94 protein-coding genes and 3 pseudogenes (1 of these 97 running past the window's edge) are annotated in these 115,343 nt (G+C 45.1%); 68 read left to right on the top strand and 29 right to left on the bottom strand.

Annotation, left to right across the window (positions count from 1 at the left end; genetic code table 11):
• From AB4Z30_RS06310 to AB4Z30_RS06295, 4 genes are all read left to right on the top strand, one after another.
• Nucleotides 1-277, top strand: the final stretch of a protein-coding gene (locus AB4Z30_RS06310) for a glycoside hydrolase family 30 protein (protein ID WP_441924416.1). Its footprint begins 1,220 nt before the window's first position; only the last 277 of its 1,497 coding nucleotides appear in the window; its start codon lies beyond the left edge, outside the window; the stop codon is at nt 275-277.
• A gap of 114 nt (nt 278-391) precedes the next feature.
• Nucleotides 392-3,352: a beta-galactosidase gene (locus AB4Z30_RS06305; RefSeq protein ID WP_441924414.1), complete on the top strand. Its 2,961-nt coding sequence runs from the start codon at nt 392-394 to the stop codon at nt 3,350-3,352.
• Between the two features lie 552 nt (nt 3,353-3,904).
• Nucleotides 3,905-5,242: an AbfB domain-containing protein gene (locus tag AB4Z30_RS06300; protein WP_441924412.1), complete on the top strand. Its 1,338-nt coding sequence runs from the start codon at nt 3,905-3,907 to the stop codon at nt 5,240-5,242.
• Nucleotides 5,243-5,345: 103 nt separating this feature from the next.
• The gene (locus tag AB4Z30_RS06295; protein WP_441924410.1) at nt 5,346-7,190 is read left to right on the top strand and encodes an RICIN domain-containing protein; all 1,845 of its coding nucleotides are present in this window, start codon (nt 5,346-5,348) and stop codon (nt 7,188-7,190) included.
• 63 nt (nt 7,191-7,253) lie between these two features.
• Here AB4Z30_RS06295 and AB4Z30_RS06290 read toward each other — a convergent pair whose 3' ends face one another.
• Complete coding sequence (locus AB4Z30_RS06290) at nt 7,254-8,198, bottom strand: helix-turn-helix transcriptional regulator (protein WP_441924408.1); 945 nt, start codon at nt 8,196-8,198, stop codon at nt 7,254-7,256.
• 123 nt (nt 8,199-8,321) lie between these two features.
• On the opposite strand from AB4Z30_RS06290, the gene AB4Z30_RS06285 reads away from it, so the two are divergent.
• The 5 genes from AB4Z30_RS06285 (at nt 8,322) to AB4Z30_RS06265 (ending at nt 13,215) form a co-directional block, all read left to right on the top strand.
• Entirely contained in the window at nt 8,322-9,185 is an 864-nt protein-coding gene (locus AB4Z30_RS06285) for an NAD(P)-dependent oxidoreductase (protein WP_441924406.1), read from the top strand.
• A gap of 247 nt (nt 9,186-9,432) precedes the next feature.
• Nucleotides 9,433-9,990 (top strand): GNAT family N-acetyltransferase, encoded by a 558-nt coding sequence (locus AB4Z30_RS06280; RefSeq protein WP_441924404.1) that lies wholly within the window; start codon nt 9,433-9,435, stop codon nt 9,988-9,990.
• A gap of 134 nt (nt 9,991-10,124) precedes the next feature.
• Nucleotides 10,125-10,880, top strand: coding sequence for an exodeoxyribonuclease III (locus AB4Z30_RS06275; RefSeq protein WP_441924402.1), 756 nt, complete (start codon nt 10,125-10,127; stop codon nt 10,878-10,880).
• 561 nt (nt 10,881-11,441) lie between these two features.
• The gene (locus AB4Z30_RS06270) at nt 11,442-12,011 is read left to right on the top strand and encodes a hypothetical protein (RefSeq protein WP_441924400.1); all 570 of its coding nucleotides are present in this window, start codon (nt 11,442-11,444) and stop codon (nt 12,009-12,011) included.
• 226 nt (nt 12,012-12,237) lie between these two features.
• Entirely contained in the window at nt 12,238-13,215 is a 978-nt protein-coding gene (locus AB4Z30_RS06265) for a diaminopimelate dehydrogenase (protein ID WP_441924398.1), read from the top strand.
• Between the two features lie 73 nt (nt 13,216-13,288).
• Here AB4Z30_RS06265 and AB4Z30_RS06260 read toward each other — a convergent pair whose 3' ends face one another.
• The gene (locus AB4Z30_RS06260; RefSeq protein WP_441924396.1) at nt 13,289-14,143 is read right to left on the bottom strand and encodes a pentapeptide repeat-containing protein; all 855 of its coding nucleotides are present in this window, start codon (nt 14,141-14,143) and stop codon (nt 13,289-13,291) included.
• A gap of 226 nt (nt 14,144-14,369) precedes the next feature.
• Here AB4Z30_RS06260 and AB4Z30_RS06255 point away from each other — a divergent pair, with 226 nt between their 5' ends.
• Nucleotides 14,370-14,834, top strand: coding sequence for a GNAT family N-acetyltransferase (locus AB4Z30_RS06255; protein WP_441924395.1), 465 nt, complete (start codon nt 14,370-14,372; stop codon nt 14,832-14,834).
• A 113-nt stretch (nt 14,835-14,947) separates the two neighbouring features.
• On the opposite strand, the gene gdhA is transcribed toward AB4Z30_RS06255, so the two are convergent.
• The gene (gene gdhA / locus AB4Z30_RS06250; protein WP_192895046.1) at nt 14,948-16,336 is read right to left on the bottom strand and encodes an NADP-specific glutamate dehydrogenase; all 1,389 of its coding nucleotides are present in this window, start codon (nt 16,334-16,336) and stop codon (nt 14,948-14,950) included.
• A 390-nt stretch (nt 16,337-16,726) separates the two neighbouring features.
• Between gdhA and AB4Z30_RS06245 the strand changes: the two genes are divergently transcribed.
• From AB4Z30_RS06245 to AB4Z30_RS06220, 6 genes and pseudogenes are all read left to right on the top strand, one after another.
• On the top strand, nt 16,727-17,257 hold the full coding sequence (locus AB4Z30_RS06245) for a GreA/GreB family elongation factor (RefSeq protein ID WP_441924393.1): 531 nt from the start codon (nt 16,727-16,729) through the stop codon (nt 17,255-17,257).
• Complete coding sequence (locus tag AB4Z30_RS06240) at nt 17,247-17,753, top strand: cation:proton antiporter regulatory subunit (RefSeq protein ID WP_441924391.1); 507 nt, start codon at nt 17,247-17,249, stop codon at nt 17,751-17,753. Before AB4Z30_RS06245 ends, AB4Z30_RS06240 begins: the two co-directional genes overlap by 11 nt.
• A gap of 3 nt (nt 17,754-17,756) precedes the next feature.
• A complete protein-coding gene (locus AB4Z30_RS06235; RefSeq protein ID WP_441924389.1) occupies nt 17,757-18,962 on the top strand; it encodes a cation:proton antiporter in 1,206 nt (401 codons plus the stop codon).
• 358 nt (nt 18,963-19,320) lie between these two features.
• Nucleotides 19,321-20,035, top strand: a pseudogene (locus AB4Z30_RS06230) (expansin EXLX1 family cellulose-binding protein).
• A 93-nt stretch (nt 20,036-20,128) separates the two neighbouring features.
• Nucleotides 20,129-21,076: an alpha/beta hydrolase gene (locus AB4Z30_RS06225; RefSeq protein WP_441924387.1), complete on the top strand. Its 948-nt coding sequence runs from the start codon at nt 20,129-20,131 to the stop codon at nt 21,074-21,076.
• Nucleotides 21,077-21,220: 144 nt separating this feature from the next.
• On the top strand, nt 21,221-22,147 hold the full coding sequence (locus AB4Z30_RS06220) for an NADP-dependent oxidoreductase (RefSeq protein ID WP_441924385.1): 927 nt from the start codon (nt 21,221-21,223) through the stop codon (nt 22,145-22,147).
• Between the two features lie 621 nt (nt 22,148-22,768).
• Here AB4Z30_RS06220 and AB4Z30_RS06215 read toward each other — a convergent pair.
• Entirely contained in the window at nt 22,769-23,137 is a 369-nt protein-coding gene (locus AB4Z30_RS06215; protein ID WP_441924383.1) for a hypothetical protein, read from the bottom strand.
• A gap of 578 nt (nt 23,138-23,715) precedes the next feature.
• Between AB4Z30_RS06215 and AB4Z30_RS06210 the strand changes: the two genes are divergently transcribed.
• Nucleotides 23,716-23,961, top strand: a complete 246-nt coding sequence (locus tag AB4Z30_RS06210; protein ID WP_441924381.1) for a hypothetical protein — start codon at nt 23,716-23,718, stop codon at nt 23,959-23,961.
• Between the two features lie 185 nt (nt 23,962-24,146).
• Nucleotides 24,147-24,707, top strand: a complete 561-nt coding sequence (locus AB4Z30_RS06205; RefSeq protein WP_441924379.1) for a GNAT family N-acetyltransferase — start codon at nt 24,147-24,149, stop codon at nt 24,705-24,707.
• 96 nt (nt 24,708-24,803) lie between these two features.
• On the opposite strand, the pseudogene AB4Z30_RS06200 reads toward AB4Z30_RS06205, so the two are convergent.
• Together AB4Z30_RS06200 and AB4Z30_RS06195 are read right to left on the bottom strand one after the other, a co-directional pair.
• A pseudogene (locus AB4Z30_RS06200) lies at nt 24,804-25,079 on the bottom strand (IS3 family transposase); the annotation flags it as partial.
• A gap of 54 nt (nt 25,080-25,133) precedes the next feature.
• Nucleotides 25,134-25,256 (bottom strand): annotated as a pseudogene (locus AB4Z30_RS06195) (helix-turn-helix domain-containing protein); the annotation flags it as partial.
• 972 nt (nt 25,257-26,228) lie between these two features.
• Here AB4Z30_RS06195 and AB4Z30_RS06190 point away from each other — a divergent pair.
• On the top strand, nt 26,229-26,966 hold the full coding sequence (locus AB4Z30_RS06190) for a cyclase family protein (RefSeq protein ID WP_441924377.1): 738 nt from the start codon (nt 26,229-26,231) through the stop codon (nt 26,964-26,966).
• A gap of 111 nt (nt 26,967-27,077) precedes the next feature.
• Here the strand turns inward: AB4Z30_RS06190 and AB4Z30_RS06185 are convergent, their stop codons facing one another.
• A complete protein-coding gene (locus AB4Z30_RS06185; protein WP_441924375.1) occupies nt 27,078-27,278 on the bottom strand; it encodes a hypothetical protein in 201 nt (66 codons plus the stop codon).
• A 219-nt stretch (nt 27,279-27,497) separates the two neighbouring features.
• Between AB4Z30_RS06185 and AB4Z30_RS06180 the strand changes: the two genes are divergently transcribed.
• The 5 genes from AB4Z30_RS06180 to AB4Z30_RS06160 all read left to right on the top strand — a co-directional run bounded on the left by AB4Z30_RS06180 (nt 27,498) and on the right by AB4Z30_RS06160 (nt 32,309).
• Complete coding sequence (locus AB4Z30_RS06180) at nt 27,498-27,986, top strand: hypothetical protein (RefSeq protein ID WP_441924373.1); 489 nt, start codon at nt 27,498-27,500, stop codon at nt 27,984-27,986.
• 150 nt (nt 27,987-28,136) lie between these two features.
• The gene (locus tag AB4Z30_RS06175) at nt 28,137-29,339 is read left to right on the top strand and encodes an MFS transporter (protein ID WP_441924371.1); all 1,203 of its coding nucleotides are present in this window, start codon (nt 28,137-28,139) and stop codon (nt 29,337-29,339) included.
• A gap of 230 nt (nt 29,340-29,569) precedes the next feature.
• Nucleotides 29,570-30,580, top strand: coding sequence for an ROK family protein (locus AB4Z30_RS06170; RefSeq protein ID WP_441924369.1), 1,011 nt, complete (start codon nt 29,570-29,572; stop codon nt 30,578-30,580).
• Nucleotides 30,581-30,840: 260 nt separating this feature from the next.
• Complete coding sequence (locus AB4Z30_RS06165; RefSeq protein WP_441924367.1) at nt 30,841-31,650, top strand: HAD-IIB family hydrolase; 810 nt, start codon at nt 30,841-30,843, stop codon at nt 31,648-31,650.
• A gap of 17 nt (nt 31,651-31,667) precedes the next feature.
• Complete coding sequence (locus AB4Z30_RS06160) at nt 31,668-32,309, top strand: sugar O-acetyltransferase (RefSeq protein WP_441924365.1); 642 nt, start codon at nt 31,668-31,670, stop codon at nt 32,307-32,309.
• Nucleotides 32,310-32,372: 63 nt separating this feature from the next.
• Here AB4Z30_RS06160 and AB4Z30_RS06155 read toward each other — a convergent pair whose 3' ends face one another.
• From AB4Z30_RS06155 to AB4Z30_RS06145, 3 genes are all read right to left on the bottom strand, one after another.
• Nucleotides 32,373-34,193 carry an ABC transporter substrate-binding protein gene (locus AB4Z30_RS06155; RefSeq protein WP_441924363.1) on the bottom strand — a complete coding sequence of 607 codons (1,821 nt, stop codon included), beginning with the start codon at nt 34,191-34,193 and terminating at the stop codon, nt 32,373-32,375.
• Nucleotides 34,194-34,434: 241 nt separating this feature from the next.
• Nucleotides 34,435-35,949: an ABC transporter permease gene (locus AB4Z30_RS06150; RefSeq protein ID WP_441924361.1), complete on the bottom strand. Its 1,515-nt coding sequence runs from the start codon at nt 35,947-35,949 to the stop codon at nt 34,435-34,437.
• Between the two features lie 12 nt (nt 35,950-35,961).
• The gene (locus AB4Z30_RS06145) at nt 35,962-37,338 is read right to left on the bottom strand and encodes an ABC transporter permease (protein WP_441924780.1); all 1,377 of its coding nucleotides are present in this window, start codon (nt 37,336-37,338) and stop codon (nt 35,962-35,964) included.
• Nucleotides 37,339-37,550: 212 nt separating this feature from the next.
• On the opposite strand from AB4Z30_RS06145, the gene AB4Z30_RS06140 reads away from it, so the two are divergent.
• A complete protein-coding gene (locus AB4Z30_RS06140; protein ID WP_441924359.1) occupies nt 37,551-39,302 on the top strand; it encodes an ABC transporter ATP-binding protein in 1,752 nt (583 codons plus the stop codon).
• A gap of 52 nt (nt 39,303-39,354) precedes the next feature.
• On the opposite strand, the gene AB4Z30_RS06135 is transcribed toward AB4Z30_RS06140, so the two are convergent.
• Together AB4Z30_RS06135 and AB4Z30_RS06130 are read right to left on the bottom strand one after the other, a co-directional pair.
• Nucleotides 39,355-40,134: a hypothetical protein gene (locus AB4Z30_RS06135; protein WP_441924357.1), complete on the bottom strand. Its 780-nt coding sequence runs from the start codon at nt 40,132-40,134 to the stop codon at nt 39,355-39,357.
• Nucleotides 40,135-40,295: 161 nt separating this feature from the next.
• Nucleotides 40,296-41,360: a suppressor of fused domain protein gene (locus AB4Z30_RS06130; RefSeq protein ID WP_441924355.1), complete on the bottom strand. Its 1,065-nt coding sequence runs from the start codon at nt 41,358-41,360 to the stop codon at nt 40,296-40,298.
• Between the two features lie 147 nt (nt 41,361-41,507).
• Here AB4Z30_RS06130 and AB4Z30_RS06125 point away from each other — a divergent pair, with 147 nt between their 5' ends.
• The 6 genes from AB4Z30_RS06125 (at nt 41,508) to AB4Z30_RS06100 (ending at nt 50,341) form a co-directional block, all read left to right on the top strand.
• Nucleotides 41,508-41,801, top strand: coding sequence for an antitoxin Xre/MbcA/ParS toxin-binding domain-containing protein (locus AB4Z30_RS06125; RefSeq protein WP_441924353.1), 294 nt, complete (start codon nt 41,508-41,510; stop codon nt 41,799-41,801).
• A 342-nt stretch (nt 41,802-42,143) separates the two neighbouring features.
• A complete protein-coding gene (locus tag AB4Z30_RS06120; RefSeq protein WP_441924778.1) occupies nt 42,144-43,601 on the top strand; it encodes a glycoside hydrolase family 1 protein in 1,458 nt (485 codons plus the stop codon).
• 244 nt (nt 43,602-43,845) lie between these two features.
• On the top strand, nt 43,846-45,525 hold the full coding sequence (locus AB4Z30_RS06115; protein ID WP_441924351.1) for an S-layer homology domain-containing protein: 1,680 nt from the start codon (nt 43,846-43,848) through the stop codon (nt 45,523-45,525).
• Between the two features lie 287 nt (nt 45,526-45,812).
• Nucleotides 45,813-47,237: a glycoside hydrolase family 1 protein gene (locus AB4Z30_RS06110; RefSeq protein WP_441924349.1), complete on the top strand. Its 1,425-nt coding sequence runs from the start codon at nt 45,813-45,815 to the stop codon at nt 47,235-47,237.
• Between the two features lie 230 nt (nt 47,238-47,467).
• Nucleotides 47,468-48,319: a BglG family transcription antiterminator LicT gene (licT, locus tag AB4Z30_RS06105; protein WP_441924347.1), complete on the top strand. Its 852-nt coding sequence runs from the start codon at nt 47,468-47,470 to the stop codon at nt 48,317-48,319.
• 126 nt (nt 48,320-48,445) lie between these two features.
• A complete protein-coding gene (locus AB4Z30_RS06100; protein ID WP_441924345.1) occupies nt 48,446-50,341 on the top strand; it encodes a beta-glucoside-specific PTS transporter subunit IIABC in 1,896 nt (631 codons plus the stop codon).
• A gap of 152 nt (nt 50,342-50,493) precedes the next feature.
• On the opposite strand, the gene AB4Z30_RS06095 is transcribed toward AB4Z30_RS06100, so the two are convergent.
• Nucleotides 50,494-50,871, bottom strand: a complete 378-nt coding sequence (locus tag AB4Z30_RS06095) for a PilZ domain-containing protein (protein ID WP_441924343.1) — start codon at nt 50,869-50,871, stop codon at nt 50,494-50,496.
• A 153-nt stretch (nt 50,872-51,024) separates the two neighbouring features.
• Here AB4Z30_RS06095 and AB4Z30_RS06090 point away from each other — a divergent pair, with 153 nt between their 5' ends.
• The 12 genes from AB4Z30_RS06090 to AB4Z30_RS06035 all read left to right on the top strand — a co-directional run bounded on the left by AB4Z30_RS06090 (nt 51,025) and on the right by AB4Z30_RS06035 (nt 62,560).
• Nucleotides 51,025-51,486 carry a DUF6386 family protein gene (locus AB4Z30_RS06090; protein ID WP_441924341.1) on the top strand — a complete coding sequence of 154 codons (462 nt, stop codon included), beginning with the start codon at nt 51,025-51,027 and terminating at the stop codon, nt 51,484-51,486.
• A gap of 85 nt (nt 51,487-51,571) precedes the next feature.
• Nucleotides 51,572-52,237, top strand: coding sequence for a hypothetical protein (locus AB4Z30_RS06085; protein WP_441924339.1), 666 nt, complete (start codon nt 51,572-51,574; stop codon nt 52,235-52,237).
• A gap of 26 nt (nt 52,238-52,263) precedes the next feature.
• Nucleotides 52,264-52,596 (top strand): hypothetical protein, encoded by a 333-nt coding sequence (locus AB4Z30_RS06080; protein WP_441924337.1) that lies wholly within the window; start codon nt 52,264-52,266, stop codon nt 52,594-52,596.
• 37 nt (nt 52,597-52,633) lie between these two features.
• The gene (locus AB4Z30_RS06075; protein WP_441924335.1) at nt 52,634-53,038 is read left to right on the top strand and encodes a hypothetical protein; all 405 of its coding nucleotides are present in this window, start codon (nt 52,634-52,636) and stop codon (nt 53,036-53,038) included.
• Between the two features lie 184 nt (nt 53,039-53,222).
• On the top strand, nt 53,223-53,729 hold the full coding sequence (locus AB4Z30_RS06070; protein ID WP_441924776.1) for a sigma-70 family RNA polymerase sigma factor: 507 nt from the start codon (nt 53,223-53,225) through the stop codon (nt 53,727-53,729).
• On the top strand, nt 53,719-54,897 hold the full coding sequence (locus AB4Z30_RS06065; protein ID WP_441924333.1) for a DUF4179 domain-containing protein: 1,179 nt from the start codon (nt 53,719-53,721) through the stop codon (nt 54,895-54,897). The genes AB4Z30_RS06070 and AB4Z30_RS06065 overlap by 11 nt, the downstream gene beginning before the upstream one ends.
• A 196-nt stretch (nt 54,898-55,093) precedes the next feature.
• On the top strand, nt 55,094-56,137 hold the full coding sequence (locus AB4Z30_RS06060; protein WP_441924331.1) for a pectate lyase family protein: 1,044 nt from the start codon (nt 55,094-55,096) through the stop codon (nt 56,135-56,137).
• A 319-nt stretch (nt 56,138-56,456) separates the two neighbouring features.
• Nucleotides 56,457-57,974, top strand: a complete 1,518-nt coding sequence (locus AB4Z30_RS06055; protein ID WP_441924329.1) for a methyl-accepting chemotaxis protein — start codon at nt 56,457-56,459, stop codon at nt 57,972-57,974.
• A gap of 392 nt (nt 57,975-58,366) precedes the next feature.
• Complete coding sequence (locus AB4Z30_RS06050; protein WP_441924327.1) at nt 58,367-59,827, top strand: methyl-accepting chemotaxis protein; 1,461 nt, start codon at nt 58,367-58,369, stop codon at nt 59,825-59,827.
• 299 nt (nt 59,828-60,126) lie between these two features.
• On the top strand, nt 60,127-60,825 hold the full coding sequence (locus AB4Z30_RS06045; protein ID WP_441924325.1) for a DUF4274 domain-containing protein: 699 nt from the start codon (nt 60,127-60,129) through the stop codon (nt 60,823-60,825).
• Between the two features lie 9 nt (nt 60,826-60,834).
• Nucleotides 60,835-61,293 carry a hypothetical protein gene (locus AB4Z30_RS06040; RefSeq protein ID WP_441924323.1) on the top strand — a complete coding sequence of 153 codons (459 nt, stop codon included), beginning with the start codon at nt 60,835-60,837 and terminating at the stop codon, nt 61,291-61,293.
• A gap of 40 nt (nt 61,294-61,333) precedes the next feature.
• Nucleotides 61,334-62,560 carry a GNAT family N-acetyltransferase gene (locus tag AB4Z30_RS06035; protein ID WP_441924321.1) on the top strand — a complete coding sequence of 409 codons (1,227 nt, stop codon included), beginning with the start codon at nt 61,334-61,336 and terminating at the stop codon, nt 62,558-62,560.
• A 9-nt stretch (nt 62,561-62,569) separates the two neighbouring features.
• Here AB4Z30_RS06035 and AB4Z30_RS06030 read toward each other — a convergent pair whose 3' ends face one another.
• Nucleotides 62,570-62,944, bottom strand: a complete 375-nt coding sequence (locus AB4Z30_RS06030) for a VOC family protein (protein WP_441924319.1) — start codon at nt 62,942-62,944, stop codon at nt 62,570-62,572.
• 156 nt (nt 62,945-63,100) lie between these two features.
• Between AB4Z30_RS06030 and AB4Z30_RS06025 the strand changes: the two genes are divergently transcribed.
• Nucleotides 63,101-65,794, top strand: a complete 2,694-nt coding sequence (locus AB4Z30_RS06025; RefSeq protein WP_441924317.1) for an endo-1,4-beta-xylanase — start codon at nt 63,101-63,103, stop codon at nt 65,792-65,794.
• A gap of 143 nt (nt 65,795-65,937) precedes the next feature.
• Here AB4Z30_RS06025 and AB4Z30_RS06020 read toward each other — a convergent pair whose 3' ends face one another.
• Nucleotides 65,938-67,590 (bottom strand): alkaline phosphatase, encoded by a 1,653-nt coding sequence (locus AB4Z30_RS06020; protein ID WP_441924315.1) that lies wholly within the window; start codon nt 67,588-67,590, stop codon nt 65,938-65,940.
• 223 nt (nt 67,591-67,813) lie between these two features.
• On the opposite strand from AB4Z30_RS06020, the gene AB4Z30_RS06015 reads away from it, so the two are divergent.
• The 5 genes from AB4Z30_RS06015 to AB4Z30_RS05995 all read left to right on the top strand — a co-directional run bounded on the left by AB4Z30_RS06015 (nt 67,814) and on the right by AB4Z30_RS05995 (nt 75,694).
• Complete coding sequence (locus tag AB4Z30_RS06015) at nt 67,814-69,727, top strand: AraC family transcriptional regulator (protein WP_441924313.1); 1,914 nt, start codon at nt 67,814-67,816, stop codon at nt 69,725-69,727.
• 602 nt (nt 69,728-70,329) lie between these two features.
• Nucleotides 70,330-72,573 (top strand): carboxylesterase/lipase family protein, encoded by a 2,244-nt coding sequence (locus AB4Z30_RS06010; RefSeq protein ID WP_441924311.1) that lies wholly within the window; start codon nt 70,330-70,332, stop codon nt 72,571-72,573.
• 211 nt (nt 72,574-72,784) lie between these two features.
• Nucleotides 72,785-73,603 carry a MerR family transcriptional regulator gene (locus AB4Z30_RS06005; protein ID WP_441924309.1) on the top strand — a complete coding sequence of 273 codons (819 nt, stop codon included), beginning with the start codon at nt 72,785-72,787 and terminating at the stop codon, nt 73,601-73,603.
• A gap of 242 nt (nt 73,604-73,845) precedes the next feature.
• On the top strand, nt 73,846-75,036 hold the full coding sequence (locus tag AB4Z30_RS06000; protein WP_441924307.1) for an MFS transporter: 1,191 nt from the start codon (nt 73,846-73,848) through the stop codon (nt 75,034-75,036).
• 214 nt (nt 75,037-75,250) lie between these two features.
• On the top strand, nt 75,251-75,694 hold the full coding sequence (locus AB4Z30_RS05995; RefSeq protein ID WP_441924305.1) for an Hsp20/alpha crystallin family protein: 444 nt from the start codon (nt 75,251-75,253) through the stop codon (nt 75,692-75,694).
• 213 nt (nt 75,695-75,907) lie between these two features.
• On the opposite strand, the gene AB4Z30_RS05990 is transcribed toward AB4Z30_RS05995, so the two are convergent.
• Complete coding sequence (locus tag AB4Z30_RS05990; RefSeq protein WP_441924303.1) at nt 75,908-76,465, bottom strand: DUF1697 domain-containing protein; 558 nt, start codon at nt 76,463-76,465, stop codon at nt 75,908-75,910.
• Nucleotides 76,466-76,634: 169 nt separating this feature from the next.
• On the opposite strand from AB4Z30_RS05990, the gene AB4Z30_RS05985 reads away from it, so the two are divergent.
• A complete protein-coding gene (locus AB4Z30_RS05985) occupies nt 76,635-77,003 on the top strand; it encodes a VOC family protein (protein ID WP_441924301.1) in 369 nt (122 codons plus the stop codon).
• Nucleotides 77,004-77,120: 117 nt separating this feature from the next.
• On the opposite strand, the gene AB4Z30_RS05980 is transcribed toward AB4Z30_RS05985, so the two are convergent.
• The 3 genes from AB4Z30_RS05980 to AB4Z30_RS05970 form a co-directional block, all read right to left on the bottom strand.
• Nucleotides 77,121-77,768 carry a hypothetical protein gene (locus AB4Z30_RS05980; RefSeq protein WP_441924299.1) on the bottom strand — a complete coding sequence of 216 codons (648 nt, stop codon included), beginning with the start codon at nt 77,766-77,768 and terminating at the stop codon, nt 77,121-77,123.
• Between the two features lie 62 nt (nt 77,769-77,830).
• Nucleotides 77,831-78,397, bottom strand: a complete 567-nt coding sequence (locus AB4Z30_RS05975) for a TetR/AcrR family transcriptional regulator (protein ID WP_441924297.1) — start codon at nt 78,395-78,397, stop codon at nt 77,831-77,833.
• Nucleotides 78,390-79,604, bottom strand: coding sequence for an MFS transporter (locus tag AB4Z30_RS05970; RefSeq protein ID WP_441924295.1), 1,215 nt, complete (start codon nt 79,602-79,604; stop codon nt 78,390-78,392). The genes AB4Z30_RS05975 and AB4Z30_RS05970 overlap by 8 nt, the downstream gene beginning before the upstream one ends.
• Nucleotides 79,605-79,813: 209 nt before the next feature.
• Between AB4Z30_RS05970 and AB4Z30_RS05965 the strand changes: the two genes are divergently transcribed.
• Together AB4Z30_RS05965 and AB4Z30_RS05960 are read left to right on the top strand one after the other, a co-directional pair.
• Nucleotides 79,814-80,620, top strand: a complete 807-nt coding sequence (locus AB4Z30_RS05965; protein ID WP_441924293.1) for an alpha/beta fold hydrolase — start codon at nt 79,814-79,816, stop codon at nt 80,618-80,620.
• A gap of 25 nt (nt 80,621-80,645) precedes the next feature.
• A complete protein-coding gene (locus AB4Z30_RS05960) occupies nt 80,646-81,629 on the top strand; it encodes a sensor domain-containing diguanylate cyclase (RefSeq protein WP_441924291.1) in 984 nt (327 codons plus the stop codon).
• Nucleotides 81,630-81,818: 189 nt separating this feature from the next.
• Here AB4Z30_RS05960 and AB4Z30_RS05955 read toward each other — a convergent pair whose 3' ends face one another.
• Entirely contained in the window at nt 81,819-83,312 is a 1,494-nt protein-coding gene (locus AB4Z30_RS05955) for a DUF5123 domain-containing protein (protein WP_441924289.1), read from the bottom strand.
• A gap of 111 nt (nt 83,313-83,423) precedes the next feature.
• Between AB4Z30_RS05955 and AB4Z30_RS05950 the strand changes: the two genes are divergently transcribed.
• Both AB4Z30_RS05950 and AB4Z30_RS05945 read left to right on the top strand, forming a co-directional pair.
• Nucleotides 83,424-84,080: a DUF2625 family protein gene (locus tag AB4Z30_RS05950; RefSeq protein WP_441924774.1), complete on the top strand. Its 657-nt coding sequence runs from the start codon at nt 83,424-83,426 to the stop codon at nt 84,078-84,080.
• Nucleotides 84,081-84,162: 82 nt separating this feature from the next.
• Complete coding sequence (locus AB4Z30_RS05945) at nt 84,163-84,639, top strand: SMI1/KNR4 family protein (RefSeq protein ID WP_441924287.1); 477 nt, start codon at nt 84,163-84,165, stop codon at nt 84,637-84,639.
• 144 nt (nt 84,640-84,783) lie between these two features.
• Here AB4Z30_RS05945 and AB4Z30_RS05940 read toward each other — a convergent pair whose 3' ends face one another.
• Nucleotides 84,784-86,133: an MFS transporter gene (locus AB4Z30_RS05940; RefSeq protein WP_441924285.1), complete on the bottom strand. Its 1,350-nt coding sequence runs from the start codon at nt 86,131-86,133 to the stop codon at nt 84,784-84,786.
• 255 nt (nt 86,134-86,388) lie between these two features.
• On the opposite strand from AB4Z30_RS05940, the gene AB4Z30_RS05935 reads away from it, so the two are divergent.
• A complete protein-coding gene (locus AB4Z30_RS05935) occupies nt 86,389-86,775 on the top strand; it encodes a VOC family protein (RefSeq protein ID WP_441924283.1) in 387 nt (128 codons plus the stop codon).
• 164 nt (nt 86,776-86,939) lie between these two features.
• Here AB4Z30_RS05935 and AB4Z30_RS05930 read toward each other — a convergent pair whose 3' ends face one another.
• The gene (locus AB4Z30_RS05930; protein ID WP_441924281.1) at nt 86,940-89,591 is read right to left on the bottom strand and encodes a cation-translocating P-type ATPase; all 2,652 of its coding nucleotides are present in this window, start codon (nt 89,589-89,591) and stop codon (nt 86,940-86,942) included.
• A 405-nt stretch (nt 89,592-89,996) separates the two neighbouring features.
• Between AB4Z30_RS05930 and hcp the strand changes: the two genes are divergently transcribed.
• The 8 genes from hcp (at nt 89,997) to AB4Z30_RS05890 (ending at nt 100,027) form a co-directional block, all read left to right on the top strand.
• Nucleotides 89,997-91,289, top strand: a complete 1,293-nt coding sequence (hcp, locus tag AB4Z30_RS05925) for a hydroxylamine reductase (RefSeq protein WP_441924279.1) — start codon at nt 89,997-89,999, stop codon at nt 91,287-91,289.
• A 246-nt stretch (nt 91,290-91,535) separates the two neighbouring features.
• Nucleotides 91,536-93,149: a helix-turn-helix domain-containing protein gene (locus AB4Z30_RS05920; protein ID WP_441924277.1), complete on the top strand. Its 1,614-nt coding sequence runs from the start codon at nt 91,536-91,538 to the stop codon at nt 93,147-93,149.
• A 111-nt stretch (nt 93,150-93,260) separates the two neighbouring features.
• Entirely contained in the window at nt 93,261-94,274 is a 1,014-nt protein-coding gene (locus AB4Z30_RS05915; protein ID WP_441924275.1) for an ABC transporter substrate-binding protein, read from the top strand.
• On the top strand, nt 94,274-95,305 hold the full coding sequence (locus AB4Z30_RS05910; RefSeq protein WP_441924273.1) for an NAD(P)/FAD-dependent oxidoreductase: 1,032 nt from the start codon (nt 94,274-94,276) through the stop codon (nt 95,303-95,305). The genes AB4Z30_RS05915 and AB4Z30_RS05910 overlap by 1 nt, the downstream gene beginning before the upstream one ends.
• A gap of 253 nt (nt 95,306-95,558) precedes the next feature.
• The gene (locus AB4Z30_RS05905; RefSeq protein ID WP_441924271.1) at nt 95,559-96,008 is read left to right on the top strand and encodes a V4R domain-containing protein; all 450 of its coding nucleotides are present in this window, start codon (nt 95,559-95,561) and stop codon (nt 96,006-96,008) included.
• 185 nt (nt 96,009-96,193) lie between these two features.
• Nucleotides 96,194-96,736, top strand: coding sequence for a CueP family metal-binding protein (locus AB4Z30_RS05900; RefSeq protein ID WP_441924269.1), 543 nt, complete (start codon nt 96,194-96,196; stop codon nt 96,734-96,736).
• A 238-nt stretch (nt 96,737-96,974) separates the two neighbouring features.
• The gene (locus tag AB4Z30_RS05895) at nt 96,975-97,976 is read left to right on the top strand and encodes an ABC transporter substrate-binding protein (protein ID WP_441924267.1); all 1,002 of its coding nucleotides are present in this window, start codon (nt 96,975-96,977) and stop codon (nt 97,974-97,976) included.
• Entirely contained in the window at nt 97,973-100,027 is a 2,055-nt protein-coding gene (locus tag AB4Z30_RS05890; RefSeq protein ID WP_441924265.1) for an iron ABC transporter permease, read from the top strand. Before AB4Z30_RS05895 ends, AB4Z30_RS05890 begins: the two co-directional genes overlap by 4 nt.
• A gap of 96 nt (nt 100,028-100,123) precedes the next feature.
• Here the strand turns inward: AB4Z30_RS05890 and AB4Z30_RS05885 are convergent, their stop codons facing one another.
• Both AB4Z30_RS05885 and AB4Z30_RS05880 read right to left on the bottom strand, forming a co-directional pair.
• Nucleotides 100,124-101,305, bottom strand: coding sequence for an aminotransferase class I/II-fold pyridoxal phosphate-dependent enzyme (locus AB4Z30_RS05885; RefSeq protein ID WP_441924263.1), 1,182 nt, complete (start codon nt 101,303-101,305; stop codon nt 100,124-100,126).
• Nucleotides 101,306-101,439: 134 nt separating this feature from the next.
• The gene (locus tag AB4Z30_RS05880; RefSeq protein ID WP_441924261.1) at nt 101,440-103,512 is read right to left on the bottom strand and encodes a methyl-accepting chemotaxis protein; all 2,073 of its coding nucleotides are present in this window, start codon (nt 103,510-103,512) and stop codon (nt 101,440-101,442) included.
• Between the two features lie 178 nt (nt 103,513-103,690).
• Between AB4Z30_RS05880 and AB4Z30_RS05875 the strand changes: the two genes are divergently transcribed.
• Nucleotides 103,691-104,719: a hypothetical protein gene (locus AB4Z30_RS05875; protein WP_441924259.1), complete on the top strand. Its 1,029-nt coding sequence runs from the start codon at nt 103,691-103,693 to the stop codon at nt 104,717-104,719.
• 68 nt (nt 104,720-104,787) lie between these two features.
• Here the strand turns inward: AB4Z30_RS05875 and AB4Z30_RS05870 are convergent, their stop codons facing one another.
• Nucleotides 104,788-105,507: an SDR family NAD(P)-dependent oxidoreductase gene (locus AB4Z30_RS05870; protein ID WP_441924257.1), complete on the bottom strand. Its 720-nt coding sequence runs from the start codon at nt 105,505-105,507 to the stop codon at nt 104,788-104,790.
• A 235-nt stretch (nt 105,508-105,742) separates the two neighbouring features.
• A complete protein-coding gene (locus AB4Z30_RS05865; RefSeq protein WP_441924255.1) occupies nt 105,743-106,114 on the bottom strand; it encodes a winged helix-turn-helix transcriptional regulator in 372 nt (123 codons plus the stop codon).
• Between the two features lie 171 nt (nt 106,115-106,285).
• Here AB4Z30_RS05865 and AB4Z30_RS05860 point away from each other — a divergent pair, with 171 nt between their 5' ends.
• Nucleotides 106,286-106,846 (top strand): NAD(P)H-dependent oxidoreductase, encoded by a 561-nt coding sequence (locus AB4Z30_RS05860; RefSeq protein WP_441924772.1) that lies wholly within the window; start codon nt 106,286-106,288, stop codon nt 106,844-106,846.
• Between the two features lie 129 nt (nt 106,847-106,975).
• On the opposite strand, the gene AB4Z30_RS05855 is transcribed toward AB4Z30_RS05860, so the two are convergent.
• Both AB4Z30_RS05855 and AB4Z30_RS05850 read right to left on the bottom strand, forming a co-directional pair.
• A complete protein-coding gene (locus tag AB4Z30_RS05855; RefSeq protein ID WP_441924253.1) occupies nt 106,976-108,541 on the bottom strand; it encodes a glycoside hydrolase family 43 protein in 1,566 nt (521 codons plus the stop codon).
• A gap of 48 nt (nt 108,542-108,589) precedes the next feature.
• A complete protein-coding gene (locus AB4Z30_RS05850; RefSeq protein ID WP_441924770.1) occupies nt 108,590-110,527 on the bottom strand; it encodes a carbohydrate-binding protein in 1,938 nt (645 codons plus the stop codon).
• Between the two features lie 877 nt (nt 110,528-111,404).
• Here AB4Z30_RS05850 and AB4Z30_RS05845 point away from each other — a divergent pair.
• From AB4Z30_RS05845 to AB4Z30_RS05835, 3 genes are all read left to right on the top strand, one after another.
• On the top strand, nt 111,405-111,764 hold the full coding sequence (locus AB4Z30_RS05845) for a hypothetical protein (protein WP_441924251.1): 360 nt from the start codon (nt 111,405-111,407) through the stop codon (nt 111,762-111,764).
• A 36-nt stretch (nt 111,765-111,800) separates the two neighbouring features.
• Nucleotides 111,801-113,516 (top strand): exosporium glycoprotein BclB-related protein, encoded by a 1,716-nt coding sequence (locus AB4Z30_RS05840; RefSeq protein WP_441924249.1) that lies wholly within the window; start codon nt 111,801-111,803, stop codon nt 113,514-113,516.
• Nucleotides 113,517-113,679: 163 nt separating this feature from the next.
• Nucleotides 113,680-114,624 (top strand): DUF5050 domain-containing protein, encoded by a 945-nt coding sequence (locus tag AB4Z30_RS05835; RefSeq protein WP_441924247.1) that lies wholly within the window; start codon nt 113,680-113,682, stop codon nt 114,622-114,624.
• Between the two features lie 153 nt (nt 114,625-114,777).
• Here AB4Z30_RS05835 and AB4Z30_RS05830 read toward each other — a convergent pair.
• On the bottom strand, nt 114,778-115,343 hold a 566-nt coding region (locus AB4Z30_RS05830; protein ID WP_441924245.1), incomplete at its 5' end, for a discoidin domain-containing protein.

Raw genomic sequence — 115,343 nt, 5'->3', positions numbered from 1 at the left:
GACGGATGAAGGCAGAACACTTGCAGCTTATGATGCCAAGGCACAAAAACTTGTGCTGGTGATTCGAAATGAGCTGTCTGCAGAAAACAAAGCATTTGACCTGACCGGTTGGGATGTAGCAAAAACGACCTCTGCCCAGGTGTACCAGACATCACCGGATCGCAATATGGAGAAGCTGGAGGATATCCCGGTATATGCCAATGGCATTGAAGTGCCTACAGCAGATAACTCCATTACCACCGTGGTGCTTGAAGGTGTTATGCCATCTGCAGAGTAATAGCACAGAATAACAGCGATCTGCAAGTTATTCTGGCATCGGAGTGATTCGTGTAAATTCGCAGTTCAATAGAGAGCGTCCTTTATTCATAAAAAAGAAAAGGAGGGGATTGTGTTGACAGAACCAACATCCCTTTTGTTTCAGGAACAAGAGAATAACAAGCTTGGCAGCAAGAGTAATGCTCAAACGGAGCTGACGTATGATGCGCGCAGCTTTTATCTAAACGGTGAACGTATCTTCCTGAATAGTGCGACCATTCATTATTTCCGCATGCCGAAGGAGGAATGGCGTGATGTCTTAATGAAGGCTAAGCTGGCAGGCATGAATTGCATCGATACCTATTTTGCCTGGAACGTACACGAACCGGAGGAGGGACAATGGTCCTTCGAAGGGGATAACGACTGCGGTGCCTTTCTTGATCTGTGTGCAGAGCTGGGCATGTGGGTTATTGCACGTCCAGGTCCGTTTATCTGCGCGGAGTGGGATTTCGGTGGTTTTCCGTACTGGTTGGGTACGAAGGAGAATATAAAATTCCGTGAAAATAACGAAACGTATCTTCATTATGTACAGCTTTACTTTGATCAGATCATCCCGATTATTCGCAAGCGTCAGTTGTCTGTCGGAGGTACGGTGATCCTCGTCCAGGTCGAAAATGAATATGGGTATCTGATGGATGATGAGGCGGCAAGCGCACATATGACAACGCTGAGGGACGGGATACTGAAACGAGGGATAGACGTACCGCTTATTACTTGTGTTGGTGGAGCCGAAGATACTATTGAGGGGGCGAACTTCTGGTCTGGTGCAGATGGACATTATGCCAACTTGCGAACGAAACAGCCAGATACACCAAAGATTGTTACTGAATTCTGGACTGGCTGGTTTGAAAACTGGGGAGGGCCTTCGGCAATCCAGAAGACCGCATCGCTACTGGACAGAAGAATCATGGAAATTCTGCAAGCCGGGTATACCGGGATCAGTTATTACATGTTCTATGGGGGAACTAATTTCGGTGGATATGGGGGCAGAACGCTGGGTGACAGCGATATTTTCATGATCACATCGTATGATTACGATGCTCCGCTGAATGAATATGGACGTGTGACGCCGAAATATGCAGTGACGAAAAATCTGTCTTATTTTGTGCGTGCATTCGGGTCACTGCTGATGGAATCCGAAGAAATTGCGTCCGAGCAGATCCAGGTAAGGCATCCGGGCGGTATATCCGTGCGCGGAAGGCAGGCAGATCAAGAGAAAATTTGGTTTGTAGAGAGCCACAAGGATGAACGTGAGACAGTGAACATTACACTTGAGGAAGGCCGTACTTTGCCGGTATCGATACATCCGGGACAGATAGTTCCTTTACTGGATCGCGTGCAAATTGCTGAACAGGTGTATTTGACTGCAGGGGCTTTAATATCCGGTAATGAAATGATTAACGGAGAACTGACGTTGTTCATCACAGCTGACAGAGGACAACGCACTGTGATTGAATTGGAACTGGGAGCAAAGCAGGCATCGGGCGCAGGGGATTTGATCCTGAAAGACAGTACGGTGCAAGTGTTGGTTGAACAGGATTTGGCGAGAAACTCATATCGTTTTGACCTGTTTCACTTTCAGGAGCCGGGAACAATGCGTGTGGAGGCAAATGGTACTGCCATTCGTTTCATCATCCTGGATCGCGAGACTATGGATCGCACATGGCGAGTGGAATCGGCTGATCGCCAAAGCTTGCGTTATGCCATCGGCTTTGACGATGTAAATGTCATGACGTCCGGGCAAGTGCAGGGAATGCTCTCTGATTCGGAGCGTACAGTGATGTTGCTAGGTGATTGGCAAGATGGCGAACAGGCAAGGACAGGACGTGAGTTCTTTAATCAAGAAGTGGCGGCACAGCCTGAATCCGCATCGATTGCAGTTAAAGATCAGCCTGCTTGGGTGATTCCTCTTGCACCGCTGGCTCCGGTGTTGTCTAAATCTCTTGAATTCTCACGTGTTACATTAACGGCTAAGCAGCGCTCTGCGAGCGGGCATCCGATGGATTTTTCCGAGTATGGTCAGGACTTTGGCTATATGCTGTATGAATGTGATTTTGACAGTACAGTGGGTGGAGTGGTGAATCTCGTACTGCCCAAGCTACAAGATACTGCGAGAGTTATCGTGAACGGTGCCGAACAAGCACTTGTACGTCAGGTGGGTGCGGCAGCTGTTCCGATCCAGGTGATTCAGGGACGAAATAAACTGCAGATGCTTGTACAGCACATGGGTCGACTGAACTTTTCCCCGTATCTGGGTGAACGTAAAGGTGTGGCAGGAGCGGTCTACCTTGGTGGTCAAGTACAGGATATTCGCCGCGATTGGCAGATGGAGTCAGAGATAGAAACAGGAACTATTCATCTGGATGAAGTGAACTCCATTCAGGGAGGAACGGTGCTCCGCCGAAGTTTTACGATGGACGGCATGGATCGGGCGGTTCTTGTGGGGGCCTTGAGTAAAGGTTTGCGTATTAACGGTATTGAAATCCCGATGCCTGCTTATCAGGACTGGTTTGCGTTCCAGACACTGGATCTGTCCGGCTATGTGAAGCCTGAAGTCGTAAATACGTTGGAAATGCCGTATAGTCGGTCAGCACTGAATCGACTTGAGCTGATCACTTATCTTCATGAGGGTGAGCTTCAGGATTGGAGAATGGAAGGTACAGATGCATTGCTTCCTATGTCATGGGAGTCATATGATCTCTCAGATGATACACAAGGAGGGATTTCACCGGGAGCTTCATACGGTCAGCCGGTATGGTATCGCTGGCGATTTGCCAAGCCCGTCACAGATGAACACTTCAAAGTAAACTTGATGGTTCGCCTGACTGGTATGAGCAAGGGAACGATCCACGTGAACGGTCATCATCTGGGCCGATACTGGCAGATTGGACCGCAGGAGGACTATAAAATTCCGGTTGCGTGGCTGAAAGAAGAGAATGAATTACTCATTTTTGATGAGGAAGGCAGAACACCCGAACGGGTGCGATTGCTGCTGGATGAGAAGTCACGATATCCGTGGGTTATGGCGGGACAATAGAAATAGAAATAGAAATAGAAACTAAAAACAGTATGTGGAAATAGAAGTAAATTAGAAGTGAAATAGTTGTAATAATAGTAGTAAGAATAGCATTGAAAATTAGAAATCGATTAAGAGCCATGCATCTAAGATGTATGAAGCAGAGCAAGCTTGAAACAACATTAAACAGCGAATGCCTTAGGCCGCAAGGATTTCCCTCATTCTTATATAAACCTGGATCACAGCAGAACTTGGTATAGATAAATATTAATAGATATTATTATATCAAATGGGCTTTATATGAGAATGAGGGGATTTATGCGTGGTTTTTAAGAAAGAAAAGTATCAATGTTTGATCTCGATGCTCGTAAAGTAAGATAAACCTCATTTTTGTAAGCGTATACATAGCATGCATATGGTGTGTAAACTTGTAAAGGAGGTGATGTTTCATGTGAATGGGACGGGAGCAGATACCGTTAGGTGCTGCTTGACTAATGTAAGTATGTTTAAGCACGCTTCGTTTAGTCCTAAGGCAGCTCAATATGATCTTATGCAGGATAAGGAGTTGGGTTCATGTTGAAGAAAAGGAAAGGCGCAGATAAGAAGTGGGGCATACAGAAGATCGCACTTTTACTCACACTAGGATTGTTGACGATTCTCACTGTCGGATTCCCGAATACAGTCAAAGCAACAACAAGTGTCTATACGATGACGGCCTTTACCAACACGAGCGAGTCCAACATGTATATCTATGAATCATATAACGCGAAGCATTACGGTTTGCTGAAGGGTCCAGCGTATACGCCACCTGCATCTGATTTAATTCGCGATCCCAGCATCATGAAACACACCGATGGCTTGTATTATGTGGTTTACACCACGAACTGGTCAGGCAATACAATTGGCATCGCGTCCAGCACGGACAAGATGAACTGGACTTTTGTCCGCAATATCACGCTGACTACTACAGCCCCGATCGCCCATACCTGGGCACCGGAATGGTTCAAAGACACGAACGGCAGTGTGAACATCATCGTTTCGCTCTCTCCTGGAAATTACGAGAACTTTAAGCCACATGTCATTACCGCATCGGGCAGTAATCTGGCATCCACATCCTGGTCTGCACCTGCGGTGCTTACAGGCCTTGCTCCCAACTATATTGATACCTTTGTTGTGAAGACAGGTTCAACGTATCACGCTTTTACCAAGAACGAAACAACCAAATACATTGAATATGCCACCTCCAACTCCTTGAAAGGACCATATACCTTTAAAGGCACAGGGAATTGGGCCGGCTGGGGTTCATGGGTAGAAGGACCGGCACTGATCCAGCTGGATAACGGTTCCTGGCGAATTTATTTTGACGGTTATGCAGATCACAAATATTATTACAGCGACTCGGCAGACAACTTTCAGAGTTGGGGTGCCAAGCAGGAGATTACGGGTTTGTCCGGGATGGTTCGCCATATGACAGTATTGAAGGAATCAGGTCAGCCTGGTGATATCCGCAAGCTCGAATCATTTAACGTACCGGGCAGTTTTATTCGCCACTATAACTATCAAGCTCGTATTGATTCAAGGGTGAGTCCGGCAGAGGATGCTCAATTTCGAATCATTCCTGGTCTGGCAAATACGATGGGTATCTCAATTGAGGCGATGAATTATCCTGGATATTTCCTGCGCAATAATAATGGCAATATCATGCTGGTGAAAAATGACGGTAGTGCTGCATTCCGCAATGACGCGACATTCAAACGCGTAAACGGGCTGGCGAATGCAAGCTGGACTTCGTACTCCTTATTCAACAATCCAAGTCTGTATCTAAGGCATTACGACCAAGTGTTACGGCTGGCCCCTGTAGTCACGGCTCTCGATAAATCCGATGCCACTTTCAGGGAGGTTACTCAATAGCCTCATTGGCAAGAGTCAAGACTCAGCAGACGATTTTAATTGAGGTTGTACCCAAATATTTTCACCAAAGTGGCTTATCTAAAATAAATAAGGAGTGAAGCTTATGAAGTGGTTAAAACGAATGAGTGCAGTGCTACTGAGCGGAACGTTGCTGGCTGGCAGCTTGGGTTCAGGGACAGAAGTGTCGGCTGCGGGAGCTTATACAGCTGTGGCTGATCCGTCGAAACAGTATCAGACGGTTGAGGGATGGGGAACATCGCTGGCTTGGTGGGGCAAGGTAGTTGGTGAATATTCGAATCGTGATGAATATGTGGAGAAAATGTTTAATCCATCGACAGGGATTGGCATGAACATTCTGAGATACAACATTGGAGGCGGGGATGATCCATCGTCCAATGTTCTTGAATATCGTAAAGCAGTTCCTGGTTTTCAACCTTCTCCAGGCGTGTACGATTGGACTGCCGATGCAAACCAGCGTTACATGCTGCAAGCTGCCAAGGCACAAGGGGTCAACATCATTGAAGCTTTTGCTAACTCCGCACCTTATTGGATGACAATCAGTGGCAGTGTATCGGGTGCAGCGAATGGCGGGAATAATCTCAAGCCGGATTACTATGATGATTTTGCCGATTATTTGACGGAGGTTGTGAAGCATTTCCGGGATCATTGGGGCATTACATTTGATACGGTGACCCCACTGAATGAACCAATCTCGAATTGGTGGAAGCAAGGGAATGATCAGGAGGGGATGCACTTCGGCCGGGCTGAGCAGAATGCAATTCTAAGTCAGGTTCAGGCATCTCTGAATGCCAAAGGGCTAACGACCAAGCTGAGTGCACCGGAAGAAAACAATCTGGATGATACCAATACCTCTTATAAAAGCTATAGTAATGCCGTCCAATCAGCGATCAGCCAAATTAACACGCATACGTATAATGGCAATAATCGGGCAGCAATGCGTAATACCGCAGCGTCAGCAGGCAAACATTTATGGACATCGGAATATGGCGATGGGGATGCGAGTGGGCTTACGATGTCACGCATCATATTGAAGGATATGCGCAACATGGGGGCTACGGCTTGGGTGTACTGGCAGGCTGTAGATAGTGCGGAAGGCTGGGGATTTTTCAAAAATGTGCTCAACAATACAAAAACGACAAGTTATACGGTTAATCAGAAATACTATGTTATGGGGAATTACAGTAAATTTATTCGTCCAGGTTACAAAATCATCGGCATGAGTGATGCGAATACCCTTGCAGCGTATGATGCGGCATCCGGCAAAGTGGTACTCGTTACGACCAACTCGGAAAGCACCGATACTTCGGTAACCTATGATTTGAGCCGCTTCTCCAACGTAGGCTCCTCCGTGCAGGCATATCGAACTTCTGCGACGGAGAAATTACAACCATTAACGAACATAACAATGCAAAATAAAAAGTTCACAACAACGGCTAAAGCAAATTCGGTAACCACTTATGTGATCTCTGGTGCAGCCTACAGTGGCAACACAGGGTACGAAGCAGGGGCTATTTACAAGCTTGTTAACCGTAACAGCGGCCTTGTACTGGATGTGAATGGGGCTTCATCAGCCGGAGGAGCGACCATTATTCAATGGAGTGATAACGGAGCAGCCAATCAGCAATGGAAGCTGGAGTCTGCAGGCAACGGATATTACAACATTCGTAACGTTGGCAGCGGACTGTTGCTTGATGTCAATTCCGGTTCCACACAGGGCGGAGCAGCGCTGATTCAATGGCAAGCTAACGGAGGTTATAACCAGCAGTGGCTGCCAATTGATGTAGGCGGATATGTAGTTTTCGCGAATCGCAACAGCGGCCTAACCGTCGATATTAATCAAGGATCGATGAACGCAGGAGCGTCCACCATTCAGTGGGAAGATAACGGCGGAGCGAATCAACAATGGAGTTTAGTTAAGGTGAACTAGAATGTAATCTCTCCGGTAATAGCATGATGAACGAGGAACAGCTTGCTTATAGCAGGCTGTTTTTCATTTCCCATATTGTGCAGCCATGGCTTTTAACTTGGTGCGAATCAGGTCACGAACCTGAGGAGGATGTGTAACATGGGCATCTGTTCCCAGGCTAAGAAAGAAACTGACCACCCATGGAGTATAACTCGTGGCCATCTGAGCGTGGATTGCTCCTGAGCCATCTTCGTTAACCTTCATGTATTGCGATAACCACACATCAGCTTGACATCTTCGGACGCCTTCTGGTGACAGTAACACCTTAAGCTCCAGAGGAGTTTCCTCGTCATTTCTCATGATCCATCCTTGTATGTTCTCTCCGGTCAGGTCCACTTTTTGACTCTGATCCACCTCACATTGCAGTTCGCTAATTCGATCAACACGAAATACACGATAATCTACTGCGCGGAAACAGTAGGCCTGACAATACCATAAACCATTCATTGTATACAAACCAAGGGGTTGAATTAGTCGTTCCTGTGTTTCGTTCGCTTGATACTGGATTTGTATGATTCTCTGTTCCAAGGCTGCCTCTAGTATTTCCTTCAAGTAGGGAACATCTAGTTCGTGCGGTGGGACCCAGAATGTGAGTCTTTGTTGCATGCGTTCAATTTTATGTTTGAGGTCACTGGATAAATAATGGAAAAACTTGCGTAACGCACTTTGTACTTCATTGTTAAAAGGGAGAGATGTATAGTTCTGTAACGATTGAGCTGCAAAAAATAAAGCCATAGCTTCATACTCCGTAAAACTGATTGGTGGCAACACCTTTTCTCTTAAAACACGGTAACCACCGTTAGGACCAACCTCGGAATAAAGTGGCACGCCAAGTTCGCTTAATTCTGCTAAATCACGAATCATGGTTCGACGTGATACTCCACACTCATCTGCCAGTTCTTGTACGGTAAACGTTCTGCGTTCATTCACTAACATGATTAACTGAACAAGCCGTTGTGCTTTGTGCATATATACTCCCTAAATTTATTTTATAATCATGCCATTGCTTGTCACTATTATCTATTATGCTTAATTTCGAAGTCAAGACGCTTGCCTTTAATGCGTGATACAGACACTTTGGGAGGAATAATAATGAATGAAGTAACGGTTATTGGTTTAGGAGAGATGGGGGGAGCTATTGCTCAAACATTACTGGAAAAGGGATATCAGGTGACCGTATGGAATCGTACATCGACAAAGGCAGATTCCATCGTTGAAAAAGGAGCAGTACTCACGTCTACGGCAGCTGAAGCAATTTGTGCTAGTCAAATATCCATTATATGTGTGTCAGATTATAAGACCTCATATGAAGTGCTGGATGTAGAAGATGTACATGCGGCCTTGTCGGGGAGAGTGCTCATCCAACTTACTACAGGAAGCCCTGAACAGGCCCAAAAGCACGAAATCTGGGCAAATACCCATGGTGCTACATATATAGATGGAGCTATAGCCGCAGCCCCTGCCCAGATCGGAGGATCTCATGCAACCATCTTAACCTCTGGATCGATGGAGGCTTTTGATCAAGTAAAGGCGGTTCTCGGTGCACTAGCAGGCCATGTACCTTATTATGGAGAACAGGTTAGTGCGGCTGCTTCAATCGACCTGGCATTCCTGTCTTATCTGTTTGGTTCATATCTTGGATTCTTCCACGCATCACGAATTCTGGAGTCCGATGGTTTGCGTATTGACGATTTTGGTTCTATGATTGCCGGAGTCTCGCCTATGATTGGCTCCATTCTTCAATACGAAGGTGAGGTCATTCAACATTCCAAATACGAAAATCCACAAAGTTCTCTTCAGATGTCCATGGTAACGGTTGATCTGCTTATGGAACAGGCAAGTGAGAAGAATATGAATAACGAGTTTCCGCTGTTCTTGCAAAACATGTTTCATAAAGCTATAGAAGCTGGTTATGGCGAGCAAGATATAGCATCACTTGTGAAAACGATGCGTTAAAATGAATATATGGCATTTATCTTGAATGAACACAGATCATTTATTGGATCTAAATAATCTTAAATAAGATACCAACATCTCGTGGCCAATCCCGGCAAGTAGTTAGGGAATGGCCTTTTTTCACTTATTTTGATGGATGGTAATCATTTTATGATATGACTTGGTTACATGAAGTTTAACGTAGTAAAATATCAGAGGGACTATAACATACATAATTGAAAGATACTTCGCATAAAGGAGGGTACGTATGAAAATAGTATTTGAATTTGACACGTTTCCGCAAATAGAAACAGAGCGATTTATGCTCCGTGCAGCAACAGATCGTGACAGTGGAGATCTACTGGCACTGTACTCAGATGAGACCGTTGTCGAATATATGCCTCTCGATCCCTTTGAATCCGAACAGGATGCGCTTGACGAGATGGGCTGGTATAGGAAGATTTTCAAGGAACACACAGGTCTACGCTGGATGATTGAAGATAAGGAATCTCATCAAGTGATTGGAACATGTGGATATCTGGGTTACGAAGAGCAACATCATCGCGCAGAGATCGGTTATGATCTGCTTTCATCGTGCTGGGGCAAGGGTGTGATGACAGAGGCTGCTCGTGCTGTGCTGGAATTTGGATTCAACCAGATGCAATTAAACAAAATTGAAGCGAAGGTGGACCCGGAGAATGAAGCGTCCATTCGTTTACTTCACAAGCTCGGTTTCCAGCAAGAAGGTCTGCTGCGTCAGCATGAGTTTGAGAAGGGTAGGTACGTTGATCTTGCTGTTTTCTCGAAGTTACAGAGTGACAACTAGCCCATGTCTTCCTTCTCCTTCTCCAACTTCATCTCCATGTTCATTTTCGATCCCAGTCCTCATGCCCAACATGTGATGTCTTGTCCCGTGAATTAGGCTCATGTTATATTGGAGAGATGTGAGGAGATGAGAGTATGAAGCTGGTGTCCTGGAATGTGAATGGGCTTCGAGCCTGTGTGAATAAAGGATTTATGGATTATTATCAACAAAGCGATGCCGATATTTTCTGCCTTCAGGAGACGAAATTACAGGCTGGACAGATCGAGATGGATCTGGGGGAAGACGTCTATCAGTACTGGAATTATGCGATCAAAAAAGGATACTCCGGCACGGCTGTATTCAGCCGCATCAAGCCATTGTCTGTGTACTACGGTATGGAAGAGGATAGCGAGCCGGAAGGCCGAATGATTACGCTAGAGTACGATGCCTTTTATCTGATTAATGTCTATACACCTAATGCTAAACGTGATCTGACCCGTCTGCCTTACCGTCTGGAGTGGGAAGACCGCTTTCGGTCCTACGTCCTGCAACTGGAGCAGACAAAACCTGTAATCATCTGTGGGGATCTGAACGTGGCTCATCAAGAGATTGACTTGAAGAACCCGAAACCGAATATGGGCAACTCCGGATTTACGCATGAGGAGCGCGGCAAGATGACAGACCTGCTTGCATCAGGATATGTGGACAGTTTCCGTCATTTGCACCCAGATCAAACCGATGTGTACAGCTGGTGGTCGTATATGCCTAAGGTCAGAGAGCGGAACGTGGGCTGGCGGATCGATTATTTTCTTGTGTCCACTCTGCTTGCACCAAGTGTAGCCGAAGCCTATATCGACTGTCATGTCATGGGCAGTGATCATTGCCCGGTAGGCGTTAAGTTGAAACTGTGAGAACACACAAGTAAGCAAGCAAAATGTGACAACCGTTTGTATCCCGAAAAAGGGATGCAGGCGGTTTTTTACGTCATACTGTGCCTCAGAGGTAGGGGAGAGGGACTGGACTTTGGTTGGGGAAAGGACTGGACTCCGGATTGTTTCAATCCCGCCATTTCTTGGGTACGATTGAAGCATACATATATTATAAGTTGATGACTCATTGATACAGAGCGGAGAAAAAGCATGGGTCTATCCCGTGTGAAAAATATGAAATAGTTCAAGCAGTTCAAACGTAAACAACCTGTATATAGAAGGAGGAGGGTTGTATGAAAAAGTTCAAAGTCTTCACCCGATTCCTATCCATACTTGCAGTAAGTTGTCTGTTATCCTTGACGGTGTTATCGTTATCGGTCATCTGGATTAACATACCATAGGAGCTGTATCCGTTATGCAGCAGACACTGGAGCTCGACTAAACAAAGGAGGGATGTGCAATCAGCATACAGAAGCATACTTCTGATGTGAGAATGTGATTTGGAGAATGACAACATAAAACAACTAGAAGGAGTGATTTTTAATGGTGAAAAAGAAAAAATATCTGCTGGCCTGCGCTGCGCTGGCTATGATGGTGGCATTAAGCGCGTGCAACAGTGCTGCTGACGGGACCAAAGGTGAATCTGAGAAGGTAAATAGTGAGGCAACATCTGGAACAGCTGAGCCAGCTGTCACAGAAAACACAAGCGAAGCAGGTACAGGTACAGAAGCCGCATCCACGCCGGTAACTTCGGAACCATCCGCAAATAAAGGTGAAAGTAGTGCGGTGGACGGCATGCCGGAACACTTGCCTAAAGATTTCCCATTACCAGACGATGCCAAGATTACCACAGCGACTTCTGGAGAGGATGAAGGGAAGAAATCAGCAATGATGATCTTTACCACGGAACAGGACATGAAGACAGTATCGAAACTGTACAAAGATTATTTTGCAGACAAGAAACTGGCAGACTCCGGACAGTTGATTGATGAAAAAAATATTGTTATTCAAGGGACCGAACCGGACACCAAGCAGAATTGGTCTCTGATCGGAGGAGCACTGGCGAGTCAGGAAGGTGTCGTTGAACTCACGTTAACCTGGTCAGAATCTTAAGAAGTTACATCGTGGCTAGAGAAGCATTCGTTTTGGGGATGCAATTAAAACAGAATCTTTATACATGAAATTGTTTATTCACTCATACCTTGTGGCTGTACAGCGTTAAAGCTGTTCCTCTGCAAGGTATTTTTGATTTACATCTGGAAACCTGACAAGCTACATGTTATGTTATATCCTTAGATAGACTTATAGACAAAAGATTCAGACAGGGAGAGGATTAAACATGATTAAAGTTGGTATCGTAGGTTACGGCAACCTGGGTAAAGGTGTAGAAAAAGCAATTACCCAGAATGATGATCTGGAGCTGGTTGCTGTATTTACACGACGTAATCCAGAACAAATGGTAGCGGAAAGTACAGAAGTTCGCTTTGAGCATATCTCTGCGGCTGAGCAGTATATAGGCAAAATCGATGTCATGATTTTGTGTGGGGGCTCTGCAACCGATTTGCCGGAACAGACACCTGTGATCGCCAAGCTGTTTAATACTGTGGATAGCTTCGATACCCATGCCAAAATTCCTGAGTTCTTCGAAACGGTGAACGCGGCAGCTGAGCAAGGTGGACATGTAAGCGTGATCTCGACAGGCTGGGACCCGGGTTTGTTCTCCATGAATCGTTTGCTTGCACAATCTATTCTACCCGAAGGAAAAGAGTACACGTTCTGGGGCAAAGGGGTTAGTCAGGGTCACTCCGATGCGATTCGACGTGTATCAGGTGTTAAAGCCGGTGTGCAATATACGGTACCTGTAGAAGAAGTGATTAACCGTATTCGTTCAGGTGAAACTCCGGAATTGTCCACACGTGAGAAACATCTGCGTCAATGTTTTGTTGTGGCAGAAGAAGGCGCGAACCAGGAAGAGATTCGTGAAACGATTGTGAATATGCCGAACTATTTCTCAGATTACGATACGACAGTTACCTTCATCAGTGAAGAAGAACTGAAATCCGAGCATGCAGGTATGCCGCATGGCGGTTTCGTAATTCGCAGCGGAATTACAGGTAACGGGCAGAAACAAATTATCGAATTTGGTCTGAAGCTCGACAGCAACCCGGAGTTCACCGCGAGTGTACTCGTGGCGTATGCCCGTGCAGCACAGCGTTTGAGCAAGGAAGGGCACAAAGGGGCGAAGACGGTATTTGATATCCCGCTCGGCCATCTGTCTCCGAAATCGGCTGCGGATCTACGCCGTGACTTGCTGTAATCTTAGTCTGTAATATGCTTATAAAAATAGCTCGTCCTTCGGTGGAAGGACGAGCTATTTGCATTGTGCGCCTCTAACGCCAATGAGAAGGTTTGCTTAAATGGTCAGGCAGCAAGGTATCCTTGTTTCCCATAGCAGCGTTCAGCTGAGATTGTGTCAGAAAAATCCCGCCGCGTAGGTCGGCTCCGCCAAACTCCGTATCCCGCAGGTCTGCACCGATCCAGTCGGCGTTTCGTACATCGGCATTACGCAGATTCGCTGCAATCATGAGCGCGCCCCGGAAGCTCGCACCTCTCAGGTCTGCTCCTTGCAGATTAGCCCCCAGAAAATCCATGCCGCTGCGTTTTTTGCCTTTGGCCTTACCCTGAGCTTGTGTTTTCGCCGGAGCGCTGTTACGTACGATCTCACTAGCCTGAATTAGCAAGGTGTTCACGTTTGCGCGATGGCTCGTGATATCCAGTTGCAGCAGGGCTGCCGGTTCCAGATCACTCAGGCGCGACACATCGGGATAAGCTTTTTCAATTGAGGCATGGAGCGAAGCGGTATCGGGCCGCATCATGACCTCTCTCATGTAACTGATCAGCTCATGAATCTGACGCAACACAGGTAGACAGTCATACATTTCACGGGCCGTTTCGGAGTGCGTACGCCAGCTTCTGTCCGCATACGTCACCTGTGACAGCTTCTGACCTGCACCAAAACAGTCATAGACGGTGCAACCTTTGAAGCCTTTCTGCCGAAGCTGGGTGTGGATACCACATCGGTAATCCTCCCGCAGATTGGGGCAAGGGGTGCCGCTGGACTTGTCAAAAGCAAAATCCGAAGATTTTCCATAAGGCAAAGCCACACAACATAACCCGTAACACTGCTCGCAGTCTGCTTGAAGATGAGGATTGCAACTGTGGTTTAATGAATGGTTAGACAACATACACACTTCCTTATCATAATCAGAACCTGCTGATCTCAAATGTATCGATAAAATCATGTCATGTTTACTTTACCATTGTAAGTAATTCACATCAATCCAATTTAACGGATGGTGTTTATACGTTTTTGGTGGAAATGACCATGGGAAAGAGCACATATGTTAAAATATATAATTGAATTATACAAAATTAGCAGTACTGTCGGATAGTGAACGGAGGTAGCAGCAAGTGGATGAATTAAAGATACGTCAGGCTACCCTAGGAGATCGGGAGCAACTGGCAGATTTACGGGCTCTGGTGTTGTATGATGATTTGACACGTTTGGGTCGATATGACGAGATTCGGGTGAGGGAGCGTTTTCGAAATACATTCCAGCCAGAACATACACAAATTTTGGAATTGGAAGGCGTGTTAATTGGATGTGTGTCGTTAAAACCGGGAGACGGTGAGTTTTTGCTGGAGCACTTCTACATTGATCCGGATTATCAGGGCAGGAAACTAGGCACGAAGGTGCTTAATATGTTGTTTGAACAGGAAGCCGTACAGGGCAGACGTGTCACTTTAAACGTGTTGCAAGGAAGTCCGGCAATGCGTCTATACGAACGTTTCGGGTTTACTACAGATCACGAAGATGAAGTGGACGTATTCATGTCCAGAAACCCTCAAGGGATTGGAAAACTCGCGCATAGTTGAGTGTACAGCATAATACAAAGAAGCCTCTCCTTGGCATGGTAGTTTGAAATGACCATAGCACGAAGGAAAGGTTTCTTTTGTATGAACTATTTTAAGAAAACGTTAAAAAGGAATTACACGACACCTTGGGCAATCATGGAATCGGCTACTTTGAGGAAACCGGCAATGTTCGCTCCAGCAAGCAAGTTGCCTTCGCAACCGTATTCTTCAGCCGCTTCTACGCAGCTTTTATAAATGTTTTTCATAATGTCATGCAGTTTGGCATCAACTTCTTCAAATGTCCAGGACAACCGCATGCTGTTCTGTGACATTTCAAGAGCGGACACGGCTACACCACCGGCGTTCGCTGCTTTCGCAGGGCCAAACAGTACGTTAGCGCCAAGGAATACATCAATGGCAGCCAGCGTGGAAGGCATGTTTGCACCTTCACCAATGGCCTTAACGCCACCTTGAACCAAAAGGGTTGCAGCTTGCTCGTCGATCTCGTTCTGTGTTGCACACGGAAGGGCAATATCACAAGGGATAGACCAGATACCTTCAAAACCTTCGGTATACGTCGCATGCGGGTGTTCTTTGACGTACTCGCTGATCCGCAGACGCTCAACCTCTTTCAGACGTTTTACCGTATCCAGATTAATGCCTTGCGGATCATGTATGTAACCGCCAGAGTCACTACATGCCACAACGCGAGCACCAAGCTCCTGGGCTTTCTCGATGGCATAGATGGATACATTGCCGGAACCGGAGACAACAACGGTGCTGTCCTTAAAGCTAAGCCCTTTTGAGGCAAGCATTTCATTAACAAAGTATACACAGCCATAACCCGTTGCTTCTTTGCGTGCGAGACTTCCACCGTACAACAGACCTTTGCCTGTCAGTACACCAGCTTCATGACCGCCACGAATGCGTTTGTACTGACCAAACATGTAACCAATTTCCCGAGCGCCTACACCAATGTCACCCGCAGGAACGTCTGCGTCCGGACCGATATATTTGTACAGTTCTGTCATGAAACTTTGCGTGAAACGCATCACTTCCTGATCCGATTTTCCTTTAGGATCAAAGTCAGAACCGCCCTTGCCGCCACCGATTGGCAGGCCAGTCAGTGCATTTTTGAAAATTTGTTCAAAGCCCAGAAACTTGATAATGCCCGAGTATACGGATGGGTGGAAACGAAGTCCGCCTTTGTAGGGGCCAATCGCGCTGTTGAATTGTACACGGAAACCGCGATTTACCTGAACTTTACCCTGATCATCGACCCAAGGCACACGGAACGTGATGACCCGTTCCGGCTCAACAAGCTGTTCTAGCAGACTGTGGTTTCTGTATTTAGGATGTGCTTCGATGACGGGGATCAGTGAATCCAGGATTTCCTTAACAGCCTGATGAAATTCATTCTCGTTCGGGTTTCTCGCGATAACCGACTCATAGACGGAATGAACATATGCTGCGGCAGTAGTAGCTTGAGATGACGTTGAACTTTCTTTAGTAATCGTGGACACTTTTTCAATGCACTCCTTTATCGTGTTAAAGTCTCTAGATACCTATTTGTATAAATTGCATAAAAGTTTGTAGTTAAATATACAGGAAAGGAAATAAAAATACGAGACAAAAATCCATAAAATGTTTTTTGTGAGGTAATTAAAATGTTCTATAGATATATCATTAAAYGTAAAGAATATCGTGAAAAGTTGGATAATATACCCAAAGTATAGAATTAAACTCCAAGTTAGCAGAATAGATTGGATTAATAATTTCATTTTGGTAAGATGGTAAGGAGGGCTCGTCATTCGGGCCCTTTTATTATAAGAAGGAGGACAACAGGATGATGATGGTTAACAACAAGCGAATCTGCGTGGAGAACAAGGCGTGTATAGGAGGTGAGATCTACTATGAACCGTAGGACTCCACTTGACAATTGCAGAGAAATGCTGGTGAGTCAGCTGTTGATCTTGGGCGAAGAGAAAAGGACTTTTCTTGACGCTTATTTTGACGTGCGTAATCCCGAGCGTATACAGCTTGATAAACAATTAATGGCCTATACAGAACGAGTCGAGCAATTGCTCGCTGGACCGGATGAGTCTCTGAGTTCCGTAGTGTTGATTGGCAGTCAGATTGAACTGGAATATGTTGATTTTCATACTTCGGATAAGTTAACGATTGTTATGCCAGAAGAAGCAGACCCGGACGAAGGACAGATTTCATTCCTTTCTCCTGTGGGACGTCAACTTCTACTGGGGAATAAAGGCGAAGAGAGAGCCATCTCTACTCCTTCGGGTTCCATGAAGATTCGTATAGCGGACATTCAATGGGCTTTTGAACAGAGCTCAGAGCTGGTGCAGGAGCTTGAGCAGGCTGATGATGAGGCGAAACAAAATCCGCTGCAAGGCTTGACTCAGGGAGGTGCGAATCATGCACTTTAAAGAAACGGATCTGCCAGGCATTGGACGTAAATACTGGCTGCATACTCGCAGCGGGGAGCATCTTGTCATCGTGGTTCATAATGATGAACGGCGTGATTTGTTCCATATGGAATCTGGAGATCAAGCGGAAGATCTCGGAGATATGGTCTCTCTCGTGACCCTTGACGATGATGAGGCAAGAGCTGTAGCTGCTATAGTCGGTGGCATGACGTATAAACCTCAGTTCCAGAACGAACGGGAAGTTATGCTGGAAGGGCTCCTGATTGAGTGGCTACGTATCGAACCCCATGCCGCTTGTATAGGGAAGACGATTGGAGAGATGAACATCCGTCAGGTTACCGGTGTGGCGATCTTGGCGGCGGTTGACAAAGAGAAACAGAAACAATTCAACCCTGGGCCAGAGTATGTGTTCACCAGTGGGGCGACAATTGTTGTTGCCGGTGAACGTGAGCAGCTCAAGCAGCTCAAACAATGGTTGACCGATGGGCGGATGTAGCGTATGGATATGCTCATATTTGAAGTGGGGGTTGCCATTGCGCTGATTACACTTACGGGATTAATATCTGCACGACTACGATTTTCGGTTATTCCATTTTACATTCTGGTCGGTATGGCCGTTGGACCGCATGCACCACAGTTTGGCATTGTGGATTTACGATTTATCGAAAGCTCGTCTTTTATTGAATTTATGGGCCGGCTGGGAATTTTATTTTTATTGTTTTATCTGGGATTGGAATTTTCGGTCTCACGGTTATTAAAATCAGGGAAAGCCATCTTAACCGGTGGCATATTCTATGTGGCTCTCAATTTTGTTTCAGGCTTGTTGCTTGGCTGGTTCATGAATCTGCCACTTCAGGAAACGATGGTCGTATGTGGGATCATGACCAGCTCATCAACAGCTATTGTAGCCAAAGTGCTTGTGGATTTAAAACGTACCGCGAATCCGGAGACGGAAATTATTATGGGCATGATTATGTTTGATGACTTGTTTATTGCCATTCATATTTCCATTCTGACTGGACTTGTGCTTAGCGGAGCAACTTCATTTGGAAGTGTGCTGCTGGTATCTCTCTCGGCTTTGCTGTTTATTGTACTGTTCCTGATTATCGGTAGGAAGAGTATTAAATATATAGATAAGGCATTGAACATTAAGTCCTCGGAGTTATTTTTGCTTACGATCATGACACTGCTCTTCCTCGTGGCGGGATTCTCGGAAACACTTCATGTCGCTGAGGCGATTGGCGCGTTAATGATTGGACTTGTGCTTGGGGAATCAAGGCATGTCAGCCGAATTGAGCAGCAGATTATGCCGTTCAAAGACTTTTTTGGTGCCCTGTTTTTCTTCAGCTTTGGCCTGACCATTGAGCCAGCTTCCCTCGGTGGGGCTGTAGGGATGACACTGATTGCCGTTGTGCTGACGATTCTGAGTAACTTCGGTGCAGGTATGATCGCAGGTAAAATGGCAGGAGTGTCGAACAAGGCCTCTTTAAATGTGGGCTTTACACTGGTATCTCGGGGTGAGTTCTCGATCATCATGGCGAACATCGGTAAGGCCGGAGGTCTGATGGCATCCATTCAATCCTTTGCTGTGTTATACGTGTTGATTCTGGCTGTACTGGGGCCTATTCTGACGAAAGAATCTCCTCGCATATATGCGAGGTATGAACGATTCCGGAATCGGGGGAAACGAAAAGAAGCAGGATAAGCAATCATAGATAGGTTATAAGTGAGATGCAAGATGCAGAATATAAGAAACAAGAAACAAGAGATAAGAAAAGCGATACCAGATATAGAAGAAACAAGAGATACAAGAAGTACTTTTGCTAGATAAGATGTAGACTATGGATCTGATGCAAGGCTTAGAAGTGCGTCGCACGATGCTGGAGAACGAACCTTCTCCCAAGTGCGGCGCTTTTTTACGTAATAAAGCAGGACTTTAGATGTGATTTTCCGAAAGTGTATTTAAATATTTTAAAATTTATGTAAAATAATGTTACTCCTTGTCTATGACAATGAAGATCTATTTTTAGAATCACAGCCAAAATGATAGGAGGAATAACACAATGAGCAAGAAAAGTAGATTTCATCGTTTCAGATGGTCTGCAACAGGTATACTGCTCGGTCTTGTCTTATTTGCTTTACCTGCGTCTGCTGCTTGGAATGATACATATCAAGGGTACGCTACGTACAGGGTCGGGTTACTCGGGTGGTGCTGTATTGCTTGATCCGATTCCAGCAGACATGAAGATTACCGCACTCAATCCATATCAGCTTAATTATAACGGTGTCAAAGCTGCTTTAGCAGGAGCTTATCTTGAAGTACAGGGGCCCAAAGGGAAAACTGTGGTATATGTTACAGATTTATATCCGGAAGGGGCCAGCGGTGCTCTGGATCTCTCACCGAATGCGTTTAACCAGATTGGAGATCCTCAAGCTGGGAAGATCAATATCAGCTGGAAAGTTGTCAAAGCTCCGATCGAAGGGAACGTATCTTATCGGATCAAGGAAGGTAGCAGTCAGTGGTGGGCAGCCATTCAAGTCCGTCATCATAAATATCCGGTACTGAAGTTTGAAGTGAAGCAGAAGAACGGCTCGTGGCTTAATCTCGAAAAGCAAGATTACAACCATTTCCTTGGCACGGGATTAGGTAAGGAAGAATTAAGTATTCGGATCACCGATATTCGTGGTAAAGTGGTGTATGATTCCATTCCCCCTCTGCCAAACGATGGATCAGGCGGGGCATATATCGTACCGGGTAACGTACAGTTCCCGGATTAAATGAAATGTGGCATCAAAAATAAGTATGATCATACATGAGTCTTAAAGTCGTACATCGTACGGCTTTTTTGATATAGAAAAAGGAGCGTACATATGAGAGAAAGCTTGCCATCCTATAGAACAACACATTTATATTGGAAGCAGTATCAGACTTTTTTTCCCGAGAAAGTCAGGTTGGATGAAAACAACTCCCCGGAAGAGGAATGGTGGGACAGCTATGGAGTCCATGTTCATATGGACCGATTTCCTGTGTTAGAGTCTTCTGTCAAAATACTTTTTATTCATGGCGCTGGGGGGAATGGCAGGTTACTTGCTCCATACGCACGAATGCTGCAGCAACATGGATACGAGGTCATATCGCCTGATCTGCCGCCGTACGGTCTAAGCTACGCACTGCATGGCACGCGAATAAATTATGAACTATGGATTACACTGTTAGATGCTCTTATGGAGCGGGAGTACAAAAAAGACGGCATACCTTTCGTTGTATTGGGCAGCAGTATTGGTGGTATGCTGGCTTATCACGTCAGTGTACGAAATAAACATGTGAAGGGATTAATAGCAACAACATTTGTAGATACGAGTGATCCAGATATGCGCGATCAGATTGCTCCAAATCGGTTCGTCAGTCGTGTGGGTAAACGCATGATGGATCTTTTCCCTGGCGTATTAGATGCTGTACGAATCTCGGTTAAACGAGTTTCTCGAATGGATCTGATTACGAACAACATGGACTTAACCCGTCTCATTATGAATGATCCACAGGCGGCAGCTACGTCTGTCCCTCTGGAATTATTAAGAACTTTCCTGAATAAAACGCCAGAAGTGAGCCCGGAACAATTCAATCAGTGCCCGGTTTTGCTGGTTCATCCTGAGATAGACCCAATGACTCCATTACAGTTCAGTCAATCCTTTTTCGATCGTTTGGCTGTGGAGAAGGAGTGTGTCATTTTGGAGGGAGCAGGTCATTTTCCGATAGAGCAACCGGGTCTGAGACAATTGGAAGAAGCGGTTCTACGATTTTTGCGAAAGATGCATTAGCTCCTGGATCGTGTCTTATTGATGGAATGAAAATGCTGTGACTTCAGGTCAAGTGAAGCGATGAATGGGGTAATCATAAATAGAGAAGAGTATGAGAATAACCCATCACATGTCATTCCATTGAAAGAAAGGCAGGGATTCAACATGAAAGCTATTGTCATTGAAGCATTTGGCGGACCCGAACAATTAAAGGAAAAGGAAGTACAAAAGCCGGCATGCGGTGTGAATCAAGTATTAATTCGCACACATGCCACATCAGTCAATCCGGTTGACTTCAAAATAAGACAAGGTCACCTAAAAGAAGCGGCAGATCAGTTGCCGATGATTCTGGGCGGTGACGTAGCAGGTACCGTGGTTGAAGCAGGTTCCAACGTGACTCGTTTCAGAGAAGGAGAYCGTGTATTTGCCCGCCCACGTCAATTCGGAACCTATGCGGAATATGTTGCTGTGGATGCAGATATCGTGGCCCGCATTCCCGAGCAACTCAGCTTTGAGGAAGCAGCAGCGATTCCACTCGCCGCAATGACAGCGTGGCAGGCACTTGTCGATCATGGTCATTTGGGCAAAGGACAGAAGGTGCTCATTCATGCCGGTGCAGGCGGAGTAGGCACATATGCCATTCAAATTGCCAAATCGTTGGGCGCTGAGGTGGCTTCCACAGCGAGTGCAGCGAACGAGGAATTACTACGCTCGTTGGGCGTAGATCATTTCATTAACTACAAGAAACAGGATTTCTCGCAAATTCTCTCAGACTACGATGTCGTGCTGGATACGATGGGCGGTGACATCCAGCGAGACAGCTTCAAGGTGTTAAAGTCTGGAGGACGTCTGGTATCTCTTGTAGAGCAGCCGGATGAGAAACTGGCGAAGGAAGCTGGCGTGACAGGTAACGTGTTCATGATGGAGCCAAAAGGGGATCAACTGGAACAATTGGCTGAACTAGCAGCTGCCGGAAAACTGAAATCCATCATTGATGAGACGTATCCGCTGACTGAGCAAGGTTTGCGCGATGCTCACGAAAAAAGTGAATCTCATCATACACGGGGCAAGCTAGTCATTACTGCGGATTAATCTGGGATCGGTTAGCTGCCAAGCAGGCCGAAGCCTGTACTGTGAAATTGGGGAATGTTGGTTTATACATTGAAACAAACGTTTCTCAATCTAAAAACAAAAGCTGTTCTCCATACGGGAGAACAGCTTTTGTTTTTTTATGTTCGGTTATATGCATTTGTGCCGTTTGAACAAAAATGGCAAGCACGTACTTTTAAGTGAAGAGGGACACTGGGACGATGTGAACAAGGTTATTACTGAACTGGAAACAAAACAGGCAGAAATGTTTGCTAGGCTTGTGTTTGCAACGGAGAAAGTAGAATTTCTATGCAGTCTGATCAAGCTCAAACATAAAAATAGGTAGGGAAGGATGAAGACATGGCACAAACAATACTTGATCGTTTGAACGAAAAAATAGCTTATAAAACCATCATCAACACGGCGTTACACATATCCCCCCCTGAAATCATTGATCAATCGGAACAATGAAATCATTCTGGAGCCACGGAAGCAGAGTTCAATGTAATTTAATCAAGCTGCCCCTGCATAATACAGAAAGCAGCTTGAAGTGGCTAATCTTATTCAAATTGACCTTATAATAGGTGAGCTTTATTTTTTCTATGAGTTTTTTCTCTACGTATATTAACCTATCTCTTCTAAAGATGAAAGAAGTACATATCCCCCAAGGGCTTGTACCCATTCTTCCCCATCAACAAACCAGGATTGGCGGCCAATGTTGAGCTCAGTTGGATAATATACACTAGTAATGTACTTGCCATTTCTAGAAGGAGTTGCTCTAATGTTAGCACCAGGACCTTGCTTAACTCTATACGTACCAGTCATTATTTTGACTTCATCAGAGCCTGATTCAGGTACTATTGTTAAACGTGAATCAATAATACTCGGTACATTGGGTTTAACCCTTTCAGTGTGGTCAGCCATAGAGAATGCTCCAGTGGCGGGGAGAGAGAGAGCAGTAATTAAAGAAGCAAAGATTAACTTTTTCAACATACAAACATCTCCTTTTATTTAATAATTTGTATTTCTAATACACACAAAGCATACTCCTAATTACCAATAATAGGTAATGTATATTTAAACTTTTGCATAAATAATTACATTCGAAAAACATTTTTTATGTTAATATCTTAAATTTACAGAAAATGCTTGATATATCTGGGTAAATCAGAGATCCATTCCTGTAGTTGACAAAGAACAGGCGTGCTGTTTTTCTTTATTTTTGCTTGGGATATTTCGTGAAATAAATTCAAGAGCTGCTGAAGTACTGCGGGGAAAACGAAAAAGACCAGTTAAACAGAAAAGGTTGGCGTCTGCTTGAGTAGGGAGAATAGTCATTATCCTGTGCTTTTTTAGTAATTTCTTGCAACTTTTTACAGTCTTCATCAGGTGAATTGGATTTCCCATTCTTACTCGTCATCGTTGAGCAAATCATTGAAGGTGAGAACATCAACATCAGAATGGTGCCCATCGATCAGATTAATGCAGCAGCCTATAATCCCCAGGTTGACCTTCAGCTAGGCGATCCAGAATACGAAAAGCTATAGCAAAGCACCGAGGAATTTGGCCATGTGGAGCCAATCATATGGAATGATCACACCGGGAACGTGGTCGGTGGCCATCAACGGTATAAGATCATGGTCAACGAGCTGGGTCATACTGAACTGCAAGTTTCGGTTGTTAATCTGGACGAGCAGCAGGAGAAGCTGCTGAACATTGCTTTGACCAAGGTATCTGGTGATCGGGATRAAGAAGCATTGAAGATTTGCATCAAGCTTATTTTAGTTAAATGGATTGCTGATATAAAAAGAAAGTGATTACAAGATTGACTGATGAAGTATTAACATGCATTTAAACTCGTGTTATAATTTACCAAGTAAATGAAAGGAATGAGAACGATGTAGTCGTAATTAATTTTGATCCTCGAGCAAGATCTCCACCTTCTTCTATTTATTAATAGTGTAAGTAGAAAAAAAGGATGAAAATTGAGGAGGATCAGTATATGAGTAATTACATTTGGGGTGGAATGAAAGTTAGATTACGCCCGGTATCACCAACAGACGGGGAAAAGTTTCATTTCAATGATCAAGATTCGGAAAATGCAAGATTATGTGATGAGTTACATTTTCCAAGATCAGAAGAAGGCACGATGAGTTGGGCAGAGCATCAATCAAAAAACTCTTCTCATGGCGACAACGTATTTCTAGCCATGGAAACGCTCGATGGAACACTTATCGGCAGCATCTCCACGAATAGTTGTAACCACCGATGTGGTACATTTAATTATGGAGTCTCGATCTTCCGTGAGCACTGGCGTAAGGGTTATGCATCTGATGCCATTAAAACTCTACTACGGTATTACTTTGAGGAATTAGGATATGTGAAGGTGAATGCGCATGTGTATGCATTTAATGAGGGCTCTATAGCATTGCATGAACATTTAGGTTTCATTCAAGAGGGAAGGATCAGAAACATGATCTTTACAAAAGGACGGCACTATGACGAATATATCTATGGTTTAACTAATAAAGAATTTGAGGAAATTGATAAAAAGAAAATATAACACAGTTCCTTGTACAGTTTCCTCATATCATGAAACGATAACACTGAAAAACCACCCATTTTTAAGTGACCCCGTAAAGTTAGATAGATTATATCTTTAAGCAACTTGTTGGGCATGAATCCGGTACTCTACCGGACTCATGCCTTTTAGTTTTGCCTTAATGCGTTTGTTGTTGTAATAATCGATGTATTGGGATAGTTCTTGTTTAAAATGTGAGATATTTTCAAATGGCTTTAAATACAAAAACTCGGATTTCATGATGCCAAAGAAGTTTTCCATGACGGCGTTATCGTAGCAGTTCCCTTTACGGGACATACTTTGCGTGATGCCACGTTTTTCAAGGGCATGACGATAGGGTCTCATCTGGTAGTGCGTTTGATCCTTCTGTGCTTTAGATCCTTTTTTCATGGACGAGCGCCCCTTTTTCTTTGGTTTAAGGGCGTCTATCCCTTGTAATTCCAGGCTTTTTTGCCAACTTAAAAGGGTACTATGGCTAGGAATATTAAATATAGCAGCCGTTTCTCTAACAGACGTCCCAAATTCGTTCATATAATGCAGTACGTCTAGTTTAATCTGAGTAGGATCACCATGATGCTCATATTGTTTAATTCAGTTTGAAAAAACAGAATGGTGAATCCCGATCGATTTTGCAATGCTTTTCAAGCTTTCTGTTCCCTTTTCATCCGAACTGAATTTAGTCATAAAAAAACTGCACCTCCAATTGGTAGTTGTGTCTAACAATTGGGGTGCAGTTCAAGATTGCAAGTTAGTATAAATCATACATTTCCTCCTTTGAATTTGTTATCGGAATACAAGGTTCCTAATTAAATACGAGGGATATTGGTAGATGGTTAGCTAATAACGAATTTTACTATAATAGAAATGGGGGGATAAATTTGTCTATTAATACTATCAAAAAATTATTCCAGTACAGGCGGTTCAATTCCAAGGTTATCCACCGTCTGCTCCGAACTATTCATTTGCGAATTCAGTTCTTCTAGCAGCGGTAAAGTGTCAGATGACGGGCTTTGAAGGATGAACTCACCAAGATGGTCAAGCAGACGGGATATATTTAATTGGCTTCCTAAAAAGTACCAGGGTGCTCATAGTATCGATCTAACAAAGCTATAAGATGACACGGCAAAAGAAGTGCTTAAGATTCTAATTTATGTTCATATAGAAATATCTCGTGTAACTTACCAGCACGGAATATCATTGGATAAACTGGACTTAATCCCGCGTGTATGATGATCATGGTTCTGGGGGGCTTGTGCAGGAGAAGTTGTTCTGAATGATCGCTGTGATGATGTGATTGACATTGTGTGATTGATCCTGTGACCATTTGGTTTCGGTGAGAGGAAGATACCAACAGGTTGAGGTCTTGGCAATATGGAGGAACTCTTTTTTAAGGCAAGTCGAGGAATTGTTTCCTTTAACAAATTAAATCAGCTTCTTCACCAATGTGCAGCGTTGAGATATAATAGGGGAAATTGTTTCCATATTGCATATGAGGTGAAACGGATGACCAACGAACTTATTCAAGCCATTCAGTTGTTGAAAGAAAAGAAGTGGGTAGATCTGACGCATACCTTTGGTCCGGCATCTCCGCACTTTTCTGCTTTTGATGCTGCGGAGTTTAATACGCTATTTAATCATGATCAAGGGTTCTTCGCTCAAAGCTTCAAGTTTCCTGGTCAGTACGGAACCCATCTCGATGCACCGATTCATTTTGTGCGTGATACGCGTTACCTCGACGAACTGGGACTCAAAGAGCTGGTGCTGCCACTCGTAGTTATCGATCAGTCTGCTGCAGTGAAAAAAAATCCCGATTTCATCTTGGAAGTAGAACATATTATTGAATTTGAGAGAGAGCATGGCAAGATCGAAGCAGGCAGTTTCGTAGCTTTGCGAACCGATTGGAGCAAACGCTGGCCGAACCATGAAGACTTTGACAACAAGGATGCCGATGGGAACAGCCATGCACCCGGATGGTCTGTTGCTGCATTGAAATTCCTGTTTGAAGAACGGGACATTAAAGCCATTGGTCACGAAACGTTTGATACAGATGCAGCGGTAGATTATCAGAAGAATGGTGCCTTATTAGCAGAGTATTATGTGCTTGCACAGGATACATACCAAGTCGAACTGTTAACGAACCTCGATCAGGTTCCAGCTACAGGAGCTGTCATTTTCAATATCGTTCCAAAAGCGGAGAAGGCATCGGGATTCCCTGTGCGCTCATTTGCTATCCTGCCTTAAAGTTCTATAGACCAAAACGTAAATCTAAGCTGTTTTAACATTATAAAATATATGTAGTGAATCAAGGGAGGCTTACGTAGCCTCCTTTTTTTACTCTAGAACTCTATTAATCTATTGATGACTCGAAGACGAATCGGAGCTAAATCGTTCAGAGATGTTTTTCTTCGTCTTTCGCCGCCGCATCCATCGTTTCAATAAACCTTCTTCTTTTCGTTCTTGTAATGTTTCCTTCATGCCCTGAATCATGAACTCGGATCGGCGTCTGTCGTCGCGGCTAATCTTACGTAATTCCTTAATAAATTTGTCGTCCATCGTATTATGCCTCGCTCATTCAGTATTATAAACATTATACCGAACATACGTTCTTTTATCAAGTTTTACCATCTAAAAGGATTGGTATTGATTAGGTTGACTCTGCCAGTGAAAATAAGCACAGGTTTATTCCCCTGTTTGTGAGAGGATGGAACAATAAGTTTGTTTATTCATTTCAATGGCCTGCGCAAACAGAGAATACGAAGGGAGCGGTTCGTAATGTCAGAGCGATCAGAGAACTCAGGAAAATCAAACAAATCAAACAAATCAAACAAATCATATTTTCTTGCAGCGATGCATGGCTTACTAGGGCTTGGAGCAGTGGTTGGAGGGTTCATGCTGATCTTAGATCCGTCGGGGAAATTGTTGAATATGCCTGTTTCTCTACTGGAACGCTCTCCTTTTTCCGATTTTTTAATTTCTGGAATGATCTTGTTACTGGTTCTTGGTGTACTCCCTATCGTTATTTGCATTGCTCTCCTGAGACGAATTCATTGGACGTTAGCGGAGAAATTGAATCTTTATTCTGAACGCTACTGGGCATGGACGTTTTCCTTGTATACGGGGCATGCTCTGCTTATCTGGATCATCGTGCAAGTGTACATTATTCAGACCATCTCACTCATTCATTTGTTCTATTTTTCCTGGGGATTGGGCATTCAGATGGTTACATTGCTGCCTGACATACAACGAAGATACACCATATAATCAGAGGACGAGGCGCTGTTTTGTCAAAATGATTAGTCAGTTTTTCATATTGACAAGAAGATATGATGCCTACATACTTACGATATAAACTTTATAAAGTCTATTTATTAAACAACAAAAAATAATCGCAGCATGAGAGGGGCAATACAGTTGGCAACCTGGTTTTTATTGATCATCTATTTGGCATTTATCAGTTTGGGGCTCCCGGATTCTCTGCTGGGTTCGGCATGGCCGGTCATATGGCCTGAGATCGGTTCTTCAGTAGGAGCTGCCGGGCTTGTATCCATGATTGTTGCCGCTGGAACGATCGTCTCCAGTCTCGCAAGCGGTCGTATGATTCGCAAACTGGGTACAGGCAGCATTACATTACTCAGTTGCTTGCTTACAGCGGTGGCTCTATTAGGATTTTCTCTGGCTCCTTCTCTGGCTTGGTTTATCATGCTGGCTATTCCGCTTGGATTGGGTGCAGGTGCGGTAGATGCGGCGTTGAATCATTATGTGGCAGAACATTATGAGGCTCACCATATGAACTGGCTGCATTGCTTCTGGGGTGTAGGTGCAACAGCGGGACCTTTCATCATGGCAGCTTCTATTGCTGGTCAGCACTCCTGGAGAGGTGGTTACGCAGTTGTTGCCGGTATTCAATTTAGTCTGGTCATTGTGCTTCTGCTTACCTTGCCATTGTGGAAACGTGTGGCGGCGAACCGCCAGGCTCCGGATCGGTCGGATAGCAGGGAGGTGCATGAAGCGGATGAGGGCTTAACGATAAAGCTCTTGAATATAAAAGGGGTTAAACCTACACTTTTTGCTTTCCTGCTCTATTGTGGGATTGAAATGGCCGTTGGACTCTGGGGGGCAAGTTACCTTGTCGGTACAAGAAATGTTTCGGCACAAGTGGCTGCCGGTTGGGTTTCGCTCTATTATGCGGGGATCACATTTGGCAGGCTCATTACAGGGTTTCTCACCTTAAAGGTATCTAACCTGCTGCTTATACGCTACGGTCAATGGATTACCATAATCGGCGGAATTGTCCTGTTGCTGCCTTTGTCTTCCGGGTTTGCTGCTGGAGGTTTGGTGCTGATCGGCCTCGGTCTGGCTCCAATCTATCCTGGACTTTTGCATGAGACCCCTACCCGGTTTGGTAGAGGGAGCGCAGCCAGACTCATGGGTTATCAGATGGCGGTTGCTTATACCGGAACCACATTTCTTCCACCGCTTTTTGGACTGCTGGCATCGAAAGCAGGGACGGCTTCTTTTCCAATCGTTGTTCTGCTGCTGCTTATTCTTATGCTTGTTTGTACAGAAATTGTCAATCGCTTAGTCGTGAGACCACAACAATTATACAAGAATTAAGGAGTTGAGAGAGATGGCTTATGTCATTATGGCTCTTATCATCTGGGTAGGTGTTTATGTGAATATGGCTGTGTCCAAACAGCCAATAGACGTACAACCTGTGCGCTCTATAGATGATCTGTTTGAATGAGCACCATGTGTTGAAGCAATGTATTATGTTATGATATCGAGTACGATAACATGAATACGATTGCTTTGGTCTTTTGAACCAGAGTAGAAACGAGAGGGTTATGAAAAAAGCGAACGCTACAATGATGAAACACATCAATTTGAATATAGTGCGTGAAGTCATGCAGCAGATCAAGACGGCAACCAAGCCGCAACTTGCGTCACGGACCAAACTTAGTGTGGTTACCATTAACGCGCTGATTCAGGATTTATGTGATTGCGGAGAGCTGATTCAAGATAAAATCATTCCATCCAACGGCGGGCGTCCTGCCCAGGCCTATCGATATAATTACAATTTTAAGCTTGCGCTGGTCTTGTCCATTAAAGAAATGAAAGGCCAGGAGTTGATCTCGGCTACGATTATTAATCTGGAGAATGAGATTGTACTGAAGGAAGAAAATATATTGCCTGTCATTGATAAACAGCATGTGCTGCAACTCATTGCACGTCTCGTTGCTGCGTATCCTTCCATTCAAATGATTGGAATCGGGATTCCCGGACAGGCTGTGGATGGTAACATTACGGTGAGCAGTCATGAGGAACTTATTCATTCCAGTCTGATTCGTGAGATCGAGAGTGAGTTCCAAATGCACGTTCTGGTAGAGAATGATGTAAATGCAGCGATTAGCGGATACTACACACAGCATCATATGGATACGAAGGGGCAGGATGTGGCAGGCATTTATTTTCCAAATCGTTATCCGCCGGGCATGGGCATGGTGTTGAACGGACAAATCATTCGTGGCAAAAACGGGATGTTCGGTGAAATTAAATATCTTCCTTACTCCCCGGACTGGAAGAAGGAAATGAGCAAAGAGGATTTCACAGAACAGGTTTGCCGGATTCTGCAAACGGTTAATGCTGTGATTGCCCCACATCAGATTGTGATCTATCAGGAGCGTGTGGAGAGGGAAGTGCTGGATTCAGGGTGGAGACAGTACGCAGAGCAGCACGTTATGCCAACATTGCCTGAGATTGTACATCAGAACTCGTTCCAGGAAGATTTTGAGGCAGGGTTAAGGGGATTGGTTCTTCAAGCTTTGAAATCCTCGATTGGTTCTGAAACTTTATAATCCGCAGGACAAGTTCTGTGTTTTTTGGATTCAGTGAATCTACGAATTTGTCCGAAAACTTTTTGTTGACATGAAACCAGTTACACGAAATACGATTCTATTATGGCAAAGGGAGAGTACTATAAACTTTATAAATAATGTTTATAAATATATTTCATTAACATTTTTTATGAATATTTTTTAGGAGTGCGAGGTTCTTCAAGACTTGTTCCATATATCTCTGTTGCCATAAATCAAATGAATCATTGGAGGAAGACATCATGATTAGACTGGTTGTTACCGATTTGGACGGAACTTTTCTAAACAGTCAAGGAACATTTGATATGGAGTTATTCAACGAAGTTCATGAGGAGATGAAACGTAAAGGTATTACGTTTGTAGCATGTACCGGAAAGCAGTGCGAACGGGTGGAGAAATTATTCGGCCAACATGGAAAAGATGTTTGGATTCTTGGGGACAGTGCAGCCAGAATCAAGAAGGATGGGCAGGTGGTTCGGGAGTTTAGCATGGAGCCTGCACTAGCATTGCAAGCCATTCAGGAAATTCAATTATTTGATCCTCTAATGACCATCATCGTTTGTGCAAGCGATGCCGCTTATGTGCATTCTTCCATTTCCGATGAGATGTATAACGTTGTGAAAGGCTCGTATGAGCAGGTCATCAAAACGGACTCTTTTGCAGGCATCAGCAACTCTTTTATAAAAATTACGGTATTCGATCCACAAGGACGCTCTACAGTACTGCGAAAACATGTGGAACAGACGATGGAAGGGCAAATCTATATTGTTGACTCTGAGCCGAGGTGGCTGGATATTACGGCGCTGCATACGCACAAAGGTGAAACGGTCAAAACATTACAGGAGATGCTAGGCGTAACTTCGCGCGAAAAGATGTCCTTCGGTGATGGAGAAAACGATGTTGAACTTATGGCTATTGCCAAATACAGCTTTGCTGTGAGGAATGCATGTGAGAATACGAAACGTGCCGCACAATTCATTACGAAATCCAATGACGAAAATGGTGTATTGCGAACGATTCAGGCGCTCATGGATTTGCAGGAATCAACATAAGACTAGGGGGAATCGCGATGCGTGAAGAAGAGAGAATTATGAAGGGCATGTTATTCAGTCCGGCTGATCCGGAACTGAAGGACATCAAAAGGAAAGCTCATCATCTCAGTCAGCGTTATAGCCAAACCTTTGAAGAACAAACGGAGGAAAGACAGCAGATCGTACAACAGTTACTGGGAGAGATGGGGGAAGGCGGATTTATGCAGGGTCCGATTTTCTTTCACTATGGCGTTCATACCCGGATCGGCCATCATTTTTTTGCGAACTACAATCTGACCATTCAGGATGATGCACAAGTGACGATTGGAGACTACACCAGCTTTGGTCCAAATGTCACTATTGTTACTCCTGTTCACCCTTTGATTGCGAGTGAACGGAGACAGATGCTGAATCAACATGGTGAACTGAAATCACTCTGTTATGCCAAACCTGTTACCATCGGTAACGATGTATGGCTGTCCGCAAACGTCACGGTGTGCGGAGGCGTTACGATTGGAGACGGATGTGTGATTGGAGCGGGAAGTGTGGTTACGCGTGACATTCCACCGCATTCACTTGCCGCAGGAGTGCCGTGTAGAGTGATCCGCAGCATTACAGAAGCGGATAGCATGCGGCATTATCCCGACATTTTGGCGGATTGCCAAGTGCCCGAATCATAAGAAAAAAGGCTGTCACCAGGATCAACAGAGATCCATCGGTGACAGCCTTTTGTGTTCAGGCAATTATTTTGACGCGTTATACTTGCTCAGGAATTCTTTCACTTTGGCTGGATCAGCCTTGAGTTCATTCCCGGTTTGGACAAGCGGGCTTACGGTGGAGTAAGCCTTCAGCTTGTTGTTTTTATAGAATTGCAGAATTTCATCCTGATTGATGGAATACAGCACCGCTTTTCTCAGATCACTGCTCTTGGCCACTTCACGATTGGCTGTGTTGAACAGCAGATACGATACGGCATTGCTTGGAATGCTTTGCAGATGCAATTTGCTGTCATTCTGGATAATGTCGTATTTCGTCTCAGGTACCCCATAATACAGGTGGATTTCACTGCTGCGAAGGGCTGAGAGAGCACTGTCTGCATCTGCAATGAAGCGTACGTTTACTTGATCAATCTTCGGTGCGAAGTCCGAACCTTTGCGGTATCCCGGGTTTTTCAAGAACACGCCTTCGTAGTCATTTTTATAAGAAAGAATGTAAGGACCGCTTGTATAAAGTGTGTTGTTATAATTGGCACCCTCGGTCACGGTGTTCTGATCGCCATAAGGAATATCCTTGTTCACATCGAAGGACGCGACATCATAGGTATTAATGCTTTCGACTTGTTTCTTGGATACGATCCCAGCCGATTGGTGCGCCAGATAGTTCAGCACTTGCGGGAACGGTTCAGTTGTCGTTACTTTAACTACTTGGTATTTGCCTGCCCCGTTATTAGCCTGTTTTTTATCGCTGACCAGTTCCTTGATATCATTGTCTAGTCCTTGATTCAGAGCTTCCAGCACGGTTCCGCTACCCCCGGATTGTTTCACTGACTCCAGTGCGCTCAGGTCTGTAACGAGTTCCGCTTGTTTGATATGTTCATGCAGACTGTACGTACGGTGATCCGGAACGGAATCTTTATTTTTGGCACGGTCGAGGGAGAAGATGACGTCATCTGCGCCTACACGCTCTCCGGTATCGACAGCCTTTTTGTTTTCGATTTTAGCAAAGTTGATATCGTCACGAAGTACAAAATAGTATTCGGAATTGCCATCTGCAATTGTGAAATTACGTGAAAGAGATCCATCCGCAGTGAGTTGATCGTCATCCGTCAGATTCACCAGACGCACATACATATTGGTATTGAGTTGGTTGATGGAACCGTCGTTTCCTTTGATCGGATCAAGGGAAGTCAGTACAGATGCTGCTTGTGTCAAAATCAATGGATCTTTACTGTTTTTGGAGCTGTCCTTAAACTCAATCGGTTCCCACGCCATGGCACGGGATTTGGACAGACGAACGGTATCGACATTCAGAATGTCTTTGTTCACAGCCTGACTTTTCAGGGAGATGTAAAGTGGAGCGATGTACGCTTGGTCGGTAACCAAACGGTCTTCCAACTTTTTATACGTTTCTTTGTATTCATCAGGTGTCTGAGTGGCGGCCTGATCGATCAGCTTATCGATCTCTTGATCCGCAAGGATGCTGTAATCCCCTCCTGTTTTGAAAAGAGAGCGAACGGCATAGTCGGGATTGCCCGTTACCGTTGTCCAGCTGGACAATGCGATATCATAGTTGCCTGCGTCCTCCTGGGACTTAAAGCTACCGTAATCCGGTTGCAGATTCAGCTTCACATTGAAGCCGTTTTTGGTTAGCTGATCACGGATAATATTGACATCATTCTCAGATGAGCTCATGGCGAGCAATTCGATGTCCACCGCTTTTGGAGCTGTCTCCGTCGTATCGGAAGGTTGGTTCTGCTCCTGCGATTCAGTCTTGGTTTTCACATTGCAGCCGGAGATCACCAGCACGAGAATCAGCAGCAAGGCGACAAGTGTACGTTTTTTCATGAGAATACCTCCATTGTATTAATAGATGTGATATATGATTTTTTTTTTGAACTATTTCATTTACACAAAAACGGAGAGGACAGAAAAAACCTGGAAAAACGGAGTGCTCGCCTTTATCACCGGATTTTTCCCTTGAGAAAAGGGAATCAAAAAAATCTGGGGATAACAGCGATTGTAAGGTTATTCTGTCATCGGAGTGCTTCGTGTAAACCTCATTTAGTTCAACTTAATAAATCCATCGTCACGCCTTCTCAAGTTTGGGATCAAGGGCATCCCGTAATCCATCACCGAGAAAGTTAAACGAAAGAACAAGCAGAATAATCGCTAGTCCTGGATAAATCGCTAGATACGAATGAGTCTCTAGATAGGTGCTACCCAGCTTCAGAATGTTGCCCCATTCCGGAATATGTGGTTCTACACCCAGCCCGAGATAACTCAAACTGCTGGTTGCAATAACAGCTCCGCCAATCGTCAGCGTTGATTTGATAATCATCGGTGCGAGCGAGTTGGGAATGATGTGTTTGAAAATGATTGTACGGTTGGTATATCCCAAGGCACGTGCCGCCTCGACAAACTCAAAGGTAGATACATAAAGCACGCTGGCCCGCATCGTTCGGGCATACGTTGGAATGGAGCCTAGGCTTAATGCGATGATCAAATTCACAGTGTTGGCACCAAAAGCTGCAATGATCGCGATGGCGAGCAAGATACCCGGAATGGCGTACAGGATATCCAGCAGACGCATGATGATGTTATCCGTATGTCTCCCGTAGAAGCCCGAGAAGGCACCCAGTACACCGCCAATCACAACCGGAATCACCGTTGACATCAAACCGACAATCAAGGAAATTCGTGCACCGAACACGATTCGGGAAAATAGACATCGGCCGAAATCATCCGTTCCTAGCGGATATGCCAGAGAAGGTGACTGAAGCAGGGCCGAATAATTATTTTCCACCGCCATGCTGTAGTCGAAGGTAAAAAAACTGCAGATGGAGATCGAGAACAGGAAGATGATGAAAAAAAGTCCGGACATCGCGGTCATATTCGGAGCAAGACGCTCCCACAGATCATTCCAGAAATTGGTACCCTGCTTCCCTTGTCTCCGAATTCGGCGAAGGATCGTGATCCCCAGCAACAAAGCGAAAACGTTGCCCGTAATTACGCTAACGGTCATTATTACGCCCACACCTGCCATCCAGGAAGGGAGAGAGGAGTTCGAATCATACCGGGATACGATGATCAGTACAATTAGGTCAATGACGAGAATACATAACAGGGCTGCCATCGAAGGCAGAAATGTATCCGCAACATAAGGCTTGAACACATTCAGAGCCGATACACCGATCACAAATAACTGGGTTAACAGTGCGTATACCGCAAATGTATATTCAATGCTTTTTCGTTTGCGAATCAGATGTAAGGCAGCTGTTACGAGAAAGATATTACCTGTGAAAACAGCCAGCATCTGAATCCAGGCTAATCTGCGTGTCAGAACACGTACAGCCCCGTGCTGGATCAGGTTCTGCTTAATTCGAGCAACGAGCAAGCTTTGAATGAGCGTGAAAAACAGATAAATGCCAGTTACTCCAGCTATAAAAGGCTTAAACGCCTGCCCGCTCCAGTCATAGCTATTCAGCAGCAATAACAGGGTCAGCAGAATCGAAGTGATCCATGCGAAGCTGGCTTGACTGTATTCCTGAGAAGACTTGAGCCGGAAATGCATTTCCTGCGTAAGGGAGCTTGTTTTTGTCATAATACACCTGCTTTAATATTGTTTCATTTTAGAGCGAACCCTCGGATCGATAAAAGCGTAGAACAGGTCAACGATAACATTCACAATGGAAATCGTGATGGCTGTGTAGATTACACCGCCCATGATACTCGGAATATCGGGAATGAATTGTTTATCGACAATGTAACTTCCCAGTCCGCTGATGTTAAACACCTTCTCTGTTACAGCAGCTCCACCAAGCATAGCTCCGAATTGAAGACCCACAACAGTAATGATAGGAATCAGAGCGTTGCGGACCGCATGCTTCAGCATCACTTGACGTTCACTTAGACCCTTGGCCCGGGCAGTCATGACATAATCCTCATGAATGACCTCCAGTGTGGATGAGCGGGTCATCCGCGCAACCGCAGCTGTAAGTCCCGTGCCTAGTACGATGACGGGCATAATCATGGACAGCCAGTTCTGTGGATTAAAGGTAGCAGGAAGCCACTGCATTTTAATTGAAAAATTCAGGATGAAAATCAATCCCTGCCAGAAGTTTGGGATAGACAATCCAATCAGAGCGATGAACATAAATGTGTAATCAAACCAAGAATTAGGCTTAAGCGCCGAGATTATGCCAATAGGCAAAGCGATGACAACGGCGAACAACAGGGAAATCACGGCGAGTGTCAGCGTAATCGGGAACTTTCGGGCAATGGTATCCGTCACGATCTCATTCCCTGCAAACGACTTGCCTAGATCAAACATCGCAATGCCCTTAATATTATTCCAAAGCTGTGTCAAATAAGGCTGATCCAGGCCATACACATGATTAAAGGCTGCAATCTGTTCTTGTGTCGCCGTTACGCCGAGAATGTTAGCTGCCGGGTTAAAAGGAGACAAATACAGAATCGTAAATACAAGTGTTGCTACACCCAGAATGACAAAGATCGTCATGAGCACTCTTTCAAATATGTACTTTAGATAAGCATTACCATAGAGAAACAAGATGAAAAACATCAAACAGCCAGGGATGACCGATAAGGCAAGAAACCAAGGTTTCTCTATTAGCATACCGAATGTATCTTGAATTCCGAGACGATGCCGTCCCTTTTCTTCTAACTTTCGGGATGTTCGGTCCAGCAACTCCTTCTGAAACGTTTCCTCAAGCCAGCGCTCAGCCTGTTGTCTGAATGCAGCCTCGCCGACCTCTTGCTTGAAGAAACGATGCTTGCGTCTCAATTGTTCTTCCAGTTCCAATCGTTTGGTGTTCCTGTAGGAAGAGTTGCTCATCTCCTGTTCAACCTGGTGTTGTAAAGCCGACCAGTCATCTTGTTTACGTTTGGAACGCCAGACCATATAAACGATCAGGTTGATCGGTAAACCGAGAATGATTAATACATATCGATAGACGGGATGAAGCAGCATTTTTCCATAAACATAACTTAGGTGATCCACCATACGAGAGGTGCTGTGACGTTCTACTCCAGAAGTCAAACGGTAATACCTCCTTTCGCTGAGGTTTAAATTGCATTATTCCGATCAATATAGTATATATTATTTAGGGTATGCTTAATTGTCAAGGTTAAGAATTGGTTACATATAAAAGATGGAACAGGCATGAAAGGAATGGTGCATACGTGGAGCCATTGTTGAAAGTGAATGATTTGTCCGTCTCTTTTTATACGGGAGAGAGTGAGTTTCAGGCGGTCAAGCAGGTCAGTTTTGAACTGCGGAAAGGGGAGACACTGGGCATTGTCGGGGAATCGGGCAGTGGTAAAAGCGTTACGGCACGCTCCATTATGAGATTGCTTGCTTCTCCCCCTTCACAGATGAAATCGGGTGAGATTCTATTTAAAGGTGTGGATCTCGCCGGGAAATCACAAAAAGAGATGGAGCACATTCGGGGCCGGGATATCGGAATGATCTTTCAAGACCCCATGAGCTCGCTTAATCCGACCATCAAAGTTGGTCGACAAATCTCGGAAAGTTTGATCAAACACCAGAAGTTATCGAAAAGGGAAGCGAAAAAACAAGCTATCGCCATGATGGAACGAGTAGGTATTAAACAAAGTGCTATCCGCTATAATCAGTATCCACATGAATTTTCCGGTGGCATGCGTCAGCGGGTGATGATTGGGATTGCCCTTGCCTGCCGTCCGGAACTATTGATCGCCGATGAGCCGACAACGGCTCTGGATGTAACCATTCAAGCTCAGATTTTGAACTTGATGAAAGATATGCAGGAGCAACTGGGGACGTCCATCATTCTCATTACGCATGACTTGGGTGTAGTTGCTGGCATGTGTGACCGGGTGGTTGTAATGAAAGAAGGAGAAATTGTGGAGACGGGCAGCACGGCGGAGATTTTTGCGAGTCCTAAACATCCGTATACCATCCGTCTGTTGAACGCATTGCCTAGGCTGGATGAGAAGAAGAAGCCGAAGCTAGTCTCGCAGGTACCCAGAGATATGGAAGATGATCAGCCGCTGCTGGAGGTCAAATCTCTCAAACAGTATTTTAATCTCGGCAAGGGCAATACATTAAAAGCCGTGAACGATATCAGCTTTCATATCCGTCAAGGGGAAACACTTGGCGTTGTAGGAGAGTCAGGCAGCGGGAAATCTACCACGGGACGAGCGATTCTGCGTCTGCATGAGCCAACGGGAGGCGATGTGCTGTTCAAAGGCATTCCGTTGCAGCGACTCTCGCCTGGTGAGATGAAAACGATGCGACGACATATGCAGATCATTTTCCAAGATCCATATGCTTCACTAAATCCCAAAATGAGAATTATGGACATCATCGGAGAGGCACTGGATATTCATCAGCTTGCAGGTAACGCTTCACAGCGAGAAAAGCGGGTGGAAGAACTGCTGGAGATGGTGGGGCTTGAACCGTCACATGCACAGCGATATCCGCATGAGTTCTCGGGTGGACAACGTCAGCGAATTGGTATTGCAAGGGCGCTGGCAGTAGAGCCGGAGTTTATTGTTTGCGATGAGCCGTTGTCGGCACTGGATGTCTCTATTCAGGCACAGATTGTGCAGTTGCTTGAAGATCTACAGCAGCGTTTGGGTCTAACGTATCTGTTCATCGCGCATGATCTGTCGATGGTGAAACATATCAGTGATCGGGTCGCTGTCATGTATAACGGCAAAATTGTGGAGCTGGCCGAGAGTGAAGAACTGTATGCCAATCCGCAGCACCCGTATACGAAAGCGTTGCTGTCAGCCATTCCGGTTCCTGATCCGGCGGTGGAGAAAAATAAGCCACGTATCGCTTGGTTAGATCAGGAGAAGGAAACCAGTGGCACGGGAGACCGATATAATCTGGAACAGTCCCGCTGGGTCGAAGTGAAAGAAGGACATTGGGTAGCCCTGTCTGATTAAACGAATAAAGAACCCCGGAATGATCTGCTCAGATCGCTCCGGGGTTTTGGTTTTATTTGAATTGAATCGACTTTTTAATGTTGTCGATCTCGGCTTTGCTTTCTTCATCAAGATAAGTGAAGATGAAGTTGAACGCATAACCCTCAATAATAGTGCTGTAGTATTCTTGCGTGATTTTGCTTCCGTCACCTGCATCCGTCGTGATCTGCATCAGATCCATTTGTTTCCCACCGATGCTTTCAGTTGAGAAATCCTTGTATTCATAAGGGAAATTACTATCTTCCATAAACTTCTTGGTAGCTTTCAAGTAGTCCTCCCCTGTAAGAATGCCTTGCAACAAGCTAACCTTCTCGGCGATGGCCATTGCAGATGGGCCAACCTTGCCGCCATCGAGTGGATATTGGGATGCCATGAGCAGGTTCAATGTCTTGGCTTGAGACAGTTCCATCTGCTTTTTCTTCTTTTCATCGTCACCGGCAATCGCTTCAGAGGAAGCACTGGTCAGTTGGTTCATGCCCTCTGCATCTTGATACTCCCATGTTTCCGGGAATTTCAGGGATACGCCAAAATAGTCATTGGTGTAGGAGCCTTTCTGCGTTGTTCCTAGCTCAACTTTTGATGTGTTGTCGGTTTCTTTGTTATCTTCGCTGGCTGCGTCTGTTTTTTCGGCATCGTCGGTTTTTGCTGTGCCAGCATCAGCGCCCGCGGTTGTTTCTGTGGCGGCAGGCTCGTTTGATTTTGCATTGTTATCTGCTTTGTCTCCGCAGGCAGCGACTACGATCATCATCATGATGAGCATAGCGAATAAAGATGTTTTTTTCATAGTAGACATAATACCCTCCTGAGATGTGTGTTATTCTCTCTCTGTGTTGTGCTGATTAAAATTGTAGCACGTATGTTCTCTACTGCCACCTATAGGAAACTATAGGGGTCTCCTATAAATAAGACAATTGGCTAGCCATTGAAACAGCTTCAGTGATGCAATTGCGTTGATTATCCGATTGTTTTAATTACATTCCCTTCCTGATCTTTAATCTGTGTGGGTACAATCTCAATCTGAAGCTTGTCCAGTGAAGGGACCTGAAAGGAAGCGGCTTGCGGGCGAAGGTGCTCTGTAATTTCAAGCACAGCTTGCTGATCCACAGTCAATCTGACTTCACGCTCCGTTTCAGCCAGAGATGCATGCTCCCCAGCTTCAAAGATGATATTGACGTCTGGGCCGATCAGGGACAATGTTGCTTTTTTGGCGATTCTGCTGCGCAGGATGCTGGCTAGTAGGGTTGCTTGTTGGGCACCCAACTGAAGCTTGGCAGGAATGTTTTTCTGTAACAGCTTTTTGCGCGGAGACTCCCAGCTCAGTTGTTGGATGAATAAAAAGGCCGTGCTTGAACCGTCTTCCTCAATGCCGCGCTCCGTCGCCTTGATCACCGAAGGGATATCTGCGTAGGAATTCCTCATCAGATCGGTTACATATTTAGGCATATAGCTTTCACAGCCAGCCAGGAAACCACGGGTATTCCAGCTCTGGATCATCTCCAGTTCACGGTAGGTGATGCCGACCATTTGGATAAATTGAACAGAGCCATTCGGCGTATTCAGTTCAGGTAAATCGGGATCTTCTACGAATGCGAGTGCAGTCAACAGCGTATCGGAGTTCAGGCAGATCGGGCCGTTGGCATCCAGATAATCTCCGGGCTGAAACAGGTTACCGCTGTTAAAGACGTATCGCCCCATATTTTGGAGTAGATTGAGTGCCCAGGCCGGCGGCTCGGATTCATTTTCACAGCGTGTAAGACGAAATGTAAGTTCAAAACCATATCCACTTCGGGATGCATCATCGCTCTCTTTGTCGTAGAGCTCCGAGAAACCATATGTTACAAAATGCCAATGAGGCATCGGCGTATCTACCGCATAGGCACTTATCCCGTCCAGTGGGTCAGGTCCGCCAAGCATATATGGAATGGCTGTGCCATAATGTTTAGGTTCTTGCTCTCCGTACAAATGCTGCACAGCTTGGTCAATGGCGTCCCAGCCAGATGTGTTTTCTTCTTCGGTCATGATGTGTTCCTCCTTGATTGTTCTCTCCCTGAAAATCATTTAAAATTAAGTCTACTAGTTATAACAGCGACTACAAGCGGCTTAAGGATGAATTCTCTGAGATAGGACCAGGGGGTTACATATCTAAATGAGAAGGAGAAATGTTACATGAGTATGCAAGATATGTATTTGTCTGCATTTAAACAGGAGCACTGGGATTCCTTCGTTGAACTATTTGATGAATGGTATGCTCAATTGCCCAATGAATGGAAAGAAGAGGCACGATTAAAAGGTATTCCAGACGATATTAGCCGGGTACTCTTATGTGAAATGAAAGACTCCGCATTAAAATGGATAGATAAAAAAGTTCCAGCTCTGGGGGACGAAAGTCCTGCAAGTTATCTGGAAACCGAGGAAGGAGCCAAAGCCCTGCGGGCAGCGATTTTGCGAATGCCACGTTAAAAATAGCTTTAGAAATGATGTTAGAAATAAGATATTATACATTATTAATACGTTGTTAGGTGATCTTAAAGAGGATCTGGACCGTACGTTTCTGGTGAATTTGATTTTACAAAATAAATATGTTACGCTTACATCACAAGAGCAAAACAACAGAATATGTTATAACATCTTTTGATGGATTGTAACTGTGAAGACAGGCAAAACCTAAACTGATGGTGAAATGAAAGCCCCTTTTTTGGTGCTATTTTACCCTGAGTTTAGGTTTTTCTTGTTTTCTGCTCTGTTTTGGAGTTGCTCTTACGTATGGAAAACCAAAAATTATTTCGAAAAGAGGTTGTTATGATGACCACGGCAAAAAAAGGATTCCCTGAAAACTTCTTGTGGGGCGGCGCTACAGCTGCGAACCAATTGGAAGGCGCATTCGATAAGGACGGAAAAGGTCTCTCCACAGCGGACATGATCGCTCATGTGCCAAAAGAAAAGCGCACGGGTGGACATGCCATGGAAATTTCCTCTTCCCGAATCGAAGAGATTCTCGCTGGCAAAATTGAAGAACGTTTCCCGAAACGTTTTGGTATTGATTTCTACCACCGTTTTAGAGAAGATATTGCACTGTTCGCTGAAATGGGCTTCAAAGTATTCCGTTTGTCCATTCACTGGGCACGTATTTTCCCGAACGGTTATGATCAGGCACCGAATGAAGCAGGTCTGAAATTCTATGATGAAGTATTTGACGAACTGCATAAATACGGCATTGAACCGCTCGTTACATTGTCTCACTACGAGACTCCACTTGGTTTGACGCAAAAATACAATGGCTGGGCAAGTCGTGAAGTGATCGGACACTATGTTCGTTACGCTGAAACGGTATTCAACCGTTATAAAAACAAAGTGAAATACTGGCTGACATTTAACGAGATCAATGTGATGGTGTTCAGTCCGTACACTGGCGGCGGTATTCTAATTGATAAAGTGGATAACAAACTGCAAACTACGTATCAAGCATTGCATCATCAATTTGTAGCAAGTGCTATGGTTACGAAGCTTGCACATGAGATTATCCCTGGCTCCCAAGTGGGCTGTATGCTTGCACGCATGGAAACTTATCCCGCGACTTGTAATCCGGTAGATGTTCAACTGGCTCAGCATGAGAATCAGCTTAATCTCTTCTTCACAGACATGCACGCTCGTGGTAAATACCCGAACTACATGGCGCGTTATTTTGATGAGAATAACATTGTTATTCAAAAAGAAGCAGGCGATGATGAGATTTTGCTGAACAACACGGTAGATTTCATCTCCTTCAGTTACTACATGTCTGTGACCAAATCGGCTTCTGCGGATGCGGCTGAGACAGCAGGTAACCTGACAGGCGGCGTGAAAAACCCTTATCTGGAAGCTTCTGACTGGGGATGGGAGATCGACCCAATCGGTCTGCGCGTAACGTTGAACAACTTCTGGGATCGTTATCAAAAACCACTCTTTATCGTTGAGAATGGTCTGGGTGCGTATGACAAAGTGGAAGAGGATGGTTCCATCCATGACTCGTACCGCGTAGATTACCTCAAAAAGCACATCGAACAGATGAAAGAGGCTATCAAAGATGGCGTTAAGCTGATTGGTTTTACTGCATGGGGCCCGATTGACCTCGTGAGTATGTCGACTTCCGAGATGTCCAAACGTTATGGTTTTATCTACGTGGATCTGGATGATGAAGGCAACGGAACACTTGCACGCTCCAAAAAAGATTCATTTGATTGGTACAAAAATGTGATTGCCAGCAATGGTGAGCAACTGTAATTCTTTCGCTCTGAACAATACCATATTAGAGTGAATGAGTTAGAGATATACACCAGAAATAGACACCAGAAATAAAGATCAGAAAATTCAGTGATGACATTCTTAGGATTGTTACCGCACAGGAGCGGGCAAAACCTGACTTAAAAGTGTGATATGAGCTTTAGCTTCATACAACCCTTTTGGTTGGCGCTTGTCCGCTTTTTTACTTTGGAATCATAACATCATATGAGCTGGAGGGGTTCTTTTGAACAAGTGGAATAAAGGCATTAAACTAGTATCCTGTATGTTAGCACTAACGCTGAGTCTGAGTGTGATCTGGCCTGGGACAACAGGTGCAGAAAGCGCAGAAGTAACGCAAATTCAGGCGAATACGTTTGTTGGAGATCCGGGTGAGATGGTTGAATCCTTCGACATTACGGTTGCAGACGTGGAAAAATACAAAAATCTGAAGGCAACGGACTTCGATATTACAGGGAATTATGACGGTTATCCGTTAAATGCTGCAGGAGAAATTGTGCAAGACAATTACGAAGACGATGGCATCACGTTGTCCATGAAGGATAACACCATCCACATGACCGTGAAACCTTTCAAATATCCTGGAGGTCTGAAATCTGAGTTTGCGGTAACCAATAAAACGTATCCAGAGCTTTCTTTTGATAAAAAAAGTGTAAATCAGGTAAAAACCCGCACCGTCGATGAGTTTGAAAAAGCAGAATTTACTGCAAGCAATGGTGTAACGCTATCCTATAACCTGAAGCGCAGTCCTTCCAAAGAAGCGAAGCCGCTCATGGTATGGCTTCACGGCGGTGGTGAAGTTGGAACAGACGGGCGTAATCATCTGACTGCGAATCGCGGTGCGGTAGTCTGGACGGAATCGGGGTATGATACTTCTGTACTGGCTGTGCAATATCCTGAGAATTACAGTTTCAAAATTTACAACAATGCAGAGCAGTTACCGATTATGAAGGCATACTTTGAAGCTCAGGTTGAGTTGATCCAAAAGCTTGTTGCTGAAGGTGAAGTAGACCCTGACCGCATTTATCTGTCTGGTGTATCTAGTGGCGGTGGAGGTGCATTCCGCTTCCTGATGCAGTATCCTGATCTGTTTGCTGGAGCAATCATCGTTGCTGCCAAAGATACCGTTGCGGATTATACAGGTTCCGTTGACGCTTTCAAGCAAGAACTGAAAGGTATTGTGGATGTGCCAATGTGGATTATGCACGCTCAAAATGACCCAACAACAGATAGTCATACTAGCTCACTTGCTTATCAGGCATTGACCGAAATGGGAGCTAAACAGGTACATTTAACGTTATATGATGATGCTTATATGGACAGTCACAGATTCTACGGAGGTTTGAAACACTGGTCATGGGTACCTGCTTTCAACAATAAAGAGGTTATCGCAAGTCTGTTCAAACTTCATAAAGGTACGGCTGGAGAGCAGCCAGTTGCTTCATCAGAGCATGGTGTAAAACCTATGGAACCTATAACTCGTGCACAGATCGCAGTCGTTCTAGCTGATGCTCTGCAACTCCCGGAAGCAACTGCAACATATCCTTATGTGGACAGTGCTCCCGAATGGGCTGCTCAAGCCATCGCGAAGGTGACCAAGGCAGGTCTAATGAGAGGTGTCGGAAACCAAATGTTTGCACCTGAGAGCGAAGTAACACGTGCGCAGATGGCAGTTATTGTAGACCAGATTCTGACTAATAAGGATTGGAAGCCTGCTACAGATTCAGTGGAGCTGGTGTTTGGTGATATCGACAGTAAGCATTGGGCACATACAGCCATTCAGAATAGCGCTCGTGCTGGTGTAATGACGGGTGTGAGCAATGGGAAGTTTGATATGAAGCAAACCGTAACAGGTGTACAACTTGAGCGAATCATGCAGCGACTAGAGCAAGTGGGCACAAAATAAAGCTCTGAATGGATAGAAAATAAATTTTATATAAGTTGAACTATTTATTTACACTTGAACGGAAAGGACAGAAAAAACCTGGAAAAGAGGAGCTAAAAGCTTTCTGAAAGAAAGCTACGTCGGAAGCATACGCCTCGCCTTTATCACCGGATTTTCCCCTTTGGAAAAGGGGATCGAAAAAATCTGGGGGTAACAGCGATTAGAAGGTTATTCTGTCATCGGAGTGGATTGTGTAAAATCTTTAGTTCAATTTATATAGACATTCAATGTTGAGAGGATGAAACAAAATGACTACACCATTTCCGAAGGATTTCCTGTGGGGCGGCGCAGTAGCGGCGAACCAGCTGGAGGGAGCGTATAATGCCGATGGCAAAGGTTTGTCTGTACAGGATGTTATGCCACATGGTATTACAACACCAAGAACGGAAGGGCCTACCGAAGATAACTTAAAATTGATTGGTATAGATTTTTATAACCGCTACAAAGAGGATGTTAAACTGTTTGCCGAGATGGGCTTTAAGGTGTTCCGTACATCCATTGCCTGGTCGCGCATTTTCCCTAAAGGTGACGAACTGGAGCCAAACGAGAAAGGTCTGCAATTCTATGATGATCTGTTCGATGAGTGCCACAAATACGGCATTGAACCGCTCGTAACGATCTCTCACTATGAGACACCCCTTCATTTGTCTAAAACCTATGATGGATGGGTTAATCGTAAAATGATCGAGTTTTACGAACGCTATGTTACCGTGCTGTTTAATCGTTTCAAAGGCAAAGTGAAATACTGGTTGACCTTCAATGAGATCAACTCCATTCTGGAAGAACCATTCATGAGCGGTGGTATCTATACACCTAAATCTGAATTGTCCAAGCAGGATCTGTACCAAGCGATCCATCATGAATTGGTAGCCAGTGCGCTTGCGGTTAAACTCGGTCATGAGATTATGCCGGAAGCGAAAATCGGGTGCATGGTGCTTAGCATGCCGACATATCCGCTCACACCGAATCCGGACGACATTGTTGCAGCGATGCACGCAGAGCAACGTAATGATATTTTTGCTGATATCCATGCACGTGGTTATTATCCAAAATACATTAATCGTTATTTCAAAGCGAATAACATCAACATTAAGTTCGAAGAGGGGGATGAGGAAATTCTCAAACACACCGTAGATTTCATCTCCTTCAGCTATTATGTAAGTATTTGCGAGACCGGTGATCCGGAAAAACGTAAAGAGGGTAAAGGGAACCTGTTTGCAGGAGTTCAGAACCCTTACTTGAAAGCAAGTGAATGGGGCTGGCAGATTGATCCTCAGGGCTTGCGCGTAACCCTCAATAAATACTGGGACCGTTATCAGAAACCGTTGTTTATTGTCGAAAATGGTTTGGGCGCCGTAGATGAGTTGATTACAGATGAGAACGGCAATATAACGGTCCATGATGACTACCGCATTCAATACTTGAATGATCACCTGGTGCAGGTTGGAGAAGCACTTGAAGACGGTGTCGAAGTCATGGGGTACACGTCATGGGGCTGTATTGACTTGGTAAGTGCATCTACAGCAGAGATGAAGAAACGTTATGGTTTCATCTATGTTGATCGTAATAATGATGGTTCTGGTACACTGGAGCGTTATAAGAAAAAATCTTTCCATTGGTACAAAGAAGTTATTAGTACGAATGGCGCAAGTCTCAAAAAGAATAACGCATAGTTATGATTCAAAAGACCTTGTTGTATGCGTGCATCTTATGTCGCATTAACGCACATTAACCGCTTTCAGAAAAACATTGTCACATGCGATTTAATATGGTAAGATAGGCCCAAGGCTAAAGAATACTGGATTGTTACTGTTCAATCAGGCAAAACCAGAGGCAGGCATACTTCATGACCTGTTTTGGTTTTGCCTTTTACTACTTTGACGGTGCAAGGTGATGTGAAGAAATGAAAATTGAGAAGGTGCTAAACAACAACGTAGTTACTGTAATTGACCCGGGAGGCAACGAACTGGTCGTTATGGGACGTGGAATTGCCTTCAAAAAGCATACAGGTGAATCCATTGACGAGAGTCTCGTTGAAAAAATATTTTCGCTCGAAAGCAAGGAAGTTTCCCAAAAATTAAAGACGCTTCTGTCCGATATTCCTGTTGAATATATGGAGTGCTCGGATGAAATCATACGCTACGCCGAGACGGTGCTGGGTGAGAAGCTTCATGAAAGCATCTATATTTCATTGACTGATCATATTCATTTTGCTATTGACCGACATCGTCAAGGATTGCAGATCCGTAATGCATTATTTTGGGAAATCAAGCGTATGTATCGGAAGGAATATGCGATCGGACTCAAGGCATTGCAGATTATTGAAGAAACGTTAGGTGTTCTTCTTCCCGAGGACGAATGTGCATTCATCGCGATGCATCTGGTTAACGCCCAGATGAATGGTGAGATGAGAGAAACGATCAGTATTACGAATATCGTGAAGGATATTCTAAACATCGTTCGGCGCAGTTTCGTGATTGAACTCGATGAAGATTCACTAAGTTATTACCGATTCCTGACCCATCTTAAGTTCTTTGCTCAACGCGTATTGCAAGGTACAGCGATTGAAGACAAGGAAGAGGATAATCCGCTTCATGATCTGGTGAGCAAACAATATCCGGAAGCACATGCTTGTGCAGTCAAGATTAACGATTATACACGTAAAATATATAATCGCGTCTTATCGAAGGAAGAAGTGTTGTACCTCACGATTCATATCGAACGTATTGTCCGAAATGAACAAATAATTGAATAATTCGGGATTGTTACTACAAAAAAGGCAAAACCTAAACGTTGAAACATGATAAGCTATTCTGCTTTGTCATGGTTCAGTGTTTAGGTTTTTTTTAAACCTTCAATACACATAAAGGAGCAAAACACAATGGATAAACAACAATTGTCCAAAGATATTCTGAAGCTTGTTGGTGGCGAAGAGAACGTTGATCAAGTGACCCACTGTATGACAAGACTCAGATTTAACTTAAATGACAACAAAAAAGCAGACAAAGAAACATTAAAGAACACACCTGGGGTTATGGGTGTTATGGAGAATGGTGGACAGTTCCAGGTCATCATCGGTAATGATGTACCGAAGGTATACAATGCGCTAGTAGGCAACATGTCGAAATCTCCAAACGCAGATGCATCGTCAGGTGCGGCAAGTGGTAATAAGCAAAAGAAAAATCCGATAAGTGCCGTGTTTGACTTCATTTCAGGCGTATTTACTCCAATCCTGCCTGCAATCACAGGCGCAGGTATGATTAAGGGAATTGTGGCATTGCTCCTTACCTTCGGTTGGATCAATGCTGAAAGCTCCACATATATTATTTTGTCTGCTATTGGTGACGGTGCGTTCTACTTCCTGCCAATTATTCTCGGTATTAGTACAGCACGTAAACTTGGCAGCAACATGTATATTGGTGCGGCAATCGGTGCATCCGTTATGCATCCTACGATTACGGCTCTTTTAGCACCAGGGGAAAATGTATCGTTTATTGGATTGCCGGTTGTAGCAGCAACATATGCTTCTTCCGTTATACCAATTCTGATCGCGGTATGGCTGGCTTCTTATGTTGAGAAAGCAATTGATAAAGTAACACATGCTTCATTGAAACTGATCATTGTTCCGACAGTTACGTTGTTAATCATTGTTCCTGTAATGATGATCGCTGTTGGACCACTTGGTGTAATTATCGGTAATGGTTTGACAGACGGCATCAACTGGTTGTTCAATAATGCAGGCTTGTTTGCAGGTTTGCTTGTTGGAGGAACATTCTCACTGTTGATTATCACGGGTATGCACTACGCCCTTGTTCCGATTATGATTGGATCTATCGCTACTTTGGGATTCGACTATTTGATTCCGCTTATGATGATTGCAAACTTTGCACAAGCAGGTAGTGCACTAGGGGTATCCTTTAAGTCTAAAAACAAACAAATTAAATCTTTGTCCGCATCAACTGGTGTTACAGCCCTCATGGGGATCACGGAACCAGCAATGTATGGGGTAAATATGAGATTTAAAAAGCCTTTTGTTGCAGCTCTGATTGGTGGAGCAATTAGTGGAGCGTTCATCAGTTTCTTCCAAACCAAAGCTTATGTTATTGGCGGACTTGCAGGTCTATCAGGTATTCCAATGATTATCGGTCCGACATTTGTATATGCTATGATTGGAATTGTGCTTGCTGTTGTCATCTCAGCTGTATTAACCTACATTCTTGGTTTTGAAGATGTTCCTGAAGCGGCGCCAACATCTGCTACTGAAACAGCAACACCGGTATCAACAACCTCAGTTCCAGTTGTAACTGAAGAAACACAAGCACAGGATGAGCAAGTATTCAGCCCGATCACGGGTGAAGTGAGACCGCTTAGTGAAGTACCTGACCCTGCGTTTTCTGAAGAAATTATGGGTAAAGGTTTTGCAATTCAACCGACAGAAGGCCGTGTTGTTTCTCCAATCAACGGAACGGTATTCTCATTATCGAAGAGCGGACATGCCATTGGCCTCGTAAGTGATACAGGTGCAGAAATGCTGATTCACATCGGGATTGATACGGTGAAGTTGAAAGGCCAGTTCTTCTCTCCTAAAGTTCAGGCAGGAACCAAGGTTTCTGTGGGTGATGTCTTGATGGAGTTCGACCGTGAAGAGATTGAGAAAGCGGGTTATACAACGATTACACCGGTAATCATAACCAACATGCATCAATATACTTCTATTGAGTCTGCTGGTCGCACAACCGTTAAGGAACAAGAACTGTTGTTCACGGCAAAAGCATAATTCAATATAACAAAAGCAGTTGCTTCGTGGAATATATCCAGAGGAGCAGCTGCTTTTTTCGTTTTAATTATGAAGATGTCCCTATGTACATTGTAGAGAGACCTGTGCAATCTGAATCAGCTTTATTTTAAGAAAAACATAATTGTGTATCATTATTTGACGACGATTTTGCCTTGTCCTGCGAGCATGCGCATTTCCCTGGACAGGCGATCCTGATCTTCAACTGCGACTTCAAGTTGCACACCGTAACGCCACACCATGTTATGTTCCATCCCCCAGCGAAGTGTGCCTTCAATATATAACAAGTCTTCAAACAGCTTCAGGTTGATGCCGATGCGAATATCGTTATGTTCTACAGGGAGGGACAGTGGAAAAGCAAGCTGACAGCCAGAGCGGCTGATATCACGCAATTCGGCTTGAATGGGCTTAGGAGGGCCATCCATGCCATTAATGCTCAAAATGTATATTTCGAAGTGCATAGGTTCCTTCAGAGTATAACGAAAAGGTTCTTTCCTATTATTAATTGGCATAGATTCCTCCATCAAATTCAAAAAAATTCCGTTATCGTTATATCGTCAGTTGTGTACCAGAAATGAAGAGTACCGCAGCAGAGATGGTTCGAGAGTTCGATTTTATGTGTGGATTGTGCTTGTTATAATGTAAGAAAGAAAGGATGGATGAGCATGCAAGGAACATTTCAGATGGAAACAGATACAGCCACGTTATGCTGTTATGATCTGGCGTCACTGGAGCATCGTCTTCAGGATACAGCCGATTGGTGGTCGATCCCGGATGATGAACTGGAGGAGGTCAACGCAGGTCATTGTCTGTTTCTGAATCTAGGTGAGGACGGAACGTATGAAGTGCACTGGAATGTACGAGAAGCTGTTTGGGAAACAGGTAGTGAAGCAGAGCAAGAAAAGACGTATTTTCTGCAAGTTCCTTCGGGCACGGTTTACTTAGGTGCAGCAGATGATGTCAGCGGTGGTGAACTGGAGCCGGATGAGTTATCCCAAGGAGTTTTCTTACAACTAAACTCTGGAAATTATGCTTGCACTGTGTTTAAAAAGGAAAACCAGATATCGGTCACGATTCAACCTAGTGATCAAGGGAAGAACCTGTTACACGATTTGATCCGACTATAGTTTGAATTACATTGATTAAATAAATTACATACCTAGATCATTTTTAGGAGAGATGGATATGCCTCATTGGAGCGGGACATCAATCATGAATGCTACTATTTTGCACCAGCGGATAAAAGCACTTGCGGCACTTGATATCATTCTGTCAGAGCAGGAATGGCTTCGCGTACATCGTTATCACAGCAACACACTCCAGCCAGATACAGCATGGGGAAGCGTGGATAACGGGGCAGGGGACCATCTGCATGTATTGTTTACGAATACGGGGACTTTGCTCAAAGGGTTTGATCATGAATCCCCGCTCAGTCCGCATAACCGTGAGGATGGTGAAATTCATCCGGGCATGTACGATGAGGTACCGGAGGAGTTCATGCGTCTATTAGGTCAACACGAGGAAACGCTGGCTCGGGAGGATGTGACTTTCTGTATGTGGCAGGAAGGGCACAGTCCGGATTGGAAAGCAGGCAGTTGGATTGGATTTGCAATGGCTCAGGAAGACGAATCGGATGCCGAAGGTGGAGWAGCATTTCTGCTCGGTTATATCGAGGAAACACCGGAATCATATATCGATTGGGCAGTAGATTACTACGATATACAGGATATGTCTTTGGCTGCTGTGACTGAAATATATAGCGAAGCACCGATTAGTGCTGACCTGATCCGAGAATTGAATCCGAAGCGTGATGTGTTCGTCGCGATGGATGAACTACAGCAATCTGGATACGCAGTGCAGCGAAGTGAAGCCCGGTAAACGATGTTTGAGGGAGGAATCACGTTATGGGTTGGGAGTATGGGATCAGAACGAAGGAGCAGGAGCACAGCAGGTTGACTGAAATCATGTCGCGACTGGCTGCTTCACTGACGCATAGCAGGATGCACAGCGTAGAACAACATACGGATGGTTTTAGTCTTTTGCGTGATGATGAATCCTGGCCAAAAGCTTTGGAGGTATGGCTAGAGGAAGCAAGCGGGTTGGATGAAGTAGCGGATGGTGAACAATACATCTACTGCCTGTTCCATATCTGGGGGGAGGAAGGACGAACCTGGAAAGAGCAGATGGAGGGTGTAACGAATCAGTATCCAGAAGTATTTGAATGGTTTGAATTGTGAGTGCCTGAGGTGGTGATCCGGGAAAGGAGTGAATGTTGTGCAAAGACAAGCCAAAAGTAAAATTCCGGTGCTCCTTTATCAGTATGAAGGCCCGGAGAGGAACATCGGGTTTACCTTATCTCCCCTGTACCTGAACGAAGATGTGCGTGAGATAAGACAGGAGGATATGCTGTTTATCTATGATGAGGATTTCAAGCATATTCGTCCAGCAATCAATCGTGCTTTCCCTTTAACGGACCCGCAAAGTGGAGAAGAGCTACAGGCGTTTGATCCTTGCTGGGATAATCCGATGGTGAAAGAGGTATGGGTGGGGATTTTGTCCGAGTTGGAGCAGGTGAAAGTTGTTGAACCGGAACTGCGGGTGTTCCTAGATTCGTTGACAACCTGGATTCGGAAAGTGCTGGCTTCAGCTGACGGGATTGAAGTTACGGGCAATCTGTAAGTAGATGTAATTCCATTACGAGTGCAGGAATAGCAGCTCCTATCTATGGATGGGGAGCTTTTTTTCGTATAAAAAAATAATGAAAACGGTTTGGTCGGTTCATCCGTCTTATACCACAGAGAGAGAAGAGGAGGGGAACAGGGTGGATAGCGAGACAGGGATGAAGCAGTTGGACTGGATACATATGCACGATGAATCAGTGTTTATTAATTCCGTTACGGAGCATCAGGATACGTTGTTATCCATTGCCTATAGCTATTTACGGAATCGGCAGGATGCACTGGAAGCGATACAAGAGATGACCTGCAGGGCCTGGATTAAACGTCGTACGCTAAAAAATGATAAGGCATTTAAATCATGGATTATTCGAATTTTGATTTATGTCTGTATTGACGAACAGCGCCGCCGCAAGCGAACTATACTTCAGCCGGATGAGAGCATGGAGAAAAATATCCCGGCTTCGTGGATGATTAGTGCCCGAGATAATCGTATAGCCATGCAGTCTCTTTTGCTGAAAATAAAACCGAAGTATCGACATGTATTGTTACTCAAGTACTACAACGATATGACACTTACAGATATTGCTTCGATCCTTGGCAAACCGGAAGGTACGATTAAGACATGGCAGCATAAAGGTCTTGAACAATTACGGAAGCTGATGAAGAACAGGAGGGATTGGCATGACCACTAGCCCGGAGGAAAAAGCATTGCTGGCAGATGCATATGAGATTAACAAGAAGCACAAAGAGTTGCATTCGGCCGATACGACTGTTGCCATACAACGTGGCTTGGCGGAAGCCAAAGCGAGTAGATCAAGTAAAAGCAGACGTGGAAAATGGATCACGGTATTATCCGCTGTATCACTTGCCGTGGCGGTTATTCTGCTCGCATCACTTGGAGACTTCGGTCAACAACGGTTGACCTCTTCCCAGTCTGAAGTTCATTGGGGAGAATTGGAGCCTTTTCGTGAGTTGCTGCGCAGAGATCAGGAGAGTGCTACCCTTACCTCAGCCCTCAACCATAATTATGTTCAGCGTTTAGATCAGACAGTGACGATGGGGAAATACACGTTTACGCTGGATGCGTTGATGGCGGATGAGAATCGAGTCATTCTCTTATACTCTGCTCAGACGGATACATCGAGTGGGGTATATTCCATAGAGAACACGAAATTAATGGATGCATCGACAGGATATGTGATTGATAACGGCAGCATCAACGGTATCCGTTTCTCAGATCAGAATAATGTCCTTCGAGGCCGTACCACATTTGATCGAAGTCGAAGCCAGCCGCTTCCAGAAAAATTAAATTTTGAATTTCAGCTTTCTTCTGTCGTTCCCGATAATCGTGAGCATGGAAAAGCGAATGGAAAAGGAGAAGAGCAGGAACAGCGGGAGGGGAATTCGCAGGAACGAAAGTACGAATTTTCTAAAAAAATGAATGTTGTCGTTGCGTTGGACCCGAAATTTTCAATCCCAAAAACGGAAACGATCCCTGTGAATCGAACGTTCAAGTTCGGGGAGTACGAAGTGTTGATATCGGACGTGGAAATTTCGCCGTTGGTAACACACGTAAGGCTTGATTATGATCCCAAACAAAAGCTTGACTATGAGAAGGAGTCGTTCATTAGCGATATCATTCAGCCGTTTGAGCTCGTCACGACCTCCAAAAAAGGGGAGAAGACAATCTTATCTAGGAATGGAGGCAGAGGCACGGAGAATGGCATGGTTTATTCGTTCAATAGCAATTCTCTTGATGAACCCGAATCGATCGTATTGAAGATGAAAGGAAAACCCGGTAAGGTCTATCGAAATATACAAGATGTTGCGAAAGATCAGTTCGAAATCAAAATTAAATAGACGCATTAGAAGAGACGGGATGAGTTCATGTTGTATATGTGACATGTTCTCATCTTTCTGTTTTTTCACGATATCTGACCTGCTGTTGCAAAAAAGATAAAATAATTGTCCTTTTGCAATAATGGTATTGTCACAATGCAGGTTACAAGCTATAATCGAGTTGTTTGAGGGATAAATTACAAAGGATGGTGATATTTTGAAGAAGTTTTCATTGCTTTTACTCGCAGTCACTTTATTGTTGTTAACGGTTTCAACAGCCCCTGCTACATATGGTGCAGCAAACTATCCCAACACGGGCACAAATGGTTTAACTGGTTTTGCTGGTAATGCGAAGAATGAGAACGGTGTATCCAAGGCGGCGACGACAGGAGGCAGGAACGGCCAGGTCGTGTATGTCAGTAATCTGAATGATCTGAGAACACACATGGCAGGGTCTACAGCCAAGATTGTCGTTGTGGAACAGAATATTTCTTCATCCAGCTTGCAAAAAGTTGAATTTGGTTCCAACAAAACATTGGTAGGTTCTTTTGACAGACATACGTTAACGAACATTCACTTCAGATCCACTTCGGGATCAAGCAATGTGATCTTTCAGAATCTGACGTTTAATCACTCTGCGAACATCAATGCCAACGATGATATCCAGATGTACATTACTTCCGGTTCCAACTATTGGATCGACCATGTTACATTTTCAGGTCATAACTACAGTTCTGGCGGCAGTGATCTGGATAAGCTTCTGTATATCGGTGACCGCGCAGACTATATCACGATCAGTAACTCCAAATTTGCGAATCACAAATATGGCATTATTCTAGGACACCCGAATGACGGCAACAGTAGCTATAACGGTGTGCCTCATGTGACGATGTCCAATAACTATTTTGAAAACTTGTATGTACGTGGTCCTGGACTCATGCGTTATGGTTTCTTCCACATCAAAAACAATTATGCTAATAACTTTAACCAGGCGATTACGATCGGAGAAAAAGCGCGTATTTATTCCGAAAACAATTACTTTGGCGCAGGAGCTGAAAAAGGCGGCATTCTAGACGACAAAGGTAAAGGAGAATTTACGGATAAAGGTAGCACACCTGCTCTGAACAGCCCGGTTTCTCCAAAAACCAACTGGAGACCAAGTAATAACTACAGCTATCAGGTTGAAAGCGCGGCATATGCACGTGAGTTTGTTACGAAATATGCCGGATCATCGAATACAACACTAGTATTTGGCAAGTAACAGCCGGAAGGTATATGAGATCCTCTATAAAGGATGAGGTAGAGAGTTTGCTTTATGCGTATCTACGCATGGGCAGGCTCTTTATTTTGTTTATGATCATATGCAACGATATTATTTTGAAGTTCCTATCTCAATTACATGATTTACAGCCGATATATACTAACGTAGCGCTGTGTACATGTTTATGAAGCCTATATGCACTATATTATGGCAGGGTGATTTCTTTGCAACGGATCATGACCAGTCACTTCATCACACACTCATCACACACTCATTACAGCTTACATCTGGTTAAACCTACATCAAAGGCGGGGTATTTATGAATCGGTTGGACGAAATTATCTGGAAAAGAAATAAAATGATTACAATGATGTTGTGGATTGTCGTGACTTTCGGAATAGTTATCGCTTTTACAGATCCTAAATTATTTATTTCTAATGCTATAGTGGTTATGTATGGTATATGGCTTACTTATGCCAATGTCAAAAAGAAGTGTATTCACGTTATTCCATGGATTAATGTAACGCTCATTAGCGCTTGTGGCATTTTTGCCAGTTGGGGGACTGTGGATCCGTTCATGGCGATTGTTATAACGAGTCTATTATTGATTTATCCTGATAAGCGAGTATTCCTTACCGGTTTTTCGGTTTTACTTGCAAACAACATTTTACAGCTTTTAATCGTTCCGGTTTCTACCCAGGAGCAGTTTATAGAAAATATTACGAATGTGGTACTCTTTGCAGTAGCAGGTGTGATTTTAGTCCTTGTATCTACGTTGAATCAAAAGTTATTTCAAGAGAGTGAGCATAGATGGAACGAGGTAGAACATTCACGGAAGCGTGTAGAAGAAATGCTGGAACGAGTGAAAAAGTCCGTTGTTGGACTTTCCCACTATACCGAACAACTCAAACAAAAGGTGGATGCTACGGGGTCCATAACGAATGAAGTGACACTTGGTTTTGGAGAAGTTGCCAAAGGAGTTGAGTTCCAGGCAACAAGTATTGCCGAAATTTCAGAGTCTCTTGCTCTGTCTGACCGCCAAATTCAAGATGTAGCATCCTATTCCCAACAGATGAAAGAGCTATCTGTAGACATGGCTTCAAGCACCCAGTCGGGCAGTTCTCAGATGGATCAATTGAATATGCAGATGAGCGAATTGGATACCGCTATTCATACAACCGCCGATGATATGCAGAAGTTTAGTGAACAAAGTGAATCGATGACGTTGATGCTAAACAGCATCTCCGATATTGCCACACAAACCAATCTGCTGGCATTGAATGCAGCCATTGAAGCTGCTCGTGCAGGCGAGCATGGACGTGGATTTGCTGTAGTATCGGAAGAAGTCCGCAAACTTGCTGAAAGTTCTGGACAATCCGCCAATGAAATTACAACAATCCTCATGGGGCTGAGAATGCAGACCCAAGCATTAACCATGAGATTTGAAGGAATTCGCCAATCTCTACAGCGTGGAAGGAACAGTGTGCAGACAGCAGGGGAAGTGTTTCAGTCCATTCATCATAGCTCACAGGACGTCCTGACTCATGCAACCGATATGGAGACAAGCTCAACAACAATGAAGGCTTCCTCAACACGGGTAGTGAATGAGGTTTCGGAAATTTCCAGTGTAACACAGCAGTCCAGCGCAGCAACAGAGGAAATCCTAGCGAGCATGGAAGAACAGCGCAACCTGACACAGAATATGGTGGAAAGCTTTGGGGAATTGGAGATGCTAATCGTGGATTTGAGCTTATTGGTGTCCGATCATCAAGCAGCTAGTATGGGGACAGGTCAGGAAGCGAATGCGAAAAGGAAAGCAATTACGGCAGTAGCTTAAAGTTTTAGAACCCGAAGCCTTATAATGTGAATTACTCGCAGGGATTGAAGATGTGCGGGAAATTCAGAACAACTAAAAGTTTACTTAGGAGTCCGGCAGCGCGTAAATAAGACGTGTTGTCGGACTTTTTTACGTCTAAAGGACGCATAGAACTGCTTCATTAAGGTGCACATGTCGGGAAAATATATATTTTCTTAACATATATTAATTATAGACATAAATTGCCGATATACATAAAGTGGCGCTGACTGCACGTTTATGAAGTTAATATGTACTATGCTAAAGGCGCAGAGGTTACGGAACTACGTATAAGCAGGACTATGGACTGAGAGTAAACTTACAGTGGCCTACATGTGTTAATTTTTTTAACTTACATAAAGGACGGGGTAAGCATGAATCGTATCGATGAGATCACTTGGCAGAGAAACAAACTAGTAAGTTACATGATGTGGGCCATAACGGCCATCAGCGCGGGGATCACGATTATTGTTCCCGATCTATGGCTGTCCACGCTACTCTCCGTTGTAGTTACTTTAGCAGTTACCGTATGCAATTTTATGAAAAAAGGTATACATATCATTCCATGGTTTGTGACGGTAGCGGTGATCGCCAGTGGAATTTACGTAAGTCGTGACGCGATGAACGCCGTGCAAGGCATTCTTATTGTCTCACCGCTGCTGCTTTATCCGAATAGTAAGCACTATAACATTGCTTTTTCGGTGATGCTTGCTTTTTTCGCGGTCCAACTTGTTCTTGTATCATCGGCGAGTATAGAGTTGCTATTTGCTGACTTGATTAATTTCAGTATGTATATTGTAACCGGAATTATAATGATCACCGTGTCTAGGGTGAACAAACGATTGTTCATGGATAGTGAAGCACGGGGGGCGCAGGTGGAAGAGTCACGCACCCGTGTGGAGATCATGTTGGAGCGGGTAAAAGAAGCTGTTGTAGGGCTGTCCCGCTATACAGAGCATTTAAAACAAAAAGTGGATGAGACCGGTGCCATCACCAACGAAGTGACGGTCGGATTCAGCGAAGTTGCGAGAGGTGTCGAGTTTCAGGCGACCAGTATTGCTGAAATCTCCGAATCGTTATCTCAATCTGACCGTCATATTAAGGACGTAGCGTCCTATTCCCAACAGATGAAAGAGCTGTCCGCAAGTATGGCCTCAAGTACACAGACGGGTAGTACACAGATGGGTAACCTGAATGAGCAGATGCATGAATTGTACCAGACAATTAACACGACAGCTGATGATATGAAGAAGTTCAATGATCAGAGTGAATCGATGACGTTGATGCTTAATAGTATCTCGGATATCGCCACTCAAACCAATCTGCTTGCGCTGAATGCAGCCATTGAAGCAGCACGTGCAGGTGAGCATGGACGCGGATTTGCTGTCGTTTCGGAGGAAGTTCGCAAGCTGGCTGAAAGCTCAGGGCAATCGGCGAGTGAGATTACCTCGATCCTCACCAGTCTGAGAACACAGACGCAAGCATTGACAAGTCGCTTTGAAGGGGTTCGTCAGTTGCTGCAAGTTGGAGCAGAAAGTGTTCTGACAACGGAACGGGTATTCCAGTCCATTAATACCAATTCACAGAATGTATTGACTCAGGCCACAGAGATTGAAACAAGTTCAGCAACGATGAAGGAATCCTCGACTCGGGTGGTTAATGAGGTATCCGAAATTTCCAGTGTAACGCAACAATCCAGTGCTGCAACGGAAGAGATTTTGGCGAGTATGGAAGAGCAGCGCAATCTGACGCAAAATATGGTGGAAAGCTTTACCGAACTTGAGAAACTCATTGTTAATCTGAGTGGTCTTGTATCGGATCAGCATACTGCCTGAGCAGACTGAATCCTAGGTAGATGCTATTCCTATTACATTGATGGTTTAGACTGGGGCTACCTGCTTAGCTTTAAGTCATGATTTGCTCTTCCCAGGCGTGTATAACCTGTCAGATTGAGTTTATCCAAATAGGCCCGTCTGTGCATAATTATGCGCTGTACGGGCCTATTTGACGTTCATAGGTCCCTTGTAGCTCCACATTTTTTTAGATAGAGTAGAGGTATAGAAAATGCTGGTGAAACGCTTCTGGAGTTTAGGGGCCGTGGGCCGAATAGGAAAATAGTCAAGGAGAGATCATCTTGAATTGGAAAGATATTAGTAAAATCAAAGAAGTAGAGTACCTATGTGAGGTTATTGCTTCATCCTCATTGGATGTCAATGAACGGGATGACCGCGGACGAACACCGCTTATGATTTTTTTGACTAATCGTACCCCGCTTGAAGGGATTCGCTGTTTGCTCAAAGCCGGGCCGGATCTGGAAGCGGAAGATAAACTGGGAGATACTGCATTGAAAAAAGCGGTAAGGTTCAAGCAGCCCCAAGCGATCAGTCTATTACTTGAGCATGGTGCAAAACTGGATTCCCCGAAGGGTATCATGGCAACAGCCTGGAACCTGGCAAGAGAGCATAACCCGAACATTGCCGATATGTTGCTGGATACACCTGGAGCCATACGTTTAAAATTGACAGATAAAGAGCAGCAGATTGTTGATGATATTATTTACGAGGAGTCTTCCGGCGCAGCCTGTGAGAAAGTTCGGATGTTGGATTCAGAAGTGTTGGTACATGCAGTGGTGACTGGCTTTAATTGGGATGATAGTCCCGAACCGATGGTTGCAGCAGCTGAGCATCCGAAATGTGCCGAGATTACAAGGCTGGATATGATTGAATTGATGGAGGCCGAGTACTGGCTGGAGATGGATCTGGAAGAAGTGAACAGCAGAGTAGATGGGCCTAAATATCGACACCTCGCAGCATATTTGACTAGAAAGGACTGATTCGGAATAGTGCATGACTCCTTCCATGAGCAGAACAAAAAGCTAGAGCAGCTGCAACAGGAACTGAAGGCAAACAATATCGAGCATTTTTACATGATCGAGTCTGGACAAAAGCAGAGCCAGCAGTTGGTACTAGCAGGCAGTTTTGATTTTTCATATTATCACAATGTGGAGATTACCTTCAGTGAGGTAGAGTTCATTCTATGTCCCGGGACGATATTTAACGTGGAGTTGTTTCGGCTTGCCACTGAAGAAGAGATCGCTCAGTTAAATTCCATTATGTACGGATATGAAAGGAATAGCACCGTATTTTGTCTGGAAAATGAATTCGAACAACAGCGATTTTATATCGTTGCGAAGCAGATGACGTATCATTTCGGCATGGTATATTACTATGATCGACCGAATCTGCAACCGGGAGAGCGGATTGCCGAATTCGTCATCAAATCGGAGAATGTTCGTGAGTAATGCTACTATGATATGATGCACACCATGGAGGAATCAAAGGTTGAAGAAAAATGCTGGCGAATACGGCTTGGTTAGCAATGGGGATCAGATGAAAGAGGAAGGTGTCATGGACAACGGAGGACGTGTTCAGTTATACGATCGACATTCAATTCATAGCATGGATTGGCCTGATACCGAGGATGCAAAATACGCACAGGCATATTTAGAGCCGATGATCATGCAGGGAACAACAGAATACATGACTAACGTAAATACCACGTTGCTCCTTGCCCGCATGGACGACCTTGTGCTGCCGGTTACCGTGAATGAAGAGGAATATGATAATGCTTATGTCTGTTCCCCGTATACTCACTATGTGCGATATGCCAAGCAGGAACTGACCATGTTACAGAAGCCAATGCTGGAAAAAGGACTCTCCATGCTGCTCAGTTTTATAGGCTGGGGCATGAAAAAATCCCGGATCAATAAGGTTGTTCACGTGAACAACTGGCTTTTATCGACCAACCTGTACCCTGCCATGACTGGCGAGCAAGCAATACATATCCTGAAAGCGGTGAGGGAGCGCTATCCGCAGCATACGGTGATCTTTCGTTCTCTGAGCTCCGCACTGCACTCGAATCTTATAACAGGGCTTCAGGAATCGGGATGCCGCTGTATACCGAGCAGGCAGATTTATCTGTATCAGGCACATAATCCTAATTTCGGCAATGCCAAGTCGCGCTGGTTGCTTAAACGGGATCAGGCATTGCTGAACAAACATGGCTATGAATTGGTTTCTGGTGCAGATATTGCGGAATCAGATATCCCGCGAATTGTGGAACTGTACCGGATGTTATATCTGGAAAAGTACTCCTATGACAATCCGCAATTCAGCGAGCGTTTTATTGCTACAGCCAGAGCGAACGGAACATTAAGTCTACACGGCTTGCGTAAGGAAGGGCGCTTGGATGCAGTGATGGGTTATTTTTGCCGCAACGGGGTGATGACCACGCCACTGTTCGGCTATGATACCAACATTCCCCAATCTGTCGGTTTGTACCGCATGTTATCCGCTTGTCTCATTGGACAAGCCCAAAACAACAGAGCGTTACTACATGAGAGTGCTGGTGCGGCCCAGTTTAAACGGAATCGTGGTGCGGAAGCAGATTTCGAATACTCTGCAGTGTATGATCGCCATCTGCCGCTGTACAGACAGTGGTGCTGGGCATTGCTGGATCGCTTGTTAAACAGTTTAGGTGTGCCGCTAATGCGCCGCATGAAGCTATAAAATAAACTTCTATTCCAGATGCTCAGCTAGCTGCACCTCGAACCCATCCGGATCTGCAATGTACATAAAACGCAGACGTGGGTTCGGCTGCACAGGTTCGCGTAGGATGGGAATGTTCATCTTTTCCAGACGCTCCATAGCTGCTTCAAGTGACGTTACTTCGTAACCAATGGAGATACCAGCCTCAGGCTGTAGTACCTGCTTGCTACCTTCGATTAGTTCTAGTGAGGTCTCGCTCTTCTCATCCAGACCGAGCATAGCAATCTGCCGTCCACGGCTTTCGAATCTGCGCTGCACGGTAAGCCCGAGCACATGGTGGTAGAAATGAATCGAGGCTTCCAGATTACGCACGCGCAATGTAATCCAGTTCAGTTTGGTTAACATACTTGTTCTCTCCTTTGTTTTGCTCTGTGTCGGTTCATGTTTATTATACAAGAAGAAAGCAGATTTATCTGAATTTATTGAAAAAATTTACAAAAATATATATGTAAGCGTTATTTTGAAGTGTATAATACAAGTTAAATTGAGAGGAGGAATGAAATGAAGACCAAGGCGTTTAAAAAAGTGAGTTCAACCCTGCTGGCAACGATGCTGGTGATGACGATGGTTCCTTTTCAGCAGGCTGCTTTTGCACAAGAACAGCAGATTGAACAGGGAGTAAGCCCTGGGGTTACGGCAGTTGCTGAGCAGAACCTCGAAGTGCTTCATACCGATTTTGAGGATGGGACACTTCAAGGCTGGCTTCCGCGTGTTGGTAGCGAAAGTTTGACGGTTTCAGAGCAGGCAGCGCATCAAGGTACTCGGAGTATGCTTGTCTCGAACCGTCAGCGCTCCTTTCACGGGCCAATGCTGAAAATGAAAAGTCTGTTGAAGCCTAATTCTACGTATAACATTTCATTCTATGTCAGGCTTACGGAGAAACCTGCTTCAGATCAGACGATTCAGCTAACGGCCTACAAGAAGAATGGGGCAGAGAGCTGGAACATGCTGGACAAGGTCACGATTCCCAAAGACGACTGGCAACAATGGCATAAGGTTACGGCCACGTACCAATACAGCGATAACCCTGAGGAGCTGAATTTCTTTATTGAAACACCTTATATCTCCGATGAGACGGTAGATACCTTATCATTTTATGTGGATGATATAACGATTGAGGAAGCCGCACCACTGGCTATTGAGACCGATATTCCTTCCTTACAAGATCTGTACCAGACTGAATTTCCGATTGGGGCCGCGGTGTATCGCTGGCAGCTTGAAGGTGCTTACGGTCAATTGTTAACCAAACACTTTAACAGTTTGACTGCAACATATGAGATGAAACCGAAGTTTGTGTCCCCTTCCAAAGGTGTGTATGACTTCCAAGCCTCGGATGAATATGTGGACTTTGCACAGAAAAATCAAATGGGTTTACGTGGACATGCCTTGCTCTGGCATATTGATGCAGCAGAGTGGATGTTCAAGGATGATCAGGGCAATCCTGCGAGCAGGGATCTGCTACTCAGTCGGGTCCAGAACTATGTAGATACGGTCATGAAACGTTACAAAGGTAAAATCTACGCTTGGGACGTTGTGAATGAAGCGATTGCGGACAGCAACGGGGATGCAAACGGATTGCGCAAAAGCCCGTTCTACGAGCTGATTGGTCCGGATTATGTTGAGAAAACGTTTGAGTTTGCACGCGCCGCCGACCCGGATGCAAAATTATACTATAACGAGTATTACACCGAAATTCCTGAAAAAAGAGAGCATATGTATCAACTGGTTAAACGGTTGAAAGAGAGAGGGCTGATTGACGGTGTGGGCCTGCAATCCCACTATAACCTCGAATCCCCGCCGATTGATGAGATTGAGAAAACAATCAATCTGTTTGCAGGACTGGGACTGGATATCCAGATCACTGAATTGGATGTAGACAGTGGTATTCCTTATGGCGAGAAGCTGCCACAGGACGTTGCTGTGAAGCAGGCCTATCGTTATAAAGAGCTATTTGACCTGTATCAAAAACATAGCGATGTCATCTCATCGGTGACTTTATGGGGTCTGCAAGACGAGAAATCGTATAACAACCAAGCGTTTTTGTTTGACTCAGCATTGCAATCCAAACCGGCCTATTGGGGGTTAGCTGACGAATCCAGTCTACCTGTTTTGACGCAACGTGCGGTTACCTTGTCCGGCACACCGAATACGAAGGCAGCCAAACAAGATCCAATCTGGAACAAGGCTGTTTCGACAGCATTGAAAGGTAATACAGGTTCAGCTTCTTTCCGTACACTATGGGACAAGAATAACCTTTATGTTTTGGTTGATGTGAAGGATACAACGAAACATTCGAAGGACAAGGTGGAGCTGTTTGTGGATTTAAATAACGGCAAAACCCCTGTTTACGAGGCAGATGATCGACATATCACGATAAGCCGCGAAGGCAAAGTGACAGGAGCTAAGCCACATACGTATCGCGTTCGTGAAGCGGCGGACGGCTATCAGGTTGAAGTATCCATACCATTAACTCATGCAACAGGTTCACTTGCACGTGAAATCGGACTGGACGTTCGGGTGACGGATGGCGGAACGAGTGGAGCAGAAGGACAGCATGTCTTGTACTGGAATGACCGTACATTATCGCAAGAGCAGAATACGAGCAAATTCGGCGTCATCCAACTGGCGAGTATGCCTAAATCCTCGAAAGCTTTGCAAGGAACCGTAACGATTGACGGAGAAAAGGATGCGAAATGGAATAAGGTTACTCCATTCCATATTACACCACTGAATCAGAGCGGGGGAGCATCAGCTGAGGCTCGTGCGATTTGGTCTGGTCAGGATCTATATCTGTTCATTGATGTCTCAGATCCGCAAATTATAACCAATGCCACCGATCCTTGGGATCAGGACTCGGTTGAGATTTTCCTGGATGAAAATCATCAGCGCACGCCTTTCTTTCAGTATGATGATGCCCAGTTCCGAATCAGTGCAGATAACGTGGCTACGTTTGCAGGCAGTGCCTCACCCGCGCGTCTCGAAAGTGCCGTGAAGAAAACGGCCAAGGGGTATCAGGTGGAGGCCAAGATCAGATTCCAATCCCTCGTGCCGAAGGCAGGTCAAGTGATGGGATTTGAACTTCAAATTAACGATAATCAAGGGAATAACAACAAGAGCACGGCGAAATGGAATGATCTCACCAATGATAGCTGGAAGAACACTTCCCAATATGGCATTCTGATGTTTTCAAAATAAACCTGTGAATGACCAAGGTCTATAGGGAAAAATTATAGGCATGGTTGAGTTGTCTTTCATTGAATTATCCGCAAAACCCCCGAACACTGCGAGATATTCTCGCCAGTGCTTGGGGGTTTCTGCTTACAGAGGATAAGCTACTTTTATTGGATCAGATCCACGGCACCTTGGGGTACAAAAGCCTCAATGCCGTTATACACAATTACGCCTTCAAGTTCTGTCTTTTTACCGTTTACAAGCGCAACATTTTTGTAGATTTGCAATTCAAGCGTGGTGTTGCCTTTTGTTACGATAATCTTCGGATTTTTAACATCGGTTAGATCCAGTTTGTATGTGGCACCTTTCGCTGTAAACGCCTGTTTGGCAGGTACGAACAGTTGCTTGCTTACATTGTCCAGATCCAGATTAAGGACACGAGCCATGTATTTGGCTACATCTGTATTATCAATGACACCAAATGGACGATCATTGTTAGGAGCATACGTGTAAAGTACTACGTCTCCACCGGTGTGTCCGCCTGTTGTCCAGCCGATACCCGCACGTTTGCTGATCATAGGGCCTACCACATAGTTCAGGCTACCTGGCTCGGCGGCTTTAATGGCAGCAACCTCTTCGGAAGTCAGATCGGCAATGCCGTAGTATTGTTTCATGACTGCTTTGATGTTGGTGCGCTTCGCATTCAGCCTCGCTTCTAAACCTTCACCTGTCAATTTAGCCTTTTTCAAAGGTCCGATAAAAGTGGACAACGGCTCTTTGTCATACGTACCTGTTGTAGCTGCATTACCAATCGTAAGTCCACCGTTCTGATGGTCAGATACGGCAACAACCGCGGTTTGTCCATCGGCTTTGGCGAAGTCCATCGCTACTTTTACAGCATCATCAAAAGCAAGTACGTCACTGATAATCCCAATCGGATCATTGGCATGAGCAGCCCAGTCTACCTTGCTGCCTTCGACCATCAGGAAGAAGCCATTCTCGTCTTTGGATAGAACTTCAATCGCTTTGGATGTCATCTGAGCCAGACTTGGCTGCTTGGCAGGATCACGATCCATGTTGTATGACATACCTGCCGGGGAGAACATGCCCCACAGTTTGTTGGAAGTAGATGCTTTCATCGCCGCAGGCGTAGTTACATAATCGTATCCAAGTGCTTTAATTGAAGCAACCAGATTGTTACCGTCTTTGCGTCCTGCTGGTTCCAAATACTTACTACCACCGCCCAGTACAACATCGATGCCATTGAAGACTTGTTGTTTACTGAGTGCGTCGTAGTTTTTACGATCAGGGTAATGTGCCGAGAAGTCTGCTGGTGTTGCATGCATAATTTCGGATGTGGCTACAATACCCGTGGCTTTACCCGCAAGCTTGGAAGCTTCCAATACGGAAGCAACAGGTTTTCTTTCGTCGCCTTTTGCAATCGGTTTTTGTCCAGGCATGGTGGCTTTGTCCGGCAATACACCGACAAAGCCGGTATGAGATTTATGTCCTGTGGCAAAGGCTGTTCCAGCAGGAGCCGAATCCGCAATCGGCGCATCCGCAGAGTGTGTACGAACCATACCGCTTGCCATGGAATCAATGGTCAGGGATGAACCTTTATACCAACGAGACAATGCAGTAGCATCATTAGCCATACCGTCAGGAATAAGAATGATTACATTTTTGATAGGTGAAGCAGAAGTTGTCGAAGTGCCGTCTTCCACAGCCCCAGCCGCACTACTGCCTCCCAGCGTAGCTGTAACAATGGTGGTCACCGCGAGCATCATTTTGGCTGCACGGGTACTAAAGCGATTTAACATGAAAATCCTCCTAATAAATATGTATAGTTTATCCAGAACCAAGTGTATACAACAATTGCTAAATGAGCGTTAGCTTTAGGTTAATTAATTGTAAAAATTACGATTATAGGTCAAAGCTTACATAGTGGGCGAACTGGACAAAACATGAAGCACTCTTGTATGGTAAGGATGAAATCGGACATGTAGGAACCAAAGTCCAATGATCGTTTTGAGGTGGTTCATAATGAAAGAATGGTCAGAAGCCATTCGGTGGTGGAATAACAATCAAGTGAAACTGATCGATATCCGCCATAACGTATTGCATGCAGAACAAGAGTTATCGACAACCATTTTACCTGCTCCGGCTTTTTTGATCCTAAGTAAAGGCGAGGCAGACATCCAGTTCGGGACGGACAGGTTTACTTCGGATCAGACACTCATTCTGCATGGTGAGAAAGGTATGTCATTGGGGATTCGTTGTACGAAGCAACCGTTAGATTATTATTTACTACTATATAAACCGCAATCTGCCCCGTTACCTCTTGATTCCTCGGAAGATGGAAGTATACGAAGGGTGAATGCGTTTCAGAGAGAAGAACCATATTATTTTGCAGCATCATACCCATTAACGCTTCTTACGATTGTCGAAAAAATGGCGGAGTCCTGGAACTCTAGTGATGAACTTGATCGGTTGCAGGTGACAGGATTGTTCTATCAATTTGTGTATGAGCAATTTCGCCAGTGGAAGATGGCGCGTCAGCGGCAGGTCGAATCTTTGGAGCTGGCGGAGCAGATTGAAGCCTACATTCAGGAGCACTATGCTCATTCCATCTCGATGGAGAATATGGCTATACATTTTCATTACAGCACGCATTATCTGGCTAGAGTATTCAAACGCAAGTACGGATGCAGTCCCATGGATTATGTCATTCAGACCCGAATCAAGCGAGCGAAAACGTTGCTCACTGAGACGGAAGCACAGATTCGCGAGGTTGCTGAAAGGGTTGGATATAAGGATCTGTACTATTTTAGCCGCATTTTCAAAAGAACGACTGGAGAGACCCCGGCTCAATATAAGTTGCATAGTCATCGAATCAAAGGTTCAAATCGTACGAACAAGAGGTCGGAATCGTTCATTGCTGACAGGGACAAGCGTGGTTATATTGGTAATAACGATAATCATTATCAATACAACACATGGAGCGTGGACGATTTGAACCTTCGTTTTAAGCCAACATTGGCGGTTAGTTTATTATTTAGTTTATCACTGTTGCTCGCAGCATGCGGAGCAGCAACAGAGCAGCAACCTGCAACGAGTGCAGATGCAGTACAGCCATCCACTCGAATGTATACAGATGCAACAGGAAGAAAGGTTGAAATTCCAGCGCAGCCTTCCAAACCTGTCATCATAACCTATGGCGGTTATCTGCTGCCACTGGGGATGAAACCAGCCGGAGCAAACACCGAAACGCTGGAACAATATCCAGAAGAACTGGCAGGTGTACCGGACATTGGCTCAGGCAATGGCAACGTTGAAATGATCTCAGGTCTGGAACCGGACGTAATCGTTGTACCAGACTACACAAGTAAGGAAATTGTAGACACATATGCTAAAATTGCACCAACCATTACGGTGGCTTGGGGAGGTGATCCGGATGTCATTAATACCCTGAGAACGATGGGTGACATTATGGATCGTAAGGATGAAGCGGAGCAATGGATTACGAAGTTTGAAGAGAAACTGAAGAGCATTCGCAGTGAACTAAACATTAATATCAAACCGGGCACAACAGCAATGTCGTTTGTGGTCTACAATAAAGAGGTATTGCTCGGGGGCGAAGGCGGTACTTTGGGCAAGTTGATCTATGAGGATTTTGGATTCTCCATGCCTGAGCAGTATAAAATCTATTCGGATGGCGGCACCGTGTTGTCCTTGGAAAAACTGGCGGACAAGCCTGCCGACTATTTCTTCACTCAAATGGAAGATGAAGAGATGGATCAGATGATGGAACTGTTTGAGGAACCGGTATATCAGAGCATTCCCGCAATCAAACATAATCGAATTATCAACGTGTCCAGGAACTACTGGAACTATGGGCCGTATCTGGCGGATAAAGGCTTGGACAGTTTGATTGAGCAAGTGAAAAAGCTGCAATAGCTGTAAAAACAATAACTGAGCGGTCAGCTATAACAGCCTAATCTTAACGCAATACCATGAACGTAAAACCATAAATGCATCCTTGCTGATGCATTTATGGTTTTTTTATAGTGTAAGATGCGTACCGTAAGCCGTAATGAGGTGTTTCTAAAAAGATATTGCTAGCGCTTTCATTCTGTGCTAATATCACGGTAATAACAGGATTGTAACCGATCTCAGGGCAAGACCTGTTCCAGTTCATTCGCTTCGTTCGGAAAGATCAGGCGATTGATTGCGTTTTGACTAAAGTGAGCTAATCAATAATACACCTCATTATTATCAGGGTTGTTACGTATTGCAGGCAAAACCTGAATTGAGGGCAACAGACGATGTGATTGAACGTCTGCGTGCCTTTGATTCAGGTTTTTTTTATATAAAGATCCGCCTGAATATCATAACCGAAGGGTCGAAGCAGTTCATGTCAGTAGAAAGGAGGGCCGCTCTTCCGTTCATCCACGATCAAGAAATAGAATGATCCAAACCTTGGAATACTGTACCGAGCGGTGCAATATTTCGAAACTATTTTGCCATCATACACGACTAGACAGCGAGGAGAATGACCAATGAAAAAAATGAAACGTTCTATTGCAGTAGCAGCGATTCTAAGCATGTGTGTATCGGGTCTACCCGCATATGCAGCAGGAAATACAGCTCCATCCTTGTCCCCGGCTATGGACAAACTCGTAAAAGCAGAGCTTATTCGGGGGAATGGGCAGGGCGTAAATACGGCTTACCTAAGTAAACATACTACACGTATTCAAGCCGCAGTGCTTTACTTGCGTTTATCCGGTCTGGAAAAAGAAGCACTGGCCTATCAAGGAACCGAAACGTATGCGGATGCCGCTCAGGCAGGCAAGGTGCTGCAACCAGTCGTTGGATACTTGAAGCAGCATCCTTATTTGGCGGGCGTGGATACAGAAACGGAACATTTTGCGCCTAACGCTCCATTGACGGCAGAGGAATATGCAGCCATGCTACTCAAAGTTCTTGGTTATGAAGCAGGCACGGATTACACATCAGGAGAAGCTTCCGTATTTGCGGCAAGTCAAGGCATCAAAGCCCTTCAAGGAAAAGGAACGGCACAGCTGACCAACCGTCTGATGGCTGAAGCTACGGCACAGGCTTTGCAGGCTCAGCTCAAAAATGGTACAGGTACGTTGGAACAACTCTGGTCCAAATATAAACAGGCGGGAGCGTTTAAACCTCAAACGTTACAACAAACAAAATACGGTGCCATCGATGGTAAAGTTTATGACCAGTATGGCACCCTTGGCTGGCTTGGTGTTCCATACGCAGCACCTCCGGTAGGCGAACTGCGATGGAAAGCACCACAAGAGCCGAAGGCTTGGACAGGCATAAGAGAAGCCAAAGAGTTCGCGGCAAACAGCTTGCAAATTTCCGGTAAAACTACAGTGGGTAGTGAGGATTCCTTATATTTGAACATCTGGCGTCCGAATACAACAAGCACAAAACTGCCGGTCATGGTATTTCTACACGGTGGCGGTAATATGACCGGATCAGGCAAGGACTTTCAGGGGGAACAGCTTGCACGAAATACAAACAGTATCATTATTTCGGTGAACTATCGTTTAGGGGCGCTTGGTTTCTTCCAGAATACTGCACTGAAAACAGGCAATGCTCTGGATGATTCCGGCAACTACGGCTTGCTTGATGCGTTCCGTGCACTAGAGTGGGTGCAGGATAACATTGCAGGTTTTGGCGGCGATACAGGAAACGTCACACTTGCAGGTCAATCTGCCGGGGCGCGTGATGTTCTCGCAACGCTCATCTCCCCGCTTAGCAAAGGATTGTATCAAAAAGCGATTGCGTTCAGCGGTGGTCTGACGACGGCTTCACCTGAAGAAGGACAGCAGAAATCCGAGGATGCGATCGTGAAGCTGCTTGTGCAAGAGGGTAAAGCTGCAAATGCCGAAGAAGCCAAAGCTTGGATCAGCAAGCAAACACCTGCACAGCTGGAAACCTATCTGCGTGCATTGCCTGCGGATAAACTGGTGACGGTATTTGGCGCAACGGCCATCCGTATGCAGCCATTCCCGCATTTGTTCCGTGATGGCACGGTCATTCCAAAAGAAGGGTTTGATGCGATCAACAGTGGCAAATATACGAAAGTACCTGTGTTGCTCGGTAGCTTGGAAACGGAATTCGCCGCTTTTGCCTTCGGTGATCCAAATTTTGCTCCATCCATCAATGATGGTACATTGTTTACTGATCAGACGAAAGCAGCTCAATATGCGGCTGCCATCAAATATGGTAGCGAGGCGTACGCAGGCTTTAATGCGGAGCGAGTTGCTGAAAAGTTAACCAGTGCGGCCGGTCAGCCGCCAGTATATGCGTATCGTTTTGCATGGGGAACCCAGCCTGGCGTCATCTCTGATCGTTTGCGCACCTTGTTAGGGGCTCCGCATGGTGCCGATATGGACTTCTATACAGGAAAAGCAGCAGGTATCGCGGCTTACTTCCCTGAAGGTTATTTCAGCGATGCCAACAAGCCGGGACGTGAGCAACTGTCTGCTGCGATGGCAGCTTACCTGAAGCAGTTCCTGTATACGGGCAAGCCAGGTACGGGCGGAACGTCTGCACTTGCGGCATGGACGCCATGGACGAAAAATGCCAAAGCACCGATCATGCGACTGGATGCAAACAACACAACTGCGGAGATCGGCATGTCCTCCCAGTATAATCAGGGCAAAGAAGCTGTGAACGAGAAGATGAAGAAAGAGTTGCCTGAAGAGACATACAAACTGTTGAACGAAAAAGTGCTTGCAGGCCGCTTCTTCTGGGAGTAAATGAAAAACCACAAAAATTAAGTTGAGAAAAATGACAGCAATTAACTTAAAATGAGAAGGAAGGACAGGGGATCCATGCTCCTGTTCTTTTTCTGTTGCCTTTAGAATCGATTACATAACTCTGACACTATGTTCTACCATACTACCCTTGACTTTCCCCTGCACGGGAGACTGTATACTCACGTTAAGCTAATGGATTGGAGATGATATATTGTTCAAAATCAGTACGTTTGCCAAACTCAGCAAGCTTTCTTTAAAAACGCTGCGCTATTATGACCAGATCGGTATCCTCAAGCCGCGTAAAGTAGATGAGGACACAGGCTACCGATATTATTCCGCAGATCAGTTACTCGAACTTAACCGGATTCTGATCTACAAGGAATTGGGCTTTACACTGCCGCAGATCACGCAGCTACTAAAGGAAGACATTTCGCATGAGCAGATTCAGGGTATGTTGAGACTGAAGCGAAGTGAGATTCAACAAATGATTGATATGGAACAAGCCAGGCTTGTCCGCATTGAGGAACGTATCCAGCTTATGGAAAGTGAAGGACAATGGGAGACAGGCCAGGAGATCCGAATTAAAGCCGAGGTTGCTCAGACCTTTATGTTCTTTAATGCAAATGGTGGAGAAGAGCGTATTCCAGAGCTACTTCTTCATCTGGATTCACTGCTAACCAAAGACCTGCGCCAATGGATTCAGGGCCCACAGGTTGTGTTGTGGCGAGAGGTGGACGGAAAAGAGGATGAATTCGAATACGAAGTCGGTTACTTCTTAACGGGTGAGCCTCCTGCAGTTGCTGAGCCATTTCAGCTCAGGAATCTGCCGCCGGAACCGATGGTTGCCTCTATGGCGTTTCATTCGCATTCTACATTTGATGGGGCAGCTTGTGTGCATTTAGCACGGTGGATCGAGAAAAACAACTACCAGATCAAAGAGAACGAGCCGGGCAGAGAATACTATTTGCCATTATCCCCTGAACAGGATGCTCAGTACATTGAGATTCAGATTCCTATCACATGCAGGTAACGATATAAGTTGAACTACCGGTGGTTTACACGGACACTACGATTACAGAATAACCTGGAGAGTAGCGGTTATCCCCAGATTTTTTTGAATCCCTTTCCTAAAAGGGAAAACCCGGTGATAAAGGCGAGCGCTTCGCTTTTTCAGGTTTTTTCTGTCCTCTCCGTTATTGTGTAAATCAACAGTTCAATTATATAGAACGCTTAAATGCAAAACGAACATAATACAAGATGGAGTGAGAAGAATTGAAAAATAAAGGCACGATTTACATTCTGGCACTGGCTGTGTTTCTAATCGGCACCATTGAATACATTATCACCGGAATTATTGAGATGATGGCCGCGGATCTTGGCGTATCTACGGCGGAAGCGGGCATGCTTGTCACAGTATTTGCCCTTGCAGCAGCTATCGTTGCACCTATTCTGATCGTTGCAACAATCAATGTCGATCGCAGGAAACTTTTGCTCCTAACTTTTGGGGTATTTATTGCCAGCAATGGCATCATGATGTTGGATCTCTCGTATGAGGCGATGATCTGGATACGCATCATTCAGGGAGCAAGCGGTGGCATGACAACGGTCGTTGCGATGGCGGCAGCGACTAGGCTTGTGGAGAATGAAAAACGTGGTAATGCGATTGGAATTATTCTGATGGGGCTAAGCAGCTCGCTTGTGCTTGGTGTGCCGATTGGTACGCTTTTGAGTGAAATGTTTGGCTGGAGAATGTTATTTATTATCATTGGTCTGCTCAGTATTGTTCCGTTTCTGATTATCTATCGAAAGGTTCCTTCCATCCGAGAGCAAGAGAAGGTAACCGTGAGCATGCAGCTCTCGTTGCTGAAAAATAAATCGATTATAACCGCATTGATGATGTCACTGTTATATGTGGGCGGCTACGCAACCTTGTTCACGTATATTACGCCGTTTTTGCAAACAACTTCGTCCCTTTCCATGACCGAAATTAGCCTGATCTTGTTTTTGGCAGGAATCTGTAGTTTTATAGGTTCCAAATTGGGTGGACAAATGGCGGATGCCAGAGGATCGAAGTTCACTATTTTTCTTGGATTAGTGTTGCAAGGTCTGATGCTTCTGTTATTTGCTGTAACGGGTGCACATCTGATCTTGCTGATCCTGGTTCTGATGATGTTTATGTTGGCTACATGGAGTATCTCTCCTGCCCAACAATTATACCTGGTGACGCTCGCGCCTCGTAGTCCGGACATTGCGTTAAGTTTGAATACATCATTTATTCAATTTGGCTTTGCATTGGGTTCCGGGTTGGGAGGGTTTGTGATTAGCCGTTCATCGGTTCTGGCATTGAATTGGGCGGGTTTTGTCGCAGTAGGTATAGCTTTCTGTTTAGCCATATTACAGTTTAAAGGAGCAAGTACAAGACAAGGAGTAGCGGCTTCTGCACAGGAAATCAATACGCAGTGAGATGCAGTGAAGCATCGGGAATTGGTCAGATAAAGTCAGAAGGTCGAATTTAGTCAAAATAAATGGTAAAACGATCTATGTTTATTTATTTAGCCAAAATCGCCGATCATTGCCTTATATCGCTTTATATCGGCTTTGAACCTTTGTAGCAACATGAATAAAATAATAGATGTAAGGAACAACAAACCCAACCACATTTAAGGAGATGATGTTCATGTTTGATCTGATTCCATTTCGCAGAAGAAATGATGACCCGTTCGGACAGATGCTGAAATCCTTCCATGACATGGTTGACACTTCATTCCTCTCTTCGTTTGGAAGCAGTATGCAACCATTCCGTACCGACATTCGCGAGGAAGATGGCAAATATCTGGTCGAAGCCGAATTGCCTGGCTTTGCCAAAGAAGACATCGATATTCAGGTGCAAGGCAATGAACTCGTCATTCGCGCCAAACGTAACGAACTGGTCGAGCAAAAGGATGACGATAATCGAATGATTCGTCAAGAACGTCGTGCCGGGGAATTTGTCCGCCGTTTCTACGTGGATCATATTGACGAGGAACATATCAAGGCAAGGCTGGAAAATGGTGTGCTGAAGCTGGACATTCCGAAACGTCCAGGCGATGAACAGACACGCAGACGTATTCAGATTGACTGATAGAGGAATATTATAGTCATAGGATTGCAAGATAGAAATCAAGACGTAAAATGAAATGTAAAAGGTGCAAAAGGACTTCACATCAGTGAACTGATGTGAAGTCCTTATTTTATATAATTCATGTTTTATGTTCCACAAGCAGGAACGAATTCCCTGTGAGGAGAGGGAAGCCAGTACATGAAAGGAGTCCGTTCCTGAACAGGAGTACTGGTTTTACTTTTCAGCAGCGGCTTGCATAAGTGCATAAATTTTACGCGTCGTATTGACGTTTCTGACCGTCATGTACGAATAGATTTTCGAGCCTGCAAGTTTATTCATACCGCTTTTCGTTGCTTCCTCTCGACTAACCGAATACAGGAGCGCACCAGGAATATAAATAAGCTCGCCTACACCCGGTTTCAGGGGCAGCTTCTCCAGAATATCGACATCGTTAATTTCCTCCCACAAAAAGAGAACATCACTTTTGGTCTGATCATCATTGGTCCAATCGGAAGGCAATGCCTGTATGACCGATGTGATCTCATCCATATCCCGTATCAGCACTTTAATCTGTAAGTCAAAATCCGTAGCAATGGCATGTTCCAGAATTGCGGATATTTCGGCATGGGCATCGCTTCGTGCGTGATCGTCGGCAAAGATGATATTGCCAGAATTGATGTACGTTACCACCTTGTGCATCCCTGCTTGCTCAAAGGTTTCCTTAAGCTGTTTCATGCCGATTTTGTTATTTCCACCCACATTAATGCCACGTAGCAAAGCAACGTAGATCATATATACATCCTCCTTACCGCTTGAAAAATTTTAAAAAATGAAAAACGCTACTGACATACTGTTGGCAAGAGAGGGTCCTTATAATCAAGATACACATCAAGAAAGAGAGGTTATGTATAAGATTTTAGTCATCTTTGATTAACCCAATATAAAGGAGGACTTTATTCATATGTCAGTCATTGGACCCGATTTCATTTCACTTCAGGTGACCAATCTTGCAAGCTCGGCAACATTTTATCAAAATCATCTTGGTCTGGTCCGTTCACAAGCTGGACCGCCACATGCAGTCGTTTTTGAAACAAAGCCCATCGCATTTGCCCTTCGTGATCTTATGCCAGGAGTAAAACTCCGTGAAGATACTCGGCCTGGGCTTGGTGTCGCTCTGTGGCTGCATGCCCCTGATGCACAAGCCATCCACGACAAGCTTCTCTCAGCAGGTGTTGAGATTACATCTGCACCAATCGATGGACCCTTCGGGCGCACCTTCACTTTTGCTGACCCAGATGGTTATTTAATCACCCTTCACAGTAAAGCCTGATATATACTCCCCAAGTGGTATACAGCTAAAATGTAAATGCTGTTACTGTGAGGGGAGTATTTTAGTCCCTTATTGTTTATAGAACTATCCCAATTCTCTTCCCCATTCTCATATATTTCATAAAGATAGATACTCGATAAGATGTTTTGTGTGTGCTTCTCCGAGCATTTCCTCTAACTTAGGCTGAACCCGGGTAAGGTATTCGGGTTTGGTTTCATACGTTTCTTCGTCTTTCACTTCTCCGCCCAGAGAACGTGCGTGTTCAATCAAGATGGCAAGAGCATTGAAAAAGTCGGCTAGGGAACTCGCAACTCGTTTTGGTTCTCCACCCTCAAAGGCAGCATAGACAGGAGAATGGGGAGCTTCTACGTCAACGATGATTGGATCATCATTCAGATTGGCGATGACAACATGATTGGGTGACCAAGAGGCGGATTCTTCGTAAGGTTCCTGCATACCGACCCAGCGAAATCCCAGCTGCTGACGATGCAGATGCTCGGGAGCGACGAAAAAGAGCAGAGCAGCATCGCCGATTTCGACAGCTGCGTTTTTCATTTTCAGTGTTCCTTCGGCTTGAGCGTCTACCATCTCGTAGTGACTATAGAAGTATTGGAGTTCCGGCGAAAGGGAAATACGCTTGTTCACTTCCGGCTGAACTGGAAGCACTCGCGGCCGAAGGTCGTGATGTTGAAAAAGTCCGTAGGCTTCATTATATAAGTCTTGTTGTTCAACGAGACGAGTTAAAGCTAGCTTCAGTTGTTGCATGACATGCCTTCCTCCTAATCAGTTTGTTATGACTCATGTAATAGTTACGAAGGGGGACTGCTTTAGCTTTGGATGCCAGACCAGAACACATTCCAGGTAATCGCCATCGCTTGCTCGTATGATTGCCTTGTCTCGTACACAAGCTGTATATCAAGACCGTCCATCAGAGTGACAAAAGCTAGCGTTGCTTCTTCCGGGCTCAGACGAATCTCCTCATGACTTGCGAACAAAGAGGTTATTTCTTTTTTTAAGGTGCCGAGATATGTCCGGTATTGAGCCAAAACAAAATCATTCACTTCCAGCGGCGCCATGAAGGACAGAATATACATAAAGGCTACATTGGGCTGAGTAAGGAAGCGATTTTTATGTTCCAGCAAAAAGGCGTATAATCTCTGCTCCAGCGTATCTCCTGCAGTGGAAATTCCGAAGAAATCTTGTACAAACTGTTGCTCCTCTTGCACAACTTCCTCATATACTTCCAGCAGCAAGTCCTTTTTGGAAGAATAATGATAAGCCAGTGATTGTTTACGTATACCGGCTTCTTCGGCAATCTGTGCCATCTTTGTCCCTTCATAACCGAAACGATTAAAATGCTGAATCGCAATCTCTTTAATTCGTTTTTTACTCAATGTGTACCCCCAGTGATCGATTTTCGTACTGCTTCTGCTTCAGAGCGTATACCGAATATAACAAGATGTATATCATTAAAACAGCGATAGAGATAGTATACACTACCGTGTAGGAGAATGCAGATGCCACCAGACCCAGAACCAAAGAGCCGCCGCCGATCCCGAGATCAAAAAAATTAAAGAATGAAGCCATCGCATTCTCATGCTCATGTTCTTCCACAAGATTGACACACCAGGTTTGGATGGCGGGAAAAATGGCACCAAACCCAAAACCGTACAGTGCGCCAGCAATCAGAAAATGGATCTGGTTCTGTGAGAGGATCAGAACGAGGAGCCCCGCGATCGCGAAAAATGCCGAAGGAAGCAGTACAGACCCTGGACCCAGGCGATCAAACATAGTTCCTGAGAATAGTCTGACGACAAAGCTGGCAATCGCTACAATAAAGAAAAACCAGGCAATATTACTGAAACCCTTCTCCGCAGCAAACAAAGCGACAAAAGACATGATCGAACCAGCTGCAACGCCAACCATCAGGATAAGCAATGAAGGGAATAATACCTTTTTCTCAATAAGTTTTACGGAAGTGGCATGATGACCGGAAGATTTGTCCTCAGACTCCGTCTGAGAGTTTCTGGATACAAAAACGGTCATCAGAAGTGCCAATAATAAGATACACATTCCGCCCAAGAACAGGCTCTGGTAGTTGTATTGAAGGAGCAGGCTTGTTCCAATTAATGGACCAACAGATATAGCGACGGTTTCTCCAACTCCGAAATACCCCATGCCTTCCCCACGCCGGCTTTTCGGAATGTTTTCCGTAGCAATTGTTGCAAAATAAGTTGTTGCCAGACCAAAACCGAATCCGTGGATTACACGTAGTACAAGAATTATCCCTATACCTGACGAGAGGTAGTATGCGCCAGTGGCTAATGCACAGATGGCGATGCCAATAATCAAGAGGAACTTTTTGTTCATCTTTGTTGCCAAAACGGAAGTGAAAGGTCGAACTAATATGGCTGAAAACATAAAAATGCCGGTTACAAGCCCGATCTGTGAAGCATTTCCTCCCAAGCTGGAAACGAATAAAGGTAAGGTGGGGAGCAACATTTCAAAAGCCATAAACAAAAGTGCATTGGCCAGCATGATAAAGATAAATGATTTTCCCCACAGTTTCTGTGGTGATATGACTGATGTCAGGGTGTTCATGATATTCCTCCAAAATATGTTCTAATATCGCGCGATATGATGGTTGAGTTTATCTGACGCAGGTCAGATTGTAAAGGTGTTTTTCAATTTGAGACAACTATTTCACGTTACACTGAGTAAAAATATTAATATTTTAACCCTAATCCCAACATTTTCCGATATAATATTCTGATAAATTAAAATTATAATCTCTCTGAGAGGTGAGTCAGATGAGTGTTGATATTCTTGTGCGCAACAATGTCAATGTCATGGGAACGGGCAACCAGACGATTATGTTTGCACATGGCTTTGGGTGTGATCAGGATATGTGGCGACATATCGTGCCTGCTTTTTTTGAACAGTACCGAATTGTGCTCTTTGATTATGTAGGTTCCGGGGAGTCCCAAATTAATTATTATGATGCTCTTAAATATAATGATCTCCATGGGTATGCCCAGGATGTACTTGAGATTATGGAAGCGCTGGAACTTCGGGATGTCATCTTTGTTGGGCATTCCGTCAGCAGCATGATCGGCATGCTTGCCTCCATTCAGGCTCCACATTTTTTCAAAAATATTATCATGCTGGGGCCTTCTCCGCGTTATTTGAACGATATGCCCCATTATTATGGTGGATTTGAACGGCGGGATATTGATGAATTGCTGGAGATGATGCAATTGAATTTCATCGGTTGGGCGAGTTATTTGGCCCCTATTGTGATGCAGAACCCGGAACGAAAGGATCTGACGGAGGAGTTAGAGAAGAGCTTTTGTTCCCGTGATCCGCACATCGCTCGGCAATTTGCCGAAGTGACATTCCTGTCCGATTGCCGGATTGAATTGGATTTGGTGTCTGTGCCAACCTTGATTTTGCAGTGCTCGGATGATAGTATCGCTCCTGTGGAAGTGGGAGATTATTTGCACTCCCATCTGAAGAACAGCAGGCTCACTCAGATGAATGCCAAAGGACATTACCCTCATCTGAGTGAACCCGGCGAGACGATTCGATTGATTAAAGATTATCTGACTCGTGCATAACATGCAGAAGAAAGGCTGTTTTTTTATGGACAATCAATTAGATACGGCACCTTGTGGATACTTCTCGATATCAGATTCAGGCGTGATCCTATCAATAAATCAAACGTTGCTGAGCATGATCGGGCGTGAACGGGATGAGTTGATGGGCAAACATATTGAATCTATCATGTCCGTCACTAATAAAGTATTTTTTCATACCTATTTCTATCCGTATATTCAGTTGTATGGCCATGTGGACGAGATGTATTTTTCGTTTCGCAATCGTGACCAGGAAGATGTTCCAGTTTTGCTTAACGGGGTGCGTCAGATGCGGGACGGGCAACAAATAGTGGATTGTGTTGTGGTGATTATGCGCAAACGGATTGAGCATGAAAAAGACATATTGAATACGAAAACCAAGTTGCAAGAGTTATACCAGGCAACACATGAAGCGAACAAGGAACTGGAACGTCTGCATGAAGAATATAAAATTAAAGAACAGGCGTTGATTAAAGTCAATGAACAATTGGAGTTGATGGCGTCTACGGATTTGTTAACAGGTCTCAAGAACCGAAGGTTTTTCCAGGAAAAAATGGCTCATCATCTATCGCTCTACCAAGAGGAACAGCGTGAATTTTCACTGCTTGTGATGGACATTGACCACTTCAAAAAAATTAACGACACCTATGGACATCCCATGGGTGATCTGGTACTGGGTAACTTGGCTACGCTGCTGCTATCCATCTCGCGTGAGGTCGATGTGGTGGCACGTTACGGTGGTGAGGAGTTTGTAATCATTCTGGCGAATTGCGGAGAGGGACAAGCCATTCGTATCGCAGAACGTTACCGGTCACAAGTCGCTTCGGCGGATTGGGGGGAATATCACGTTACGGTGAGCATTGGCGCGGCAACGATCTCGGCAGCTGATACGGAGCTTTCTGTGTTTCAAAAGGCAGACGATGCGCTCTATGCATCCAAGACGGGCGGGCGAAATCGGGTAACCCATGCCGCTAGTTTGATCAAGCGTTAAGCCGGGTCAAGCATCATAAAAAACGGATCAGCAGGCAGAGAATCTTTGCTTACTTGATCCGTTTATTTATTGTTGCTCATTTACCCTTGCTTTGAAGGGTGAGCTGAAGTTACAGTCTTTCGTTGTATCTTCATGGGGAGCAGGAAAGTTCATGGCGTGTAGATGGTGGTTAAAAAAGGAAGACAATGTCTATCTTGGGGCCAGATAGCCGTAAGCTTTGGCTGGAGAGCCTGTTTGCAGGCGATAATCTCCCTTTGAGCTGTTCACAAACGCTGGATTGACGTAGCGTGAGTGTGTGTCATTGCCTGTTCCTTGTTGGTACGCTGCAACACCGGAATAGCTTTTATTTTTCCAAACCCAAAGGGCCTCTTGCGCCTCGCCGTTAACGTAATAAAGGTTGTGGTCGAACACATTGCCTGCATTGCTTGTGTATTCATTGTAGATCAACACTTCTGGGCTACCAGCGGCAACAATGTTACGTGTGAAGGTGTTATTTTGGGTGCGTGACTGGATCAGAAGCTGTCCGTTACCTGCGTTTAACGTATCATTGTCTGCGATTGTATTGTACATGATCTTGCTGTTTTCCGTTGCGCCCCGTTCTTCGTCATAACCTCCCATAGCGATGCCTGTTAGTCGATTGGCATAGATCAGGTTATCACGAACGGTGATGTTGCTGGTGGAACGGCCGGCATGTTCTGAGGCTATCTCAATTCCGATATCATTCAGGTACACTTTATTTCGGTCTATAATATGATGGGTGCCGCCGTCTACATAGATGCCTCCGGCTGAATTACTTTTATTCGGAAGTGGAAGACCGTAAGACGGATTTTGAGTGGATGTGATGTTGTAGATGGTGTTGCCGCGAACGATACCGTTTCTCGCCCGATCATACGTGTCATCCTCTGAAATGCCCTCATATCCGATCAGGTCAATGCCGATGTTGTCTGTATCATGGATGGTATTATTTATAATGGCGAAGGTGTCGACATTGCCGTTAACCGCAAGTGATTCGCTGGAACCTAACACGAGATCATACAATTCGTTATCTTTAATGATGACATTGCTTAGGGCCTGTGGATGCTCTGTACCATAGATGGCGATTCCGTGTGCATCTCTGCCTTGCAGTTCAGCGCCTTTTGGCGTTGCCCGGCTAGCTATGGCATGAATTTGGTTGCCAAGAAGCTGCACGTTCTCCCCTGTTCCATGTACATAAATGCCCACAGGAACTTGTCCCGTCTGAGTAGTTGAGAAGCCGCGAATCTCCAGATTTGAGATTGTAACATGGCTGACATTGTCCAGTTCAACCATGCCTTCGACACCACGTACAGATAATCTCTTGCCATCGAGAATCGCTTTCTCTCCAGGATAACTGGAGATTAGCGTAGGTTTGCCTGAAGAAAGCCCACTACGGGTAATTTTGACTTTCTGGGAGTAGACACCTTGGCGCAGATAGATCGTACTGCCGGGAGAGGCATGATCCGTTGCATACTGAATCGTTTTCCACGGAGAATGGATGGTTCCAGGATTCTTATCGTTTCCCTGTGGTGAAATATAATAGACTGTCTGATCATTCGTTTCAATATGGATAGCTGGTTGTTGAGGAATGGAGAAGGCTTGGTCCTGGCAGCCCGAAGATGTGAGCAACGTCAGAATTAGAGCAGGGAGCAGGATGAAGCGAAACAAGGTTATTCCTCCTTTAATTACAATGTGAAAGCTAATTATATCAGATTTGAATGGTAGAATAAGCCATGATATGCTTGGGAAAGTCATGAAATGGAGAGGAGTTGTCGAATGATGAATAATCTGTCTGCTGATGAATTAATCGATCGGGAAAATCATTCCTGGCCGGAGCTCAAAGCGCTTATGGATCAGGGGGAGAATACATATACCTATGTTCCGGCAAAGCCGGAGATGGGCAAAAATACGCTACGCCAGCTCCAAGTGAGCACTCGTTCTTATCTGGGGGCTGTCGCCTATGAGACAGAGGGCATGGTGGTGGATCATGGATGGATTACGCTCCTAGGCGCAGGCGGTGAAAGTGTATATGGCAGTTTGACCAGCTGGAACGGCTTGAATGCTGAACTTGTTGTACAGGCATTGCCTGGCATGATGGTTGTGGCCTATGATGTGGCAGGAGGCTTTTTTGCTCTGGACACTGGGAAGTTCGATGGCTCGGGACAGATTTATTATTTTGCACCGGATGCCTTGGAATGGGAATCGACAGAGCTCTCATACTCCGAGTTTATGACCTGGCTGGCTGAGGGTGATCTGCAATTATTTTACGAAACGTTTCGCTGGAAAGGCTGGCAGGAAGATATGGCGCAACTGGACAATGGCCAAGTATTTGCTTATTTTCCTCCGCTCTGGACGAAGGAAGGAAGCGGAAAGAAAAGCAGTAAATCGCCAGTTCAGATTGCTGAAGCCTGGAAAGCGGCACTCGAAGCAAAATGAAAGGTACTGGCAGCGCAGTTGAGCTAACGTTGGCTGGGTGAGTTCGTTTGGAATTGATCAAGCTTAGAGAGGGCGAACAGGAATGAGTGATCAGAATGATTGTGCAAGTGTGACGCGTATTCAGTCTCATTACGGTATTGTTTTTCCGCAGGAGTACCTTGACTTTATTCAGCTGCACGGCGATGCTTCTTATGATCTGATCCAAGGCACAGAGACGGAAGATTGGGAGATTCGGTTTCATGTGCTGGATGATCAGTTTATCGCCAATAATGCTGCGTTGGTGGATGAGGTTAATCCTGATCCGCAGCGAATTATTCCGATTGCGTGGAGTGTCAGCAGTGGCAACAACTACTTGCTCGATTATCGGGAGAATAAAGTGTCGCCTTCTGTACTGGTGATGGAGCATGAACTCGCGATGGTGCGTGAAGATGCGGAGAGTGAAGCTGAAACGATGGAAGAAGCACAGCAGTTGATGGAGGAAAATGTGAAGCCGCTTGCAGCCCATTTCCAGTCATTTGCGGCCCTTCTTCAGGTACGGCCACCGCAAGTGCAAGAATAAGGTTAGCATGTAAGTAAAGATAATCGATCGTAAAATAGATATTTAAAAGTCAAAAAAGGCTCGCAAATATATGCGGGCCTTTTTTGATTTAAGTAAAAATATAATTTTTCCACAAGATATATCCGATGATAAGAGCATGCTTCCTTAGCGACCCGATGGTATAGAGGTTAGATCGCGATTAGCAAGTGAAGCAGCTTTGCTGTGCCATAAGGTCAGTCCAAGCGAAATGAGACATACGACCAGTAGGCAGCCATATACCACATGATAAGCTTCTTGTACCGTTACGCCGGGTATAGCGTGCAGAAGCAAACCGCAGACGGCTACAGATACCGAACCACCGAAGAATTGAATCAGCTGCAACAACCCCATACCTGAACCAATCTGGTTTCTAGGCAACACCCGCGAAGCTTCGTTGTTCAAGGAGGCCATGGATGCAGACAATGCTGGCGAGAAGAACACATAACCGCCTGTGATAATCAGAGCCGACTGGTCGAGTCCAAGCATGAACAGCACAAGAACGGCTGCCAGCATACACTGTCCAATCAGCATAAATCGCATATTGCCATACTGATCAATCCATCGTCCGACATAGCGGGTACAGAAGGCCGAGATGATCGCTCCGGGAGCGATTAACAAGCCAATGGCAAGGGGAGAACGATGATACAGATCCGCAAGCACTAACGGCATGAGGAACAGGTTCCCGAGATTAACCACCAACACGCAGAAGCCAATGATAATGAGACGGGTGAATCCCGGTGTTCGAAACACTTGTGGGTTAACAAATGGCAACCTTGCTCTGCGAATATACAGAATATGTGCAACCAGAGAGGCGATGCCGATGACAAGCCATATCCATGACCGCTGTGTAATGGCTACCAGCAGGGTGGTTGCATTAATGATAGTGAGCAGTGCACCTGTCAGGTCAAACGGCTGCTCTTTGTTCGCAGTTTCCCGTGGTAAAAAATAGAGCAATACGGGCAGGGCAAGCAGTACCAGCACCGTAATCGCGAACAAGCCGTTCCAGCCCATGTATTCACTGATTAGTCCACCGACAATCGGACCAAGACCAAAGGCCATCGCACTGCCTGATGAGATGAGTGCCAAGGCTGCACCGCGCCGTTCCACCGGAATGTATCGGCTTGCGATGACCAGACCGAGGCCAGCCATAACCCCAGCCCCTGCGGATTGCAGAATACGCGTTGTAAGCAACAAAGCAAAGTTGTGTGCGAACAGACCAAGCACGGACGAGCAACCGAGAATCAGCAACCCAACCGTGACTAGCTTGCGTACCGGAATCCGGTCAGACAAGCGGCTGTAGATTACGGTAGACAGGGCATATCCGATAGAATAACTGGAGATAACCCAGGAGCCCAGGTCAGAAGTGATCTGAAGATCACGGATAATGACAGGTAACGAAACATTAAACATGGTCGTGTTCATTACCACGATGAAGAGGCAACACGTCCAGAGCGGCATTACAATTTTCTCTTTCACATAACCATTCCTGTCTTGTATGAAGTTATTGTATGATATGAATAAGCCTTAGCATTTTACATATTGAAGACAAAACAATATTTTATTTTACTCCTCATATGTTAATATGGCAATAGTGTCATAGTTTGTGAGTTCGCTACATAACTAGCAAAGCAGGGCTTGACCAGAATCTTGACTAGAATCAAAACAGTAGTACAGTGCAATGCGCACAACAAAAGTAACACAACACAATTTTACATGAAGGAGATTAGTTCTATGAAGTCAGAATTATTAGAGTCCCACAGCGTGTTTCCAACCCTTGATATGAGGAGAACGGCTGCTTTCTACGAAAAAAAATTGAAATTTCGGGTGGTTGAATATTTGGATGTCGCAGAGCCGCATGTATGTCTGTACCGTGATTCTACGGAGATTATTTTAACCCAAAGCAATGGACAGAAAGTTATCCCCAACAGAGAGTTATACGGCTATGGATATGATGCCTATTTTATTACGAAACAGCAGGAAGAGCTTGAACAGGAATTCATTGATGCAGGTGTGACAATCGTTCGTTCCTTCCATCATTCCGACTATAATAACAAAGAATTTGTGATCGAGGATATCGATGGACGATGGATTGCTTTTGGCATCAAGCAGCAGGGTTAGTAGAAGGTGCAGGAATAGAATCAAGCAGCAAGAAATATAGGACGGTTTATCGATTAGATGAAAAAAATAGACCCGATAAAGCAAACAGGCGCCCTCAAAGGGCGCTGTTTGTTTATCCAATTTAAAATGCACATCACGATATACATCGGCACGTCGTGTAACAACTAAGCCGCCGCGATTGGTTTGCCGCGATTGCGAATCCATTTGATGACATCCATCAGTATGACCGCGCCGAGCGCAAGCCCACCTGCGATCAGGAACTCATCCCAGCCGAAGGTGTCAGGAATGGCAAAGATGCTGCGAACACCCGGAATCAGTGTAATGGCATAGAGGCAGAGACAGACCACAATTGAACCAAGCACCAGCTTGTTGGTCAGGAATCCGACCTGGAAGATGGTCTGGGTGTTGGAGCGTGCCGCAAAGGTTTGCAGACTGCGCGCCAGGATCAGTGTAGTAAACGCCATCGCGACACTAATCTCTTCCGAGATACCGAGTCCGATATACTGCGACACAATCACGGCAACGCCGATGAGCACCCCGCGAGTAATGACAGCCTGCAACGTTCGGCCTGCAAAAATGCCCTCGTTAATGTCACGGGGTTTCCGCCGCATCACATCGGGTTCAGCCTTCTCCGTGCCGAGTGCAATAGCTGGCAGTGAGTCGTTAACCAGGTTGATAAACAGCAACTGTAGCGCTGTGAACGGATTGACCCAGCCGACAACCAATGCGAAGAGGATGGCGATAATGGCGCCGAGGTTTCCGGCGAACAGATAGGCGATAGCCTTTTTAATATTATCAAATACCATCCGTCCAACGCTGACCGCATTTACGATGGATACAAAATTATCATCGGTCAGAATCATCGCCGCCGCATCTTTGGCGACATCTGTTCCGCTACCCATCGCTACGCCGATATCGGCTTGTTTCAGTGCAGGTGCATCGTTGACACCATCTCCGGTCATGGCTGCAACTTTACCTTTGCGCTGCCACGCACGCACGATGCGGATTTTATTTTCAGGGGATACCCTGGCGTAGACCGAGATGTGTTCCAGTTGTTGATCCAGCTCCTCATCTGTCATCTTATCCAGCTCAGCACCGGTGATCGCGAGATCATCTTTGTTTGCCAGTCCGATATCAATACCAATAGCCTGAGCTGTAGTTTTATGGTCACCCGTAATCATAATGGTGCGAATACCTGCTTTCTTCGACTCTTCAATCGAGCCATAAACCGCTTCACGCGGTGGATCAATCATGGCTGTCAGGCCGACTAATGTAAGATCGGATTCGTCTTCGGGAGTGACCTCTTTTTTGTCATCAAATCGTTTGTATGCATAGGCTAGCACCCGGAATGCGCGTTTGGAGAACGCTTCATTCTTCTCTTCGAATTGAGCACGAATCTCAGGAGTCAACGGTTGTACTTCACCATGGATAAATACATGACTGCAACGGCTGAACAACACATCCGGTCCGCCTTTAGTCAGCAAAGCAGTCTGTCCCTCAAAGGTATGCACCGTGCTCATGAGCTTGCGGTCCGAGTCAAATGGAAGCTCGGCTTCCCGTGGAAACTGATCCCGGATTTCGTTGTAATCCTTGTTCACACTGTTGCTGAACGCAATGAGTGCAACTTCGGTGGGATCCCCAAGTTCCTTGCCCTCCTGGTTGATGTTCGAATCATTGCAAAGTACGGCAATATGTAACAACCGACGTTCTTCTTCCGACCATTCGGCAGGGTCATCGGGAAACTCGTCTTTTGTACCATGAGGAATGTAATAATCCACAACGGTCATTTTATTCTGAGTGAGTGTACCGGTTTTATCCGTGCAAATAATGCTGGCCGATCCCAACGCTTCCACCGCGGGCAATCTGCGAATAATCGCGTGTTGCTTGGCCATCTTGCTGGTACCGAGAGAGAGTACGATGGTGACGATGGAGGAGAGCGCTTCAGGGATAGCGGCTACAGCAACGGCTACCGCAAACATCAATGCGTTGATAAGCGATGGGCCGATATTTTCGGTGCCTTCCGTCAGCCACACCCGTCCAGCTTCAATGGCAAAAATAAGAATGGACAGACCCAGGATGAAAAAGCCCAGCTTTTTGCTGAACGATTCCAGCTTGCGTTGCAGTGGTGTTTCTTTGGCTTCCGCATTTTCGATCAATTCGGCGATTTTTCCGATTTCAGTTTTCAGTGCCGTACCTGTAATGACAATCGTGCCACGACCGTATACGACCAGCGAGCCACTGAACGCCATGTTGCGCCAATCCCCAATTCCAGCTTCTTCTGATATCACATCCGCATGTTTTTCTGCAGCTTCGGATTCGCCAGTCAACATGCCTTCGTTGATTTTGAGACTGCCGGATTCCAGAATGCGCCCGTCTGCTGGCACATAATCCCCGGCATCAAGCAATACGATGTCACCAGGAACGAGTTCCCGCGCAGGAAGCGTCTGCTTTTGTCCATCTCGGATCACTTTGGCCTCTGGCGCAGACATTTGCCTGAGAGCATCCAGTGAGCTTTCCGCTTTCTTGGTCTGCACCACGCTAATGATAGCGTTAAGCAGAATGACGAGAAAGATGATCAGGGATTCGATCAGATGCCCAAGCACAACCTGCACAGCAGCAGCGATGAGTAGCACAATGACCATCGGATCTTTAAAATTTTCAAGAAACAGTTTCCAGATTGGCGTTGCATCTTTTCCTTTTAATTCGTTATATCCTACAGATTCTAATCTCTTTGTTGCTTCGGATGTGGGCAGTCCATTTTCGGAACTCTGTACCTCCTGCAATACTTCCTCTGCACTGTGCCTATAATGTTGCAATCGACCAGCTCCTCGGTACGTGATTTATAGGTGTATTACCCGAATGGACAAAATCTAGAATCGCCAAGGGATGTGTTTTTACATTTTATATGTAGTTCGACGATAAGCTTGGGCGACATCAGCTGTCTATGTCATTATTCATAATTCCAGTAATACTTATGCGTAGAGACAGCATAACTGGAATGAAAGTTTTGATTTTAGATCGGACCATGAGGCCAGATTGATTTCGTTTCAAAGTATGTTGTCATACTGGTAATTGGTTGGATGATAGTCTGATATAAGTTCAAAAAGGGATAATATGGGTGTTGGTTTGAAAAACTGTGTGTAATATCACAATTGTCTGCCTCCAGCTCTGTTACGCTATTTCATAACAAAGAGTTCATTTGGTTTGGAGGAGATTTTCATATGTTTTGTTATCAATGTGAACAGACGCCGAGTGGTGGATGTAAAGTAATTGGGGTATGTGGTAAAAATGAAACGATTGCCAGCTTGCAGGATACGATGATCTTTGCCCTGAAAGGGATTGCGGCTTACGCAACACACGCACGGCAGCTTGGTTATACCGATCCTGAGGTGGATCGGATTACACACGAAGCTTTATATATGACACTGACGAACTCAAACTTTAATCAGCAGGAACATTTAGAGATGGCAATGAAAGTCGGAAATGCTGCCATTCGAATTATGGATGTACTGGATCGTGCACATACCGATCGATTTGGTATTCCACAGCCGATCACGGTGAGCCAAAACCAGATTGAAGGTCATTGTATCGTCGTGACCGGTCACAATCTATATGCGCTGGAGGAATTGCTGCGCCAGACAGAAGGTAAAGGTATTAATATCTACACACACTCCGAAATGCTGCCAGCGCACGGTTATCCGGCATTGAAGAAGTATGCTCATCTCAAAGGAAATATCGGTAAAGCCTGGTACGATCAGCGCAGACTGTTCGAGGAATTCCCGGGTGCGATTCTGGCAACAACCAACTGCGTTATGCCGATTAAAGGCACGTATGCAGATCGTTTCTTCTCCTACGAAGTGGCAGGACTTGAGGGAGTAACAAAGATTACAGGAGAGGATTTCTCACCTCTTATTGAGCGTGCGTTGTCATTACCTGCAGCGAACGTACAATCCGAGCAGGTGTTAACGACTGGTTATCACCATGAGACGGTGATCGGACTTGCACCGGAGATTATCCAAGCGGTCAAAGACGGACATATCCGCCGCTTCTTTGTCATCGCAGGCTGTGACGCACCGGGTAAAGGTGGCAACTATTACCGTGAACTCGCTACGTCGCTGCCGAATGATACGGTCATTCTAACCACGTCTTGCGGCAAGTTCCGTTTCAATGATGTAGATTACGGTACGGTGGGAGACACGGGCATTCCGCGGTATATCGACCTAGGTCAATGCAACAACTCCGGTTCAACTGTGAAAATTGCAATGGCTTTGGCCGATGCTTTTGGATGTACGGTGAACGAGCTTCCTGTAAGCATTGTGCTGTCATGGTTTGAGCAAAAGGCGGTAGCGATTCTGCTCGGTCTGTTCAGCCTTGGCATCCAGGATATCCGGATTGGTCCTAAACCGCCTGAATTTATCTCGGAAGGTGTACTGGATGTGCTTGTAGATCTGTTTGGCTTGAAACTGATCACCACAGCAGAAGAAGATATGAACGCAATGCTGGCTTTGTCTTAAGCAAGTGTAGTTATATGAAAAGATTAGATAAAAGAGTCGTGCTCCCCGCACGGCTTTTTTTGACGTTGTGAACCAATTCCGTTACAGGATTGCACGGAGCATATGATTCAGGTAGGATGAGTTCAACGTTGGCTGTGAATACGAGGAGTATGACGAATAGAATAATTAGATCAGAATTGGGCCTGCATGCGTGTGGGCTCTTTTTCAGGAGTATGATCGTGAAAGGATAAGGATATGCCTCAGAACATGGAATGGATCGCACAATGGAAGTCAACCAAGGCATTAACCAATACATGGGTATCAGCCGGGGAGCAGCATTACTTTGCCAGTCACAGTTTTATATGTATTATGGACGGCAAAGCGACATGGAATATTAATGGTCAACGTGTTCACGCCTCTTTTGGAGAATTAATTGCGCTGGAAGAGAAATCGGTCCTGGAGGTCATTGACGGAGGCGATATGAATCTGGCAGGATGGCATGTTCAGTTCGACACTTACGCTGTATTTGATGAAAGGCGAGAAGTAGAGAAGTACGATTGGCATGTACCCTCAGGGGAAGCCTATCAGAAAGTGCAGCTTCCAGGAGGAACTCTGGCGAGTATCATTCAGCACATGAGTAAAGAAAACAAAGAAAACAACGGTGATCGGAGTGCAGAGTGGGTTGGGAATCAGCATTTGTTATATGAACTGTTAAATAGTCTCTATCAGCAAAAGCCGAAAAACGAACGGAGTCCGGAAGACGGTATACATCGCTCCATCAATTATATGCGAGAGCATTATGATCGGGTGATTACACGCGGACAGTTGGCGCAGATCGCCGGCATTACCCCATGGCACTATTCCCGCAAATTTAGTGAACAATATGGTAAACCGCCACTGGACTATTTGGCTCATTATCGAATCTATCGTGCTCAGGAAGAATTGTTATTAACCTCAGCGACCTCACAGGATATTGCTAAAAAGTCCGGGTTTGAGGATGCTCATTATTTCAGCCGCCGCTTCAAACAATTGAAGGGGGTATCACCGAAACAATACAGACAAACTGTGAATCAGCGTAGAATGGTGGTACTCTCTCCGATCTGTGCAGAGATGATGATTCATCTGGGCGTCATTCCACATGCTGTAGTGGTAACTCCGATTCTGCTGGCTCCGCATCAACGTGAGCAATTTATAGATCATGGCGTGAGGTTACTCGAAGTTACGCAATATGATGTGGACTTGGAACTTGTTCGACAAGTTGAACCAGAGATTATTGTGGGTAACAGTATGACGGAAGAAATCAAAAGGGAACTTCGCACGATTGCCCCCCTTTTGACAGGACTTCATCAGAACATAGAGCCTTTGCTCGATCAATTGGCAGTCTGGTTGCATATGGAAAAGGAAGCTCAAGGACTTCAGTTACAATTGAAACAACAGATCATCGCAGCAAAACAACAGTTACAACCCATCCTTCAATCGACCTCAACAGTTATGCTGCTAAGGGTAGAAGCCTTTGGCTATCGTTACTTGGGTGGGCATTCATACGGAATATCACAGTTGTTATATGATCAGCTTGGATTAGCACTTCCGCAAGCACTGGAACAAGGTACAGCTTGGTTCAATCCGTGCTCGCTTGAGCTACTGGCACAAGCTAATCCGGATTATCTGTTTGTCGAGAAACGAATCATGCAGCATTTCAGCGCGGACGAGAATATGAGGAAATTGTGGGAGAGTCGGCAATGGAGCGAACTTCAAGCTGTAAAAAATAATCGGGTATTGTACATAGATACCCATCTGTGGGTGGATGGTCATGACATCACGGGTCAAAATCTGATTCTAAATCAGATTATCAGTAATCTGACAGATGCAGTTCCAGAGTGAGCACAATAATCCATTTCAATCCGCACGATATGCTATGGATGAAACCCTTATTGTTTGATACTATTTGATAATAATTATCATTATCAATATATATAAGGGGCGAAGCATATCATGTTACGAAGTTTCAGAGGATTCGGAATCATGCTGGTGGTGATCAGTATCTTTCTTGCGGCATGTTCCAGCGGAACCAAAGAAGAAGCAACAGCGGGTGCATCAGGAACTCAGAGTGAAGAAGCAGCAAGTACAACAAAAGCTGAAGCGAGGACCAGTGGGACCAAAGTGGTAAAGGACCAGTTTGGAGAGGTGACCATCCCTGCCTATCCTCAAAATCTGGTTGTGTTTGATTCTATCTATGCCGAGTATTTAATTGAGATGGGAGTTACACCACAGATCGTATTGTACACGCCAGAAGTTGAAGCGGAATATCGACCGGCCTATTTTCAAGAACACGGTGTTCAGGCGATAGAAGTAGAACAATATCAATACAATTATGAACAGTTGCTTGCGTTATCTCCGGATATGATTCTTGCAGCCGGAGAGGGGATGGAACAGGGCGTATACGATGAATTGTCCAAAATCGCTCCGACTGTGGCATTGGATGCCAATAGTGAAATGGAGCGAGCGATGCCGAAATTAGCGGCCATCTTCGACAAGACTGAGGAATCTGCTAAGGTACTGGCCGAATTTGACGAGAAGGCTGCACAGGCCAAAGATAAGATTGCAACTGCTCTGGGAGACAAGACAGTATTAGTCCTGCGTGTAGAGCACAATCGTTACCGTTTCATGGGTCCCAAAGGAGGAAGCAGCAGTGTCTTTTTCTATGAAACCCTCGGGCTGAACAGCCCAGAGGCCATTAAAGATTCTACAGATTGGTTCAGTCAGTTCTCTCTGGAATTTTTGCCTGAGTTGAATCCGGATTACATTTTTCTCGAAGACAGAACCCTCGTAGGTTATGACACGAAGAAATCCATGGAAGATCTGAAAGCAAGCCAGGTGTGGGCGAATCTGAAGGCAGTGAAGAATGATCATGTTTTTCCACTGAAAACGAGTGAATTTGTATCCGGTGTGGGCCCAATAGGTTCGGTTAAATTAATGGACTATGTTGTTGGAAAGTTGGTGCCTTGATGAATACAGGGAAGCAACTGGACATTTATGATATTACAATCGTAGGCGGTGGGCCTGCGGGAATGTACTCTGCATTTTACAGCGGAATGAGAGCCATGCGTACTAAAATCATAGAAGCCAAACAGGAACTAGGCGGATTTATGCGTACCTATCCAGAGAAGTTGATCTGGGATGTTGGGGGAATCGAGCCTGTACGTTGTGAGAAGCTGATTGAATCATTGGAGATACAAGCGAGAACATTTGAACCCACTATTGTATTCGGTCAACAGATTGATCAGATGCATCGGCGTGAAGATGGTGTATTCGTGTTGACAACCAAGACGGGAGAGCAGCATTACACACGCACCATCCTTTTATGTGCAGGTCGGGGAATGACACAGGTCCAAAAGCTGGACATAGAGGGTGCCAATCGATATGAACTGACCAATCTGCATTACACGGTTACAGACGTTTCCCGTTTTATGGGCAAACGGGTTCTGATCTCGGGAGGTGGCGATTCTGCCATTGATTGGGCTAATGAAATAGCCAAAATTGCAAATGAAGTCATTGTAGTACACCGGAGACATGAGTTCACCGCACATGAAACGCCAGTTGCCCAGATGAAATCTCATGCTCAGGTCTTAACTCCCTATGGGATCTCTCACTTGTATGGTACAGGTGACCGGATAAATCGTGTTGAACTCAAACATATGGAGACCGGGGAATTGAAACAGCTCGAAATGGATGAAGTTATCGTGAGTCATGGGTATGATCGCGACTTCGGCAATCTAGTACAGTGGGGACTAGAACGTGAAGATTATGGGGTTAGCGTTGATGCTCGTATGCGTACCAGCATTCCAGGTGTATTCGGAGCTGGTGACTTCATTACGTATGGAAGCAAAGTGCGATTGATTGCAGGAGCCTTTAACGATGCAGTGCTCGCAGTTAACAGTGCCAAGATGTATCTGGAACCTGCTGCATCCGATATGGCGGGTGTGTCTTCTCACAATGCCCGGTTCTTTGAGAAAAACAAAGCTATTTCTAACAGATAGACAAGCTATGTGTCTGTCTTGAATAGGAGATATTACGAGATTCATATGACGAAGGTTAGTAACCTTGCCAGCCACCCGAGAAGATCTTGGTTTGGCTGGCAAGTTTTTTTTGCTATATTTCAAGTTAAGTTAGCAAGTAGATTGGGGTATTGCAAGTTCAAATGAATTGCCTGTGCTATTGATCGGAATCAAGGAAAGGGAAGTGTTCTTCTGTCATTATGGATTTATAAATCGTCTATGGGAGGTCACAACGATGTTGGAATATACATTTGAGGATATGAGACAGATGAATCGTGAAAAGCTGGGAAATATGGTGCCGCTGGAACTGTTTCGCACGATCCGGTTAATTGGATTAAATCAGGGCTTACCGATGGGCGGCAAAGGCACCACACTCACCATTGGGCGCAAAATAGGAGAAAATCTGCCTGTACATACGGTCGAGGAGTTATTGCAAATGTTTGAAGACCTGCGGATCGGTATTCCCCGGGTAATAGAAAGAAATGAGTATAAGATCATTATTGCTGTAGATGACTGTTTCTGTAAAGGACTGCCTACACTTGAAGATGAGAGAATGGTATGTGATCTGGAGGGGGCAATTCTCGAAGGGGCACTGACCAAAATGATGAAACGAAGAGTTTCGGTTAAAGAAACCAAATGTAATGTGAGCGGTGATGAATACTGTGAATATGAAATCAAGATGTAGTTGAAGTCATCCTACTATAGAATTAACGTCAAGTAAGCTGGAACTCTCTATAGGCATTGCATGAATGAGCTGATATATGATCTCATTGTCCAAAAAATGTGAATATATGGTGAAATGATCGGTTCGAATCGACCGGTATATCTCCTTTTCTTATATAATTACAACAATAAGAAGGGAGTTGCCAAATGAAAAAATCGTTATGGATTATTGCCAGTGTGGCACTTGTAATCGTACTCGGAACATACTTGATCGGCAATACGGCAGGCCAAAAGAAGACCGAACAAGCGGATGCACCGGATATCCGAAAGCTGGTTGAAGATATCAGTACAGGCCGAGAAACACCACAGTCTGCTTCCATCAGTGCGACAACGTTAACCGTGACAGATGCAGGAAACCAGGAAACGTCCTACGACTTGCCGGAAGATGAATTTTTTCTCTCCATTGCTCCTTATGTAGAACAGACACACCCCTGTGAGATTCATAGTTTAACGGGTTGCCAAGGAGAGATGGCGAATGAACCATTCAGTGTGACGATTCATGATTCCGAAGGCAACACCTTGATGAAAGATGAAGTGTTGAAGTCCGGTGCCAATGGGTTTATGGATTTGTGGGTACCACGTGACAGAACGTATTCAATCCGTATTGTTCACGGCGGAAAGGTGGCTGAAACACAATTATCTACATACAAAACGGATCAAACCTGCATCACGACAATGCAGTTAATCTAAGCTGAGGTTCAAATCGGGCAAGCATCAAGCACAGAATAGGCAGAACAACGTACAAATGGATGTTATAAAGATACAATAAAGACGAGGAAAGGCAGCCTCAAGGGTCATGTCTTTCCTTTTTCTATTGGTAATCAAGAATGTGAAAATTATGAGGCAACGTTGACAAAAAAGAAGTCCATAGGTGATAATGATAATTGTTATCATATAAATACATACAAACATAGAGGAGCTTAGAGATATGAAAAAAGGGTTACATGCACTATTCATCATGATGGCATTTGTTTTGGTTCTGGCAGGATGTGGTAAAAATGCTACAACAACAGAACCAAGTAAAAATACGAATTTGGGCAGCGCTCCTGCTGAAGAGTCAGCTGGGCCGGTTACCGTACAGCATAAACGTGGGGAACTCACACTGGACAAGCCAGCTAAACGTGTTGTGACATTGGAATGGACGTATACAGAGGATGTAGTTGCTCTAGGGGTTCAACCTATCGGTAACGCAGATAACACTTACTATAAGGTGTATGTAACGAACGAGGCTGCTCTGGATGATAGTGTTACGGATGTTGGGTCACGAAGTGAGCCGAATATAGAGGCTATCGCAGCACTCAAGCCGGATCTCATCATCGCCAATGCAGACAACAATTCAAACGTATATGATCAGTTGAAAGCCATTGCTCCAACGCTGGAGTTCGATCCATATGACGGTGATGGTTATAACTATGACAAAATGACGACCATTTTTAATACGATTGCAACAGCTCTGGGCAAAGAAGATAAAGCAAAAGAAGTGCTCAGTAATCTGGATCAGCATTATGCAGAAGCCAAAGAAAAGCTTGCAGCTGCAGGTAAAGAAAACTTCCACTTTGTACTGACACAGGCTTTCACCTATCAAAATGCAGCTTCCCTGCGTATGTTTAGCGACAATTCGGTTGTAGCGGGTACCTTGAACAAAATTGGGTTGGTGAATGATTGGCAGCCGGACAAACTTGAAAACTACGGTTTCTCCACGGTAGGTATTGAATCTTTATCCAAAGTGCAGGACAGTAATTTTATCTATATTACGCAACCAGACGATGATGTTTTTGGCACAGCGATGAAAGAGAATTCCGTTTGGAAGGGTCTGAACTTTGTGAAGGAAAAGCGTACGTATCAATTGGGAAGTACGACATGGACATTTGGCGGCCCGATTTCTTCCAAAGTACTGGTTGACGGTGTAGTTGAGGCGATTTCCAAATGAGTCTGACTCAACAAGAAACGAAGCCAGCCATGAACTGGCGTATGATAAGCATCTATGGGGGCGGTCTAACCGCCCTTATCGTGCTTTTTTTTGTAAGTCTGTGTTATGGGGAAGCGGCCATTTCGTTGCATGATGTTTGGGGCGCGCTTACAAACAGACAGGGTACGCTCGAACATAATATGGTATGGGATTTGCGTATGCCGCGTACGGTGATTGGTATTCTGGCAGGGGGAGCACTGGCTGTTGCCGGGGCGTTGTTGCAGACCATTACCCGCAACCCACTTGCAGCCTCAGACACACTTGGAATTAATGCGGGAGCTTATTTTGTAGTGGTGTTAGGTGCCATTCTTTTTCCAGGTGTACTGAGCCAGTCACCGTTTCTTTTTGCTGCTATGGGTGGATTTGTTGCAGCGTTCGCAGCTTATTTCATGGGCGGCGGGCGTACGTCAACGCCCGTACGGCTTGCGTTATCAGGTATGATCGTGTCCATGGTGCTTGGTTCATTTACAAGTGCCTTGCATATTTTTTTCTCTATGGAGACTCAGGGCTTATTTCTGTGGGGTTCAGGAACCCTGGTCCAGAATGACTGGACCGGTGTGAACTATGTCTGGCCTTGGGTCACAGGTGTAACGCTGCTGGCTCTGATTTTGTCCAAACAGTGGGATATGCTGGAGCTGGATGAATCAACCGCATCTTCTTTGGGGCAGAAAGTAGGACTTGCTCGAACAAGTGGACTGATCATTGCCGTCATTCTGGCTGCAGTGATCGTCAGCGTAATTGGACCTATCGGCTTTGTGGGTCTGGTTGCTCCACATCTGGTTCGTCTGAGTGGTGTTCGCTCCAATCGGCTTTTGATTCCAGGTGTATTCATCTGGGGGGCAGCATTGCTTGTAGGTGCAGATGTCCTTGCGAAGATGATACACAACTCCAGTATGGAACTGCCCACTGGTGCTGTGATGGCGATTATTGGTGCACCATGGCTTATCTGGCTCGTGCTGACTCGTATGAAAGCAGGAAATGGTGCTGGCATGACGACATCGATGAGTACGGGGGGGCGTGTACGCCGTTTTGCCTTCACGCCTATCGCAATTCTGTTTTCTGCCATTACGATCCTATTGCTGTTGCTCAGTACGATGTTTGGTGGGATGCGTATTCCACTAGCCGATCTGTTACCGAGTTTGTTTCAGTCGGATGGGTTGTTCTCCGGAATTGTGCAGCTTCGAATTCCGCGGACCTTGGTGGCTGCAGGGGCAGGGGCGGCTCTCGCAATCAGCGGCGTGCTGATCCAGATGGCCGTTCGTAATCCGCTGGCGGATTCATCGATTGTAGGTGTATCTTCCGGCGCAGGGCTTGGTGCTATGATGGTATTCATCCTGTGGCCTGGGCTGCCGATGTATGTGCTGCCTGTTGCTGCTATTGCAGGTGCCGCCATTGCGGCTGCGGTTGTATTCTCGCTTTCTTGGAAAAAAGGATTGAATCCTTCTGCCGTTGTATTGCTGGGAATTGCCATGTCGGCTATTGCTGGCGCAGGTATTCAGATACTTATTGTACGCGGAGCCGTTTACGGCAGCAGCGGTTACATCTGGCTTACAGGTAGCACGTATGCCCGTACTTGGGATCAAGTCAAAGTGATCGGTATATTCCTGCTCATTTTGGTGCCAGTGGCCTGGTGGCTTGCTCGCAAGTTTGAACTTCTTGTCTTTGACGACAATAGTGCTTCCGGGCTTGGGGTGAATGTACGTCGCACTCGCTTGATGGCAATGACTGTAGGAGTACTGCTCGCTGCTGGCGCGGTCGCTTGTGTGGGGACGGTTGGATTTATCGGTCTGATTGCACCACATATGGTTCGGTTGCTGACAGGACACAAACTGAGACAGTCGATGTTTCTGTCCGCGCTGGCAGGAGCCATGATGCTGGTACTCGCAGATACGATTGGCAGAACGGTGATGGCGCCAACGGAAATTCCGTCAGGAATTCTCATTGCGATCATTGGTACACCGTACTTCCTGTATCTGATGTACCGTTCGAACTGGCGTAAAGCGATGAAGTGAAATTGAACTAAAAAAGCACCAAACCCGGAACAGAAGGGTTTGGTGCTTTTACTTTTGTTTCAAAAAATTTGTATTACATACTGCTTTAAAGGCTTATCAGCCTAACTTTTCAGGAATGAGCATACCGCTCGCTTCAACATAGTGAAGGGCTTGTTGCAGTTGCTCTAAATCCTGTACCAGCGCAAACCGGACGTATCCTTCACCTGAAGGCCCGAAGGCACTGCCTGGTGTCACAATGACTCCTGCCTGTGTAACGAGATCTGTGGCGAATTGCTCTGAGGTGTCATAGTGCGCGGGAATCCGTGTCCAGATGAACATCGTAGCTTCCGGTTTGCTGATTGGCCAGCCCAGTTTGGCGAAACCTTCACATAGCATATCCCGACGTTCTTCATAGATGGATCTTACCCGCTCCACATCACTCTGATCTCCTGTAATAGCGGCAATTGCTGCCTTCTGGATGGGGATAAACATGCCGTAATCCATATTGGATTTCAGCTTTTTCAACATCGAGACAATCGCTTTGTTTCCCAGACAAAAACCGATTCGTGCTCCAGCCAGTCCGTACGTTTTGGAAAGGGAGTTGAATTCAATTCCCACATCCATGGCACCAGGATAAGCCAGAAAGCTGCCACATGTTTTTTGGTCAAACACTAGCTCACTGTAGGCATTATCATGCAGCACGATAATATCGTATTTTTTGGCGAAAGCGATCAAATCCTCATAAAAGGAGTCTGGAGCCATCGCTGTTGTTGGATTGTTCGGATACGATACAAGCATGAACTTAGCCCGTTCGGCTATTGCCTCAGGGATGTCTTGCAATTGGATGACATAGTTATGTTCCTCTTTTTGCGGCATGTAATACAGCTCGGCTCCGGCCAGAAGTGGCCCATCTGCGAATACTGGATAACAGGGATCGGGCACCAGAACGAGATCACCTTCATCCACAATAGAGAGGGAGATGTGTGCAAGTCCTTCCTGCGAGCCTAGCAAAGAACAGATTTCAGTTTGTGGATCCAGTTCGACTTGATACCGTTGCTTGTACCAGTCACTTGCCGCCTGAAGCAGTTCTTTCTGATCGTTAACCGCATAGATGTAGTTGGCCGGATCAGCAGTCGCTTCACCGAGTACCTTCATAATGTGCTGGGCCGGCGGGATGTTTGGTGTTCCGACGCTAAGATCGATGACGGGCTGATCGTTCTCCAGCCGGCGACGCTTGATATCTAGCAATTTGGTGAAGATGCCTTCACTAAAGTGATCCATTCGTTTTGCAAATCTCATGATAAGTCCATCAGCCTCCAGTGCTCTTCGTACGCATATGCTTTAATAATAAATGGATCGCGGACAAAAGAGAAGAGCAGGAGAACAGTAGGGCGGTAGAGCAGTGACAGCAGTGAACAGCAGATCAGTAGTGCTTACTCCACCTTGAAATGGCTAAGTTCATCCTGTAGTTTGGTGGAAAGTTGATTCAACTGATTGGACAGATCCGCCACTTGTTGAATGCTTTCCAGTTGTTCCTGTGTACTCGCGCTGACTTCTTCCGTTGAGGCAGAGTTCTCCTCAGTAGTGGAGGATATGATCTCCAGCGCCTGGAAAATCTCATCTTTATGCTGATGCACACTGGCAGTGCTATTAGTGATTTGTGCCATACGCAGCTTGAGTTTTTCCAAATCTTGATTGATGCTGTAGAACACTTGCTTGGTGTCTTCTACAGACTTCGTGTTCTCTTCCGCAATCTTCATTCCTCGCATCGTGTGTTCCACCGAAAGGGAAGTTTTCTCTTCAATGACACTTACTTTTTTGTTGATTTCCTCTGTAGCCAGTGCAGTTTGTTCTGCCAGCTTGCGAACTTCTTCTGCAACGACAGCGAATCCTCTGCCATGTTCCCCGGCGCGTGCAGCTTCAATAGAAGCATTAAGCGCAAGCAAATTGGTCTGAGAAGCAATTTGCTTCACCGTATCCACAAAACTGGAAATTTCATTCCGGCTCTGGTCAATCTCTTGAATAATGGAGGAGATGAATTGAGTAGAACTGTGGTTTTCCGCAGACCATTTGGACAGTTGCTCCACAACCGCAAGTCCTTGACCACTTTGATCAACAGAGGTCTGCACCATAGATCCCATCGCTTGTGCATCAGCAGCAATTTCATCAATTTGGCTCGATAATGAGCCTGTTTTACGTAAAATATTTTCCGTTTCAATTGACTGATAATTGGTTGCATTCGCAATCTCGTTGATCGCCGTAGATGTATCGTTCATGGTTACAGCGGTTCTGGATGATATCGACTGCAAGTCATTGGATGAATGATTCAGCACTTGAGCTGAATTGCCAACAATCTTCAACATGTCCTGAATTTTCTGCACCATGGAATTCAGACCAGTGGCAATTTGTCCAATCTCATTATTGGATTTGATATCCAGTGTAACTGTCAAATCACCTTGTTCAATCTGCTTGATTTTGCCCAATAGCTGCGGTATGGTGCGCAATAGACGACGCAGAGTAATGTAGCTGATAATGACCAGAAGAATTGCAGCTGCAACAAACCCGCCAACTGTAATCCAGGTGAATGTTCTGAGCTCTGCTAAAACTTCCTTCTCTGTAATCGTCAGACCTACGGACCATCCCGTGTCTTTGCTGGTTGCATACCCGATGTAACGACGTTCCCCATTGTCGTTTATAAGCTGGATGCCGGATTCACCAGCAATCATTTTTTTGCCGACTTCTCCCATATCACCTGTAGCGTTCTTAATATTTTCCTTTAACACTTTGTTCTTATCCGGATGGTACAGGATTTCACCGCTCTTGGATAACACAATGGAATACCCGGTGCTGCCTAGAGAGTAACTCTCCATTATGCTTGGAATATCTTCAAAGGCAATATCCGCTGCAGCAAAACCGATCATGTTGTTGTTATCATCCTTGATTGGATAAAAAATACCCATGAGTACTTTGCCTGCAGATACATCAATGTACGGATCAGAATAGTAAAGTCCGTCTGCATCTTTCACTGGCTGGTAGTAAGGACGTGCCTGAATATCAAAATCCGGTGCGGAAACGACACCGTCGTTTTGTAGCCAGAAGCCTTTTCCATCCATACCCGCAATCCAAGCATCAGCGAATGAAGGTTCTGCTTCCACAATTTTAGTAAGTGTATCTCTTGTTTCAGCAGCATAAGTAGAAGTGGCTGCTTCTGAAGATGACTTCGTTGTTTCTATGTATTGCTTGAATAATTTGTTAGTGGACATTTGTTTGACCAGTGAGCCTTTTTCTTTAAATAGTGCGTCGAACTCACTGACAATCGCTTGCGTTTTAGTCTGGAGCATGGATTCCTGCTGTTGAACCAGAATGTTTCTTGTGCTTGTGAACATGAATGTTCCCAGTACAGCGAATACGACAACAATGATAATGAGCAGTACAGCAGCCAGAGTGTTGGCCATACTGGAAGTACGTGCTCCTCTGTTCCCCCGCTTTTTAAAAATGTTTGACATGTTCCATCTCCCCAGGTTTTTAATACGAAGTTCAAAACTTCTGAGTTATATGTCGGCATATAATATAGATTTGTGTATATTTTTGTCGAATTAAAAAAGAATTAAGAAAACTCCGGATCACTGATGAGAGATTGGTTTGGTATAATATGTTTATAAGAACAGGATAGGGGGAAGGGCAATGACACAGTTTTGGCATGCTTCGATACAGGGAATGCCATGGAATGAAGAAAAAATGAACCAGGCTGTGCAGCATTTACGCCGCAGGGCAACGGTTCATTTTCGTGTTGGTGTGGATACGTATGAGGATTTGACTCAACTGGATATGAATGTTTTTGCAGCCAGGCCGGATCTGATTCTTCACATATCAAATACGGATATGAAAGCGGAATATCCATCAAACTTCCTTGGGCGTTTAGCGCAGTTGAAACATGTTTCTGCCTTACAGCTGGACTGTGCACAGGTACAGGATCTGACAATACTCGGAGCGTTGAAGAAACTGGTATTTCTTAGAGTGAATTCAACCGCAAAAGCAACGGATCTGAGTTTTATTGAACACTATAGAGATTTAACCTATCTTGAACTCCATGGAAAATTCAAAAACTTGATCTCCATAGAAAAATGTAAAAGTCTGGAGACCCTTACCCTGAACTGTACGGTAGATTGTCTCGAGTTTTTAACAGAATTACCAAAGCTCCAGTATCTGTCCCTTGATCAGTGTGAGTTAAAATGCGAGCTGGATGTATTGGCACAGTCAACCATCCGGATGCTTAAGCTTAGTTCGGTGCGGAAACTGATGAGTATTAAGGGACTGGAGCAGATGCACAGGCTTGAGTATCTGCATGTATCCTTGCCAAAGCTGGAACAGTTATGTGATTTTTCGCAGCTGCCTCGGCTTAGACAACTTGAACTGGTCTATATGAAATCACTTCAAGATATCGAGTGTTTATGGACAGCCAGTGCACTGGAAGTCTTGGAACTGAAAGAGATCAACACGACCCTCAAAGCAACATCTTTTGCTAGAATGTCAGAGCTCGAGCAGCTTAGGCAAGTGGATTTCCGTTTTATTGATTTTAATAAAGGGCGCATTGTAGCTATACGAGAACAGCTCATCCAACAGGGAAAGTCACATGTCATCTATGAACATATTCCTGAACAAGAACGAGTACAATCGATGGCGATTGAGCATGTATCTCGATATTTAATGTGAAGCAACGCGAATTCAATACAATAAATCAAATCAAATCAAATCAAATCAAATCAAATCTATCCTTTTTACTACGTATTCATATCCGTAAGAGCAGGTACGTTAATCTCTTTCACACAGGCTGCATTGGACAGGCTGACGATACACCGGACAATTGAAACCATGTCTTGAAGCGGAATGCGTGTCCCTCCATACTCGGATAGTGCGCGTTCCATTCCTTCTTCATACGGGATTTCTGCTGCCAGTTCTCCCGGATTAATGCACGTTACGGCGATGTGATCCCGCCGGGTATGTTCTCTGAGCGCTTCTGTAATTCCACGGATGGCAAACTTGGAGGCAACAAAAGAAACCTGAGTGTTCCCCGCATTGCTTAAACCTGCTGTAGAGCCGATGAGAATGATCTTGCCTGCTGCCGACTTGCGAAGCTGAGGCAATAGAGCTTGAATGCATACAATAGTGGACGTTATATTCACATGGATCAGCTCTTGAATATCGGAAGGCTCATCCTTGTCAAAGGTGTAATGTTCCTCGAATCCTTCCTTTTCCCAAATCCCTACGTTATATATAAGCACATCCAACGTTTCGCCCCGTAGCTGCTCTGCAATCTGTTTGGCAGCCTGAAGCTCCGAGAGATCGGCCTGAATCCATACGCGCTCTACACCGTCCTCCAGTTGCAGACTTTCTGGTTTACTGCGGGATACAACCCACACTTTATCTCCTGCCTGCGGCACTCCGCGGACAAATGCGTCGCCCAATCCTTTACTGGCACCAAATACAATATATTTTTTCATACGTGAAAACCTCCTGATGACGCAGATTGGATCCATACACTCAAGCGTCCTGTTTGCTATGGCTAAGGAGTTACTTCATATGAGTGTGGTATAAGAGGAATCCAACCTACATCAAAATTAATAATTATAATGATAGTTTACTATATAGGTGGGATATGGAAGATGAAGGTTACATGAGAGATGCTTCATTCGTAGAGCACCGTTTGTTCATCTACAGAAGGGCAGGGCTACGGGGCTATAAAATAACTTCATCGTTGTGATCATCGGATAACAAAACAATGTCTTCTCCGCGTTGCTGTCTGAGCGCAATATTATCTCTTCCCCAGGTACACATGACATCCACAATCGTATTTGCTGTGACACCATATTCCGTAAGACTATACTCGACCTTGGGCGGCATTTGCTGATAAACATGTCTTGTGACAAGACCATCGCGTTCCAATTCACGTAATTGTTGAATCAGTACTTTTTGGGAAATGCCGGGCATGCTGCGCTCTAGTTCTCCTGTTCTTTTGACACCGGACATTAACAAACAGATGATGATGGCTTTCCACTTGCCGCCAATGATTTCGAGTGTAGCTTCAATGCCCAAACGATATTCCTTCATTCATATCACCTCGTTGTATTTATACGTATTTACAGGGATAACTATTTATTTTCTCATAACTGTAAAGCCGAAGTCCATACACACCTTGAGGTAAGTATCTTACTTCATTGTGTGTATTTTCTTTTGGGGTGACGGGGGGGATAATGATCTCGTAATCGAGAAAAGAAATCAATCTGTTTTGGAGAGAGGAATGGATGGAATGAAAACACACTGGTTATTCTGGCACATCCGAATATGACAACTTCAAGAGTAAATCGTCGCTGGAAAAAGGAGCTGGAGCAGTACACAGAGCAGGTACGTATTCATGAATTGTACGAAACTTATCCTGACTGGAACATCAATATTGCTCATGAGCAGGAGTTACTGGAGGCACATGATCATATTATTCTGCAGTTTCCGTTCTATTGGTACAGTTACCCGCCGCTGCTCAAAAAATGGCTGGATGATGTGTTCACGCATGGATGGGCTTATGGATCAAAGGGCGATCGATTGCATGGAAAACGGATGGGACTGGCAATAACAATCGGGGATCAGCGGGAGAATTACGGAAAAGGAAAGCCGGTAGGTTTTAGTGTAGAAGAACTGATGGCACCATTTAAGGCAAGTATGAATCATGTGGGCGTTACGGCACTGCCGCATTATGCTGTCTTTGGTGCCTCATTTCAGGCAAGTGATGAAGTGATTGACCAAAGTGCTGAAGCGTATATCCAATATATTAAAGCGTTCAAGTGAGATGTTTTTATAAAAATAATGAAAATGACCTGGTTCCGCACATAGCGGAATTCCAGGCCACAGTTGTACTTCAAGTGTACTTCAATTTTGCAGTACTGATTCTAAAGATCAGCAGTACGTTCAYCACGCTTACTCCACACGGAAGAAGTCAAAATCAGCATAACCTCCGGTAGATTTGGTAGCGTAGTTAAACAATGCAAAGCGATAACCCATAAAGTGTGGCAACGTATACGACATCTGGAGCGTATTGCCAATAGTTGTCCAGTTGATTCCATTCAGACTATAGGCAAAATAGGCTTTATCTGTCTGATTGGTGAAGTCACAGATGACCCGCAGATAAATTTTGTTCTGGTTCAGGGGCACACTTGCGACTTCGGTCATCGTGCTGGAACTGGCGTTTGTCATAACGATTGACTTGATATTGCCTGTCATCTTGACGCCCACAAAGCCATATTTGGCCTGAAAAGCGGCTAGGCCGGCATAATCGCCATCTTTCATACCTGCCGTTTCCAAGGCGGTAATGCCTGTACTTTTTGGCCCAAATGTGCGTTGTGTCAGCGTATTGCGAGCCTCCAATATATTTTTGCTGAGTTTGCCTGTGGTCAGCCGCATGAAGCCGGGACGCTGGCTCAAGGACCATTTTGAAGGGTCAGGATTATGATTCCACTGCCAGATCTTTGAGAGAGTAGATGTGCCCGAAGGTGCATTAAACTCATCTGAACCGAAGATTTTAGCAGCTGGCTGTCCTTCCACAGGCATGTTCATCGTCAATGGAACTTTGCCATTTACCCCGAATACAGGCCAGTTGTCCGACCAGGTTACCGGTACCAGATATGGAATGCGTCCAACGGCTCCCCGATCGCGAAACAGGAAACCATACCATGCACCAGAGGCGGTATCCACGATACCTCCTTGCGCGATGCCCGAATCTCTGAGCACCACTTTGCCCGTATAGGGCCCTGTTAACGTATTTGCGCGATAGGCGAGCTGGATTCGTCCATCACCGGAAGGCCAAGCAATCAGGAAGACGTAATACATGCCATTAATCTTCTGAATGTGCGCGCCTTCTGCTTTTACAATCATATTGGACCCAGCGATATTACTAGCATTCGGGATCAACACCTGATTCAGACCGCCGGATTTCACAGCTTTGGCATCAGGTGTTAACTCGACGATGCTGATGTTATCACTGCCATGGACAAGAAACGTACGGTTCCCGTCAAAGAGCAGGGAGGGATCATGGTAATAACTGTTTAACGTGTAAGGCGTCCATGGTCCGGTTTCGATGTTGCTGGTCTGATAGATGTAAGTCCTTCCTGTAGAAAGCGAACCGAATGCGACGTAATAGGTGCCATTGTTGTAACGAAGGCTACTGGCCCAAGATCCGCGCCCATATTCGTTCTGACCGTTATTCAGGTTCTGTACATCACCGTTGCCAAGTGTGTCATATACATAGTTCACAATGCTCCAGTTGACCAGATCTGTTGACTTCATGACAGGAACGCCCGGGTTCATGTGCATGGTAGTGCTGGTCATATAAAAGGTGTTGCCCACGCGGATGACATCGCTGTCCGGCACATCTGCATAAATGACCGGATTGTTAAACGTTGCCGCAGAGGCAGACTGCGGGGGCAAAGTCAACGATGTTAACAGCAGAGGAAGTGTGAGCAGGAGCAACCCGATTTTTTTCCACATAACTATTCCTCCTGGAATGTCAAAATCGACAGAAAAATGATGAATTGATTACGAAATTTCAAGATAATCGATGTAAGCATCCCAGGTGCCATTATCCGTTGTTACTACCAGTTTGATTTCCTGGTTTCCTGTGCCGTGTGTGATGTTCGGCAAGGTTTGCACGGTCGGTTCAGTTCCGGTAAAAAAGAATGAACCAGCTGTTACCCCGCCAATAACGAGATCAACACGGGCTGTACTATTGTTGTTGGAAGCCCCGCGAAGAGAGAACTGATGTGTAGGGTTAGCAAAAAATTGATTGTAAGACGCAGAATCATTGTTCGCATAGAGTGCCACGCCGTTAAAGGGTGAGCTAATCAGCCCGGCATATTGACCGGCCAGGGTCATGCTCTCCGTTTCCACTCGAGTAACGTTTGGATTCGGGTTCGGATTTGGGTTTGGATTGGGGTTGCCTCCGGAACCGGAAGTAAATTGCCAGTAATCCAGATTGAACAGATTTCCGTTACCAGAGCCTGTAAACACCAGATACAGATGATGACGTCCTGTTGTATTGGTGATATTAGTTTCGAGCTCCCGCCAGTTCTGCATGCCACCCGTTGAAGTGACGTTAAGTGTGCCGATCAGAGTCCCTGTCGGGCTGCCAAGGCGGAGTTCAATGTTGCCATTTCCGGTAGAAGCTACGTTTGCCTTGAATTTTGATGCACCTGTTGAACCAAAATCCACATTACTTACAGCAACCCAGTCCCCATTATTAATGTTCGTCACATTTTGGTTAGCTGTTGGTCCACCGCTTGCTTGAGTCGGTTGTGTATTGATGCCAGCTTGCCAAGCAATCGTCTCGGCTTCCACTCTGTTATATGGATTAAGGTTAGCTGTCTGAGGCACACCAGTCATGTTACCCTGCACTTCCTGAATCGATCCGTCCGCGTTATGCGTCAGTCTGTTGATATGGGTAGAACGGTATCCCTTTCCATCACCGAGGAAGGCTTTGCTTACGGTTTGTGCATGATACGCGACATACCATTGGTTATTGAACTGGAATACGGCATGGTGGTTGTTGCCACCTACTCCGAAGAATGTCCCCGGATTTTTGAGGAAGTGTCCTTTGTATGTGAAAGGCCCCATTGGGCTGTCACTTACCATATATCCGATTTCACCTTTCGGATAAGCTGCTGGATGGTTTCCAGCAAAGTTAATGCAATACGAGTAGTAATATTTGCCGTTATATTTATGAATACCTGAATCTTCAAACATATAAGGTGCATCGATTGTCGTAGCGCTGCCAACCACACTGGTCATGTCGGCGCCAAGACGAATAACTCGTGCTGTTTTTGGATTCGCAATGGAAGCTGCATTAGTATCGTTCGGGATACCGCCACCTGCATACAGATAAGCGGAGCCATCGTCATCGACAAGCACAGCCGGGTCAAAGAGCCAAGTCACGCCCGACATCCCAGGAGTTCCATGGGTAACAAGCGCACGTCCGATTGGATCAGACCAAGGTCCGATTGGAGAATCAGCAGTTAGAACACCGATTCCTGCACCCGAGTTGGCAAAATACAAGAAAAATTTATCTTTGCCTGCGATCGTTTTCTTGGCCATCGCTGGCGCCCAGGATTGGCTTGCCCATCTGGCAATGCCTTGTCCATTGTTGGCATTGTTTGCACCGGCTACCGGAATGTAGCCGTGGTCTGTCCAGTTCACCATGTCAGCAGAGGAGATCACGCTAATTCTGCCGATGGTGCCGTAGTTATTTTCGCGGACAGAGCCGTCGTTGTTGTAGAGGAAGGTATCCCCTGTCATATATACGTAGACCCGGTTGTTGTGAACGAGCACATAAGGGTCAGCTCCCAATTTGTGATCGACGAGCGGATTGGCATTCACAGGCGTTTTGGCAACAGCATTATTTGCTGCATGGCTGGACTCGGCAGGTAGAATGGAAAAAACCAGAATTAGTGACATCAGCAGGGCTATTGGTTTACGGATGATCATACGTTCGCCTCCATTGAATTAGTGTGGAATGGTGTTATTAGGTGTTACGCTAAATGGTTGAACAGAACTGTTGAATGAGAGAGTTACAGTGAGGAGAAAAAAAGATTGATGAGATAATGTTCTTTATTACACCTCCTTTCAAAGATGAGCTGGATTGAATCGTTCATAATTGTGATCTATGGCTTAAGCTAAACAACAAGTACAGAAGAAAATCGATTTACTGTAGCGAGTTGACAGCTGTAACCCGGGAATAGGGGGAAAACTGTGTGTGTAAAAGAGTATATAATTTGTCCTGTTGTACAATGTAATCGCTTTCAATAGAATGGTTTTAAAAGACAACAAAGAAGAGTTATGACTCAATTTTATGTAATTATTTTTCATTTTTGTTTTAAAATGTTTTCTTGTGTTGACGATATCATATCACATTTCTGCCACAATACAATCACTTTCTATCAAAATTTGTAAGAAAAAGTTGAGTGGAGGTTGATCGCTTTAATTGCAACATATCGTGCAACATGTAAAGTCGGTAGTTTTCACACTTCACACGTCTTCATCATTCATTCGACCCAAGTTGAAGCGGTAGGTTTATTCAATTGTAAGATTGACTTCAATAAGATATATCCAATGGTGGCTGTAGCTTCTTCATTTCGTGAGGAACGGTCATTTTTGTGTTGAAAAACATCCGGAATATACATATTTACAAGCTTTGTATGGATGGAATTTTAGATGTTAATGGCACTTATGGTTTGATAATGGTGAACTGTCCCCTGTCTATGGTCCACACCGCTGATCTAGTGTATGAATATGACTAATATGTGATCCATGATGTCAAATAATACTAGAGTAAGAGGTTCACAAAAGGTGGGGTGAGAAAATGGCTATATTATCAACTGGACCGATCGAAAATAATGCCGTTTCTGGGGTTAGACCGACACAACAGGTAACGATCAGATTGGTGAGTCGGGCTGCTACAGATGCGCTAAGTGTATTTGTTCAGGGGTATGTGCTGAGTACAACAAGAACGCTGTATGTAAGTGAATTGATCAGTATTGCACCTAATGAAGCAGTAACCCGAAATTATTTTGCAGATGTGGATGCCTTTGAATTTGTGTTTGGAGTAAGTGATGAACGAGTAGGAGACGTCGGAATTTCAGTGTGGGGCAAAGATGCGTCAGGTCAATTGGTGGATGCACACCGGGTAGTGGAACACGAAAAAACAGTTAAAGATCTGTAAAAAATAAGACTTTTTTCGAAAGAAGGGAAAGTAGCGATGAGCTTTTTATCGACAGGGCCGATCGAAAATAACGCTGTTAGTGGTGTAAGACCGACTCAATCCGTAACGGTTAGAATTGATAACCGGAGTGAAGTTGCAGCCTCTTCTGTACAAATACAAGGGTATTATATGAGTGGCGGGTTGAGAGTTTTGTATGTCAGTGAATCTTTGGACATCGCACCAAATCAAGTGATAACGAACAATTACTTTGCTAATTTAGATGCCTTTGAATTCACATTTACGACAACAGCGACGGTTAATGATCCTGTTCAAGTTTCCGTATGGGGTAAGAGCAGCACGGGCTCTTTGGTAACAGCACATCGTTTGGTCTCTTCCGAATTGTTGGGTGAAGTGCCTGGTATCACTGGAGTCACAGGTGCTACAGGTGCAACCGGAGCTACGGGTGCAACGGGTCCAGCAAATGGAGTTACTGGAGCAACGGGTGTCACAGGTGCAACTGGGGCTACTGGCCTGGCAGGAGTGACCGGTGCGACCGGAGCAACGGGTCAGGCAGGAGTGACGGGTGCGACCGGAGCGACAGGTCTGGCAGGAGTGACGGGTGCAACCGGAGCAACAGGTCTGGCAGGAGTAACCGGTGAGACTGGAGCAACGGGTCTGGCAGGAGTAACGGGCGCGACCGGAGCAACGGGCTTGGCCGGAGTGACGGGTGCGACTGGGGCCACGGGTCAGGCGGGAGTAACTGGCGCGACTGGAGCAACAGGCTTGGCGGGAGTAACGGGTGCGACCGGGGCAACGGGCTTGGCCGGAGTGACGGGTGCGACTGGGGCCACGGGTCAGGCGGGAGTAACTGGCGCGACTGGAGCAACAGGCTTGGCGGGAGTAACGGGTGCGACCGGGGCAACGGGTCTGGCAGGTGAGACGGGTGCGACCGGAGCAACAGGTCAGGCGGGAGTAACGGGTGCAACTGGAGCAACAGGTTTGGCAGGAGTAACTGGCGCGACTGGAGCAACAGGCCTGGCAGGAGTGACGGGTGCGACTGGAGCAACAGGTCTGGCGGGAGTAACGGGTGCGACCGGAGCAACAGGTCTGGCAGGAGTAACCGGTGCGACCGGAGCAACAGGCCTGGCAGGAGTAACTGGCGCGACTGGAGCAACAGGCTTGGCGGGAGTGACGGGTGCGACCGGAGCAACAGGTTTGGCAGGAGTAACGGGTGCGACCGGAGCGACAGGTTCTGGAGCGATTATCCCTTATGCATCAGGGCTACCATCTTCGTTGACTACGGTGTTGGGCGGACTTTTGAATACCTCCAGCTTGGTTGGTTTTGGTAATAATGCATCTGGAGTAACAATTAATGGAGGAATCATTGATCTCACAGGCGCTGCCGGAACCTTGCTTAACTTTGCATTCTCGGCATCTCGTGCGGGAACGATTACTTCGTTGGCTGCTTATTTTAGTACGACAGCTGCACTTAACCTGGCTCTGTCTACAGTAACGATAACTGCACAATTATTCCGTTCGACTACACCAAATAATACCTTTACGGCTGTACCAGGAGCACTGGTCACCTTGGCACCAGCGTTGACTGGCGCATTGTCATTAGGCACGATCTCCAGCGGTTTGACTACAGGTTTGAGTATCCCGGTAGCCGCCGGTGACCGTCTGCTTATGGTCTTCTCTGCATCAGTAACCGCCGGACTTGATGTGGCTTCAACCATTGCCGGATATGCAAGCGGTGGTCTGACCATCACTTAACGAAATTTCTATAATATATGATGTGCAAAGATCAGAGCCTCTTGCCATTATGGTGGGAGGCATTTTCTAATTACAGCGAGAATTTGGAGTGAACTGATTGTTCTATTTACGAATCCAATTTACAATAGCGATGTAGGAAAATACATATTTTAGGGAGAAGAAAATGAGAAGAAAATGGTTAGTGGCGTTATTAAGCGTGATCATGTTGTTTGGTGTTGTACCTGCATACGGTGCTGAGGATTCCGGTAAAACTTTAGTATGGGAAGGTTATGAAGATGACGGAGATTTGATGGGCATCAACGTTACAACATTCACAGGTAATAAAAGCAAAACAGAGTCTATATATCCTAAGCAAGTTTCAGATGTGAAATGGGTTGGAGAGTGGATATATTTTCTGATTGAAAATGAGCAAGACCCTTGGAATCGACAGATGGCTAAAATTAAGAAAGATGGTTCGACATTAACCTTACTGAACAAAGAGGATAATTTTGCAAGGTTTACTGTTGTAGGGGATACGATTTATTTTGTTAAAGATGAAAGGACTGCGGAAACGCTTGATGCATTGTCTTTTGGCTCAATGAGAACAGATGGTTCAAACGAACAAACGATATTGTCTAAATCTCCTTTTTATAATTTTAAAATAAACAACGGATATATCTATTATACAAACAGGGATAATGACAAGTTTTATCGTATGAATTTAGATGGTACAGGGTTGAAGAACTTATCTTCTAAAGGTGTGGAGTTATACGAATTTTATGGGAATGTTATGTTCTTTTTGGAGATCATAGACGGAGGCTATAGTTACAAAGGTCATTTTTCCGATTTAAATGCAAGTAGAAACAAAATATTTGCCTCTAAAGAGTATATTGATCCCGTAGCATATATAAATAATAAGTTTTATTATCGAAGTTTTTCGGTAGACAAGAATGGCAATAATAAGAGTGAGTTGTATATTTATAATCGTTATACAGGCAAGAAGAGCAAGCTGCGTTCTTTAGACGCAAATGATCGATTTATAGGTACAGTAGGGGATGGTCTTGCACTCCTATCGTTTGAGAAAGGTACGATTTATAAGCTTGGATATGATGGTAAAATCAAAAAGTAATGATTAGCCTAACGATGTGGCAGTTTACCATATATCACAAGGAAACAGGGATCTCTTGCCGATCGTGGCTTGAGGTCCCTGTGCTTTTTTAGGTCTTTAGTTATGAGATGTGCTAAATATGAGTCTTTCAAGGTTTAGCATTGGTTCAGCGTATCAACGGTACAGCTTCAACTCAGCAATAGACCACCACCATTCAGCATTGTCCGAAGTCAAAGCGATTTTGACATATCGTGCCTGCTGGTTCGTGAACATCGCGGAGATTAGAGGATCGGTTCCCAAAGCATCTGAAACTAAATTCCATTGCTCTCCATCTGTTGAAGTAAAGATTGTAAAACTACGGGCATAGTCATTCGTACTGTGACCTGAGTCCATAGTTAACCGGCTGAAATTCTGGATGCTTCCCAGATCGATCTGAATCCATTGGTCTGTTTGTTGTCCGGATGCAGAGGTCCAGTGTGAGTTCAGATCATCATCCAGCAGTGCACCAACGTCTTCAGACGTGAAAGCTGTAGCTGTCCAAGATGTCCGATCCAGTTCGGTAGGCAGCAGATCATCCTGTTCCCCGGGTGTCCATGGTGTCTGATCGGCAGTATAAACTGCGATTTCAGCTACAGACCACCAGTGAGAATCCGTTCCGGTCTGGACGATTTTGATATAGCGGGCCTCATGAGCAGGGAATGAAATGAAGAGCAAGGCATTTTTCCCTTCACCCGTAGCCA

Source organism: Paenibacillus sp. 2TAF8 (assembly GCF_052114825.1).
Taxonomy (GTDB): domain Bacteria; phylum Bacillota; class Bacilli; order Paenibacillales; family Paenibacillaceae; genus Paenibacillus.
The sequence above is the reverse complement of the archived record's forward strand: the minus strand, read 5'-3'. Positions and strand labels throughout refer to the sequence as shown.

Coding starts and splice junctions, on each gene's coding strand:
- AB4Z30_RS05865 (WP_441924255.1), bottom strand. CDS start 106,114: ATGAAGGAATATCGTTTGGGCATTGAAGCTACACTCGAAATCATTGGC.
- AB4Z30_RS06215 (WP_441924383.1), bottom strand. CDS start 23,137: ATGTTGAAAAAGTTAATCTTTGCTTCTTTAATTACTGCTCTCTCTCTC.
- AB4Z30_RS05970 (WP_441924295.1), bottom strand. CDS start 79,604: ATGAACACCCTGACATCAGTCATATCACCACAGAAACTGTGGGGAAAA.
- AB4Z30_RS06070 (WP_441924776.1), top strand. CDS start 53,223: ATGCACGATGAATCAGTGTTTATTAATTCCGTTACGGAGCATCAGGAT.
- AB4Z30_RS06300 (WP_441924412.1), top strand. CDS start 3,905: ATGTTGAAGAAAAGGAAAGGCGCAGATAAGAAGTGGGGCATACAGAAG.
- AB4Z30_RS06125 (WP_441924353.1), top strand. CDS start 41,508: ATGAGTATGCAAGATATGTATTTGTCTGCATTTAAACAGGAGCACTGG.
- hcp (WP_441924279.1), top strand. CDS start 89,997: ATGTTTTGTTATCAATGTGAACAGACGCCGAGTGGTGGATGTAAAGTA.
- AB4Z30_RS06050 (WP_441924327.1), top strand. CDS start 58,367: ATGAATCGTATCGATGAGATCACTTGGCAGAGAAACAAACTAGTAAGT.
- AB4Z30_RS05875 (WP_441924259.1), top strand. CDS start 103,691: ATGACACAGTTTTGGCATGCTTCGATACAGGGAATGCCATGGAATGAA.
- AB4Z30_RS05855 (WP_441924253.1), bottom strand. CDS start 108,541: ATGTGGAAAAAAATCGGGTTGCTCCTGCTCACACTTCCTCTGCTGTTA.
- AB4Z30_RS06025 (WP_441924317.1), top strand. CDS start 63,101: ATGAAGACCAAGGCGTTTAAAAAAGTGAGTTCAACCCTGCTGGCAACG.
- AB4Z30_RS06120 (WP_441924778.1), top strand. CDS start 42,144: ATGACCACGGCAAAAAAAGGATTCCCTGAAAACTTCTTGTGGGGCGGC.
- licT (WP_441924347.1), top strand. CDS start 47,468: ATGAAAATTGAGAAGGTGCTAAACAACAACGTAGTTACTGTAATTGAC.
- AB4Z30_RS05965 (WP_441924293.1), top strand. CDS start 79,814: ATGAGTGTTGATATTCTTGTGCGCAACAATGTCAATGTCATGGGAACG.
- AB4Z30_RS06160 (WP_441924365.1), top strand. CDS start 31,668: ATGCGTGAAGAAGAGAGAATTATGAAGGGCATGTTATTCAGTCCGGCT.
- AB4Z30_RS06055 (WP_441924329.1), top strand. CDS start 56,457: ATGAATCGGTTGGACGAAATTATCTGGAAAAGAAATAAAATGATTACA.
- AB4Z30_RS06285 (WP_441924406.1), top strand. CDS start 8,322: ATGAATGAAGTAACGGTTATTGGTTTAGGAGAGATGGGGGGAGCTATT.
- AB4Z30_RS06110 (WP_441924349.1), top strand. CDS start 45,813: ATGACTACACCATTTCCGAAGGATTTCCTGTGGGGCGGCGCAGTAGCG.
- AB4Z30_RS06205 (WP_441924379.1), top strand. CDS start 24,147: ATGAGTAATTACATTTGGGGTGGAATGAAAGTTAGATTACGCCCGGTA.
- AB4Z30_RS06095 (WP_441924343.1), bottom strand. CDS start 50,871: ATGCCAATTAATAATAGGAAAGAACCTTTTCGTTATACTCTGAAGGAA.
- AB4Z30_RS06270 (WP_441924400.1), top strand. CDS start 11,442: ATGGTGAAAAAGAAAAAATATCTGCTGGCCTGCGCTGCGCTGGCTATG.
- AB4Z30_RS05900 (WP_441924269.1), top strand. CDS start 96,194: ATGAAAAAATCGTTATGGATTATTGCCAGTGTGGCACTTGTAATCGTA.
- AB4Z30_RS06150 (WP_441924361.1), bottom strand. CDS start 35,949: ATGACAAAAACAAGCTCCCTTACGCAGGAAATGCATTTCCGGCTCAAG.
- AB4Z30_RS05950 (WP_441924774.1), top strand. CDS start 83,424: ATGAATAATCTGTCTGCTGATGAATTAATCGATCGGGAAAATCATTCC.
- AB4Z30_RS06180 (WP_441924373.1), top strand. CDS start 27,498: ATGTCAGAGCGATCAGAGAACTCAGGAAAATCAAACAAATCAAACAAA.
- AB4Z30_RS05980 (WP_441924299.1), bottom strand. CDS start 77,768: ATGCAACAACTGAAGCTAGCTTTAACTCGTCTCGTTGAACAACAAGAC.
- AB4Z30_RS06130 (WP_441924355.1), bottom strand. CDS start 41,360: ATGACCGAAGAAGAAAACACATCTGGCTGGGACGCCATTGACCAAGCT.
- AB4Z30_RS05945 (WP_441924287.1), top strand. CDS start 84,163: ATGAGTGATCAGAATGATTGTGCAAGTGTGACGCGTATTCAGTCTCAT.
- AB4Z30_RS06245 (WP_441924393.1), top strand. CDS start 16,727: ATGAACCGTAGGACTCCACTTGACAATTGCAGAGAAATGCTGGTGAGT.
- AB4Z30_RS05870 (WP_441924257.1), bottom strand. CDS start 105,507: ATGAAAAAATATATTGTATTTGGTGCCAGTAAAGGATTGGGCGACGCA.
- AB4Z30_RS05845 (WP_441924251.1), top strand. CDS start 111,405: ATGGCTATATTATCAACTGGACCGATCGAAAATAATGCCGTTTCTGGG.
- AB4Z30_RS05960 (WP_441924291.1), top strand. CDS start 80,646: ATGGACAATCAATTAGATACGGCACCTTGTGGATACTTCTCGATATCA.
- AB4Z30_RS05905 (WP_441924271.1), top strand. CDS start 95,559: ATGTTGGAATATACATTTGAGGATATGAGACAGATGAATCGTGAAAAG.
- AB4Z30_RS05895 (WP_441924267.1), top strand. CDS start 96,975: ATGAAAAAAGGGTTACATGCACTATTCATCATGATGGCATTTGTTTTG.
- AB4Z30_RS05915 (WP_441924275.1), top strand. CDS start 93,261: ATGTTACGAAGTTTCAGAGGATTCGGAATCATGCTGGTGGTGATCAGT.
- AB4Z30_RS06030 (WP_441924319.1), bottom strand. CDS start 62,944: ATGTTAACCAAACTGAACTGGATTACATTGCGCGTGCGTAATCTGGAA.
- AB4Z30_RS05840 (WP_441924249.1), top strand. CDS start 111,801: ATGAGCTTTTTATCGACAGGGCCGATCGAAAATAACGCTGTTAGTGGT.
- AB4Z30_RS06295 (WP_441924410.1), top strand. CDS start 5,346: ATGAAGTGGTTAAAACGAATGAGTGCAGTGCTACTGAGCGGAACGTTG.
- AB4Z30_RS06260 (WP_441924396.1), bottom strand. CDS start 14,143: ATGTTGTCTAACCATTCATTAAACCACAGTTGCAATCCTCATCTTCAA.
- AB4Z30_RS06190 (WP_441924377.1), top strand. CDS start 26,229: ATGACCAACGAACTTATTCAAGCCATTCAGTTGTTGAAAGAAAAGAAG.
- AB4Z30_RS06280 (WP_441924404.1), top strand. CDS start 9,433: ATGAAAATAGTATTTGAATTTGACACGTTTCCGCAAATAGAAACAGAG.
- AB4Z30_RS06080 (WP_441924337.1), top strand. CDS start 52,264: ATGGGTTGGGAGTATGGGATCAGAACGAAGGAGCAGGAGCACAGCAGG.
- AB4Z30_RS06015 (WP_441924313.1), top strand. CDS start 67,814: ATGAAAGAATGGTCAGAAGCCATTCGGTGGTGGAATAACAATCAAGTG.
- AB4Z30_RS06100 (WP_441924345.1), top strand. CDS start 48,446: ATGGATAAACAACAATTGTCCAAAGATATTCTGAAGCTTGTTGGTGGC.
- AB4Z30_RS05990 (WP_441924303.1), bottom strand. CDS start 76,465: ATGATCTACGTTGCTTTGCTACGTGGCATTAATGTGGGTGGAAATAAC.
- AB4Z30_RS06020 (WP_441924315.1), bottom strand. CDS start 67,590: ATGTTAAATCGCTTTAGTACCCGTGCAGCCAAAATGATGCTCGCGGTG.
- AB4Z30_RS05995 (WP_441924305.1), top strand. CDS start 75,251: ATGTTTGATCTGATTCCATTTCGCAGAAGAAATGATGACCCGTTCGGA.
- AB4Z30_RS06090 (WP_441924341.1), top strand. CDS start 51,025: ATGCAAGGAACATTTCAGATGGAAACAGATACAGCCACGTTATGCTGT.
- AB4Z30_RS06145 (WP_441924780.1), bottom strand. CDS start 37,338: ATGCTGCTTCATCCCGTCTATCGATATGTATTAATCATTCTCGGTTTA.
- AB4Z30_RS05880 (WP_441924261.1), bottom strand. CDS start 103,512: ATGTCAAACATTTTTAAAAAGCGGGGGAACAGAGGAGCACGTACTTCC.
- AB4Z30_RS06275 (WP_441924402.1), top strand. CDS start 10,125: ATGAAGCTGGTGTCCTGGAATGTGAATGGGCTTCGAGCCTGTGTGAAT.
- AB4Z30_RS06265 (WP_441924398.1), top strand. CDS start 12,238: ATGATTAAAGTTGGTATCGTAGGTTACGGCAACCTGGGTAAAGGTGTA.
- AB4Z30_RS06185 (WP_441924375.1), bottom strand. CDS start 27,278: ATGGACGACAAATTTATTAAGGAATTACGTAAGATTAGCCGCGACGAC.
- AB4Z30_RS05885 (WP_441924263.1), bottom strand. CDS start 101,305: ATGAGATTTGCAAAACGAATGGATCACTTTAGTGAAGGCATCTTCACC.
- AB4Z30_RS05890 (WP_441924265.1), top strand. CDS start 97,973: ATGAGTCTGACTCAACAAGAAACGAAGCCAGCCATGAACTGGCGTATG.
- AB4Z30_RS06165 (WP_441924367.1), top strand. CDS start 30,841: ATGATTAGACTGGTTGTTACCGATTTGGACGGAACTTTTCTAAACAGT.
- AB4Z30_RS06010 (WP_441924311.1), top strand. CDS start 70,330: ATGAAAAAAATGAAACGTTCTATTGCAGTAGCAGCGATTCTAAGCATG.
- AB4Z30_RS06240 (WP_441924391.1), top strand. CDS start 17,247: ATGCACTTTAAAGAAACGGATCTGCCAGGCATTGGACGTAAATACTGG.
- AB4Z30_RS05920 (WP_441924277.1), top strand. CDS start 91,536: ATGGAATGGATCGCACAATGGAAGTCAACCAAGGCATTAACCAATACA.
- AB4Z30_RS06235 (WP_441924389.1), top strand. CDS start 17,757: ATGGATATGCTCATATTTGAAGTGGGGGTTGCCATTGCGCTGATTACA.
- AB4Z30_RS05835 (WP_441924247.1), top strand. CDS start 113,680: ATGAGAAGAAAATGGTTAGTGGCGTTATTAAGCGTGATCATGTTGTTT.
- AB4Z30_RS06155 (WP_441924363.1), bottom strand. CDS start 34,193: ATGAAAAAACGTACACTTGTCGCCTTGCTGCTGATTCTCGTGCTGGTG.
- AB4Z30_RS06290 (WP_441924408.1), bottom strand. CDS start 8,198: ATGCACAAAGCACAACGGCTTGTTCAGTTAATCATGTTAGTGAATGAA.
- AB4Z30_RS06135 (WP_441924357.1), bottom strand. CDS start 40,134: ATGTCTACTATGAAAAAAACATCTTTATTCGCTATGCTCATCATGATG.
- AB4Z30_RS06225 (WP_441924387.1), top strand. CDS start 20,129: ATGAGAGAAAGCTTGCCATCCTATAGAACAACACATTTATATTGGAAG.
- AB4Z30_RS06170 (WP_441924369.1), top strand. CDS start 29,570: ATGAAAAAAGCGAACGCTACAATGATGAAACACATCAATTTGAATATA.
- AB4Z30_RS05985 (WP_441924301.1), top strand. CDS start 76,635: ATGTCAGTCATTGGACCCGATTTCATTTCACTTCAGGTGACCAATCTT.
- AB4Z30_RS05935 (WP_441924283.1), top strand. CDS start 86,389: ATGAAGTCAGAATTATTAGAGTCCCACAGCGTGTTTCCAACCCTTGAT.
- AB4Z30_RS05910 (WP_441924273.1), top strand. CDS start 94,274: ATGAATACAGGGAAGCAACTGGACATTTATGATATTACAATCGTAGGC.
- AB4Z30_RS06065 (WP_441924333.1), top strand. CDS start 53,719: ATGACCACTAGCCCGGAGGAAAAAGCATTGCTGGCAGATGCATATGAG.